A 115,343-nucleotide genomic window follows, 5' to 3' on the forward strand; every position below is an offset into this window, starting at 1 on the left:
GGTTTCCCGCTGCTGTGCCTGGGCCTGGGAGTGCCGTTGTTTTTTGCTTCGCTGTGCATGAGTCGGCCAAAGATCGCGCCGATCGCCTCGGCCTTCTGCATCTTCTTCGTCAACAATGTCGGCCCGAGCAATCTGATGACCTATGACCTGGGGGCCTTTCTGAACAAGGCCATGGCCACCCTGATCGGGGTCGGCATTGCCGTGGTGGTGCTGCGGCTGATCAGCCTCAACCCGGGCGAGCATCACTACCGGCGAATGTTCAAGGCGTCACTGTTCGACCTGGCACAACTCACTGCGCGCCCTGCGGAACAGGCCGAGAGCTGGTTCGGCGGGCGCATGGCCGACCGCCTGATCCGGTTATCGAGGTATTGGCAGATGCAACCCGAGAACCGTCGCGTTCACTGGGACAACGGCCTGCTGGGGCTGGACCTGGGCGATGAGTTGCTGCAATTGCGCAGTTGCCTGGACCCGGCGCAGGGAGCCCTGGCTGCCGAGCGCGACCGCTATCTGTTGCACTTGGCAGCACTGCTCAAGCATGGCGGCCCGACTGTGGCACGCGGCGATCAGTTGGACGCGGCCTCGGTGGCTCTGCTCAAGGCCCTGGAGAAAGACCGAGGCCTGGCCGTTCAGCCTCAAGAGATGGCCCGGGCGGCGATCCTGCAGTTGCAGTTCACCTGGCGTCGCTGGTGCCGGCAGCAGCCAGCCGGCGCATTACCGGCCAGGCTGACAGCCGCCGGCTGAACAGGGATCAGCCGCGTACCGCGCGCCAACCCCTGCCCACCAGCGTCACAGCCAACAGCACCAGCCCCCCGGCAATGATCCCGGCCACGGCATTGAGCAGGGTCGGCATGATCACCGAGACCACGCCGATCAGCGCCGCGCTGCGCTCGGCCAGGCCTTCAATCAGATGATGCACTGCAGGAACACCGTGGGTGAGGATGCCGCCGCCGACCATGAACATGGCCGCCGTGCCAATCACCGACAGACTCTTCATCATCAGTGGCGCCGCCCGCAAGATCGCCCCGCCAATGCGCTTGGCCAGGGCACCCGGCTTCCGCGCCAGCCACAGTCCCAGGTCATCCAGCTTGACGATGCCACCCACCAGGCCATAGACACCGACCGTCATGACAATCGCAATCCCCGAAAGCACCACCACCTGCTGCGTCAGCGAAGCCCCCGCCACGATCCCCAGGGTGATGGCGATGATTTCTGCGGAGAGAATGAAGTCGGTGCGGATTGCCCCTTTGATTTTCTCCCGCTCAAAAGCCACCAGGTCCACCTGGGGATCGGCCAGCGCCTGCAGGGTCGACTCGTGCCCAGTCACCTCCTCGGCCTGGTGCAGGTACTTGTGCGCCAGCTTCTCGAACCCCTCAAAGCACAAGTAGGCGCCGCCGAGCATCAACAATGGCGTGACCAACCAGGGCGCCAGGGCACTGATGGCCAGCGCCGCTGGCACCAGGATCAGCTTGTTGCGAAACGACCCCTTGGCCACGGCCCAGACCACCGGAATTTCCCGCTCCGCGCGCACCCCGGAAACCTGTTGGGCGTTGAGCGCCAGATCGTCGCCCAGTACCCCTGCGGTTTTCTTTGCCGCCATCTTGGTCATCAAGGCCACGTCATCCAGTACCGCGGCGATGTCGTCGAGCAAAACCAGCAAACTGCTTCCAGCCATGGGCCAGGCTTCCCTGCGTGAAATAAGACCCGAAGCATACCGCGCCGGGCTTGTTTCACGCGAGATCAAGCACCTCAGGGCGCAGCCGTGCCCGGCCCGTGCCAGCCACCTCCCAGGCTCTGGATCAGCGCCACACTGCCAAGGCTCAACTGACCCTGGGAAGCCCGCAGATTCTGCTCGGCCTGCAACAACACCAGTTGCTGGGTCAGCAGGTTCTGCGCGCTGACCGTACCGGCCCGCAGCTGGGCTTGCTGGCTACCGAACAGCTGCTGGTTGCGCTGATACATCTGCTGGTAGCTCTCTACCTGCTGCTGCAGGTGATTGACCGAAGAAAGCTGGTCTTCAACGTTCTGCAGGGCGGCGAGCACCGTGCCCCGGTAACTGGCCACGTCCTGGTCGTAACTGGCCTGGGCGGCTTGAACCGCGGCTTCCCGCGCGCCGCCATCGAACAGCGTGGCGGCCAGCGCCGGGCCCAGCGTCCAGATGCGGTTCGGCACCGAGAACAGGCCACCCAGGGCACTGCCGCGAAAGCCCACTTCGGCGGTCAGGTCCAGGGTCGGAAAGAACGCTGCCTCGGCCACGCCGATCCTGGCATTGGCCGCGGCCGCCGTGCGTTGCGCCGCAACCACATCGGGCCGGCGCAGCAGCAAGGTGGAAGGCAGGCTCAAGGGCGGGCGCGGCACGCTGAAGGGGTAATCGGCTACCGGTGCCAGACTGAACTGTGCCGGCGCCATGCCCAGCAGCACCGCCAGCGCATGCTCGAACTGCTCGCGGGAGATCTGCGCCGTCTGCAGGGCCGCCACCACGGTACTCAACTGGTCCTGGACAACCAGCAACTGATCGTTGGAGGCGGTGCCCTGGACATAAGCCGCCTGGGTCATGTCCAGGAGCTGCTGGTTGATCCGCTGCTGTTCCTGGAGCAGGCGAATCTCGATATCCAATTGCCGCAGGCTCAGGTAGTTGTTCGCCACGCTGGCGCTGATAGACAGTCGCACCCCGGCCAGCAGCGCATCGGAAGACTGGGCAACGCCCTCGCTTGACTCGATGCCGCGCCGTACCTGGCCCCAGAGGTCCGGCTCCCAACTGGCGCCCAAGGTCGCGCTGACGCTCTGTACCACACTGCCTGCACTGCTGAGGGTGCTGGCACTGCTGCTGGTACTGCTGCTACTGCCACCCACACCCCGCGAGCCGGAAAGCCCGGCGCTGATGGTGGGAAACAGCCCCGCGCGACTCGAAGCCACCTGAGCCCGAGCCAGTCGATAGGCGGCCTCGGCGGCCACGATCGACTGATTGGCGCTGGCCGAACGCTGGATCAGGTCATTGAGCTGCGGATCCTGATAGGCCAGCCACCACTGACTGTCCAGGGCCCCCTGAGGATTGGCCACGGCGCGCTGCCATTGCGCGCCCTCCTTGAATGACTGGGGCAACGCCATGGCCGGCTGCCGGTAATCCGGCCCGACCATGCAGCCGTTCAGCAGCACGCAGAGCAATGCCATCGCGAAACGCACTCTGCCAGGTTGGCCGTGCATGGTCATGCCTCCTTGACGACCCGGCGCAAGCGCTGGGACGCCCGATCGAGCCACAGGTAGATAACGGGGGTGGTGTACAGCGTCAGCACCTGGCTGAGCAGCAAGCCACCGATGATCGAGATCCCCAACGGCCGGCGCAGCTCCGAGCCGTAGCCACTGCCAAGCACCAAGGGCAGCGCGCCGAGGATCGCCGCCAGGGTGGTCATCATGATTGGTCGAAAACGGACCAGGCAGGCCCGGCGAATCGCCTCCTGGGCACTGAACCCCTGCTCCTTGGCCTCGGTGATAGCAAAGTCGATCATCATGATCGCGTTCTTCTTGACGATGCCGATCAGCAGGATCACCCCCACCAGGGCGATGATCGACAGCTCGGTGCCGGTCAGCAGCAAGGCGATCAGCGCCCCGACCCCGGCTGACGGCAAGGTCGAGAGGATGGTCAGCGGGTGCATCAGGTTCTCGTAGAGAATGCCCAGCACGATGTACACCGAAAGCAAGGCGGCGACGATCAACAATGGCTCGCTGGCCACCGAGGACTGGAACACCTGGGCAGTACCGGCGAACTGCCCAACCACGCTGGCGGGCATGCGCAACTGCGCTATAGCCTGGTCTACCAGGGCTGTGGCCTGGCCGATGGAGACCCCCGGCGCCAGGTTGAACGAAGCCGTCACCGCCGGAAAAGTGCCCTGGTGACTGATGGCGATGGCCGTGCGCTGCACCGACTGCTCGGCCACCGATGACAGCGCGATCAGTCGTTGCTGGGCGTTGGCTGCCAGGTCCGGATTCGCCGCGCCGCCCTTGCCTGTGACCACTGTTCCGGTAGGCAGGTAGATCGAGTTCAGGGTAGAGGGATCGGTCCAGTATTCCGGAGCCACCTCCATCACCACGTGGTACTGGTTGGCCGCCCGGTACAGGGTCGAGACCTGGCGCTGGCCAAAGGCGTCGTATAGCGTCTGGTCGATGGCCGCCATGCTCACCCCGAGGCGCGCGGCGCTGTCGCGATTGACCTGGACATTGGCTAGCAGGCTGTTGTCCTGCTGGTCGGTGTTCAAGTCCTTGAGTTGCGGCAGGCCACGCAGCACCGCCACCACCTTGGGCACCCACTCATCCAGGTCGCTCTGGTCGTCGGCGGTCAAGGTGTATTGATACTGCGCGCCACTCTGGCGTCCACCCACGGTGATGTCCTGCACCGATTGCAGGTACAGCCGCGTGCCGGGCATGTCCCCCAGGGTCCGGCGAATCTGCGCGATCACCTGGTCGGCGCTGTCATGGCGCTGGCCCAGGGGCTTGAGGGCGATGAACAGTTGCGCACTGTTGATCGCCCCGCCGCCACCGCCACCGCCGCCCCCACCGACGAAACCGCCGACCGTATCGACATTGGGGTTCTGCATGACCTTGCGGTTGATCTCGAGAAAGTCCTTCTGCATCGCGCCGTAGGAAATACTCTGGGCCGCGAGGATGCTGCCGGACAGGCGACCAGTGTCCTCCTGGGGAAAGAAGCCCTTGGGCACCAGCACATACAACACACCGGCAAGGATGATCACCAACACCGTCACCAACCCCATCAGCCGGGAATGAGCGATGACCCAGCCCAGGCTCCGATCGTAGAAGCGATGCACCGGCGAACCCACGGTCTCGGCGCCTTCGGCCGCCTGTTCCCGTGTACGCAACAGTACACTGGAAAGCATCGGCGTCACGGTCAACGAAATCAGCATCGAGATGCCGATGGACACCGACAGCGACACTGAAAACTCACGGAACAGGCGCCCGACGATCCCCCCCATCAACAGCAGGGGAATGAACACCGCCACCAGCGACACACTGATGCTGAGCACGGTGAATCCCACCTCTCGGGCTCCGGCCAGCGCCGCTTGCAGCCGCGATTCACCGCGCTCCAGGTGGCGCATGATGTTCTCCACCACGACGATGGCATCGTCCACCACGAACCCGGTGGAAATGGTCAGGGCCATCAGCGACAGGTTGTTCAGGCTGTAGCCGAGAAAGTACATCGCGCCGAAAGTACCCAGCAGTGACAGCGGCACCACGATGGCCGGCACCAGGGTGCTGCGCCAGTCGCGGAAAAAGGCAAAGGTCACCAGGGTCACCAGCACGATGGAAGCGATCAGGCTCAGTTCCACGTCCCGCAGCGAAGCACGAATGGTGGTGGTGCGGTCCATCAGGATGCTCAGGCGGATGGACGCCGGGATCGATTCCTGGAGAAATGGCAACTCGGCCTTCACCGCATCCACGGTATCGATGACATTGGCCCCCGGCTGTTTGAAGATCACCAGCAGCACCGCCGGCTTGCCGTTGAACAGGCCGAAGTTGCGCAGATCCTCGACGTCTTCGCGCACGTAGCCCAGGTCCGCGATGTGCACCAGGCTGCCGTTGTTCTGCTTGACCACCAGGTTGGCGTAGTCAGTGGTCGCGTAGAGCTGGTCGTTGGCACTCAACACATGGTTCTGCTGGCCAAGGGCAATCGAGCCCTTGGGCAGGTTGACGTTGGCCGCGGCAATGACCTGCCGTACCTGCTCCAGGCTGATCCCGTAATGGTTGAGCCGGTCCGGGTTGAGCTCGACCCGCACCGCCGGCAAGGCGCCGCCGCCGACGGTCACATCGCCGACCCCGCGGGTCTGCAGCAGACGCTGCTCCAGCAGGGTCGAGGCGACGTCGTACATCTGCCCCGGCGAGGCGCTGTCCGAGGTCAGACTGATGATCAGGATCGGCGAGTCGGCCGGGTTGACCTTGCGATAGGTGGGGTTGCCCGATAGGTCGCTGGGCAAGTTGGTACGCGCCGCATTGATCGCCGCCTGGACATCCCGGGCGGCGCCGTCGATGTCGCGATTGAGGTCGAACTGCAGGTTGATCCGAGTGGCCCCCAGGGTGCTCGACGAAGTCATCTGGGTGACTCCGGCGATCTGCCCGAACTGGCGCTCCAGGGGCGTGGCCACCGAGCTGGCCACGGTGTGCGGATCGGCCCCGGGTAAAGAAGCTCGTACGCTGATGGTGGGAAAATCCACTTGCGGCAGCGGCGCCACCGGCAGCAGGTTGAAGGCCAGGATGCCGAACAGCGCCAACCCGGCGGCCAGCAACGTAGTGGCGATGGGGCGCTGGATGAACGGCGCGCTAAGGTTCATCGCCAACCCTCTGCGGCCCTTCCCCGTCACCTTCCCTGCTGGCGCGGCGCCCCGCCAGACGCTCGCCCAGGCCGTGCATGGCGAGGAAGATCACGGGGGTGGAAAACAGCGTCAGCACCTGACTCAGCAACAAGCCGCCAATGATCGCGATCCCCAGTGGGTGGCGCAGCTCGGAGCCGATACCGGTGCCCAGGGCCAGGGGCACTGCGCCGAACAGCGAGGCCATGCTGGTCATCAGGATCGGCCGGAAGCGCAGTTCCGCCGCCTGGCGGATCGCCGCCAGCGGGGTGAGGCCGCCCTTGCGCTCCAGTTCCAGGGCAAAGTCGACCATCATGATGCCGTTCTTCATGACGATGCCGATCAGCAGCACGATGCCGATCAGGCCGATGATGTCGAACTGCGTGCCGGTGATCAGCAACGCCAGCAAGGCCCCCAGGGCCGCCGAGAGCAGGGTCGAGAGAATGGTCACCGGGTGCACGAAGCTCTCGTAGAGAATCCCCAGCATCAGGTACACCACGACGATTGCGGCCAGCACCAGGAATACCTGGTTCGACAGCGACGCCTGGAAGGTCGCCGCCGCCCCTTCCAGAGAGGCTTGCACCGAGGCCGGCAGGCCAACCTGGGCCTCGATCTCCTGGAGTCGGGTCACCGCCGCGCCAAGGGTCTGGCCGGGAGCCAGGTTGAACGAGACATCGGCATAGGGAAACTGCCCCAGGCGATTGATGGTCAGGGGGGCACGCTGCACCTGTTGGGTGATCATGCTCGACAGCGGCGCCACCCCGCCGCCGGGAATGTTCACGTAGAGGCCAGTCAGCAGGTCCGCCAAGTTACGCGGCGGGCGGTCGGTGGCCATGACTACGTGGTACTGGTTGAGCTGGGTGTAGAGGGTCGACACCTGACGCTGACCAAAGGCGTCGTAGAGCACGTCATCGATGGCCTGTGGAGTGACTCCCAGGCGCGAGGCGGTGGCCCGATCGATGTTCAGCTGGATCTGGTTGCCGAACTGCATGGCCTGGCTTTGCACGTCGGTGAACATCGGGTCCTGCTTCAGCGCTGCGAGCAGCTTGCCAGTCCATAGCTCCAGCAGGTCCGCATCGGTGGCCTGCAAGCCCAGGCGGTAGCTGGTGGTGGACACCGTGGCATCCAGGGTCAGGTCCTGGACTCCGTGCAGGTACAGGCGAATACCGGCGGTGCCGGCATTGCCATCGGCCAGCCGGCGGATCACCGCCGCACTGCTGTCGCGCTGATCCCGGGGCTTGAGGTTGATCAGCAGGTTGCCCTGGTTCAAGGTCGGGTTGGTCTGGTCGATGCCGACGAAGGACGACAGGCTCTGCACCGCCGGGTCCTGGAGAATCCGCGCCGCCAGGCGTTGCTGCTGCTCCTGCATCTGCTGGAAGGAAATGCTCGGCGCGGCCTGGGAGATGCCCTGGATCAGCCCGGTGTCCTGTTCGGGGAAAAAGCCCTTGGGCATGCTCACCAGGGTCAACAACGTCAGCAGCGCTGTCAGCGCCACCGAGAGCAGAGTCAAGGCGCGATGAGCCAGCACCCACTCCAGGCCGCGTACGTAGTGTTGATTGATACGGTCGAAAAAATCCGCCCGACGCTCGCCGTGGCGACTCTTCAACATACGTGCGCACATCATCGGGGTCAGGGTCAGGGAAATCAGCGCCGAGATCACGATGGTCACCGCCACGGTCATGGCGAACTCACGGAACAGCCTGCCCACCACATCGCCCATGAACAGCAATGGAATCATCACCGCGATCAGCGCCACCGACAGCGAGATGATGGTGAAGCCGATCTGCTCGGCACCCTTGAGTGCCGCCTGCAGTGGCGTGTCACCCGCCTCGATGTAGCGGGTGATGTTCTCGATCATGACGATGGCGTCGTCGACCACAAAACCGATGGCAATGGTCAGCGCCATCAGGGTCAGGTTGTTCAGCGAAAAACCCAGGGCATAGGCCACCGCCAGGGTGCCCACCAGGGTCAGCGGCACAGTCACCGCAGGGATCAGGGTGGCGGCCAGGTTGCGCAGGAACAGGAAGATCACCAGCACTACCAGCAGCACCGCCACCGCCAGCTCGAACTGCACATCCACCACCGAAGCGCGGATAGTCTGGGTGCGATCGGTGAGCACCTCGACCTTGAGGGTGCCCGGCAGGCTGGCGCGCAGCTTGGGCAACAACTGTTGGACCCGATCCACCACTTCGATCACGTTGGCCCCGGGCTGGCGCTGGATATTCAGGACGATCGACGGGGTGCTGTTGGTCCAGGCCGCCTGACGGGGATTTTCAGGGCCCTGTACGGAACTGGCGATCTGCGCCAGGCGAATCGGCGCGCCGTTCTTGTAGGCAATCACCAGGTCACGGTACTCATCCGCCGACTGCAATTGATCGTTGGCGCCAATCGAATAGGCCTGGTAGCGACCGTCGATATTACCCTTGGCCTGATTGACGTTGGCCGTGCCCAGGGCGCTGCGCAGATCATCCAGGGACAGGCCGAGGCTGTTCAGTGCCGAAGTATTGGCCTCGACCCGCACCGCCGGGCGCTGGCCACCGCTGATGGTCACCAGGCCGACCCCGGATATCTGCGAGATCTTCTGCGCCAGCCGGGTGTCCGCCAGGTCCTCGACCTTGGTCAGCGGCAACACGCCGGAGGTCAGGGACAGAGTCAGTACCGGCGCGTCCGCCGGGTTGACCTTGCTGTACACCGGCGGGTACGGCAGGTTGCTCGGCAGGAAGGTCCCGGCTGCATTGATCGCCGCCTGCACCTCTTGCTCGGCCACATCCAGGGACAGCGCCAGGTCGAACTGCAGGGTCACCACCGAAGCACCGTTGGAACTGGTGGAGCCCATGGACTTGAGCCCCGGCATCTCGCCGAGCTGGCGCTCCAGGGGCGCGGTGATCGAGGAACTGATCACCTCCGGGCTGGCCCCTGGATACTGGGTGTAGACCTGGATCGTCGGGTAATCCACCTCGGGCAGGGCCGATACCGAGAGCAGGTGATAACCGAGCATCCCCAGCAACAGCACGGCCACCATCAACAAAGTGGTGGCCACCGGGCGCTGGATAAAGGGACGCGAGACGTTCATCAACGGCTCCTTATTGGGCGACGACTTTCACCGCAGAACCTTCATCCAGTTTGTCCGCGCCCTCGGTAATCACCTGCTCGCCGGCCTTGACCCCGGCATCGAGGATCGCCGTGATGTCGCCACTGGCAGGGCCAGCCTTGATGCTGCGCAGACTGGCCTTGGCCCCGACCACAACGAACACGAAGTCGCCCTTGCTGCCATGCTGGATTGCCCGGGTCGGCACCACCGGCACCTGGCTCAGGGTGTCGGCCTGGAGCCGGGCGTTGACGAACTGATTGGGAAACAGCAGCTTGCCCGCACCCTCGAAGCGCGCCTTGACGTTGATCGTCCCGGTGCTGGTGTTGACCTGATTGTCCAGCGCCAGCAGGCTGCCAGTGGCCAGCAGGTTGTGCTTGTTGCGGTCGTAGGCGAGCACCGGCACCGGCCCCCTGGCCATGGCCTGATTGATCAACCCGAGGTCATCCTCCGGCACCGCGAACAGCACATTGGCCGGTTCCATCTGGGTAATCAGCACAATCCCGGTGGTGCTGGCGCTGGTCACGTAGTTGCCTGGGTCCACCAGGCGCAGGCCGACGACGCCATCCACCGGCGCAGTGATGGTGCAGTAACCCAACTGGACCTCCAGGTTCTGCACACTGCCCTGATCGGCAGCAACCGTACCGGCTTGCTGCGCCACGCTGGATACCTGGGTATCGAGGGTCTGCTGGCTCACCGAGCCGGCCTTGATCAGCTCACGGTAACGGGCCAGGTCGCGCTGGGCATTGCTCAGTACCGCCTGATCGCGAGCCAGCACGCCCCTGGCCTGAGCCAACTGCGCCTTGAGCGCACGGTCATCGATCCGCGCGATGACCTGCCCTTTGCGCACTTGCTGGCCTTCCTTGAATTCGACACTGGCGAGGATGCCGTCGACCTGGGTGATCACGGTGACACTGCGGGTCGGTGTCACGGTGCCCAAGGCATCGATGTAGACGGGCACATCCTGCAAGTGCACCGCCACCACTGCCACCGGCTCGCCCGCCGCGGACTCCTTGGCCGGATGCCGTGGCGCGGACAGGAAGAACCAGAGCCCAACGACCAGGGCCGCCAGAACCAGGAGCATGATCAATAGAGTGGTGTTGCCTCGCCTGTTTTTGTCCACGACCCGGCACCCGATCCAAGCACTATGGAAATCGGGTCGACCGTCGGAACAAGCCCCCCCGTCACAGGCTGGTCGACGGCCTCAGGCCCGAACACTGCCTTGAACTCTAGCAGCCACCTTTTGGGCTGCTGGGGGATGGGTATTTTTGTTCAGCTGCTCGACAGGCAAATCCGCCCAAGTGCTGGAAAAATGGGCTCGCCCCGGCATTCTTGAGCCCCGCGCGACGCCGGTGCTACCATGCGCAACCGCCCGAACAGGCAAGGAATCCCCCGGTTTATGAGCACCATCCGCGAGCGCAATAAAGAACTGATCCTGCGGGCCGCCAGTGAAGAGTTTGCCGACAAGGGCTTTGCAGCGACCAAGACCAGCGACATCGCCGCCAAGGCCGGGTTGCCCAAGCCCAACGTCTACTACTACTTCAAGTCCAAGGAAAACCTCTACCGCGAGGTGCTGGAAAGCATCATCGAGCCGATTCTCCAGGCTTCCACTCCGTTCAACGCCGACGGCGTGCCCAGTGAAGTGCTCAGTGGCTACATCCGCTCGAAGATTCGCATCTCCCGCGACCTGCCCTTTGCTTCCAAAGTGTTTGCCAGCGAGATCATGCATGGCGCCCCGCACCTGAGCCCGGACCAGGTGGAACAGCTCAACGTCCAGGCCAAGCACAACATCGAATGCATCCAGACCTGGATTGACCGTGGCCAGATCGCCCCGCTCGATCCCAACCACCTGATGTTCAGCATCTGGGCCGCGACCCAGACCTACGCTGACTTCGACTGGCAGATCTCGGTGGTCACCGGCAAGGCCAAGCTTACCGAAGAAGACTACGAGGCGGCGGCGCAGACCATCATCCGCCTGGTACTCAAGGGCTGCGAACCGGACCGCTGAGATCCAGCCCGCTCCCCCCCCTTCGCTCGCCACTGGCACAAGCTGCGCACCTCAATAGCAGTCACGGCGAGCATCCTGACCCGGAAACACCTTCGGGCCGGGTTGCCCGATCAGACCCCGAGCCCGCGACAGCGGCTTGGGGTCAGGCCGCTACGCCGCCGTCCGCCTTCAGGCCCTGGGCCTCGATGGCGCTGATGGCACACTGTTCGTCAATGTCCGAGGTATCGCCACTGATGCCGATCGCGCCAATCACCGCACCGGCCTGATCCCGGATCAATACCCCACCCGGCGCCGGCACCACACTGCCCTGTCCCAGCCCATTCAATGCACCGATGAACGCGGGGCGCTGCTGTGCGTCCAGGGCCAGCAGGCGCGAGCCCTTGCCCAGGGCCACTGCCCCCCAGGCCTTGCCGATGGCGATCTGCGGCCGTAGCAGGCTGGCGCCATCCTCGCGTTGCAGGGTCACCAGGTGCCCGCCGGCATCCAGCACGGCGATGGTCAACGGGGCCGCGCTGATCTTGCGCCCCGCACTGATGGCCTGGTTGGCCAGGTTGACTGCGACTTTCAAGGTTAAAGCGCTCATGGGTGCCGTCCTTATCTTGTTATTGAGAAAGCCAGAGGAAGCTTCTTGTAGGAGAAGTCCGATACAACAAATAGAACACAATGAATTTATTTTTTGTATACAATAATTCGTGAAACACCTCTCCTGTGACAAAAGGACGCCGGTTTATCGGGGTCTTGCTGAAAGCCACTGTAGCCCAAGAAAATGGATTGACCTGCGTAGCCCGCCGTGAATACACTTTGCGGAAAAGCCACTTGTATACAATTACAAAACGTAAGAGGCACAAAACCATGAGCAAAATGAGAGCAATCGAAGCCGCCGTTCTGGTGATGCGCCGTGAAGGGGTCGATACCGCTTTTGGCATCCCGGGTGCCGCCATCAACCCGTTGTATTCCGCGCTGCAGAAAGTCGGTGGCATCGATCACGTACTCGCTCGCCACGTTGAAGGCGCCTCGCACATGGCCGAGGGCTACACCCGCACCAAGGCCGGCAACATCGGCGTGTGCATCGGCACTTCGGGCCCCGCGGGTACCGACATGGTCACCGGCCTGTACAGCGCCTCTGCCGACTCGATCCCGATTCTCTGCATCACCGGCCAGGCACCGCGGGCACGCCTGCACAAGGAAGACTTCCAGGCCGTGGACATCACCAGCATCGTCAAGCCGGTGACCAAGTGGGCCACCACTGTGCTGGAACCCGGCCAGGTGCCTTACGCCTTCCAGAAAGCCTTCTATGAAATGCGCTCCGGCCGTCCTGGCCCAGTGCTGATCGACCTGCCATTCGATGTACAGATGGCAGAAATCGAATTCGATATCGACGCCTACCAGCCCCTGCCGCTGGCCAAGCCTGCGGCGAGCCGGATCCAGGCGGAAAAGGCCCTGGCCATGCTGGACCAGGCCGAGCGTCCGCTGCTGGTGGCCGGTGGTGGCGTGATCAACGCCGACGCCAGCGAACTGTTGGTGGAGTTCGCCGAACTGACCGGCATTCCGGTGATCCCGACCCTGATGGGCTGGGGCACTATCCCTGACGATCACCCGCAGATGGTGGGCATGGTCGGCCTGCAGACCTCCCACCGCTACGGCAACGCCACGATGCTCAAGTCGGACGTGGTGCTGGGCATCGGCAACCGCTGGGCCAACCGCCACACCGGCTCGGTGGACGTCTACACCGAAGGCCGCAAGTTCATTCACGTGGACATCGAGCCGACCCAGATCGGCCGGGTATTCACCCCGGACCTGGGCATCGTCTCGGACGCCGGCAGTGCCCTGACCGTGCTGCTGGAAGTGGCTCGCGAATGGCAGACCGCCGGCAAGCTGAAAGATCGCAGCGCCTGGTTGCATGACTGCCAGCAGCGCAAGGCCAGCCTGCACCGCAAGACCCACTTCGACAACGTTCCGGTCAAGCCGCAACGGGTCTACGAAGAGATGAACCAGGTGTTCGGCAAGGACACCTGTTACGTCAGCACCATCGGCCTGTCGCAGATTGCCGGTGCACAGTTTCTCCACGTCTACAAACCACGCCACTGGATCAACTGCGGCCAGGCCGGCCCGCTGGGCTGGACCATTCCCGCCGCCCTGGGCGTGGTCAAGGCTGACCCGAGCCGCAAGGTGGTGGCACTGTCCGGCGATTACGACTTCCAGTTCATGATCGAGGAGCTGGCAGTGGGTGCGCAGTTCAAGCTGCCGTACATCCACGTGGTGGTGAACAACTCCTACCTGGGGCTGATCCGCCAGGCCCAGCGCGGCTTCGAGATGGACTACTGCGTGCAACTGTCCTTCGACAACCTCAACGCCCCCGAGCTCAATGGCTATGGTGTCGATCACGTCGCCGTGGTCGAGGGCCTGGGTTGCAAGGCACTGCGGGTATTCGAGCCGAGTGAAATCCAACCGGCACTGCGCAAGGCCCAGGAAATGGCCGAGGAGTTCAAGGTACCGGTCATGGTGGAAATCATCCTCGAGCGGGTGACCAACATCTCCATGGGCACCGAGATCAACGCGGTCAACGAATTCGAAGACCTGGCGCTGGTCGGCAACGACGCCCCTACTGCGATTTCCCTGCTCGACTAACCCCCCGAAGCCACTGCCACAGGCTCGGTCCGCGTTTGACCGAGCGGGTTCGCCGAACCTTGCGGCGATCTGCCCAGTGCGGCCTCTTCCGAGAGGTCGCACGCAGATCGAACGCAGCCTTCGCAGCGACCACAGGCTTAACCGCTTTACAGGAGACCACCATGCCGCGTTTCGCCGCCAACCTGTCCATGCTGTTCACCGAACAGGACTTCCTCGCCCGCTTCAAGGCTGCTGCCAATGCCGGTTTCAGCGGTGTCGAATACCTGTTCCCCTACGAATTCAGCTCTGCGGAGATCAAGGCTCAACTTGATGCCCACGGCTTGACCCAGGTCCTGTTCAACCTGCCGGCCGGCGACTGGGGCAAGGGTGAGCGGGGTATCGCCTGCCTGCCCGATCGGGTCGAGGAGTTCCGCGCCGGTGTCGACCTGGCCATCGCCTACGCCCAGGTCCTGGGCAACACCCAGATCAACTGCCTGGCCGGCATCCGCCCTCAGGGCGCAGACGCGGCCCTGCTGGAAAAAACCTTCGTCGCCAACCTCAAGTACGCCGCCGAGAAACTCCAGGCGGTCGGCATCAAGCTGGTGATGGAAGCCATCAATACCCGCGACATCCCCGGCTTCTACCTCAACACCACCGCCCAGGCACTGTCGATCCGCGAGCAGGTAGGCAGCGCCAACCTGTTCCTGCAGTACGACATCTACCACATGCAAATCATGGAAGGTGACCTCGCGCAGACCATGGCCAGCCACCTGGGCCAGATCAACCACATCCAGCTGGCGGACAATCCCGGGCGCAACGAGCCGGGCACCGGCGAGATCAACTATCGCTTCCTCTTCGAGCACCTGGACAGCATCGGCTACCAGGGCTGGGTCGGTTGCGAGTACAAGCCGCTGACCACCACCGAGGCCGGCCTTGGCTGGCTGAAAACCCATAACGCAATCTGAACCCGCCCCCGTAGGAGCCGGCTCGCCGGCGAACAGGCCCGAAGCCTTGCAGCGCCCTTGCAGCGCCCTTGCGGCCGCCTTCACCGGCAAGCCGGCTCCTACCAGGTCTGTCTGAATAGAGGATTTTTATCATGGCTAAAATCGGATTTATCGGCACCGGCATCATGGGCCACCCAATGGCCGCCAACCTGCAAAAGGCCGGTCACAGCCTGCTGCTCTCCGAACACCACGGCAAGGCACCGGCCGACCTGATCGCCGCTGGCGCCGTGGCCCTGGCCTCGCCCAAGGAAGTGGCCCAGGAAGCCGAATTCGTCATCATCATGGTCCCCGATACCCCTCAGGTCGAAGACGTGCTGCTGCGTGCCGACGGCATCGCCGCCGGGATCGGCAAGGGCAAGATCGTCATCGACATGAGCTCGATCTCTCCCACCGCCACCAAGGCCTTCGCCGCCAAGATCAACGAAAAAGGCGCGCAATACCTCGACGCCCCGGTATCCGGAGGCGAAGTCGGCGCCAAGGCCGCGACCTTGAGCATCATGGTCGGTGGCGACAGCCAGGCTTTCGAACGCGCCCTGCCGCTGTTCCAGAGCATGGGCAAGAACATCACCCTGGTAGGTGGCAACGGTGACGGCCAGACCGCCAAGGTGGCCAACCAGATCATTGTCGCCCTGAACATCCAGGCCGTGGCCGAAGCCCTGCTGTTCGCCGCGAAGAACGGTGCCGACCCGGCCAAGGTGCGTGAAGCGCTGATGGGCGGCTTCGCTTCTTCGAAGATCCTCGAAGTGCACGGCGAACGCATGATCAAGGGCACCTTCGATCCGGGCTTCCGCATCAACCTGCACCAGAAGGACCTGAACCTGGCCCTGAGCGGTGCTCGCGAACTGGGCATCAACCTGCCCAACACCGCCAACACCCAGCAAGTGTTCAGCACCTGCACCGCCATCGGTGGCGGCAACTGGGACCACTCGGCGCTGATCAAGGGCCTGGAGCACATGGCCAACTTCTCGATTCGCGACAAGCAATAAGCAATAAGCACCATCTGTAGCCGCTGCCACAGGCTGCGAAAGGGTCCGCAGGAAACGCTTTTCAGCGGGCCAGGGACAGGCCCTGCGGATCCTGGCGCCGCCCTCGGCGGCGGCTACACCCTGTTTCAAGCCCCCCATAACAAGAAATCCGGGAGCCCGCTATGTCGGTCGATCCGCAACAATTCCTGCGTGAGCTGTTCGCTACAGCCATCGACGCCGCCCATCCGCAACACGTTCTCGAAGCCCATTTGCCCAGCGACCGCAGCGCTCGGGTGATCGTCATCGGCGCCGGCAAGGCCGCCGCCGCCATGGCCCAGGTGGTCGAACGCAACTGGCAGGGCGAGGTCTGCGGCCTGGTGGTCACCCGCTACGGCCACGGCGCCCCCTGCAGCAAGATCGAAGTGGTCGAAGCCGCCCACCCAGTGCCCGATGCCGCCGGCCTGGCCGTGGCCAAACGCGTGCTGGCCCTGGTCAGTGACCTGTCGGAACAGGACCGGGTGATCTTCCTGCTTTCCGGCGGCGGCTCGGCGCTGCTGGCCCTGCCTGCCGCCGGCATCACCCTGGCCGACAAGCAGGCAATCAACAAAGCCCTGCTGAAATCCGGCGCGACCATCGGCGAGATGAATTGCGTACGCAAACACCTCTCGGCGATCAAGGGCGGTCGCCTGGCCAAGGCCTGTTGGCCGGCCACGGTCTACACCTACGCGATATCCGATGTCCCCGGCGATCTGGCCACGGTCATCGCCTCCGGCCCCACCGTGGGCGACCCGAGCACCTCGAGCGAAGCCCTGGCGATTCTCAAGCGCTACGCGATCGAAGTACCGGCAGCGGTACGCAGCTGGTTGCAGAGCCCCGAGTCGGAAACCGTCAAGCCCGGCGACCCGTGCCTGGCCCGCAGCCACTTCCAATTGATCGCCCGGCCCCAGCAATCCCTCGAGGCGGCAGCGGTGAAAGCCCGCCAGGCCGGTTACAGCCCGCTGATCCTCGGCGACCTGGAAGGCGAATCCCGTGAGGTGGCCAAGGTCCACGCCGGCATTGCCCGCCAGGTGGCCCTGCATGGCCAGCCCCTGGCGGCGCCCTGCGTGATTCTCTCCGGTGGCGAGACCACGGTTACCGTGCGTGGCAATGGCCGCGGCGGACGCAATGCCGAGTTCCTCCTGAGCCTCACCGACAGCCTCAAGGGTTATCCCGGGATCTATGCCCTGGCTGGCGACACCGATGGCATCGACGGTTCCGAAGACAATGCCGGGGCAATCATGACCCCGGACAGCTACGCCCGCGCCGCGGCCCTCGGACTGAGCGCCAGCGACGAGCTGGATAACAACAACGGCTATGGTTACTTCGCGGCCCTGGACGACTTGATCGTCACCGAGCCGACCCGGACCAACGTCAACGACTTCCGCGCCATCCTGATTCTCGAGAACCCTAAACATGACGCCTGACAAGAAGGTCAAAATCCTCGCCACCCTGGGCCCAGCCACTGACGGCATCGAGGACATCCGTGAGCTGGTAAAAGCCGGGGTGAACATCTTTCGGCTCAATTTCAGCCATGGCAGCCACGCCGATCATGCCCAGCGCTATGAGTGGATCCGCCAGATCGAACGCGAGCTGAACTATCCACTGGGCATCCTCATGGACCTGCAGGGGCCAAAACTGCGGGTCGGCTGCTTCGCCGAGGGCAAGGTCCAACTGGTGCGCGGACAAGCCCTGCGCCTGGACCTCGACCCGACACCCGGAGACACCCTGCGGGTCAACCTGCCGCATCCGGAAATCATCGCCGCGCTGGAACCCGGCATGGACCTGCTGCTGGACGACGGCAAGCTGCGCCTGCGGGTCATCGCCAAACATGCTGACGCCATCGATACCACCGTACTCAATGGCGGCGAGCTGTCGGATCGCAAGGGCGTCAACGTGCCCCAGGCGGTGCTCGACCTCAGTCCGCTGACCGCCAAAGACCGTCGCGACCTGAGCTTCGGCCTGGAACTGGGCGTGGACTGGGTGGCGCTGTCCTTTGTGCAACGTCCGGAAGACATCCGCGAAGCCCGCACGCTGATTGGCGACAAGGCCTACCTGATGGCCAAGATCGAAAAACCTTCGGCAGTCACCCAACTGCGGGAAATAGCCGAACTGAGCGATGCGATCATGGTGGCCAGGGGCGACCTGGGGGTGGAAGTACCGGCGGAAAGCGTGCCGCAGATCCAGAAGAACATCATCAGCACCTGCCGCCAGCTGGGCAAACCGGTGGTGGTGGCCACGCAGATGCTCGAGTCCATGCGTTTCTCCCCGGCACCGACCCGGGCCGAGGTGACCGACGTCGCCAACGCCGTGGCCGAAGGCGCCGATGCGGTGATGCTGTCGGCGGAAACCGCTTCCGGCGAATACCCACTGGAAGCCGTGCAGATGATGAGCAAGATCATCCGCCAGGTAGAAACCGGCCCCGACTACCAGACCCAACTGGACGTCAGCCGGCCCCAGGCCGATGCCACCGTGTCCGACGCCATCAGCTGCGCGATCCGCCGGATATGCAGCATCCTGCCGGTGGCGGTGCTGGTGAACTACAGCGAATCCGGCAGCTCGACCCTGCGCGCCGCCCGGGAACGCCCTTCGGTGCCGATCCTCAACCTGACGCCAAACCTTACGACTGCACGCCGCCTGACCATTGCCTGGGGCGTGCACTCGGTGGTCAATGACCGCCTGCGCCAGGTTGACGAGGTCTGTGCCACGGCACTGGAAATCGCCCAGGCCCAAGGCCTGGCCAGGCGCGGCGACACCGTGGTGATCACCACCGGCGTACCGTTCGGCCAGCCGGGAACCACCAACTCTCTGCGCGTCGAAACCCTTCTCTGACCGATAACCACCACCGCAGGCTGCGATGAGCCCGGGCTACACGGGTTGCAGGTCTCAGGGGCATTCCCTGCCCCGAGATCGCTCGCAGCCTCCATCAACGACCCCAACCACCGACTGCCACCATGCCAGTACCCTCCTTCAACGCTTTCTGCCCTGACTGGGCCACTGCCCTGCTCAACGGTTTCAGTCAGATCTTCCTCCAGCGCCATCCCCTGTGCGGCCTGCTGTGCCTGCTGGCAATCCTGATCAGTGCCCCCACCCTGCTCGGCGGCGCCCTGCTGGGGGCCCTGGCCGGACTGCTCACCGCCCAACGACGGGGTTACGCCAAGGCCGACCGACAAGCCGGACTCTTCAGCTACAACGGCGTGCTGCTGGGCCTGCTGCTGAGTCTGTACCTGCCCTGGTCGGTGCTGTTGCCACCGCTGATCATTGCCGCCAGCGGCCTCAGCGCGATCATTACCCAGCAATGGCTGAAGCACGCGCGCAACCCCGGCAGCCTGCCGGCCTATACCGCGCCCTTCGTCGGCCTCGGCTGGCTGCTGTTGAGCCTGATGGAGCCCACCCAATCCATGCCCCAGGCAGTGCCCCCCCTGAACCTGTGGAGCCTGCTCGGCGGCCTGGTCCAGGGCTTGGGCCAGATCATGTTCCTTGGCCAGCCACTGGCCGGGGTGCTGATCCTCATCGGCCTGCTGCTGGCCAACCGCCGCGCCGCGGCCTGGGCCCTGATCGGCTCAGCCACCGGCCTGGCCTGGGCCCTGCTGCACCAGCAGCACAGCCAGGCCCTGCTGGGCCTGGCCGGCTACAACTGCGCACTGGCGGCCCTGGCCCTGGGCCAACAGGCCCGGCGCCCATGGCGGCCGCTGCTGGGCATGCTCCTGGCACTGCTGATCACCCCGGGGCTGGTCACCCTGGGCCTCGCCCCTCTGACCGCGCCCTTCGTCCTCGCCTGCTGGCTGGTACACGCCAGCACCCGCGTCCTCGGCCGAACGCCAGCGGACAACGCACCTTGCGCTCCCCCGGCAACTCCCCCTAGGCTTCGCTGACTTTCGATTCAGGCGACTTCCATGGGCAACAGCAACAACTGGCGGCAACGCCTCTACGTGATGATCTTCCAGACCGATACCGTGGCTGGAAGACGCTTCGACACCACCCTGCTGCTGATCATCCTCGCCAGCCTGGTGATCGTGATCCTCGACAGCATCGACCAGGTGCACCGCGACTACGCCAATGTCCTGGCCTATATCGAATGGGGCTTCACCCTGATCTTCGCCATCGAGTACGGCCTGCGGCTGTATTGCTCGCCCAAGCCACTGCGCTATGCCTTCAGCTTCTATGGCCTGGTGGACCTCTTGGCCATCGTCCCCGGGATCCTTGCCCTGTACTACAGCGACGCCCAGTACCTGTTGATCATCCGCATCATCCGCATGCTGCGGATTTTCCGCGTGCTCAAGCTCGCGCCCTACCTGAAACAGGCCCACTACCTGCTGGACGCCTTGCGCGGCAGCAAGCAGAAGATCCTGGTGTTCCTGCTCTGCGTCTGCACCCTGGTCACAGTGTTCGGCACTCTGATGTACGTGGTCGAAGGCCCGGAACACGGCTTCACCAGCATTCCCAAGGGCATCTACTGGGCCATCGTCACCCTGACCACCGTGGGCTATGGCGACATCGTGCCCAAGACCGTGATCGGCCAGATGATTTCCTCCATGGTAATGATCACCGGCTACTCGATCATCGCCGTGCCCACCGGGATCTTCACCGCAGAACTGGCCAGCGCCATGCGCGGCGAACAGCTCAAGCACGACTGCCCCGTGTGCCAGAAAAATAGCCATGAATCGGCAGCGGCCTTCTGCTCGCGCTGTGGCAATGCACTATTCAAAAAACTGGAATAAGCAAAGATCTTTTTAATCTTTAAAGAGATATAGCGACGCAGCTATAGTCGGCGGCAAATTGCCTTCACTCTCGAACAAAAGGAATGTGCAGTGAAAAAACTCTTCAGCGCCTCGCTACTGGCCGCCGGCCTGGCCCTGGGCAGTGTGGCCCAGGCCGCACCGACCCTGCTCAACGTGTCCTACGACGTGATGCGCGACTTCTACAAGGACTACAACGCCGCCTTCCAGAAACACTGGAAAGCCGAGCACAACGAGAACATCACCCTGCAGATGTCCTTCGGTGGCTCCAGCAAACAGGCGCGCTCGGTGATCGACGGCCTGCCGGCAGATGTCATCACCATGAACATGGCCACCGACATCAACGCCCTGGCCGACAACGGCAAACTGGTGCCGGAGAATTGGGTAACCCGCCTGCCGGACAACAGCGCGCCCTTCACTTCGGCCACGGTGTTCATCGTCCGCAAGGGCAACCCCAAGGCTCTGAAAGACTGGCCGGACCTGCTCAAGGATGGCGTACAGGTGATTGTGCCCAACCCGAAGACCTCGGGTAATGGCCGCTACACCTACCTGTCGGCCTGGGGTTATGTACTGAAGAACGGTGGCGACGAAAACAAGGCCAAGGACTTCGTCGGCAAGCTGTTCAAGCAGGCACCGGTGCTGGATACCGGTGGCCGTGCCGCCACGACCACGTTCATGACCAACCAGATCGGCGATGTGCTGGTGACCTTCGAGAACGAAGCGGAAATGATCGCCCGTGAATTCGGTCGTGATCAATTCGAAGTGATCTACCCGAGTGTCTCCGCGCAAGCCGAGCCACCGGTGTCGGTGGTGGACAAGGTGGTGGACAAGAAAGGCACCCGCGCCGCGGCCGAGGAATACCTGAAGTACCTGTGGTCGCCGGAAGGCCAGGAAATCGCTGCCAACAACTACCTGCGCCCACGGGACCCGAAGGTGCTGGCCAAGTACACCGACCGCTTCCCGAAAGTCGACTTCCTCTCGGTGGAGAAAACCTTCGGCGACTGGCGCAGCGTGCAAAAGACCCACTTCAATGACGGCGGGATCTTCGACCAGATCTACACCAACGCCAAATGACCCCACTGGGGTGAATGAAAAAAGCGACCTGTACGGTCGCTTTTTTTATGCCCGGGCTCAGCGTTCAGAGAGCCCGCACCGGGTTGAACAACGCTGCTTCGGCGACCTGGTGGCGCTCCTCCAGCACCGCCTCTGCCTCGACCTCGATCAGCCACTCCGGCAGCGACAGCCCGCTGACGATGATCCACGAGGACGCCGGTGGCTGGTAGGCAAAGCGCTCCAGCAACACCGCGCTGATGTGCTCTTGCTGGTCCCGGGCCGCTTCGGCGATGTAGATCCGCAGCATCACCACATCCGCCAGCCTGCCACCGGCCTCGGCCAGGACCCTGGCGATATTGTCGAAGGCCTGCTCGGTCTGCTCCCGCAGGCCTGGGCCCACGGTACGCTCCTGCTCATCCACCCCCACCTGGCCGGAGAGCAGCAGGCGTCGGCCACCGCGGACCTCCACCGCCTGGCTGAAACCGTACTGCAGGGAATTGAACACACTGGCTGGGTTGAACGTCGACTTTTCCATACGGCACTCTCGGCGCATTGAACGACCGGGAACCGTAAACCAAGCGTTTCCCAACTTCCACCGCAACCCGCGTGCTGCAACACTTGGCAATGCAAGCCCTGCCTGCGCCACCAGCGCCCCCGTGTAGCAGCGGCCTACATCGGCGGCGCAACCCCGTCCTTGCCGGCGGAAATCGACTGCGCGGTGAGTTTGCCGTCGGCGCTCTGGGTGACGAACATCACCACCTTGACCCCAGCCTTGAGCAAGCTGCGATCCCCGGGCGTCAGGTTGACGATGGGCACATCGTCCGGCACCAGGATCTTCTTTTGCCCACCCTTGTAATTGACCGTCAGGGTGCGGCCGTTGCTCACCACCAGGTCCCCCACGCTGCCGTTGGTCATGCTGCTGCCCTTGGCCAGGTCGAAGGGCCGGTGGCCATCACCGGTGCCGGCCATCTGCGGTGGGAATACATGCACTTCCATGGCCTTGAGGGTGCCGTCGGCCATGGGCATGGCCGCCGAGCCGATATAGCTGCCGGGCTTGATGTCTTCGATATTGGCCAGGGTCACGGCGCGCACCTGGGTCTGCGGCGTGAGATCGACACTGACATTCTCGCCGCTGTTGGCATGCACCCGCAGCACGTCGCCGCTGACTCCGGTGATTTCCCCCCGCACGCCAATGCGCATGCCCGGGGCGTCCTGGGCCTGGGCCAGGACACTGCCCAGCAGGATCACCAGGGCAAGGCATTGCATGCTGCACAACAGGCCGGGCAACGATCGATTCATAAGGCCGACTCCTCTGCACAAAGGCGGAGCGCAAAGCCGACCACCGGCTCAAGGGCTCCTGAAGAAGATGAGCATGCTATCAAACAGGATGTAAGTAAATGTATCATCGACCCTCGGCAGCGGCACGCCCGGCCATACCCGTCCGTTCTTCCCTCGGTCATTTATTCCCCACAGGAATGAATGCTATTGCCCGGCCCTCTCTACTGCGTTAGCGCGCGGTCTCTTAATCTCGCTCGATCCTTTCGTCGCCAAGAGAACCCTGATGACTTCCATCTCCCAGGCGCTGCCGGCCGGCAGCCTGACAATGACCCGAGGCATGGTGGCGCTGTTCGCCTTCTGCTGCGGCGCCATCGTCGCCAACATCTACTACGCGCAACCGATCATCGAACTGATCGCCCCGGACCTGGGCCTGTCCAGTTCCCTGGCCAGCCTGATCGTCTCCCTGACCCAGATCGGCTATGCCCTGGGGCTGTTCTTCCTGGTGCCCCTGGGCGACCTGCTGGAAAACCGCCGGCTGATGATCATCACCACCCTGGTGGCCATCGCCAGCCTGCTGGGGGCGGCCTTTACCCAGCAACCCAATGCCTTTCTCCTGGTGTCGCTGCTGATCGGCTTCAGCTCGGTGTCGGTGCAGATCCTCATTCCCCTGGCGGCGCACCTGGCGCCCGAAGAATCCCGGGGCCGCGTGGTCGGGGGCATCATGGGCGGCCTGCTGCTGGGGATCCTCCTGGCTCGCCCGGTCTCGAGCCTGGTGGCCGACCACTTCGGCTGGCGGGCCATGTTCATCGCCGCCGCTGCACTGATGGCGGCCATCAGCCTGGTGCTGCTGCTCACCATCCCCAAGCGCCAGCCCAACCACAGCGCCACCTATGGCCAACTGCTGCGCTCCCTGGCAACCCTGCTGCGCCAGCAGCCGGTCTTGCGCCAGCGGGCCTTCTACCAGGGTTGCATGTTCGCCGCCTTCAGCCTGTTCTGGACCGCCGCGCCCCTGGAGTTGGCGCGCAACCATGGCCTGTCCCAGAGCGAGATCGCGCTCTTTGCCCTGGTCGGTGCCATCGGCGCCATTGCCGCCCCCATCAGCGGCCGCCTGGCCGATGCCGGGCATACCCGCATCGCCTCGCTGCTGGCCATGCTGTTCGCCGTGCTGAGCTTCCTGCCGGCCTTTGTCCACCCGGCCTACAGCGTCATTGGCCTGGCCGTGACCGGGGTGGTCCTGGATTTCTGCGTGCAGATGAACATGGTGCTGGGGCAACGTGCGGTGTACACCCTGGATGCCCATAGCCGCAGCCGTCTGAATGCGTTGTACATGACCAGCATCTTCATCGGCGGGGCCTTTGGCTCTTCGATCGCCAGTGCGGTGTACGAGCACGGCGGCTGGCTGTGGATCGTCATCGTCGGCAGTGCCTTCCCGCTGTTGGCCCTGGCACGTTTTCTCTGCGCACCGACCGAAGCCCGTCGGACCAGTGCCTGAACCAAGCAGGCGATGCGCTGAACAACCCAGCCGGGGATATGGTCAGGTTGACCTGCCCGGCATTGTCCGGCCAGGAGCACGAGCCCATTGCCGGCGAATCCGCCCCCAGTCTTCAAGGACACCCCGATGGACCGTCTGGCAGCAATGGAAACCTTTGTCCACGTGGTGGAAAGCGGCTCGTTCTCCGCTGCCGCCCGACGCTTGAACATCGGCCAGCCCGCCGTATCGAAAAGCGTCGCCCAATTGGAAGCACACCTGAAGGTGCGCTTATTGCTGCGCTCGACCCGCGGCCTGACCCCGACCGAGGCCGGACTGGCGTTCTTCCAGCGAGCCAAGCGCGCCATTGAAGAAGCCGACGAAGCAGAGCATGCCGCACGCGGCTCGGCGGCGGGATTGCGTGGCACGCTGCGCATCAGCGCCCCGGTAACCTTTGCCCGCATGCACATCATTGGCCATCTGGGGGCCTTCCTCGATCAGCACCCGCAATTACACATCGACGCGGTGCTCGACGATCGCAATATCGATCTGGTGGAAGCCGGGGTGGATGTGGCCCTGCGGATCGGCAATCTCACCGACTCCAGCCTCACGGCGCGCAAGATCGGCGAATGCCCGCGCCTGTTGATGGGCACGCCGCAGTACTTCGCCCGCCACGGCGAGCCGGCCCACCCCGCAGAACTGGACCAGCATCAGGCAGTGCTCTACAGCCTGGCCGGGGGGACCACCTGGGGCTTCACTCGGGGGGCGGAAGAACACTGGATAACCGCCAATGGCCGGATCCGGGTCAACGCCGCCGAAGGCCTGCGCGAGGCGGTACTGGCCCACCTCGGGCTGACCGTGACCTCCCAGTGGATGTTCGCCCCGGAGCTTGCCAGTGGCGCGATCAAGGCCGTGTTGCCTCAATGGCAACTGCCTCCCCAGCACTTATGGGCGGTGTTTCCCAGCGGGCGCATGACCAGCGCCAAGGCCCGGGCGTTTGTCGAGTATGTGCAACCCCTGCTGGCCGGCCCCTGAAGTCCCGGGCGCTGGCGTCGCCCGCCTCAGATCCGCTCGCGAATCAGCACTTCAATGCCTGCCGCCTCGCCCCAGCGACGCAGCCGCTCGATCAGTTCGAGGTCGGTTTCGCCTACCAGGTACAAGGTGTCGATGGTCTGGCTCGCGGCCCACTCGACGAACTCGCTGCTGTCGAAGTCAGTCAGGCTGGCCAACTGGAATTCATTTTCATAGAAGCCCGGAGTGACCGGGACCGGGGTGTCCTGAGGGCCGGGCGCGCCGATGAAGTCGCAGCCCAGGTGCACCACCCCCCAACGGGCTACCCGCCAGTTGCCCAGGGCTTCGTCCAGCCGGGCCCGGGCGCCACGGGCAAAGCCCAGGCCATCGATGACCACGCGGCGGTTGACGATCAGCCACAACTTGCGCCGCCGCGGTGCCTTGAGCAGCACTTCGCCGGTGACCTTGGAAGCACGCAATGCCAGGGCGATCACCAGCAGCAAGGGCACGAAGTAGCTGTAGAGCCTCTCGGTAGCGCTGACCGTTACCAGCCCGCTCAGACGCCGTACCTCGGCCCGCTGCTGCTCCAGTTCCTTGATGCTTGCGCTCAAGCCCAGCAGCCATTGGCTGATGGGGGCCGCCGTATATTCGCCGCGGATATCCCCCAGCGCCTGCTGCACCTTGACCACCGCCAAGGCCGAAAGGCGCCCGTCGGCGGTGCGCTCCAGTGCTGCAAAACGCTCGCACAGGCTGCTGACCTGGGCCGCATCCTGGGGCTCGTAGCGATCAACGGCGGCCTTGCAGTGCTCCACGCCCAGCATGTCATCGATCTCGGTGGCCACGCGCCGCTGCAGCCCGGCCTGGGCCTGCTGCGCCAACTGGTAGTCGGTCTGGAACCAGTCCACGCGCACCGCCTGGGTGGCGCTGATCAGGGCCAGGGACGCCAGCAGCAGCCAGCCGTAGTCCACGCGCTTCCAGCCGATCTCGCCCAGACGAAAGACCGATATGAAGCTCCAGCAGAAGAAGTAGTACATGAAGGCGAACGCCACCAGCAGGCACACCGGCTCCAGCGACAGGTAGATCAGCTCCGGCACCTCGGCCGGGCCAAGGCCATACGCCAGCAACAGCACACAGACCACGGCCAGCCAAGACACCATCGGCGCAAAATAGGGTTTGTTCAGGTCATTCTTCATCGGGCGCTCAACGGCTGATACTCGGGAACACCCCGCTGTATCGGCCAGAGGGCCCGAGGCTTAAATAATCTGCTCGGGGCGCAGGCTCTGGCCTGCAGCTTTCGGCGACTACTGGAACTGGCGTCCGAGCCCGGCAGGTACACCGTGGATGTCGGTGTCTTCCCAGGGGCCGTCGGGGCTGATGGAACGGCTCCAACCGTCGTTCCAACGGTAATAGGTACGCTGGCGGTAGAAGATGTTGCTCTGGTTGTCCAGCACATAGACCCCAAGCCGCGCATCCCAGTGGCTATGACCTCCCGGTGGCGGGGCAAAGCTGGCGGAGGTGCGGGGCAGCGGCTTGGCGGCAGGAATAGGCGCGCTGGGCGTGCCCGGAGCCGTAGACGGGACCGGGCGTGTGCTCGGCCCCGCAGGCGGGATGGGCTCGGAGGAAGTGGGCTGCGGCCGATGCACCGTACAAGCGCTCAACCCCAGGACCAGTGCTAACAGGGTGATACGAGCGATGACGGTCATGGCGGTTTCTCTGATTATTGATCCGGGCTGTCGATGGTCAGCTGCTGGGCGGCAGTCGTGCTGCTGGCCAAGGGCTGGCTGCGCCCGACCCACTCGCCGGCCGTTGGCTGGCCGGCGCGGGATACGCGCGCAACCAGTTGGACTTCAGGGAAGTTCGACAGTTTCAACTGCGGCATCATCGCGTCGGCATCGCCCAACTCGACGGTTACCGGCAGATCGGCCACGGTCACACGCTTGGCCGCCAGTGGCGCGGGTGGACCTTGGGTGGCGCGAGCGAAGATGAACACGCTGTCATCCGGCTGGACCTTGGCCTTGAGCTCGGCCGCCAGGTCAACCCGGACCTTGAGCAAAGCGCCCTTGGGCTTGGCCGCAGGCTCAGTCGCGACCTTGCCGCCGCTGGCCACCAGCTTCTCGCTGGCGCGATCGATACCGCCCTGCAGTGCTGCACGCGAGTTGTCGTCCGGCGGCAGTTGCGCCTGCAGGCGCTTCCAGTAATCGATGGCTTCCTGGAATCGCCCGCCTTCAAAGGCCGCAATCCCCAGTAGCCCGAGGCTGGTGACTTCGTTGGGATCGGCTTTCAGCGCTTCGTCGGTCAAGCCCCGGACCTTGTCCGACCATTGCTTGTTGTCTGCGAAGTACTGGGCCTGGGCCCACTGCCCGAGCAGCTCCGGCTGGCGCCCGGCCAGGGCCACGGTGCGCTCGAAGATCTTCGCCGCGTCCGCTGGACGGTCCTGGGCCATGTAGGTGCGTCCGAGGAAATACAGGCCCTCGGCGGAATCCGGCTGCGCTGCTACCGCACGTTCCAGGCGCCGAGTCATTTCGTCCATGGACTGTGGCGCTTGGGCGAACTCCCGGGTCAGTTCAACCTTGTCGCTGGCACCGAAGTGCAGGTACAGGCCCAGCCCCAGGATCGGCACCAGCAACGCCGCCAGCAACGGCAACGGCTTGCCCAGGCGCGAGGTGCGCACCGGGCCGTTGCCTTCGGTGTCCGCCAGCAGTTCGCGGGCAGCTTCGGCGCGACCGCTGTCCATCTGTTCGGCACTGAGCACGCCTTCCTGCTGCTGGCTGTGCAGCTCGGCCACGCGCTCTTCATAAAGCGCCACGTTCAGCGCGGTACGATCCTCTTCACGCTGAGCACGACGCTCACGCAACACCGGGATCAACAGGAAACTCAGGGCAATCAGGAGCAGCAGGCCTGCCGCAAGCCAGAAATCAATCATGGGTGGTTTTTATCCAGCAGTTGGTCGAGGCGCTGACGCTCTTCGACGGAAAGCGTGTTCGGGCTGTCGCTGCGCTCGGCACGACGACGCCGGACAATCACGGCAATGAGCACCAGGCCACCCAGCAACAGTGCGGCAGGGCCGAACCAGAGCAGCGCGGTCTTGCCGGTCAAAGCCGGCCGGTAGCGGACGAAGTCACCGTAGCGATCGACCATGAAGTCGATGATCTGCTGATTGTCCTTGCCCTCGCCGAGCATGCGGAAAATCTCTTTGCGCAGGTCCGCGGCGATGGGTGCGTTGGAGTCGGCGATGTCCTGGTTCTGGCACTTGGGGCAGCGCAGTTCCTTGGTCAGCTCGTGATAGCGTTCGCGCTCGGCGTCGTTGGCGAACTGATAGGTGTCGATGGCGGCGTGGGCCACGCCAGCGATGCTCAGGCCCAGGATGGCAGCGGCTAACCAGCGCTTCATGGCTTGGCCTCATCCACCAGCGCCTGGTACTTGGCAGCCAACTGTTCGCGCCATACCACTTCGTCGATCACCCCGACGAACTTGTCGCGGATGATGCCCTTGGCATCGATGAAGAAGGTTTCCGGCGCACCGTAGACGCCAAGGTTCAAGCCTAGGGAGCCGTCCTCGTCACGCACGTCCAGCTGATAGGGGTTGTGGAACTCCGCCAGCCACTTCATGGCGTCGGCATTGACGTCCTTGTAGTTGACGCCGTAGATCACCACGCCTTGCTGGGCCAGCTTGTTCAGCACCGGGTGCTCGACCCGGCAGGAGATACACCAAGTGGCCCAGACGTTGACCAGCGCCGGCTTGCCCAGCAGGTCGGCACGGGTCAGGGTCTTGTCGCCCTGCACCGCCGGCAGGGAAAACTCCGGGAACGGCTTGCCGATCATCGCCGACGGCAACTCGGCCGGGTCCAGGTACAACCCGCGGTACAGGAACACCGCGACCACCAGGAACAGGGCCAGGGGCAACATCATCATCCAGCGTCTCATGCGGTGGCTCCTGTCATGCCCAGTGCTTCGCGCACGCGGGTTTTAACCTTGACCCGATAACGTCGGTCCATCGCTGCCAGCAAGCCACCAAAACCGGTGAGCAGGCCGCCGAACCAGATCCAGCGCACGAATGGCTTGACGTGCACCCGCACGGCCCAGGCACCCTCTTCCAGGGGCTCGCCCAGGGCGACATACAGGTCACGGGTGAACCCGGCGTCGATCCCGGCCTCAGTCATCATTGAGCTCTGCACGGTGTACAGGCGTTTTTCCGGATGCAGTACCGCCACTTCCTTGCCGTTGCGCACGACCCGCACAGTGCCTTTGTCGGAGGTGAAGTTCGGCCCTTCGAAGTGCTTGGCCCCCTCGAAGATGAAGTGGTAACCGGCCAGCTCCATGGACTCGCCAGGCGCCAGGCGCAAATCGCGCTCGGCACTGTTCTGGCTCGACAGCACGACACCCAGGGCACAGACCGCGATCCCCAGGTGCGCCAGCTGCATGCCCCAGTAGCTTCGAGTCAGGCTGGACAAGCCCTTGATCAAGCCTTTGTGGCGGGTCTTGTCGAAAATGTCGCGTACACCCGCCAGCAGCACCCAGGCCGACAGCAGGAAAGTCGCCAGCACCGCCCAGTTGAAGTCGCCATAGGCAATGCCTGCAACCACGGCCAGGGCCACGCTGCCCAACAGTACCGGAGCGAGCATGCCCGCCAACCACTTCACCGGAGTGTCTTTCCAGCGCACCAGCACGCCCACCGCCATCACCACCATCAGCAGCGCCATCAGCGGTATGAACAGAGCGTTGAAGTACGGCGGGCCCACCGACATCTTGGCCCCGCTCAGGGCGTCGAGCACCAGTGGGTACAGGGTGCCCAGGAGAATCATCGAGGCCGCCACCACCAGCACCAGGTTGTTACCCAGCAGCAGGGTTTCCCGGGACCACAGGTTGAAGCCCACCTGGCTCTTGACCACCGGTGCGCGCAGGGCGAACAGGGTCAGGGAGCCACCCACCACGAACAGCAGGAAAATCAGGATGAACACGCCGCGCTCGGGGTCCGAGGCGAAGGCATGCACCGACGTCAGCACCCCGGAACGCACCAGGAAGGTTCCCAGCAGGCTCAGTGAGAAAGCGGCGATGGCCAGCAGCACGGTCCAGCTTTTGAACACACCGCGCTTTTCCGTGACCGCCAGGGAGTGGATCAGCGCCGTGCCGACCAGCCAAGGCATGAAGGAGGCGTTTTCCACCGGGTCCCAGAACCACCAGCCACCCCAGCCGAGTTCGTAGTAGGCCCACCAGGAGCCCAGGGTGATACCGATGCCGAGGAAAGCCCAGGCGACTATGGTCCAGGGTCGCGACCAGCGGGCCCAGGCAGCGTCCAAGCGACCGCCCAGCAGCGCGGCGATGGCGAAGGCGAAGGCCACCGAGAAACCGACATAACCCATGTAGAGCATTGGCGGGTGGACGATCAGGCCGATGTCCTGCAGCAGCGGGTTGAGGTCACGACCGTCCGCGGGTACCTGAGGCAGAATTCGCGAAAACGGGTTGGAGGTCATGATCAGGAACAGCAGGAAGCCAGTACTGATCATGCCCATCACTGCCAGCACCCGGGCCAGCATCACTTGCGGCAACTGGCGCGAGAACACCGACACGGCGAAGGTCCAGCCACCGAGGATCAGTGCCCACAACAGCAACGAGCCCTCGTGGGCGCCCCACACGGCGCTGAACTTGTAGTACCAGGGCAAGGCGCTGTTGGAGTTGCTGGCGACATAGGCCACCGAGAAGTCATCGCTCATGAAGGCGTAGGTCAGGCAACCGAAGGCGAACACCAGGAACGCGAACTGGCCCCAGGCCGCCGGCTGGGCCAGGCTCATCCACAGGCGATCGCCACGCCAGGCGCCCAGCAGCGGAACCACCGCCTGGACCAGGGCGAAGCACAAGGCGAGGATCATCGCCAAATGGCCGAGTTCGGGAACGAACAGTGCGGAGCTCATGGCTTAACCCTCTTTGGCTGGCGTCGGTGCCGACTGGCCGCTGTCTTTCAGCGCCTTGGTAACTTCCGGCGGCATGTATTTTTCGTCGTGCTTGGCCAGCACTTCATCGGCCACCACCACGCCATCGGCGTTGAGCTTGCCCAGGGCGACAATGCCCTGCCCCTCGCGGAACAGGTCCGGAAGGATGCCGCGATAGGTGATGGTCACCGACTTGTTGAAGTCGGTGACCACGAATTTCACGTCCAGAGAGTCACCGGAACGCTGCAGGGAGCCGGCCTCGACCATGCCGCCGGCACGAATGCGCGTGTCCAGGGGCGCTTCGCCATTGGCGATCTGGGTCGGGGTGTAGAACAGATTGATGTTTTCCTTCAGCGCACTGAGGGCCAGACCGACGGCAATGCCGACGCCGACGAGAATCGCCAGGATGATCAAAAGACGCTTTTTACGCAGCGGATTCACTTACCGTTCTCCCGGCGCAGACGACGCGCCTCTTGTTGCAGATAACGCTTGCGGGCCAGGATCGGCACCGCCACGTTGAGGGCCAGGACCGCCAGGCAGATGCCATAGGACGACCAGACATACAGGCCGTGATGGCCCATGGCGATAAAGTCGCTGAAGGATGCAAAACTCATCGAGTGGTCTCCAGGCAGCCCTGCACTTCGGCCTTGACCCAACTGGCCCGGGCTTCACGCTTGAGCACTTCCAGGCGCATGCGCAGCAGCAGCACGGCGCCAAAGAAACAGTAGAAGCCCAGCGCCGTGAGCAGCAGCGGCAGCCACATCTCCACCGGCATCGCCGGTTTTTCCGTGAGGGTGAAGGTCGCCCCCTGATGCAGGGTGTTCCACCACTCCACCGAGTACTTGATGATCGGGATATTCACCACGCCGACAATCGCCAGTACCGCGCAGGCCTTCGCGGCGCTGTCACGATTACTGATGGCGTTGCCCAAGGCAATCAGACCGAAGTACAGAAACAGCAGGATCAACATGGACGTCAGTCGCGCATCCCAGACCCACCACGAGCCCCAGGTCGGCTTGCCCCAGATAGCCCCGGTCACCAGCGCCACGGCCGTCATCCAGGCACCGATCGGCGCAGCGCATTGCAGTGCCACGTCCGCCAGCTTCATCTTCCACACCAGGCCGACCACGCCGCAGACCGCCAGCATCACGTAGCAGGACTGCGCCAGCATGGCCGCAGGCACGTGGATATAGATGATGCGAAAGCTGTTGCCCTGCTGGTAGTCCGGTGGCGCAAAGGCCAGGCCCCAGACCACGCCGACAGCGATCAGCAACACCGCGGCGATGCTGAGCCAGGGCAGCATCTTGCCGCTGATGCCATAGAACCATTTAGGCGAGCCGAGCTTATGAAACCAAGTCCAGTTCATTCACTGTTTCCATCACGGGTGCTTTTCGTGGTCGAAAAGCCAGGGTCTTTTCTTAAACAGAAATGATCAAAAAATGATCAGACCTCATTATTATTCGCCGACGCTGATCTTCAGGCCAGCCGCTATTGCAAAGGGTGTCAGGGTTACTGCCAGGGCGGTCAGGCTCCCAAGCCACAGCAGGTAACCGGTGGCCGGCATGCCCTGCAATGCCGCCTGCAAGGCGCCACTGCCGAGAATCAATACCGGGATGTACAACGGCAGGATCAACAGCGCCAGCAACAGGCCGCCGCGCTTGAGTCCCACCGTCAATGCCGCGCCCACCGCGCCCAGCAAGCTAAGCACCGGTGTACCCAGCAACAAGGACAGCAACAACACTGGCAGACAGGCGGCAGGCAGCCCCAGCATCAGCGCCAACAATGGCGCGAGCAAAACCAGTGCCAATCCGGAAAACACCCAGTGTGCCAGCACCTTGGCCAGAACCAGAAGAGCCAGGGGGTGCGACGAAAGGACCCACTGCTCCAGGGATCCGTCCTCAAAATCACTGCGAAAAAGCCCGTCCAGCGAGAGCAGGACGGACAATAAGGCCGCTACCCAGACCAGCCCCGGAGACAAGGTTTGCAACAATTGTGTCTCAGGTCCCACGGCCAACGGGAACAGTGCGACAACGATTGCGAAAAATACCAGGGGGTTGGCCAACTCCGCCGGACGACGACAAAGCAACCGCGCTTCGCGGGCTACCAACAGGGCAAAGACACTCATGCGGCCCACCGCCCCAAGTCCATGTCTCGGTAACCCGAGGGCATCCGGGTCAAGCTGTGGTGGGTCGTCAGGACCACCGCGCCACCGCGCTCGCAATGGGCGGCCAGGTGTTCTTCGAGCTGGGCCACGCCCTGTTTGTCGAGGGCGGTGAAAGGCTCATCGAGAATCCACAGCGGCGGGCTGTCCAGGTACAACCGGGCCAGAGCCACGCGGCGCTGCTGGCCGGCGGAGAGGGTATGACAGGGCACATCTTCGAAGCCCCGCAGGCCGACCGCGGCCAGGGCCTGCCAGATCGCCTCGCGCCGGGCGGGCTGGTGCAGGGCGCAAAGCCAGCTGAGGTTCTCTTCGGCGGTGAGTAAATCCTTGATGCCGGCGGCATGACCGATCCACAACAGGTTGTGTGCCAGCTCCGTGCGCTGAGCATGCAACGGCAAGCCATTGAGCAGCACCTCGCCGCTGGTGGGCTGCATCAGGCCGGCGAGCAAACGCAACAGGCTGGTCTTGCCGCTACCATTGGGGCCACTGATCTGCAGCATGTCTCCGCCAGTCAGGTGCAACTCGAGGTGTTCAAACAGCATCCGCCAATCACGCTCACAGGCGAGTGCTACGGCTTCGAGAAGAGGGCTGGTCAAGGGATAGAGGGCCTTTACGGGTTCAAGTCGGCAATGGAGCGGCCGTTAAAGGGATGCAGGATAAATGCATCGACGACCGGTTCTAGAGAGCTGCGTCAAACATTTGCAATGTTTTCACCACTCCCCCAAAGACGGGCGGCATTATACATGCGAAGCCCTACTCTCAAGAGGGCTAATTTCCACAGGTTGTGTCCGAATGACAGGCGAAATCAACATCCTCCCGCTGCCCCAGACAACTGCGCCCGGCGCCTCGCGCCCGCAAGCGATCAGCGGTGAACTGCTCAAGCTAGTGCAACCTCTGGAAGGCCTGATTGCCGCCGGCCAGAGCGCCAAGGCCGAAGTGCTGTCACTCAAGCAGACCGACCAGACCTTCCAGCTGCTGCTCAAGGTGACCCTGGACAACGGCCGGCAAACCACCCTGCAGGCCACCAGCAACCAGCCCCTGCCGCAAGGCACCAGCCTGACGATCACTCAGCCTTCGGCGAGCAACCTGGCGATCACCGTGCAACAGGCTATCGCCTCCAATGTCGCCGCGCTGACCCGACTGGACACCACACAACTGCCTCCCGGGACCCTGCTCCAAGGCAAGGTACTGACGACCCAGATGCTGCCCCAGGGCAGCAACCAGCCGGCGATCTACCGCTCGCTGGTGAGCCTGCTCAATACCGCCCAGAGCGGGACCACCCTGAGCATCGACAGCCCGCAGCCACTGCGCATCGGCAGCCTGCTCAGCGCCCTGGTCTCGGACTCGCAAACCCTGAACTTCGTGCCCCTGAGCAACCGCCAGGAACAATTGGCCATTGCCGCACAACTGGCCAGCCAGCAAAGCCGCCAGGGCTCCTTGAGCGGACTGATCAATGCCCTGCAGAACCTGCCCGCCGACAGCGACCCGACGACGACTTCCACCGACCTGCGGGCCGCCGTCGAGCGCCTGCTGGCTGGCCTGCCTGATCCACAACAGTTGAGCACTCCCCGTGGGCTGGCACAGGCCCTGCTGGGCAGCGGCCTGTTCCTGGAAGCCAAGCTGCTGGCCGGGGCCAACCCGGGGCAAGCCCCGGACATGAAGGCCGACCTGTTGCGGCTGATCGCCCAACTGACTCCCGGCCTGCCCTCCTCCAGCAGCTTCAATGCGATCATCGCCGCCAATACCTTGGCCCAATCGCTGCCGAGTTTCGTTCGCAGCGCCCTGGGCACCCTCGGCCAAGTCAGCGCCAAGAGCCCGCCCAGTGGCTTTCCACTGCCCGAGCGGCTGCTGCAGAGCCTGGAAGGTGAAGGTGATCTGCAACAGCTATTGCGCCTGGCGGCTGCCGCGGTATCACGCTTGCAGAGCCACCAGCTGGCAAGCCTGGAACAAAGCGGCCTGACCGACGATGGACGGCAACTGACCACCTGGCAGCTGGAAATCCCCATGCGCAACCTGCAGGACATCGTGCCCTTGCAGGTCAAGCTGCAACGCGAAGAGGCGCCAGAACCGGAGCCGCAACAGAAACGCGAAGAGCGCGAGCCCAAGCAGGCCCTGTGGCGGGTCGACCTGGCCTTCGATCTGGAGCCGCTGGGACCGCTGCAGGTCCAGGCGCAACTGATTCAAGGCCGGCTGTCCAGCCAGCTCTGGGCTGAACGCCCCTACACTGCGAGCCTGATCGAAAGCCATTTGGGCAACCTGCGTGAACGCCTGCTGGCTTCAGGACTGAATGTCGGCGACCTGGATTGCCACCTCGGCATCCCGCCCCAAGGCCCGCAAACTCGACTGGAACAACGCTGGGTGGACGAAACCGCATGAAGCACTCTGCCCCACCCCGCCAGGCCATTGCCCTCAAATACGATGGCCAGCAAGCCCCGACGCTCACCGCCAAGGGCGACGACGAACTGGCAGAAGCCATCCTCAAGATCGCCCGGGATTATGAGGTACCGATCTACGAGAACGCCGAGTTGGTGAAACTGTTGGCGCGACTGGAATTGGGCGAGAGCATTCCCCCGGAGCTGTACCGGACCATCGCCGAAATCATTGCCTTCGCCTGGAATCTCAAGGGCAAGTTTCCGGCTGGGCATGATCCGCAGCAGGGAGAATTAGAGAGGGACATCACCGAACGCGGCGACGATTACTGACGCTAGCCACCGCCGCACAAGGCCCGAAGATCCTTTCGAAACCCCAAGGGCGGCGCCTGCTTCGGCGCCGACCGCAGCCTGCGACAGCAGCTATATCAGTTTTTGTGCATCTTGCTGACCAGCTCCGCCTCGGCCTGGGTCAGGCCACAAGACTGGGTCAGCTCGTCAACACTGGCGCCCATGCCTACCAAGCGTGCCGCCTGGGCGAAGGACAAACTGGAGGGGTCACGCTGTTCCAGCTGGGCCAGCTTGTCCGGCAAAGGCGCCACCACCGCACGTAACTCGTGCAGATCCTCACCCATGCGCACCGTACCATTCTGATAATGGTCGACGCGCTTGGACAGTTCCTTGATCCGCTGGTCACGTACAGCATCGCCCTCGGCCTGCTGCGCAGCAATCTGCCGCTGGTTGCGGGTGTAAGACAGGAAAAACGCCACAGTGGCGACCCAGAGGATCGCCAGGACAATTACCGCTACCTCGAGGATCAATCAGATACTCTCCAGTTCCGACCATTCCTCTTCGCTCATCATCTTGTCCAGCTCAACCAGAATCAGCAGTTCGCCGTTCTTGTTGCAGACACCCTGGATGAACTTCGCCGACTCTTCGTTACCGACATTCGGCGCGGTCTCGACTTCCGACTGACGCAGGTAAACCACTTCCGCCACACTGTCGACCATGATCCCGACCACTTGCTTGTCGGCTTCGATGATGACGATCCGGGTGTTGTCGTTGACTTCGGTAGGCACCAGGCCAAAGCGCTGGCGGGTGTCGATCACAGTGACCACGTTGCCGCGCAGGTTGATGATCCCCAGCACGTAGCTCGGAGCACCCGGCACCGGGGCAATCTCGGTGTAGCGCAGGACTTCCTGGACGCGCATCACGTTGATGCCGTAGGACTCGTTATCCAGCTTGAAGGTGACCCATTGCAGGATCGGATCTTCGGAACCCTGTGCAGACGACGACTTATTCATACCCTGACCCCTCAAAAAACCGTTGAAAACGGCGTGTGTTCTGTGTGGCCACGCCCGACGGACATGGCCTGTTGTTGGTTTACTTCGGCTTGTGGGCCGCTTGACTGATAGCCATCTGCTTGGCGCCACCGGTGGCGATCAACTCGGCCAGTTCGGCAACGTCGAGCAAAGCACACATGTGTTCAATCACTGTGCCGGCCAGCCACGGGCGCTGGCCACGATGACTGCGCCATTTGATTTCATTGGGGTCCAGACGCAGCGAGCGGCTGACTTGATGCACCGCCAGCCCCCACTCATACCCCTGGACCGAGATCACGTACTGCAGGCCCTGGCGGAAATCGTCGCGGTAGCGGTCCGGCATGACCCAACGCGCGGTATCCAGGACTTTCAGGTTACCCGCCTGGCTCGGCAAGATGCCGAGGAACCACTCCGGCTGACCGAACAGTGGCGTCAGCTCCAGCCCCGCCAGGGAATAGATCGAACCCAGGCATACTAGCGGCACCGCCAGGGTCAACCCGGCGACATCGAACAACAGGCATTCGAAAGGCTCGGCCGCCCACTCGGGACGGTCATTACCCGTCACCGGAGGCGGTGTATTGCTCGGAGGCAAGTGCACGTCGACAACCGGCGGCACCAGAGCCTGGAGCATCGGCACCACCGGCGAGATCGAAGCTGGCAAGGACACCGGCGCTTCCAGCACCGGAGCCACTACTGCGGCAGGCGCTTCGACTCGGACAGCAGGCAGCACCTGATGCTGAACCCTGGCGTCTCGTGCCTGCTCTTCCAGCACCGCGGCCTGGAAGTCGTCCAGCGCTTCGCTGGCGGCCTCCAGGATTACTGGCGGGGCAATCGGGGCCGGTGGTTCTGGCGGCAACAGTTCTTCAGTGGCGTCCTGCAACAACGCATCCAGGTAGGACTGCAGCGCCAACTGCGGCCGGCTCTTTATATCCAGGGGACGGCTCATGAGGATGCCCACGCAAAAACCCCGACACAGTGATGTGTAGGGGTTATCGGCCGGGCTGCCGAGTGACTTGAATAACGCTTCACGTCAAGCCACCTGCGCCACAAGTTGCTGGGTCAGCAGGTGCTTGAGCAAGGCTTTATAGGCCAGTACGCCGCGGCTCTTGCCGTCAAACTGCGAGGGCGTGACTCCGGCCCGGCTGGCATCCCGCAGGCGGGTATCCACCGGAATGTAGCCTTGCCAGATGTCCTCGGGAAACTTGTCGCGCAAAATACGCAAGGTGCCCAGGGAAGCCTGGGTCCGACGGTCGAACAGGGTCGGCACGATGGTGAACGGTAGCGGCTGCTTGCGCGAGCGGTTGACCATCGCCAGGGTATTGACCATGCGTTCCAGCCCCTTGACCGCCAGATGCTCGGTCTGCACCGGGATCACCAACTGCTGGCTGGCCGCCAGGGCATTGACCATCAGCACCCCGAGCAACGGCGGGCTATCGATCACCGCATAGTCGAAATCCTGCCAGAGTTGCGCCAGGCTCTTGGCAATCACCAGGCCCAGGCCACTCTGCCCCGGAGACTGGCGCTCGAGGGTAGCCAGGGCGGTGCTCGAGGGTAACAGCGAAATACGCTCATGACTGGTGCCCAGCAACAGCTGGCCCGGCAAGTCCTCGGGCACGCTGCCCTTATGCAGGAACAGGTCGTAGCTGCTGTGTTCCAGGGTATCCGGGTCATAGCCGAAGTAACTGGTCATGGAACCGTGGGGGTCGAGATCGACCACGACCACGCGCTTGCCCGCCTCGGCCAGCAAGCCGGCTAAAGCGATGGAACTGGTGGTTTTACCGACACCACCCTTTTGATTGGCAACTGCCCAGACTCTCATTCGGTTTGTTCCTCCCGCCCGGCCACAGCGGGGCGAGACATAGCGCTAAGTTATAAAGCGGGTGACGGAGAATTGACGGCGCTTCCCTGTACCGGCGTTTTCACCGGGGTCGGTGCAGTTTGTGTGCCAGCACGCTTGAGTGCCGCATCCGGTGTCGCATTGGCGGTTCCGGTGCCGGTCAGGCTGCGACGCACATCCAGGTTGCGCGACACCACCAGCACCACCCGGCGGTTGCGCGCCCGGCCATCGGCAGTGGCGTTGTTGGCCACCGGCTGGAACTCGCCATAACCCACCGAAGCCATGCGCGCCGGGTTCACCCCCTGCATCGCCAGCATCCGCACGATGCTCGCCGAACGCGCCGAGGACAGCTCCCAGTTGGTCGGGTATTGCGCGGTCTGGATCGGCAGGTTGTCGGTGAAACCTTCGACATGGATCGGGTTGTCGAAAGGTTTGAGGATCTTCGCCACCTTGTCGATGATGGTGAACGCCTGGTCGCTGGGCATGGCATCACCACTGCCGAACAACAGGCTGGAGTTGAGCTCGATCTCTACCCACAGTTCGTTGCCACGCACGGTCATCTGATTGGAGCTGATCAGGTCACCAAAGGCTGCGCTGATGTCATCGGCGATGCTTTTCAGCGGATCACTGGCACCGGAGATGCCCGCGTCGACCTGGTCGCTGTCCTTGACCAGCGGCTTGGCTGGGGTCACCGTCTTCGGCCGCTCATCGCCGATGGGAATCGGCTTGAGGCTGCGATCGGAGTCACTGAAGACCCCGATCAAGGCTTCGGAAATCACCTTGTACTTGCCCTCGTTGATCGAGGAAATCGAGTACATGACCACGAAAAAGGCGAACAAAAGGGTGATGAAGTCGGCATAGGAAACCAACCAGCGTTCGTGGTTTACATGTTCTTCTTGCTGGCGACGACGAGCCATAATCAGTCCATGAAGCCTTGCAGCTTCAACTCGATGGAACGGGGGTTCTCGCCTTCGGCAATCGACAGGATGCCTTCCAGCAACATTTCCCGGTAACGCGACTGGCGCAGGGCGATGGCTTTCAGCTTGGCGGCAACCGGCAGCAGCACCAGGTTGGCACTCGCCACCCCGTAGATGGTCGCAACGAAGGCCACGGCGATGCCGCTGCCCAGTTGCGACGGATCGGCCAGGTTGCCCATCACATGAATCAAGCCCATTACCGCGCCGATGATGCCAATGGTCGGCGCATAGCCGCCCATGCTCTCGAAGACCTTGGCGGCTTCGATATCCCGGCTTTCCTGAGTGTAGAAGTCCACCTCAAGAATGCTCCGGATAGCTTCCGGCTCGGCGCCGTCCACCAGCAATTGCAGGCCTTTGCGCGAATAGGTATCCGGCTCGGCATCCGCCACGCCTTCCAGGCCCAGCAGGCCTTCCTTGCGTGCGGTCAGGCTCCAGTTGACCACCCGGTCGATGCCACCCGGCAGATCGACCCGCGGTGGAAACAGGATCCACACCAGGATCTGCATGGCCCGCTTGAAGGCACTCAACGGCGACTGCAGCAAGGCTGCCCCGATGGTGCCGCCAAGCACAATCAGTGCCGCCGGGCCGTTGGCCAGCGCCGACAGGTGACCGCCTTCCAGGTAGTTGCCGCCGATGATGGCGACAAACGCCATGATGATCCCGATAAGGCTGAGCACATCCATCAGAGACAGGCCTCGACCAGGTGTCGGCCGATGTCGTCCAGGCTGTACACCGCATCCGCCAGGTTGGCTTTGACGATGGCCATGGGCATGCCGTAGATCACGCAACTGGCCTCATCCTGGGCCCACACCGCACTACCACCTTGCTTGAGCAGGCGTGCGCCCTCACGACCGTCAGCGCCCATGCCGGTAAGCACCACCGCCAGAACTTTGTCGTTATAGGACTTGGCCGCAGAACCGAAGGTGATATCCACACACGGCTTGTAGTTCAGGCGCTCATCACCAGGAAGAATCTTCACCGCACCGCGCCCGTCGATCATCATCTGCTTGCCACCGGGAGCCAGCAGCGCCAGGCCCGGACGCAGGATGTCACCATCCTCGGCTTCCTTGACGCTGATGCGGCAGAGCTTGTCCAGTCGCTCGGCAAAGGCCTTGGTGAAGGCCGCCGGCATGTGCTGGATCAGGACGATGGGGGCCGGGAAGTTGGCCGGCAACTGGGTCAGGACCCGCTGCAGCGCCACTGGGCCACCGGTGGAAGTACCGATCGCCACCAGCTTGTAGGCCTTGCGCTTGGGCGCGGGCGATGCCGGACCAGCCGCTGGAGCACGGGCAGGTGCCGGTGCTGGCGCCGGGCGCGCAGTGCTGCTGAAGCTGGAAGCACTCGGTGCAGGGGCGGCCGCCGGCTGCGGCGCCGGAGCGCTGTAGCTGCTGAAACGCCGATTGCTGCGCGAGATGCTGTGAACCTTCTCGCACAGCATCTGCTTGACCTTCTCGGGATTGCGCGAGATGTCTTCGAAATTCTTCGGCAGGAAATCCACAGCCCCGGCATCCAGCGCATCGAGGGTCACTCGGGCGCCTTCATGGGTCAGGGACGAGAACATCAGGACCGGCGTCGGGCAGCGCTGCATGATATGCCGCACTGCAGTGATGCCATCCATCATCGGCATCTCGTAGTCCATGGTGATCACGTCCGGCTTGAGCGCCAGGGCCTGATCGATCGCCTCTTTACCGTTGGTCGCCGTACCGACGACCTGGATATTCGAATCTGCTGAAAGAATTTCCGAGACGCGGCGGCGGAAAAAACCCGAATCGTCCACCACCAGGACTTTGACTGCCATAAACACTCCGTTAGGTGGGGCGAGGCCAACCGCCCCTCCCCGCCGAATCAAATACGCCGTGCGGCGTAACGCTTGAGCATGCTAGGAACATCGAGAATCAGAGCGATGCGGCCGTCACCGGTAATGGTGGCGCCGGACATGCCCGGGGTTCCCTGAAGCATTTTGCCCAAGGGCTTGATGACCACTTCTTCCTGGCCCACAAGCTGATCGACGACAAAGCCGATCCGCTGAGTGCCCACCGAAAGGATCACTACATGGCCTTCACGCTGCTCTTCATGAGCGGCGGAACTGACCAGCCAGCGCTTGAGGTAGAACAGGGGTAATGCCTTGTCGCGCACGATCACCACTTCCTGACCGTCCACTACGTTGGTGCGCGACAGGTCGAGATGGAAGATCTCGTTGACGTTGACCAACGGGAAAGCAAACGCCTGGTTGCCGAGCATCACCATCAACGTCGGCATGATCGCCAGGGTCAACGGCACCTTGATGACGATCTTCGAACCCTGGCCCTTGGTCGAGTAGATGTTGATCGAACCGTTGAGCTGGGAAATCTTGGTTTTCACCACGTCCATGCCCACGCCACGACCGGAGACATCGGAGATCTCGGTCTTGGTAGAGAAACCCGGGGCAAAGATCAGGTTGTAGCACTCGCTGTCGCTCAGGCGGTCGGCGGCGTCCTTGTCCATCACGCCACGCTTGACGGCAATCGCCCGCAGGACGTTCGGGTCCATGCCCTTGCCGTCGTCGGAGATCGACAGGAGGATGTGGTCACCCTCCTGTTCCGCCGCCAGCACCACCTTGCCGCCACGGGACTTGCCCGAGGCTTCGCGCTCTTCCGGCGATTCGATACCGTGGTCCACCGCGTTGCGCACCAAGTGCACCAGCGGGTCGGCCAGGGCCTCCACCAGGTTCTTGTCGAGGTCGGTTTCTTCCCCTACCAGTTCCAGGTTGATCTCTTTCTTCAGCTGCCGTGCCAGGTCGCGAACCAGGCGCGGGAAGCGCCCGAAGACCTTCTTGATCGGCTGCATGCGGGTCTTCATGACCGCGGTTTGCAAGTCGGCGGTGACCACGTCGAGGTTCGACACCGCCTTGGACATGGCTTCGTCGCCGCTGTTGAGGCCCAGGCGCACCAGACGGTTACGCACCAGCACCAACTCGCCGACCATGTTCATGATTTCGTCCAGGCGCGCGGTATCTACCCGCACCGTGGTTTCCGCTTCGCTGGTGGGTTTTTCCGCCGGCGGGGCAGCAGCAGCGCGAGCCGGGGCAGCAGCAGGAGCAGGAGCAGGAGCAGCGGCAGGCTTCGGCGCTTCGGCCTTGACCTCAGGCTTCTTCGCCACTGGCTTGGCGACTGCCGCGGTAGCCGCAGCAACCGGCGCAGCCGTTGTCGCAGCTGCAGGTTTCGCCGCACCCGGAGTTTCAGAGAACTTGCCCTTGCCGTGTAACTCATCCAGCAGGGATTCGAATTCGTGATCGCTGATCAGGTCGCCACCCGCTGCGGCGGCGCTAGGCACCACTGCTGCAGGTACCGCGGCCACTGCCGACTCCAGAGCATCGACAGCAAAGCTGCCCTTGCCATGCAGTTGGTCCAGCAAGGCTTCGAATTCGTCATCGGTGATTTCATCACCACCGGCGGCCGCACCACTGGCGGCCTGGGCCGCTGCAGGTACTACCGCATCAGGTGCGAACTGACCCTTGCCGTGCAACTGGTCCAGCAGCGACTCGAACTCGGCATCGGTGATTTCATCGCCGGCCGGCTCACCTTGCGCCACTGCTGCGGCGGGCACTGACTCGGCGTCGGCCTTGGCGGCATTCAGCGAATCGAGCAGGAGTTCGAATTCGTTGTCGGTGATATCACCCTCTGAGCTTTGGGCCTCAGGCTCGACAACGGCTGGAGCCACCTCCTCCACAGCTGGCGCTGCAGGTTCGGCGCCGGCGGGCTCTGCCAGGCGCGCCAAGGCGGCCAGCAGTTCCGGGGTCGCAGCGGTAATTGCGGTGCGCTCACGGACCTGGCTGAACATACCGTTCACCGCATCCAGAGCCTCAAGCACCACGTCCATCAATTCCGAATCGACACGCCTCTCACCCTTGCGCAGGATGTCGAAGACGTTCTCGGCGATGTGGCAGCACTCCACCAGCTCATTGAGCTGGAGGAAGCCGGCGCCCCCTTTAACAGTGTGAAAACCGCGAAAAATTGCATTGAGCAAGTCCGCATCATCTGGCCGGCTTTCCAGCTCGACCAGTTGTTCGGACAATAGCTCTAGAATCTCGCCGGCCTCAACCAGGAAATCCTGAAGGATCTCTTCATCGGCGCCGAAGCTCATTAATGGGTGCTCCTAGAATCCAAGGCTGGAAAGCAAATCGTCTACATCGTCCTGACCGGACATAACGTCTTCCCGTTTATCGGCATGAATCTGTGGACCTTCACCCTTGGCGAGATGTTTTTGCGGATCTTTTTCAGCGAGGATCGATTCGCGGTCATGTTCGATACCGGCAAAACGATCGACCTGGCTGGCCATCAACACCAGTTTGAGCAGATTACTTTCGACTTCCGTGACCAACTGGGTCACACGCTTGATTACCTGGCCGGTCAGGTCCTGGTAATCCTGCGCCAACAGAATGTCGTTGAGGTGGCCCGAGACGGTGCGATTTTCCTGCTCGCTGCGAGTCAGAAAAGCGTCGACCCGACGCGCCAGCTCACGGAACTCTTCAGCCCCGACCTCGCGCCGCATGAAGCGTCCCCAGTCCGCGCTCAAGGCCTGTGCTTCAGTGCTCAGGCCGTTGACCAGCGGGGTGCTGCTCTCTACCAGGTCCATAGTGCGGTTGGCAGCGGCTTCCGTCAGCCGAACCACATAGGACAGGCGCTCGGTGGCATCCGTGATCTGTGAAACTTCCTCGGCTTGCGGCATGTGCGGGTCAATCTGAAAATTGACGATCGCGCTATGCAGCTCGCGGGTGAGCTTGCCCACTTCCTGGTACAGGCCACGGTCACGGGTCTGATTAAGCTCATGGATCAATTGCACTGCGTCGCCGAATCTGCCCTTTTCAAGGCTCTCGACCAGTTCCAGGGCGTGCTTTTTCAGGGTCGACTCAAAGTCGTCCAGTGAAGATTCGTTATGCTCCATAGCTCCCCCGTGGCGGAATGGCTACGCACATCAACCGATGCGCTCGAAGATCTTTTCGATCTTCTCTTTCAACGCCTGGGCCGTGAATGGTTTGACCACATAGCCGTTCACCCCGGCCTGGGCAGCTTCGATGATCTGCTCGCGCTTGGCTTCGGCAGTTACCATCAACACCGGCAGGTGCTTGAGCTTTTCATCGGCACGCACGTGGCGCAGCAGGTCGATACCGGTCATGCCGGGCATGTTCCAGTCCGTTACCAGAAAGTCGATGCTTCCGCTGTTGAGTACCGGAATGGCGGTGGTGCCATCGTCGGCCTCGACCGTGTTGGTGAAACCCAGATCACGCAACAGGTTTTTTATGATCCGCCGCATCGTTGAAAAGTCATCAACGATGAGGATTTTCATGTTCTTGTCCAATTCGACCTCCAAGCAGTCTTAAACGCGTCCAGCACCTGAACGCGCCATTCAATCAATTCGGCATAACACACAACGACTGCATGAAGCACATACTGCAAAACCGGTGCTGCGCCTGGCCCCACCGGTCTTGATCGCAGTGTCCCCACACTGCCTGTCAGCGCGCTCGCCACTCCCCCAAACGCCCCCGCAAGCGGGCTGCGCACTGGCTGTGTAACTGGCTGACCCGCGATTCGCTGACCCCCAGGACCTCACCGATTTCCTTGAGGTTCAGCTCTTCGTCGTAGTACAGCGCCAACACCAGTCGCTCGCGCTCCGGCAAATTGGCAATCGCATCCGCCAACGCGGCCTGGAAGCGTTCATCCTCCAGGTCTCGTGACGGCTCGAGATGAGCACTGGCGCCATCCTCGTGCAGCCCTTCATGCTCGCCGTCCTGCAACAGATCGTCGAAACTGAACAGGCGACTGCCCAAGGTGTCGTTCAAAATCCCGTAATAATCGTCGAGACTCAATTGAAGTTCGGCCGCAACTTCGTGATCTTTAGCGTCACGACCGGTTTTAGCTTCAATTGCGCGAATTGCATCACTGACCATGCGCGTATTACGGTGCACCGAACGGGGTGCCCAGTCGCCTTTACGGACCTCATCGAGCATCGCCCCACGAATCCGGATACCGGCGTAGGTTTCAAAGCTCGCGCCCTTGCTCGCATCGTATTTGGTCGACACTTCGAGCAAACCGATCATCCCGGCCTGAATCAGGTCTTCCACCTGAACACTGGCCGGCAACCGCGCCAGCAGGTGATAGGCGATACGCTTGACCAGAGGCGCATAGCGCTCGATCAATTCGTACTGGCTATCACGCGCCGACTTCTTGTAAAGGTTGTAGCCACTGGCAGTCATAGCACCGGTCCCGCTGTTTGATGCACTAGCCGCTCGACAAAAAATTCCAGATGCCCGCGAGGGTTCGCCGGCAACGGCCAGGTATCGACTTTTTGCGCGATGGCCTTGAACGCCAATGCACACTTCGAACGAGGAAAGGCTTCATAGACCGCACGCTGCTTTTGCACGGCCTTGCGTACGCTTTCGTCGTAGGGAACTGCGCCGACGTATTGTAAAGCCACGTCCAGGAAGCGATCCGTGACCTTGGTCAATTTTGCAAACAAGTTGCGCCCTTCTTGAGGGCTCTGTGCCATGTTGGCCAGGACCCGGAAACGATTCATGCCGTAGTCGCGATTGAGCAGCTTGATCAGCGCATAGGCATCGGTGATCGAGGTCGGCTCGTCACAGACCACCAGCAATACTTCCTGGGCCGCGCGAACAAAACTGACTACCGAGTCACCAATACCCGCAGCGGTGTCAATCACCAGCACATCGAGATTGTCGCCAATGTCACTGAAGGCCTGGATCAGGCCCGCGTGCTGGGCGGGGCTCAGGTGCACCATGCTCTGGGTACCCGAGGCGGCCGGGACAATGCGGATGCCGCCAGGCCCCTGGAGCAGCACATCGCGCAGCTCGCAGCGACCCTCGATGACATCGGCGAGGGTGTGTTTGGGAGTCAGCCCCAGCAGGACATCGACGTTGGCCAGACCCAGGTCGGCGTCCAGCAGCAACACCCGCCGACCCAGCTCAGCCAGAGCCAGGGACAAGTTTACTGACACGTTAGTCTTGCCGACGCCACCTTTGCCGCCGGTCACCGCAATCACCTGTACGGGATGCATGCTGCCCATGTTCTTTCTTTACCTTGTCTTACTTAGACGGGGCCACATAACTGGCTGCGCGTTCACCATTGGAACAATGCATGGCAGACCATCGATGTAGATACAGTGCAATCTATTCATGCTTACCTCAGCCAACCCGCTTGGTCGAGCTGTGGTAAAGGTCAGCGAACATGTCGGCCATGGCTTCTTCGCTGGGTTCTTCCTGCATCTGCACACTCACTGCGCGACTCACCAGTTGGTGTCGGCGTGGCAGGTGCAAGTCGTCAGGAATCCGCGGCCCATCGGTCAGATAGGCAACCGGCAGTTCATGACTGATGGCCAGGCTCAAGACCTCGCCAAGACTGGCTGTTTCATCCAGTTTAGTCAGGATGCAACCGGCCAGGCCGCAACGCTTGTAGCTGTGGTAGGCGGCGGTCAACACCTGTTTCTGGCTGGTGGTTGCCAGCACCAGATAATTCTTCGCCCTGATCCCGCGACCAGCCAAGCTTTCCAGCTGCATGCGTAACGCCGGATCGCTGGCCTGCAGACCGGCGGTGTCGATCAGTACCACGCGCTTGCGCAGCAGCGGATCCAGGGCCTGGGCCAGGGATTGGCCAGGGTCGACATGGGTCACCGAGACATTGAGGATCCGGCCCAGGGTCTTGAGCTGCTCCTGAGCGCCGATACGGTAACTGTCCATGCTTACCAGCGCGATGTTCTGCGCGCCGTACTTGAGCACGTAGCGCGCCGCCAGCTTGGCCAGGGTCGTGGTCTTGCCCATGCCGGCAGGACCGACCATGGCGATCACGCCACCCTCTTCCAGCGGCTCGATTTCCGGGGTCAGGATCATCCGCGCCAGGTGCGCCAGAAGCATGCGCCAGGCCTGCCGGGGCTCGTCGATTTCCACAGTCAACGCCAACAGGTCGCGGGCCAGTGGACCGGACAAGCCGATACGCTGCAGGCGGCGCCAAAGATTGGCCTGCTCCGGACGACTGCCTTGCAGCTGACTCCAGGCCAGGGAGCCCAGCTGCACTTCCAGCAGCTCGCGCAGGCCATTGAGTTCGAAGCGCATCGAATCCAGGGCCCGGTTATCGGCAACCGGTGCCGCAGGGGCCGGTGCCGGGCGCGGGCGCTCGGTCAGGGTCGGCTCGATCAGCGGCTCGGCAGCTGTCAGCGGCAGGCCGGCGAACAGCTGGCGATTGGTGATCGCGGTACTGTCGCCCTCGCCCCGCAGGCTCAATTCGGCCTGGGCGGTGACGATCCGCGACTGGGTCTTGCGCAGTTCATCCTCAAGTTCCATGTTCGGGACCCGGGGCGACAACGCCGACAACTTGTAATCCAGCGCAGCCGTCAACTCGACGCCCCCGGCAATCCGCCGATTGCCGATGATGGCGGCTTCAGCGCCCAGCTCATCACGAACCAGCTTCATGGCCTGACGCATATCGGCGGCAAAAAAACGCTTAACTTGCATAACCCACTACCTCAGCCGTTGGGCCCTACTGTCGCAACGATGGTCACTTGCTTGTTGTCAGGAATTTCCTGGTACGCCAGCACATGCAAACCCGGGACGGCGAGACGGCCGAACCGCGAGAGCATGGCGCGGACCGGACCCGCCACCAACAGAATCACCGGTTGACCTTGCATCTCTTGACGCTGCGCCGCTTCGATCAGCGAGCGCTGCAGTTTCTCAGCCATGCTTGGCTCCAGCAGAACGCCTTCTTCCTGGCCTTGTCCTGCCTTCTGCAGACTGCTGAGCAAAATTTGTTCCAACCTTGGCTCCAAGGTGATCACAGGCAGCTCAGACTCAGTGCCTACAATGCTTTGGACGATGGCGCGAGACAATCCGACGCGTACCGCAGCAACCAAAGCGGCAGTATCTTGACTCTTGGCGGCATTGTTGGCGATGGCCTCGGCAATGCTGCGAATATCGCGTACTGGTACCTGCTCGGCCAAAAGCGCCTGCAATACCTTGAGCAACTGTGACAGCGACAGCACGCCCGGTACCAACTCCTCGGCCAGCTTCGGCGAGCTCTTGGCCAGCAACTGCATCAGTTGCTGCACCTCTTCATGACCGATCAGTTCACTGGAGTGCTTGTACAGAATCTGGTTCAGGTGAGTCGCGACCACCGTGCTGGCGTCCACCACGGTGTAACCCAGGGACTGCGCCTGGGGACGCTGGCTGATCTCGATCCACACTGCTTCCAGGCCAAAGGCCGGGTCCCGGGCGGAGATACCGTTGAGTGTGCCGTAGACCTGCCCCGGGTTGATCGCCAGCTCGCGATCCGGATAAATTTCCGCCTCTGCCAGGATCACTCCCATCAGGGTCAGGCGATAGGCGCTGGGGGCCAGATCCAGGTTGTCACGGATATGCACCGTGGGCATGAGGAAGCCCAGGTCCTGGGAGAGCTTCTTGCGCACCCCCTTGATCCGCGCCAGCAACTGCCCACCCTGGTTGCGGTCCACCAGGGGAATCAGGCGGTAACCGACTTCCAGGCCGATCATGTCGATCGGGGTCACATCGTCCCAACCCAGCTCCTTGGTTTCCATGGCACGAGCCGGGGATGGCAGCAGGTCCTGCTGGCGCTGGACTTCTTCCAGGGCCTGGACCTTGACCGCGTTTTGCTTTCTCCACAACAGGTAGGCCGCGCCGCCGGCTACCGCCGCCAGGCTGAGGAAGGAGAAATGCGGCATGCCCGGCACAATGCCCATGACCGCCATCAGGCCCGCAGAGACCGCCAGGGCCCGGGGCGAGGCGAACATCTGCCGGTTGATCTGCTTGCCCATGTCCTCGGAGCCCGAAGCCCGAGTAACCATGATGGCCGCCGCGGTGGAGAGCAGCAGCGATGGCAGTTGCGCCACCAAACCGTCACCGATGGTCAACAGGGCATAGACCCGGCCGGCATCGCCGAACGACATGTTGTGCTGGAAGATACCGACGGCCATGCCGCCGATCAGGTTGATGAACAGAATCAACAGGCCGGCGATGGCGTCACCGCGGACGAACTTGCTGGCACCGTCCATGGAACCGTAAAACTCGGCTTCCTGGGCCACTTCCAGGCGACGCAGCTTGGCCTGGTTCTGGTCGATCAGGCCGGCGTTCAAGTCGGCGTCGATGGCCATCTGCTTGCCGGGCATGGCGTCCAGGGTGAAACGCGCACTCACCTCGGAGATACGTCCGGCACCCTTGGTCACCACCACGAAGTTGATGATCATGAGGATCGCGAAGACCACGATACCAACCACGTAGTTACCGCCGATCACCACTTCACCGAAGGCCTGGATCACCTTGCCCGCGGCGGCGTGACCGTCCTGGCCGTGAAGCATTACCACCCGGGTCGAGGCCACGTTGAGCGCCAGCCGCAGCAGTGTAGCCACCAGCAGGATGGTCGGGAATACGGCGAAGTCCAACGGTCGCAGGGCATACACGCAGACCAGCAGGACCACGATCGACAGGGCAATGTTGAAGGTGAAGAATACGTCCAGCAGGAACGGTGGCACTGGCAGCATCATCATGGCCAGCATGACCAACAGCAGCACCGGCACACCCAGGTTGCCCTGACCGAGGCCGGCCAGGCTACTGCGAGCTGTGTTGATTAACTGAGAGCGATCCACCGATTTACCCCGTTCCGTAAAGCAAACTTTTGACGCCTGAAGCGGCATGGGGCGGCTACTGCAAGAAGCCTTCCAACTTTGCCGCAGCAGCGCAATCCCCCCGCCCCACAGGAATCGGCTTGCCGGCGAACACGATCACGGGGGCGCCCTTACCTGCAAGCGAACCCCGCACGGCCGGCTTCTACAGATCGGGTTAGACAAGGCGAGATAGTGGCAATTAGCCATTTTTCTGACAAAAATCGGAGGCATTCGCTGGCAAGCCAGCCCCTACAGGCCGCGACTACAGCGGATCGATGGGGCCACCAGAAGACTGCTTGCCGGAGGTGTCGCGCCGCAGGTCCGCCGGGATCGGCAGGTCCTTGAGCGGGTCCGGACGCTTGCCCTTGCCCGCGCGATGCTGGCGGATCTGGTAGACGTAGGCCAGGACCTGAGCCACCGCCAGATAGAGCCCGGCCGGAATCTCTTCCTCAAGCTCGGTGGAGTAGTAGATCGAACGCGCCAGGGCCGCCGACTCCAGCAACATCACTTCATGGGCCACGGCAATTTCACGAATCTGCAGCGCCAGGAAGTCGCTGCCCTTGGCCAGCAGCACCGGCGCCCCGCCTTTCTCCGAGTCGTACTTGAGGGCCACGGCGAAGTGCGTCGGGTTGGTGATGACCACGTCGGCATCCGGGATCGCCGCCATCATCCGCCGCTGGGACATCTCGCGCTGCAACTGACGAATCCGCTGCTTGACCTCCGGACGCCCCTCCTGATCCTTGTGCTCGTCGCGCACTTCCTGCTTGGTCATCAACAGCTTCTTGTGGGACTGATACAACTGCACCGGCACATCCACTGCAGCAATCAGGATCAACCCGCAGGCCATCCACAACGTACTCCAACCCACCACCTGCACGCTGTGGATGATGGCCAGTTCAAGGGGCTCGTGGGCGATCCGCAGCAGATCATCGATATCAGAAGACAGCACCGACAGCGCCACGAACAGCACCAGGCCGAACTTGGCCAGTGCCTTGAGCAACTCGATCAGCGCCGTGGCAGAGAACATCCGCTTGAGGCCATTGGCCGGATTCATCCGACTGAACTTGGGCGCCAGGCTCTTGCCGGCAAACAACCAGCCCCCCAGGGAAATCGGGCCGATGACGGCCGCCAGCAACAGGGTCAGCAGCACCGGCTGCACCGCCAGGATGGCGATCTTGCCCGAGTGCAGCAGGTACAGCCCCATGGCCCCGGGACTGAGCAGCACCTCACGGGGCAGGGAGAAATTCAGGCGCATGATCTCCAGCAGGTCCAGGGCCAGGCCGCCGCCATAGATCAGCAGCGCACCTGCCCCGGCAAGCATGATCGCCAGGGTATTGAGCTCCTTGGAGCGGGCGATCTCGCCCTTTTCCCGGGAGTCCTTCTTGCGCTTCTCCGTGGGGTCTTCTGTCTTGTCCTGACCGCTCTCGCTCTCTGCCATGGCTCAGCGCGCCTGTGCCAGTTCGCGCAAGAACTGCAGGGCTTCGGAGGCCAGCGGCTGATACTGATTGAGGATGTCGGCCAGGCTGATCCAGACAATGCCCATGCCAAGCACCAGGGTCAGGGGGAAACCAATGGAGAAAATGTTCAACTGCGGCGCCGCGCGCGTCATCACGCCAAAGGCGATGTTGACCACCAGCAAGGCTGTGATCGCCGGCAACACCAGCAGCAGCGCTGCCCCCAGGACCCAGCCAAGTTTACCGGCCAACTCCCAGTAGTGATTAACCATCAACCCGCCACCCACCGGCAGCGTGGTGAAGCTTTCAGTGAGCACCTCGAACACCACCAGGTGACCGTTCATGGCCAGGAACAGCAGGCTCACCAACATGGTGAAGAACTGTCCGATGACCGCCACCGACACGCCATTGGTAGGATCGACCATGGAGGCGAACCCCATGCCCATCTGGATCGCCACGATCTGCCCGGCGACGACAAAGGACTGGAAGAACAGCTGCAGGGAAAAGCCCAGCACCGCACCAATCAGAATCTGCTCGGCAACCAGCAGCAAGCCACTGAGATCCAGGGCATGCACCGCGGGCATGGGCGGCAGTCCCGGGGCTATCACCACCGTGATTGCCAGGGCGAAATACAGGCGCACCCGTCGAGGTACCAGGGTCGTGCCGAAGATCGGCATCACCATCAGCAGCGAAGTCACCCGGAACAGCGGCAACATGAAGCTCGCCACCCAGGTACTGATCTGCGTGTCGGTCAGCGCCAGCAAAGACATCGGCTCAGCCAATCAACTGCGGAATACTGCCGTACAACTGACGGATGTATTCCATGAAGGTTTGCACCAGCCAGGGACCGGCGACAATCAGGGTCACCAGCATCACCAGGAGGCGCGGCAGGAAGCTCAGGGTCTGTTCGTTGATCTGGGTGGCCGCCTGGAACATGGCCACCATCAAGCCCACCAGCAGGCTGGGCACCACCAGCACCGCCACCATCATGGTGGTCAGCCAGAGGGCTTCGCGAAACAGGTCTACCGCGACTTCTGGAGTCATTGTCGAGCACCCGCAAACAAGGTTTTAAACACCACCGAAACTGCCCGCCAAGGTGCCAATGATCAATGCCCAGCCATCCACCAGGACGAACAGCATGATCTTGAACGGCAGGGAGATGATCAGCGGTGACAACATCATCATGCCCATGGCCATCAACACACTGGCCACTACCAGGTCGATAATCAGGAACGGGATAAAGATCATGAAGCCGATCTGGAACGCCGTCTTCAGCTCCGAGGTGACGAAGGCCGGCACCAGGATGGTCAGCGGCGCCTGGTCGGGGCTGGCAATATCGGTGCGCTTGGACAGGCGCATGAACAGCTCCAGGTCACTGCTGCGGGTTTGCGCCAGCATGAAATCCTTGATCGGCACCTGGGCCTTGGCCACTGCATCCTGGGCCGTGAGCTTTTCCGCCAGGTAAGGCTGCAGCGCATCCTGGTTCACCCGGTCGAACACCGGCGCCATGATGAACATGGTGAGGAACAACGCCATGCCGGTCAGGATCTGGTTTGACGGCGTCTGCTGCAGGCCAAGGGCCTGACGCAGGATCGAGAAGACGATGATGATCCGAGTGAAACTGGTCATCAGCATGACGAACGCCGGAATGAAGCTCAGCGCGGTCATGATCAGCAGGATCTGCAGGCTGACCGAGTATTCCTGCTGGCCGCTGGCGTTGGTGCCAAGCGTGATCGCCGGGATCGACAACGGGTCGGCCGCCAGCGCCAGCGGCGCTACCAACATCAGCGCCAACGTCAAGATGATGCGCAACGGCATTACTTCTTATCCTTCTGGTCCTTGCCCAACAGCTCCATCAGGCGCTGGGCGAACTCGGGCGTCGCCTGCTCGGCACTGGGCACCTGCACCGGCTCTTTGAGTACATGCAGCGGCGTGATAGTGCCCGGAGTCAGACCCAGCAGAATCTGCTCGCCGCCCACCTGCACCAGCACCAGGCGATCCCGTGGCCCCAGGGCTCGGGAGCCGATCAGCTCGATCACCTGACCCTTGCCCGCCGGCCCGGCCTGCTGCACCCGGCGCAACAGCCAGGCGAGGAAGAAGATCAGCCCGATCACCAGCAGCAGGCCCAGCACCAACTGGGTCAACTGCCCACTGACACTGCCCACCGCAGGCACTGCAGCGGCAGTCACGGCAGTCGCCACCGGCTCCGCAGCCAGGGCACTCAGCGGCAAGCCGAGCAGCACTAAGCCAAGCAGCTTGTTCACTTAGCGCAGCTTCTTGATGCGTTCGCTGGGACTGATCACGTCCGTCAGGCGAATACCGAACTTCTCGTTGACCACCACCACCTCGCCATGGGCGATCAGGGTGCCGTTGACCAACACGTCCAGCGGTTCGCCGGCCAGGCGATCAAGCTCGATCACCGAGCCCTGGTTGAGCTGCAACAGGTTGCGGATGTTGATATCGGTGCTGCCCACTTCCATGGAGATCGACACCGGGATGTCGAGGATCACATCGAGATTGGGACCATCGAGCGTGACCGGGTCGAGATTCTTCGGCACGCTGCCGAACTCTTCCATCTGCAAACGCCCGGAGCCTGACGCGGCACCTGCATCGGCCGCCAGCAAAGCGTCGATATCGGCCTGACCGGCATCACCGGTTTCTTCCAGCGCAGCAGCCCATTCGTCGGCCAGCGCCTGGTCGTCCTGGGAGTTAATTTCGTCAGCCATCATGGGTCCTCGACGGGCAAAAATTCATTGAACAGCAAACAGGTTGGAGCGCCGCTTAACGGCGCCCGATCGGTTCGATCACTTGCAGCGCCAGGTTGCCCTTGTGGGAACCCAGCTTGACCTTGAACGAGGGCACGCCATTGGCGCGCATGATCATGTCTTCCGGCAGTTCCACCGGGATCACGTCGCCAGGCTGCATGTGCAGGATGTCTCTTAGGCGCAACTGACGACGGGCCACTGTGGCGCTTAGCGGCACTGCCACATCCAGCAGGTCCTCGCGCAGGGCCTTGCTCCAGCGTTCGTCCTGGTCATCCAGGTCGGACTGGAAGCCGGCGTCGAGCATCTCGCGGATCGGCTCGATCATCGAATACGGCATGGTTACGTGCAGGTCGCCACCGCCGCCATCGAGCTCGATGTGAAAGGTCGACACCACAACGGCTTCGCTGGGGCCGACGATGTTGGCCATGGCCGGGTTCACTTCCGAGTTTATGTACTCGAAATTGACCGGCATGATCGCCTGCCAGGCCTCCTTCAGATCGACGAACGCCTGCTCCAGCACCATGCGCACTACCCGCAGTTCGGTCGGGGTAAATTCACGCCCTTCGATCTTCGCATGACGGCCATCGCCGCCGAAGAAGTTGTCCACCAGCTTGAACACCAGCTTGGCGTCGAGAATGAACAACGCCGTACCGCGCAGCGGCTTGATCTTTACCAGGTTGAGGCTGGTGGGCACGTACAGCGAGTGCACGTATTCACCGAACTTCATGACCTGTACGCCGCCTACCGCCACGTCAGCCGAACGCCGCAGCATGTTGAACATACTGATCCGGGTATAGCGGGCGAAACGCTCGTTGATCATTTCCAGGGTCGGCATGCGTCCACGGACGATGCGATCCTGGCTGGTCAGGTCGTAGCTTTTGACACTGCCGGGCTCGGCAGCGTGTTCGGTCTGTACCAGACCGTCGTCGACGCCATGCAACAGCGCATCGATCTCATCCTGGGACAGCAGGTCCTGCACGGCCATGTCGTGTTCCTACTGCAGTACGAAGTTAGTAAAGAGCAACTGCTCGACCACCACTTTGCCCACCTCTTTCTGCGCCACTTCCTGGACGCTGGCGGTGGCCTTCTGGCGGAGCATTTCCTGACCGACCGGAGTCGCCAGGGTGTCGAAATTCTGCCCGGAGAAGAGCATCACCAGATTGTTGCGGATCATCGGTATGTGCACTTTCAAGGCGTCCAGGTCAGCCTGGTTACGCGCCAGCAGGGTAATACTCACCTGCATGTAGCGCTGACGACCATTCTGCGTGTAGTTGGCCACGAAGGCTGGGGCCATGGGCTCGTAGATCGCCGCCGACTTGACGTTAGTGGCGGTCTCCGCAGCCGGGGCAGGCTTGCTCTGAGCACTGTGCATGAAGTACCAGGTGGCGCCGACCGAAAGGCCGATGGCCAGAAACAACGCCAGGACAATCAAGAGGATAAGCTTGAGTTTGCTTTTCCCTGCGGTGGGTTTTTCTGCTGCTTCGCTCTTCGCCATGCCAATAATCCGTCACTATTCGGGGGTTCACAGTCGCACGGCAAGGCAAGAGCAAGTGTTATGCCAGATTTGTCTGGAGCGGGGGGATGAACCGAATGCGGGGGTGGTGCGAGAGGAAACCTGCGGGATAACGGCTTGAGGTTAGGCCACAGGCATCGGCATTGCGAAGGGCCGGGGCAAGCGCCGCGCAGTGGAGCGGGAGCAAGCTCCCTGACCCCACAGCCAGCCCCCGACTACAAGTCAGGCATAGTAATCGACGGCGCTGGAACCGATCACTGTCTGCACCGGAGCGGCCACTTCAGCCACGGCATGAGGCTGCTCGTCGTCGACTCCGTCCAGACGTCCACCACTGGTACTGGAACCACTGCCACGATTTTGCCCCTGCTGAGCCTGCTCCTGGCCCTGCCAGCCACGGGACTGATCGGAGACGTTGACGTCGACCTGCCCCAGGCCTTGCTGGCTGAACATGTCGCGCATGCGGTGCATCTGCCCCTCCAGGGCTTCGCGAACACCGGCATGGGCACTCATGAAGGTCACCTGGGTCTGCTGATCGGGGATCATGTGCACACGAATATCCAGACGCCCCAGTTCGGCTGGCTGCAACTGGATGTCCGCCGACTTGAGGTTGCTACTGGACAGGTACATGACCCGGTTGACCACCTCGTCGGTCCAGCCACTCTGATGCATGGCCAGAGGCTGGTTGACCGGCGTCGCGTTGGCGGTCTTGGGTGTCGCAGCCTGGGTCAGGGCCGCCAGACGATTGGCGAAATCATCCACACGAGTGTCGCTGGATGCCCCCTTGAGGTCTTTCAGGCCTTCGGCAACCAGTCCCGTGAAAGCCTTCTCTCCACCCTGCTCGGTACTGTTCTTGCTGGTTTGCTGCTCGAGCATGCTCGCCATGCCATTGGCGAAGTTCTGCACCGACGCCAGTTGGCCGTCACTATTGGCGCTCGCCGGAGCGGCCTTGGGCTGTGCCTGACTGGAAGCCGAGACATGTCCGCCCTGCTCCATGGCCAGGCGCACGGCTGGCATGGCATCCAATGGATCGGCCTCTGGGTCGAATTCTGCCTTGGCCGGATCGGCAACCGGCGCCACCACCGCAGCAGCGACCGGCGGCGGCACCACCGCCGGAGCCGCTTCAACCTGAGGCGCCAGCGGCGTGGCGGGAGGCGCTTCGGTCGCCACTACAGGCGGCGGCGGCACTACTGACACCAGGCTTGAATCCAGCGGCGGCACGCTTGGTGGCGTATCGACTTGAGCGGTATCGACCGGCTTACTGTCATCACTGGCGGCGGCCTTGCTGTCGTTGCCCGAGGTTTTGCTGTCGCTGCTGGCGGGCTTGTCGGCAGGCAAGGTCTTGCCGCTATCGGCAACCACCGACTGCGGCGCGGCAGACTGATCGCTGCCGACATCCTTCTTCGAGCTGTAGTCGGCACTCTTGTCACGCCCCGGCTTGGGCGAATTGTCAGCGACGACCAGAGGCTTGCTCTGTGGTTTGTTCTGGGATTCTTTGGCGTAGAGCTGCGCAAAGCTGGAGGCCTTGTCATCAGGCTGGGCAGCGTTTGCCAGAGGGCTGACAGGGGCCGCTTGAGGCTTGGCCTGAACAGTGGCCTGAGCGGCGGCCTGAAGAAGCGAATTGGGGGTAACAGCCATGGGACAGTCTCCGCTGCACTGGAATCATAGGTACAGTTGCGAGACTTGAATGCAAGGGTTGAGCCAGTTTCATCACACTGCGGATAAAAAGTTATTTCTCAGCAGTGAAAACGCTGCAGCTCTTGCTGACATAGACGCCGGACAATGGCGAACTCGCCATCGATCTCACCCACCAACTGACGGACTCCGGTAGCGGCCGACTGCCCAGCCCGCAACTCCAGTTGATGACAGAGCTCAGCCAGGCGAATAGCGCCCATGTTGCTGCTACTGCCCTTGAGGCTATGAGCAGTGGCCACCAACTGGATCGCATCTTCGGACTTGCGCAACAGTTGCACTCGCTCCTCGGAATCGCAGACAAAGGTGTCCAGCAGGAGGGGGTACTCATCCTCCATAACTTCCTGCAGCGCATTGAGCACAGTGTGGTCCAGATGAATCTCAGCCACTTGTTCACTCCTTGATCAAGAACAGACTAATTATGCCATTGCCTCCCAAGAAAACTCCACGCAGACACTGCGCCCGTCGTCCGCCCACACCGCCTGCTGGCTCATTTGACGAATCAGGCTGACGCCGCGCCCCGACAAACGCCCCGCATCGTTGGGCCTTGCCAGGACTGCAGCGATGTCGAAACCCTCACCACTGTCCTCAACCCGAACCACCAGGCGCCCTCCGGCCTCCCGGGGCAGCACCTGCAGGTGGACCCGGACAAAACCTTCCTGAAGCTCCGCGAGCCTGGCGCTGCGCTCGCGATAATAGCGGGTGAAGCCCTCAGCATCGCGCTTGAGCCGCGAGTCCAACTTGAGCACACCGTGCTCCAGCGCATTGGAATAAAGCTCGGCCAGCACACTGTAAAGCGCCCCGCTCTGAGACCTCAGGCCGTGCACCTCAAGCAGCAACTGCAACAGGTAGGGCAAGGGATTGAAGCGCTTGAGGGTCGCCGCACGAAACTCGAAGCTCACCGACCAGTCCAGCGGGCAGGATTGTCCGCTATCGGAATACACCAGGGTGGGCGGCGCCAGCCTCGGGAGCTCCGGCAACCCAACCTCGACCATGCTCACATCGTCCCGGGCACTGCCCCCAAAGTCCTTCAGGGCCTGCTGAACCTCCTCGAACAGGAGCCCTTGCTGGCGATTGGCGGCAAACACCTGCTGCAACCGCTGCACGCCAAACAGTTCATCCTCGACGTTACAGGTGTCGATCACTCCATCAGAGAGCAGGAACACCCGATCCCCCAAAGCCATGGGAAACACTTCGGTAGCATCCTCGAAAGCCTCGGCACTCAAGACCCCGAGAGGCAAGTGGCGAGCCACCAATGGCGTTCTCGCAACACTGACCTGGCTGTACAAATAGCCCTCGGGCATCCCGCCATTCCACACCTCCACCGCCCGCCGCTGATGACTCAGGCACAACAGCGTGGCGCAGCAGAACATGTCCACCGGCAGGATGCGCTTGAGCTTGGCATTCATCTCCCGGAGGATTTCCGGCAACCCATAACCCTTGGCGGTCATGGCGTAGAACACCTCGGCCAGGGGCATGGCGCCGACCGCGGCGGGCAGACCATGGCCGGTGAAGTCCCCCAGCAAGACATGCATGTCCCCTGCGGGGGTGTAGGCCGCCAGCAACAGATCACCATTGAACAGCGCGTAGGGCGATTGCAAATAGCGAATATTCGGCGCATTCAGGCAGCCGGAATGGGCAATTTTGTCGAATACAGCCTTGGCCACTCGCTGCTCATTGAGCAGATAGTCGTGGTGGCGAGTGATCTGGTCACGCTGGTGCAGAACAGTTTCCTGCAGACGCCGCAGACGATCCATGGCATTGATCTTGGCGGCCAGGATCACCGGGTTGTAGGGCTTGGCCAGGAAATCGTCACCACCCGCCTCAAGACAGCGAGCCAGCGCCTCGCCCTCGCTCAGGGAGGTAAGGAAAATGATCGGTATCAGGGCTTCGCCCGCCAGCGCCTTGATTCGCCGTGCCGCCTCAAACCCGTCCATCACCGGCATCATCGCGTCCAGCAGCACAATGTGCGGACGCTGTTGCTGAAACAGTTCCAGCGCCTGCGCCCCATTGCTCGCCGCCAGCACCTGATGCCCCTGGCGCCGGATGATACTGGACAGCAGCAGGCGATCCGCCGCGCCATCTTCGGCAATCAGTACACACAGGGGCTCGGCCATCGAGCGCGCACCACTCAACTGATGTCGAAAAGCTTGTCGAAATTGGAGATGGCGAGAATCTTGCGCACATCCGAATTGCTGTTGATCACCCGCACATCGGCACTGTCGCCTCCGGCGTGGTCACGCAACAAGAGCAACATGCCCAGGGCCGAACTGTCGAGGTAGGTGGCCTCCTTGAGGTCCACCACGATGGACTCCGGCGTCCTGTTGAGTCGCTCATAGGATTCACGAAATTCCTGGTGGCGTCCGAAATCAAAACGCCCCCTGATCGAGATCGTGAGTTTCTGTCCATCAGGGGATATTTCTGTAACGACCGACATGAGACTGCTTCCTTGTCATAGACGACGTCTAGAAGGTTTAGCACCCACTCGCCAGGCGGACAACCTGCAGCACAAAAATGAGCAGGGTCAATAAGGATCTTGACGGGGCAAACGCTGGGAAAGCTCATCCAGCAGCTTCTGCTCGCGCTTATCTTCTAACGCCCGAGCCTCATCGATATAACGCTGCACCAGCTTGCGCAATCCGCCCACCCGCGCATACGCCTGCTGCCAAGCCTCCCGCGCGCGATCGAGGTTGTTCTGGTGCCAGGCCAGGCTTTGCCGCTGCTGGGCCACCGCGGTGTCTAGCTGGCTGAGGAAGTACTGGTAGTTCATCAGCCAATGGCCGCTGACGCCGAGCTTGCCGCGCTCGACCCATTGCTCCTGGTAGTCGCCGCGAAAACGCTCCAGGTCGCCCAGCTTGCTCTCGGCCACGCGCACTTGACCATGGAAGTACTCCAGGCGCTGGGCGGCAGTGCGCTCGGCATTTTCAGCCATGTCCACCACTGGCGCCAGACGCGCCGCACGGCTGTCGGCCATTGCCCGTTACCCGCCCGTTGCCGGAGCGAAGAGCATCTCCAGATGGGTCTGGCTATGGCCAAGACTGACGTTGTCATTCAGCCCCTGACGCAGGTAGGCCACCATCGCCGGCTGCAAGGAGATCGCGGTGTCGGTATCGCGGTCGCCCCCAGGCACGTAGGCACCGACGCTGATCAGGTCGCGAGCTTGCTGATAACGCGACCACAGCTGCTTGAAGTACTGGGCGCGAGCCATGTTGTCGGGGCTGATCACCGCCGGCATGACCCGACTGATGGAGGCCTCGATGTCGATCGCCGGGTAGTGCCCCTCTTCCGCCAGACGCCGGGACAGTACGATGTGTCCGTCGAGCACGCCTCGGGCAGAGTCGGCAATCGGATCCTGCTGGTCATCGCCCTCGGAGAGCACGGTATAGAACGCCGTGATCGAACCACCGCCAGCCTCGGCATTACCGGCGCGCTCCACCAGCTTGGGCAGCTTGGCGAACACTGAAGGCGGATAACCCTTAGTGGCCGGCGGCTCGCCGATGGCCAGGGCGATTTCCCGCTGGGCCTGGGCGAAACGGGTCAGAGAATCCATCAGCAACAGGACGTTCTTGCCCTTGTCGCGAAAATATTCAGCGATGCGCGTGCAGTACATGGCCGCGCGCAAACGCATCAGCGGCGCATCATCCGCTGGCGAAGCCACCACTACCGAACGCTTAAGGCCTTCTTCACCCAGGATGTGCTCGATGAACTCCTTGACCTCACGACCCCGCTCGCCGATAAGGCCGACCACGATGATGTCGGCCTCGGTGAAGCGGGTCATCATGCCCAGGAGCACACTCTTACCCACGCCGGTACCGGCGAACAGGCCCAACCGCTGGCCGCGACCCACCGTCAATAAACCGTTGATGCTGCGGATTCCCACATCCAGCGGCTGGCTGATCGGGTCACGCTTGAGAGGGTTGATGGTGGGGCCGTCCATCGGCACCCAGTCCTCGGCGCGCATGCCGCCCTTGCCATCCAGCGCCCGTCCGGCGCCGTCCAGCACTCGCCCGAGCATGCTCATGCCCATGGGCAAGCGCCCGGTGTCGGCCAGAGGTACCACACGGGCACCCGGAGCGATCCCGGCGACGCTGCCCACCGGCATCAGGAATACCTTGCCGCCGGAGAAGCCCATGACCTCCGCTTCAACCTTGACCGGGTGATAACTGTCATCGTTGATCACCAGGCAACGGGTGCCCATGGCCGCACGCAAGCCCTCGGCTTCCAGGGTCAGGCCAACCATGCGCAGCAAGCGCCCTTCAAGAATCGGCTGACCCGGCAGCTTGATCGCTTCGGCGTAACCGCCGAGGCGCTTGCCGAAGCTGGTGCGTTCAAGGCGCATCGAAGTGATCCACAGGCGCGTGCGTTGCAGCCTCCTCGATGGCGTTGGTGCTGGCGTCATCCGGCGCCGGCACTATCGGCGTCCGCGGGCCGAGGTCCAGGCTCAAGTCTGTGGCGGCCGGGTGCAGCGACTGCTCGTGCATCTGGTCGAACAGTTGGTCCATGGCCTGGGTGATCCGGGTTTCAACACTGGCATCAATCCGGCTGTGCTCGGTCTCGACCCGGCAACCACCGGGCAGCAGCGCCTCGTCCTCGACGATACGCCAGCTTTCCTCATGCCGGTCACGCAGGCTTTTGACCTGCTCGAAATCCTGCGGATTGACGTACAGACGCACATTGCCGACGCCCAAGGGCAACAGCTTGAGCGCTTCACGCATGACGTGCTCGATCTGGCTAGAGTCCATGGCCAGCTCACGCTGGATCACTTCGCGAGCGATGTGCTTCACCAACTCCACCAGAGACTTTTCAATCTGTGTGTCTTGCTCGGCGATAGGCTCGAACAGGTTGCTCATCAGCAACTCAAGCGTCTGCAGCTTGGCCCTCAGGGCAACCTCGGCTTCCTGACGGACCTTGAGCGTGGCGCTGTGGAAGCCTTCCTTCTCACCGGTGGCGAAACCTTCGTTATAGGCTTCCTGGCGAATGCTCTCGAGCTCTTCAAGGGTCAGTGGCTGGACTTCGTCCAGCGGCACTTCCTCGATTTCTTCCGGCACCTCTTCAGGTTCCGGCTCGGGCTCGGGCGGCTCGGGATCGAAACTGGGCAGAGCCCAGACGTCAAAATCCTCGACGTCCCGAGCGCGAATCACTTCGCTTTGGGACTCATCACTGCTGGACGACATAAAGCGACCTTAGATCATTTCTTCGCCGCCCTTCCCGCCGAGAACGATTTCTCCGGCTTCGGCCATACGGCGGGCAATAGTGAGGATTTCCTTCTGCGCGGTCTCCACGTCGCTGACGCGAACCGGGCCCTTGGCTTCCAGGTCGTCGCGCAGCAGCTCTGCCGCACGCTTGGACATGTTCTTGAAGATCTTTTCCTTGACCCCTTCGTCCGAACCCTTGAGGGCCAGCACCAGCACATCGGAAGACACTTCGCGCAGCAACGCCTGGATGCCGCGGTCGTCGACATCGGCCAGGTTGTTGAAGACGAACATCAGGTCTTCGATCTGACCGGACAGGTCTTCGTCGACCTCGCGGATCGAATCCATCAACTGGCCTTCGATCGAGCTGTCGAGGAAGTTCATGATGTCGGCTGCGCGCTTGATGCCGCCCAGAGTGGTACGTGAAGCGTTGGAGTTGCCGGAGAACTGCTTCTCGAGAATCTGGTTCAGCTCTTTCAAGGCTGCCGGCTGCACGGTATTGAGCGAGGAAACCCGCAGAATGATGTCCAGGCGCGCCTTGTGGTCGAAGTTACCCAGCACTTCGCCCGCTTGATCCGGGTCGAGGTAAGCCACCACGATAGCCTGGATCTGCGGGTGCTCGTAACGGATCACGTCGGCCACGGCCCGCGGTTCCATCCACTTAAGGCTGTCCAGGCCGCTGGTGTTGCCACCCAAGAGAATGCGGTCAATCAGGCCGTTGGCCTTGTCTTCGCCCAGGGCCTGGGTGAGCATTTTGCGTACATAGTCGTCAGAACCGACGCCGAGGCTGGTCTGATCACCGACGATGTCGACGAACTCACTCATCACCTGCTCGACCTGCTCACGGTGCACGTTGCCCATCTGCGCCATGGCCACACCCACACGCTGGACCTCTTTGGGCCCCATGTGGCGCAGCACTTGCGCGGCATCGGTGGACCCCAGGGACAGCAGCAGGATCGCTGCTTTGTCGACCCGGGTCAGTTTGGCGGTAGCGGCTCGGTTATCACTCATCTGCGTTAATCCACTCTTTCACGACCTGAGCCACACGACCCGGGTCTTCAGCCACCAGACTCTTGATTGCGTTCAATTGAGCGTCATAACCCTCGCTCGGGCTTGGCAGCAGAATGCTTTGCGGGCCACCGAGACTGACTCGATCGTTGGACAGCTCACCATCCAGCCCACCCATGCCACCCAACTCGACATCACTGCCCAGGCCGGCCAATTGCTTGTCCTTGCCACCGCCAGTGATGTTGTTGAGCACCGGACGCAGCACGCCGAATACCAGCACCAGGATAAACAACACCCCGAGAACCTGCTTGACGATGTCCCAGAACCAAGGCTGCGAGTAGAACGGAATATCGGCGACCACTTCTCCACGCTCGGCAGAGAATGGCACGTTGATCACACTGACGCTGTCGCCGCGGCTGGCATCAAAGCCCACGGCGTCCTGCACCAGACGGGTGAAGCGCGCCAATTCGTCGGCACTCCAGGGAGCACGACTGGTTTCGCCGTTGGCCGGGTTGACCTTGACCTGATCGTCGACCACCACGGCTACCGACAGGCGATTCACACGCCCCTGTTGCTGCCGGGTATGGCTGATGGAGCGATCAAGCTCGAAGTTCTTGGTGGATTGCTGACGCTTGTCCGCCGGGTATGGCGCCAACATCGGCTGACCGGTGGCCGGATCCATGATCTGTTGACCGTTGGCATCCAGCAGTGGCTGCCCCGGTTGCACCATGCCGGCGGCGGCAGTAGCACCACCCGTGGTTTGCGGCGCGGACGCCGGCGACGGCGGCTGGTTGCTCAGAGCACCCGGCACGCCTTGCGGGCCGTTGCTGCTGGAGCGCTGTTCGTTGACCGACTGCTCGCTACGTAAGGCAGGCTGATCAGGGTTGAACTGCTCAGAGGTGGACTCCACCGCACTGAAATCGACATCTGCCGAGACTTCAGCCTTGTAGCGGTCGTTGCCCAGCACCGGCTGCAGGATATTGTGCACCCGCTGGGTCAGCATGCCTTCCAGGCGACGGCTGTAGTCGAACTGCTTGCCGGCCATGGTCAAGGCAGAGTTCTCTGCCTGATCGGAAAGCAAGTTGCCTTTCTGGTCGACTACGGTCACCTGGGACTTGCTCAGCTCAGGAACGCTGGTAGCCACCAGATTGATGATAGCCATGACCTGCCCCGGTTCCAGGGAGCGACCGGAGTACAGTTCCACCAGCACCGAAGCGCTGGGCTTGCGTTCGTCACGGACGAACACCGAGCTTTTCGGAATTGCCAGGTGCACCCGGGCACCCTTGACGTTGTTCAGGCTGGAAATAGTCCGTGCCAGTTCGCCTTCCAGGCCGCGACGGTAACGGGTCGCCTCCATGAACTGGCTGGTGCCCAGGCCTTGTTCTTTATCAAGAATCTCGAAACCGACGTTGCCGTCACCCGGCGCTACACCGGCGGCCGCCAGCTTCAGGCGGGCACGGGACACATCATCGGCCTTGACCAGCAAGGCACCGGAGTTGGGCTCGACGGTGTAAGGAATGTCGGCAGCGGCCAGAGTTTCCATGACCTGCTTGGCATCCATCCCGGCCAGGCTGCCGTACAGCGGCCGGTAGTCGGGCTGCTGGGACCACAGCACCACGGCAAAGCCAATCGCCACGCTGGCGGCCAGCCCCACCAACAGGCCGACCTGACGCAGCATGGTCATCTGGGACAGGTTTTCCAGGAAGGACAAACCGAATAGCGGCGGTTTACCGTCTATCGGGGTGGCCTTGGCCGGTACGTTATCGGCGACTGCTTCTGCCATGACTCAATCTCGTCCTTAAACCGGCATCTGCATGATGTCTTGATACGCTTGAACCAGCTTGTTGCGCACCTGGGTCAAGGCTTGAAAAGACACGCTGGCCTTTTGCGAGGAAATCATCACGTCCGTCAGGTCGACACCGCTCTTGCCAATCTCGAAGGCACTGGACAGCTGATTGGACGCCTGCTGAGTATCGCTAACCTTGTTCACGGCCTGGCCAAGCATGTCAGCGAAGCTGCTGCCGCTGACTTCTGCCACTGCGGCGGTTTTAGGCTGCGACATGGCGTCCATTTGCATGGCCCGCATATCCAGCATCAACCGATTAAATTCAACACCTTGGCTCATGGTCTACTCTCTCTGACGACCCGCAATTTTTTGACACTCACCGTGCGGTTAGTGAGGTGTTAGCAACAACGGTGCCAGCTCCATGGCCCAACCCGACAAAAGCCCGTTCCGGGCTTCCGAGATCATTCCTCAAGTAGCAAACAGATAGGCCTCGACGTCCATTCCGGCATCACGCATCTGTGCCAGTTTGTAGCGCAGGGTCCTCGGGCTGATCCCCAGGCGCTCCGCTGCCTCCTTGCGGCGCCCGCGCTCGGAACGCAAGGTATCGATGATCATCTGGAACTCTCGACGTCGCAGATCGTCGCCCAACCCCCCCGATTCCCGGGGTCCGCCCTCGATATCGCCTAGCGCACCGCGAAGTGCCGGCTGATTGGCGGGAGCTAGCGCTGGCAGCGGCGCACAGGCCAGCGGCCCGGCGAGACAGAAGTCTTCCGGCTGAATCAAGCCGCCCTGTTGCAGGATCAATGCTCGCTGCAACGCATTGTCCAACTCACGCACGTTACCCGGCCAGGGATACGCCAACAGACAAGCCTGAGCCTCAGCCGACAGCCTGGCGGCGGCATGCTTCATTTTATTGACGTGTTTGGCCAGCAAGCGCTCGGCCAGCGGCAGGATATCGGCGGTGCGCTCGCGCAGCGGACGCCAGGCCAGAGGAAATACCGACAGACGGTAATACAAGTCCTCGCGAAAACGCCCCGCCGCGACTTCTCCTGCCAGATCACGGTTGGTCGTGGCCACCACCCGAATGTCCAGGCTAATCGGCTTGCGTGCGCCCACCCGCTCGACCTCGCGCTCCTGCAAGACCCGCAGCAGCTTGGCCTGCAGGCCGAGAGGCATTTCAGAAATCTCGTCCAACAAAATGGTGCCGCCGTCGGCCTGCTCGAACTTGCCGGGCTGGGCGGCAATAGCCCCCGTAAAAGAACCCTTCTCGTGCCCGAACAAGGTGGCCTCGAGCATGTTGTCGGGAATCGCCGCACAGTTGATGGCGATGAAGGGCTGATGAGCCCGATGGGAATGCTGGTGGATATAACGCGCCAGGACTTCCTTGCCAGTACCTGACTCGCCGGAAATCAACACCGTGGAATCACTGCGAGCCACCCGCGCCGCCAGCTCCAGCAACTGCGCACTGGCCGGCTCAAAAGCCACCGGCCCTTCATCCTCGCCAGCCCCCAGAGACCCCAAGGCATGGCGTGCCACCAAGTCGAGCAAGGCTCGAGGCTCGAAGGGTTTGACCAGGTAATCGGCAGCACCCTGGCGCATGGCATCCACTGCGCGCTCGACGGCACCGTGAGCGGTCATCAGCAATACTGGCAACTGTGGCTGGCGCGTGCGCAGCAGGCCCAGCAACTGATGACCATCCATGCCCGGCATATTGACGTCGCTGACCACCAGGCTGAACGACTCGGCCGCCACTGCCTCCAGCGCGTCTTCCGCACTGCCGACCGCTTTGTAGTCATGACCGGCCAACAGCAGAGTGTCTGCGAGGGCCTCGCGCAGCGCGCGATCGTCTTCAACCAGTAAAACCTTGATTGCCATTACCTTCACTCCACTCCATGAGCACTGGAGAACAGGGGCAAGGTCACCAGCGCACAAGTACCGCGCCCAGGACGCGAACGCAGCGACAATTCTCCCTGATGGGCACGTGCCACTGCCTTGACCACCGTCAGGCCGAGCCCAGTTCCATTAGCCTTGGTAGTAAAAAATGGCTCCCCCAGACGTTCCAGCACCGCAGCATCGATACCGCTGCCACTGTCGCTGACGCACAGCCGCAGGGTATCGCCCCGGCTATACAGGTGCACCTTGAGACGCGCCGCGCCAGCACTGGCCTGAACGGCGTTCTCGATCAGATTGAGCAAGGCCCCCACCAGCGTGTCGCGATTGCACAGCAACTCGCCATGATGACTGTCGCACTGCCAGCGCACGGCAACGTCCTGGACATGAGTCAGGGCCGCGGCCTGCAACGACTGCAACAGCGCCCTGGGAGTCAGGCGATCGGTCAGGGGCAACTCACCACGAGCGAATACCAGCATGTCGCGGACCTGATGCTCAAGCTCATGCAGACGCTCCTTGAGCCGCCCGGCAAAACGTTGGTGAGTGGCCACCGGCAGCTCCTGCTCAGTCAGATGACTGGCATACAGCAAGGCTGCCGACAACGGAGTGCGAATCTGGTGAGCCAGGGAAGCAACCATCTTGCCCAAGGAAGACAACCGCTCATGACGGGCCAATTGATCTTGCAGATGACGGGTTTCAGTCAGGTCATTGAGCAGCACCAACTGCCCCGGCTCAGCATCCAGCGAGCGAGTAGAGATCGACAGGCGTCGACCGTCGCGCAGGGAGATTTCATGACCGTCGTCTTCACGCGGAGCAAAACTGCGGGCAATGATGTTGCGCCATAGCTCTCCGGCCAACGGCAACCCCAACAGCTCGCATGCAGCCGGGTTAGCTTCGCTGACAATGCCCTGACCATCAATGACGATCACCCCGCCCGGCAGCAGATCGAGAAGGTTCTGCAGCCGGTTGGCCAGACGCTCCTTCTCCGCCAGCTCTTGCATGCGCTGGGCACTGACCACCGCCAATTCACCCTTGAGTTCGGTAACCCGGGCTTCAAGCATGCTGTAGGAGTCAGTAAGTTGGCTCGACATCTGGTTGAACAAGGCAAAGGCCTGCTCAAGGCCCAGCCGGCTTGCCTGCTCTACGGACGACGATTGCCCCTGAGCATCAGGGACAGGAGACATCTGGGCGGCTTGGGGCATCGTGCTCTCTCGCTTGGCTGACCGTCAGTTAAACGGAACGTTGCAAGAGACGTAGCAATACCCGTGCCTAAAAAAAACCAACCAGATTTCAACGACTTGAAAAACAGGCGTCAATCATCTGCCTGTTCATCACCCTCACGGCGGCTCATGCCGTACTTACGCATCTTCTCCACCAGGGTGGTGCGACGGATGCGCAGCCGCTCGGCGGCTCGTGCCACGATGCCATTGGCATCATCCAGCGCCTGCTGGATCAAACCCTGCTCCAGACTGCCAAGGTAGTCCTTCAGGTCCAGGCCTTCCGGCGGCAGCATGGCAGTGGCGGCAAAGTCCGGCGCATGGCCGTTGATTGCCACCCGCTCTTCCAGATCGCTGCGCAGACTGTCCACCAACTGCTCATCTTCGTCATCGACATAGCGGAACTTCTTCGGCAGCTCGACCACACCGATCACCCCGTACGGATGCATGATCGCCATGCGCTCCACCAGGTTGGCCAGTTCGCGGACGTTGCCCGGCCAGCCATGCCGGCACAGGGACATGATCGCGGCAGAATTGAAACGGATCGATCCGCGCTTCTCGTGCTCCATGCGTGAAATCAGCTCGTTCATCAGCAGCGGAATGTCTTCCACTCGCTCACGCAACGGCGCCATCTCGATCGGGAACACGTTGAGGCGGTAGTACAGATCCTCACGGAAACTGCCCACTTCGATCATGCTTTCAAGGTTCTTGTGGGTGGCGGCGATGATTCGCACATCAACACCCTGGGTCTTGTTGCTGCCCACCCGCTCGAAGGTGCGCTCCTGCAGTACGCGCAGCAGCTTGACCTGCATCGGCAGCGGCATATCGCCGATTTCGTCGAGAAACAGGGTTCCGCCGTTGGCCAACTCGAAGCGTCCGGCACGGCTAGTGATAGCCCCGGTGAACGCCCCCTTTTCATGACCGAACAGCTCGCTCTCCAGCAATTCAGCCGGAATAGCTCCGCAATTGACGGGAACGAAAGGCGCGTCACGGCGCTTGGAGTGATAGTGCAGATTACGCGCAACCACTTCCTTGCCAGTACCCGACTCACCAAGGATCAGCACGCTGGCGTCGGTATCCGCCACCTGCTGCATCATCTGCCGCACATGCTGGATCGCGCGACTGGTACCCACCAGACTGCGGAACAGATTGGGTTCGCGATGCCGACCGCGCTCGCGGGCCTGATCGTACATTTCACGATAGACCTGAGCCCTATGCAGGGAGTCGAGCAACTTGCTGTAGCTGGGGGGCATTTCCAGGGTAGAAAGCACTCTCCGGCGCTGGTCTTCAGGCAGTTCAACGGAAGAATTTTCGCCCATTAACAAAACCGGAAGGAACTCATCCCAGGTTGAGAGTGTCTTTAGCAAGCCCAGAAGTGCACCAGGAGCATTTACAGTCCCGATGAGGACGCAAATTACTTCGCGACTTGACGACAAAGAGCCGACGGCCTGCTGCCAGTCATGGCTGCCGCAGGGGAAATTTTCCTCGCCGAGAAAATTTAAAATCACCGCCAGGTCGCGGCGGCGCACGCTATCGTCATCGATCAGCAGAATTTTGGTTTCACGCCACATGCAATAGCAACTTCCCTAGTCAACTCAATGCCCAGAATGAGGGGCAAGCTAGACGCGCTTGTCGGCATTTTCTGCCTTATAGACGCCTGAAATCTGAAAACAGCCACTAGTTAAGTCAAAAATGCGTGCACAGTCAAATTTATGGCGCGCAACGTTCGGATTAACTCAACATCAACCGAACAAATGGTAAACCTTTGCCGCGTTCTGTGCTTGCTGGATCTGCGACATCTCGTCGACTATTGCCTGGCGCTCACCCGTTGCCACCTCAAGCAGTTGCCGGTAAACCCCCAACAACTCCTCCAGATTGTCCCGCAAGGCGACTTCGTCGACCTGAGCTTCACTGAGCACGTCCTCCATGCATGAACGGCAGGCCAGGTCCAACTCACCAATGGCTTGCCAATTGCGCTCGGCCAAAGCACCAACCAGGGCCTCGCGAGTTTCTTCAATGCGTTGCAGGACAGCACTCATGGTGTTTCTCCTTAAAACTGCGGACCTGGAGCTGCAATAGCGTCCCAGCCCTCTTTGACCGTGCGCAGCAGATCAGTGACTTCATCGAGGATCTTCGGATCGGTCTTGATATTGGCTTCGGTCAGACGCTTCATCATGTAGGTGTAGAGACCGTCCAGGTCACCCAGGGTTTCCGGGGAGTTTTCCAGGTCCAGGCCCTCACGCAAGCCACCGATAATGCCAATGGCCTTGCCGATGAACACGCCTTTGTTGGCAATATCCTTGCGCTCCATCGCGCCCTTGGCCTGAGCGATACGATCCAGGCCGCCTTCCATCAGCATTTGTACCAGACGATGAGGACTGGCTTCGGAGGTCTGCGCCTGCGCACCGATCTTCTGGTACTGCCGAAGGGCTAACATCGGATTCATGTGATACCTCTTCAAAACTCAAGGGTTCGTATAAGCAATATATCGACGCAACGTCAAAAAACTTTAGGTCACATACAAAAGCCCGGAGCGCTGGAAAACGCTGCCGGGCTTTTGGCGCTGAGTGAATATCAGCCTTTTTGCTGTGCGGTCAAGGCCTGGAACATCGACGTGATGTTGCTGGAGGTAGCCTTCAGCTTGCCTACCAGGGTATCCATGTCGTTGTACTTTTTGGTCAGCACCGCGGTCAGAGTCGCCACTCGACGATCAAGGGCATCCTGCTGATCGCTGAGTTTTTTCTTGGTCATATCCAGGGTCTTGGTCCGAGTGGTCAAAATCCCCTCGGTCATGGTGCCTACGCCCTGAGTGAAAGGCTTGATGGCATTGGTCATGCGATCCAGCAATCCCAGGTTGGTGCCATCGCCACTGAACAGTTTTTGCACCTCACCACCCAGCTTTTTATCCGTCATGGCGACAGTGAACTTTTTGTCATCAAAGTCCAGCGCACCAGTCTTCTGGTTGGTGGTAATACCCAGCTGCGCCAGCACGGTCAGCTTGTCACCCGCCCCGGTTTCCGATAGTGGTGCACGAATAGCCGCCAGAATTGAGCGAGGCAGTGAATCACCGGTCAACTGCGCTGGAATTGTCGGTTTGCCGCTGTCATCCAGAGAAGGCTTGGTCAGGGTAGTAATACCGTTGGCCACGGCGTTGTAGGCATCGACAAATTTCTGGATCGAGGTTTTCAGGCCTTCAGTGTTGGTAGCAACCGTCACCGTGATAGGAGTGTTAGCGGCGGTCGGAGCGACCAGGTTGAGCTTCAGACCGGAAACCGCCTGAGTGACGGCATTGGTTTTGCTGGTCAACTGCATACCATCGATACTGAAGACCGCATCAACGGCCAAGCCACCGACGGAACCGGACGAGGTAGCCGTGGTGGGATCCTGAGCAGTGCCTTTAGGCATGACCTTGCTGCCATCGATCTCCAACCCAGCGATACCACTGACAGAAAAGTCAGTGCCTGCACCAGTCTTGCTGGAACCGATCACCAGTCGCGAACCGAAGGAGTCAGTCACGATGTTGGCGCTGATCCCTGACATGTTCATCTTGGAATCGGCGTTGATCGAGTCACGCACCGACTGTAACGTCGCATTCGCACCGATGGTCAACGGATAGCTAGTGCCATTTTGAGTGATGTTCAGTGTACCACTCGGAATGGCACTGGTATTTCCTCCGGCAAAAGCCGCACTGGCCACTTTTGACGAAGTTGCAATATTCGTGACGGTAACGGAGTACTTGCCGGCAACCGCATAGTTGTCTGCCGTGGCATCCACAAACTTGCTGTCGCTGGAGGTAGCCGCAAAGCCGGCAAAGGAAGGATTGATAGAACTTCCCAACCCCGTGACCGACAGGGTGCTCTGGAAGGTCGACAACAACGACTGCAAGGTTCCGATACCGGAGATGCTGGCACTGTTGGTGGTAGTTGCACGGTCGATCTGACCTTGCTTGGCCGATTTGTCAGCCGCTACCAACGCCTTGACGATAGCACCAGTGTCGAGGCCGGAACCCAGACCGGTACCCGGTAGAATTGGACTTGCCATATGTCTCTCCCTTCAATGTGCCGCCAGTCTTTTGACCACTACAGCGCCCAAAAGTACAGAGCAACAATTTTCATGCCAGCTGTCAGACCTTGGCGCTGAACAGCAAGCTGCTAGCGTCATTCAAGCTGTTGGCCAATTTCAGCACTTCTTCGTTGGGGATCTGACGAACCACCTCACCCGAATCACTGGCAATAACCTTGACCACGACCTGCCCGGAGGGCTCGTCAATCGAGAACTCCAGGTTACGCTTGACCGACTGGACGAACTTCTCGATTTCCTGCACGGCCATCTTCAACTTTTCCTGCTCGGCCTGCGCATCTTTTTTACCGTCCTGCTTGGCGCTTGCCGAAACAGCAGGAACGTCCTCTCGAGGCTTCTCCACAGGCTTGTCAGCAACAGGCGTCACCGGCTTGGCCGCAGGATAAGACAAGTTCAGCTTCACGCTCATATCCATGTCCATCACCTCTTAAAGTAAAAAAGCGGGAGAGCACGACCAGCGCACTCCCCCGCCAAAGCTTAGCCGGCTATTACTGAAGCAGCTTCAGTACAGCGGATGGCAGTTGGTTGGCCTGGGCCAGAACTGCGGTCGAAGCCTGTTGCAGAGTCTGCTGCTTGGTCAGCTGGGCAGTTTCAGACGCGAAGTCGGTATCTTGTACGCGACCCAGTGCAGCACTGGCGTTTTCGTTGATGTTCTGCAGGTTGGAGATGGTGCTGGTCAGACGGTTTTGTGCAGCACCGAGGTCAGCACGGCTGGAGTTGATGGTCTGCAGAGCCTTGTCGATGGCGTCCATTGCAGCCTTGGTGCTGGCTTCTGCAGTGGCGCTGTCGGTACCGGTGATAGCGATGGCAGCAGAGTCAACGCTCAGGGTTGCAGCGTCGAAGCCGCTGGCCAGAGTGATGGTGATCTGGTTGGTAGCACCAGTGTTGGAACCGACCTGGAAGGTCATGGTGCCAGCAGTACCGTCGATCAGGTTCTTGCCGTTCAGGTTGGTCGACTTGGCGATACGAGTCAGCTCGTCCGACATCTGACCGAATTCTTTGTTCAGAGCAACGCGGTCTTGAGTACCGTTGGAGTCGTTTCGCGACTGAACAGCCAGTTCACGCATACGCTGCAGAATGTTGGTGGATTCTTGCATCGCGCCTTCAGCGGTCTGGGCGATGGAGATACCGTCGTTGGCGTTTTTGATCGCCATGGTCTGGCCACGGATCTGCGAGGTCATACGGGTAGCGATCTGCAGGCCGGCGGCGTCGTCTTTTGCACTGTTGATTTTCAGGCCGGAAGACAGGCGAGTCATCGAAGTCGACAGAGCGTCGGAAGCGCGGTTCAGGTTTTTCTGAACGTTCAGCGACGTGACGTTAGTGTTTACTGTTAAAGCCATGACGAATTCCTCGTTGGTTGGGTACTGCGGCTTCCGGCCCTGGCAACCGCCGGGTAATGGCCTAGAGAACCTTCGTAATAGTTATCGTCGGCAATGCAAGTTGCTTTAGGGCTTTTTCAAAAATATTTGCCATCACCCGGCCACCTCTTGAGAAACAAGGGCTTAAACCCATCACCAAACGAAAAAATGACGCCAGAAAATTCCCAACCAAAACCGAGTTAGCCCACACCGGGGCACCCCCTCTAATCCGCGAATGCTACCTGCAACCAGTCCACCAACTCATACTCGAGATAATCGGCCAGACCCAGCCAGTCCTGCGCCTCCTGGCACTTGAGCATCAATCCCAGTAGCGCGGCCCAATCCTGCTGCGCCGACGACGGCGCACCATCAACCAGCCCTTGTACCGGGTCGAACAGCTCGATCATCGCCACAGCCGCCTCGACATCCCGCCCCAGACGGAACAGGTCGGCAACGTCCCGGGCATTGTCAAACAAAGGCTCATGTCGACTCATCGGACAAAATCCCCATGGAAGGTCGTACCGGCAATCATCGCGCCGCTGCGACTGGTATTGAAAAATGCAACCTCGGGCTGGCCCTCGATGTAACGCTCCAGCTCACACAGATAGCTACGGAAATTGAGCTGGGTCTTGACTCGCTGCCCGTGACCGTCCAGTACCCAATGCTTGGCGGCATTGAGCTGTGGCCCCAGATCACCGTCCTGCCAGCCGGCGTGAGTGCGATTCATCGGAAACGCGAAGTCCGCACCGAACAGGGTCACTCGCCGAGCGCCCATCTTCACCGCCAGGTCCACTGCCGGGTGAATCACACTGCCACCCGAGTGCAATTGAGCCCGCGGCACCCGCAGACGCATCTGTTCGAAGAGCGGGCTGGTCGAATAGGCGACGTAACGCGGCCCCTGCCAGCCCTCAAGCACCTGCGGGTCGGCCAACGGCATATAGACCAGGGTGGTGCCCTCACTGCCCTGAGACGGCAAATGCCGGGAGGAAATACGCTGATCGATGCTCACCACCAGGTCCGGCTGGATACCGTGCCTGCGCAGCGGCTGATAAGCCGTATCCACGCAGATAAACAGCGGTCGCTGCGGCTGCTCGGCCAAGGATCGCAAGGCTTCGAAGTGCGGTTCCAGACTCGGCCCGGTAGCGATGACGAAGACCTCGCGCCCGGGATCCGTGCCAAACAACTCGGCGACATCCAGGTCCGCCTGGACCCAGGACTCGACGGCAACCAGACGCGCGGCAATATCAGCCGCGTCGGCCGTGAACCGGCGATTGTTGAACGATAAATGGATTTCGCTGATCAGCCGGTCACGGATCTTCGCACTGTAGTCATCCGCCAGTACCAACTCGGCCGGCAGGGCAAAGAACGGCAATTGAATCTCTCGCAGATCTCCGGCATACAACAACTCGACCCGCGGATCAGCCAACCAGCCCTGCTGCTCAAGCAACTGCAGCGACAGCTTGAACACGGCGCCATTGAGGATGTGCACATACAGCCGCGTAAGCTCCGGGCGTGCCAGCAACGCCATCTGCAGATCCCCCAGGCCAGAGCCATACAGGTGCAGAACCGGCGCCTCAGGCAAACTGGCCGCCTGTCTGTGGGCTTCACGAGTGCGGTCATGGCGACTGGTCAGCTGGATACCGCCAATGCTCAGGGTCGAGCCCAGCCCTTCCACCAGTTCAGCCTGCAACGAGGCATCGTCTTCAGCCAGCACCCGCTCCAGCAGCACCGGCCAGCGCTCCCTCATCACCCGGGCGTTGCGTTCAAAGCTGTCGCTCATATTGCCTCGCTTATCACTCGTGCAAAAAAATAGCGCTCAAGATTACACCTTGAGCGCTATGTTTACCGCCGCAAGCAGAGGCTCAGGCGCGATAGATGATCGCCGATCCCCAGGACAACCCGACGCCAAAACCGCTCAAGGCCACGCGCTTCCAGCTGGAGTCGAACATGTGTTTTTCCAGCAGCAGCGGAATGCTCGACGACACGGTATTACCGGTTTCCACCATATCCTTGATGAACTTGTCCGGGTTCCCCTCGAAACGCCGGGCCACGGCGTCGACGATAGCCGCGCTGCCCTGGTGAATGCAGAAGGCATCGATGTCATCAGACTGCAAGCCTGACTCATCCAGCAACTCGTGCAGGTGGGCCGGAACCTTGAGCAGGGCGAAATTGAACACCTGGCGGCCATTCATGAAGAACACGCCATCGGTGACCTTCAGATGCGGAGCACCGGAACCATCAGTACCGAACTTGGCCTTGCCCAACTGCCAGGTGGCCCCCTCCCCCAACCAGGTGGCGGTTGCGGCGTCACCAAACAGCATGGTGGTGTTGCGGTCTTCCGGATCAACGATCTTCGAATAAGGATCGGCGGTGACCAACAGGCCATTCTTCAGCCCAGTGGCCTCCATGAAGCCCTTGATAGCGTAGATGCCGTAGACGTAACCGGAGCAACCCAGGGAAATATCGAACGCCGCTACGGTAGTCGGCAGGCCCAGCTTGTCCTGGACGATCGCCGCGGTATGAGGCAGGCCTTCTTCGTCACCGTTCTGGGTGACCACGATCAACACATCGATGGCTTCGCGCTTGAGCTCAGGGTTACTGGCGAACAAAGCATTGACCGCTTCGACACACAGATCGGAAGTCTCCTGCCCAGCGTCTTTGCGCGGCAGGAAAGCCGAACCGATTTTGCCCAGGATGAACTCTTCATCCTTGGCGAATTTTGCACCTTGTGCGTAATTGTCCACGCCGGCTACAGGCACGTAGCTCGCAATGCTTTTTATGCCAATCATTACGGCTTCCCAATAATAAACAGCTCAATACCCCCGCTCAGTCACTGAGCAGGGGCTGCCGAAAAAAATACAGATATACCTGCCAAACACCGCGGTATCGGGAAGAACCAAGGGCTATCACTGGACCTGTCACGCAGGGCTGGCGCCATCTTCCCGGGCAACACAATACAGTGAAGATGCGCGTTATGACTCACAGGTCACGCTATTTTGCCGAATCCGCCACACAAAGGCCTATTCGACCAATGCCCAGTCCAGCGCAGTGCCACGCTTGAGCGGCTGACGCGCACGACGGCCAAGCAGCGTATCGTAGTGTTTGGGGGCCAGCCCCAGCCCAGGGCGGATTGCCCGCACATTGTCCGCACTGAACAGCTCTCCAGCCTGCATGTCCCGAGTGACATATAGCGACCGACGGTAAACCAGAGACTTGCTTTCAGCCTGGGTGGCGCCATAGCGTACCTGCCCCATGGCCTGCCAGGCGCGCTCGGTTTCCAGCACCAGGCTGGCCAGTTCCGCAGGCTCCAGGGAGAAGCTGGCGTCGACCCCGCCAGCGGCGCGATCCAGGGTGAAGTGTTTCTCGACCACCGTAGCACCCAGCGCCACCGCCGCCACGGACACCCCGACGCCCATGCTGTGATCGGACAACCCCACTTCACAGCCGAACAGTTCCCGCAGATGGGGAATGGTCAACAGATTGCTGTTCTCTGGCGACGCCGGGTAAGTACTGGTGCACTTGAGCAGCACCAGGTCACGGCAACCCGCTTCCCGGGCAGCACGGACACTTTCGTCCAACTCGGCAATGCTGGCCATGCCGGTGGAGATGATCAGCGGCTTGCCGGTAGCGGCTACTCGGCGAATCAGCGGCAGGTCGGTGTTTTCAAAGCTGGCGATCTTGTAGGCAGGAACATCCAGGCTTTCAAGAAAATCCACCGCGCTTTCATCAAACGGCGTGGAAAACGCCAGCATGCCCAGTTCTCGCGCCCGGGCGAAGATCGGCTCGTGCCACTCCCAGGGCGTATGGGCACGCTGGTACAGGTCGTACAGCGATGAACCGGCCCAGAGGCTGTCCGGATCCTTGATGAAAAACTCCCCTTGATCCAGGTCCAGGGTCATGGTGTCGGCGGTGTAGGTCTGCAACTTCAGAGCATGGGCACCGGCCCTGGCTGCGGCCTCGACAATCTGCAGGGCCACATCCAGCGACTGATTATGGTTGCCGCTCATCTCGGCGATGATCAACGGCGCATGGCCGGCGCCGACATGGCGCGAACCGATCTTGAAGCTAGTCATCCAGATGTTCCTTCAATACTCGGGTGAATTCGCAGGTGCCCTGGTGATAGCCGGCCCGGCGAAACAATGTCAGCGAAACCTGATTCTCTGCCATGACCTGGGCCCGCAAGCGCTGTGTATCAGGCCAGTGGCGCAGCAGGCAAGCCTCGCCCTGCTCCAGCAGGGCTTGCCCCCAGCCAAACCCGAAACGTCCGGCAAACAGGTAGATCGACACTTGGACGTCCCCTTGTTCCCGGTCATAGCGCAGCATTCCCAGTGGACCATCAGGCAACTCAGCGATCAGCAACAAGCGCTGCGGGTCATGCAAACAGGCCTTAAGCCACTGCACATGGCTCGACCAATCGATTACCCCAGACTGCTGGGACCAACGCCTGACCGAATCGCCATTGCGCCCCTCGAACAGCAGCTGGGCATCGTCAAGGGTTGCCGGACGCAGGCACAGTGCCGCGGTGAACAACGCTGCCGCCACCCGCTGCGCGCCCAGACCATCGACCAGTTCGCGGCCCCGGGCGGCCAGGCTGTGGCGCAACCCCGGGTTGCCCAGCAGGAGTTGCAAGGCGTGGCGCATCTGTTCGACGTCCACCCGCTCACAGGGCCCCAGGTACACGTGAGCTCCTGCTTCGGCCAGCAACCGGGCATTGGCCTCCTGATTGCCGGCCACGGTAATGCACAGGGTGGGCACGCCCAGTACCGCTCGCTCCCAACTGGTACCGCCGCCGGCACCCAGGCACAGATCGGCTTGCGCCAGCAGCCCGGCGAAATCGCTCACGTAGCTGTGCAAGTGCCAGTTCGGCCGGTCTGCGGCCAGCACCTGCATGGCCTGCCAGTGCGGATTGCCACTGCCGGCGACAAAATCCACCTGCAACTCACCCAGGTCAGCCAACGCCAACATGGCCTTGTGGGTCTGGCCGGCGGCATCGAAACCACCGAAATTCACCAGCAGGCGCTGCGCCAGTGGCCGAATCAGGATCGGCGGGCGACGAAACTCTTCACGCAGCAGGGCAAAGCGCGGCCCGAACAAGGTTCGACAACCGGGGCCATACAACCCGGCATACGCCTCGGCCGAACCGCTGAAGTTCTGGTCCAGCAACAACTCCACCGCGTGCCGGCGGTTGGCCAGATCATCGATCGCGGCGATCCGTGGCGCAAACTGGCGTGCAGCGCTCTGCCACTGATGGTCAAGGCCGTAATGATCCACCAGCACCCAATCGAAGGTCGGTTGATCAACCAGGGCCTCCCGCAGCGCGGCGATATCTGCCTGCCAGGGCAAGGGCGCCTCAATGCCCAACTGCGGGCGCTCAGCGGCGTAGCGCTCAGGCAGCTCAAAGGTCTGAAAACCATCGTCGTGCAGGGCCGCCAGACGATGGCCGGGCAAGCGTCGACAGGCAAATGCGACATCGGCACCTTGTCGGCGCAGCACCTGAGCCAGGCTCAGACAACGAGCCACGTGACCACTGCCGATAGTCGGCGAAGCGTCGGCCCGGATCAGCACCCTCACTCCAGCTCCCCTCCGGCCTTGAGCGCGGCGTACAGGTATTCAGCCCGGCGCCAATCCTCTTCGGTGTCGATATCCTGCACCAGGTGACGCGGCAGGATCACCGGCAGGCTGCCAGACGAAAACAAGGCCTCGCCATCCAGCCAGGCCCGGCTTCGGCCCCAATAGAATTGCGCCGCATCCTGATAGGCCACGGGCAAATCCTGCGAGCGAACATGACGAAACTCGGGATACAGAGCGCCCAGGGCCCCCTGCTCGTCGAGCGTCAGCGCCCGCTGCACGGGAAACCCGAAACTGCACACCGAAAAGGCGAACGACTTGTCCGGGCGCTGCTCGAGCAACTCCAGCCCCTGGCGCAGAAAACGCAGCTGCAACAAGGGCGCAGTGGCGTAGATGCAACAGGCATATTCGAATGGCTGCCCCTGCCCCTGCAAAGCTTGCAAGGCATGCTCAATGACCGCCGCGGTGCCGGCGAAATCATCCGCCAGGGCCTGTGGCCGGACAAAGGGCACTTCTGCGCCACAGGCAACCGCCAGCTCAGAAATCCCGGGGTCGTCGGTACTCACCACCACCCGCTGGAACAGCCCGGAGCTCAGCGCCTTATCGATGGAACGGGCAAGCATGGGCACGCCATCGAAGGGTTTGAGGTTCTTGCCTGGGATCCGCTTGCTGCCACCACGGGCGGGGATAATCGCGATCGCACTCATGGCCGCTACCGCCCCTGAATCCAGTGCTGCAATTGCTGGACAACGTAATCCTGCTGCGTCTCACTCAGTTCGGGATACATCGGCAAGCTGATGGCCTGTGCGTAATAGTCTTCAGCCTCGGGAAAATCACCCTCAGCGAAACCCAGCTCCCGATAGTAGGGTTGCAGGTGCACCGGAATGTAATGCAGGTTGACCCCGATACCCGCCTTGCGCAGCCCCTCGAAAACTTCACGGTGCGAGTGCTTGATGCGCTGGAGTTGCAAACGCACGACATACAGGTGCCAGGCCGACTGCGCATCAGGCTGCGCCTGGGGCAAGGTCAACGGCAGGTCCTGCAACAGCCGCTGATAGCGGGCCACCAGATAACGCCGGCGCTGCACAAAGCCTTGCAGCTTGTTCAGCTGTGAGCGTCCAAGCGCCGCCTGAAGGTCGGTCATGCGGTAGTTGAAGCCCAATTCGACCTGCTGGTAGTACCAGGGACCATGGCTGTCGCCCACCATCTGCGCCGGGTCGCGGGTCATGCCGTGGCTGCGCAGGCGACGCAAATGCTCGGCCAGTTCCGGGCGATTGGTCATGACCATCCCGCCTTCGGCACTGGTGATGATTTTCACCGGGTGAAAGCTGAACACCGTCATCGCCGCGAACTCGCCACAGCCGACCGGACGCCCGGCATAGGCAGCCCCCACCGCGTGGGAGGCATCCTCGATCAGGGTGAAGGCATAGCGCTCGGCCAGCTCCGCCAGACGTCGCATATCACAGCTCTGCCCTGAGAAAGCCACCGCAATCACTACCTTAGGCAACGTCCCGCTTGCTTCGGCCGCTTGCAGCTTGAGGGCCAGAACCTCGACATCGAGATTCCAGGTCCGCGGGTCGATGTCGACAAAATCCACATCAGCGCCACAGTAGCGACCACAGTTGGCCGACGCCAGGAACGTATTGGGCGTGGTCCATAAGCGATCGCCAGGCCCCAAGCCCGCTGCCAGACAGGCAATATGCAAGGCTGCGGTGGCGTTGCATACCGCCACGCCATGGTCCGCCTCGCAAGCGGCTGCCATTGCCTGCTCGAAAGCCTCGATCGCCGGCCCCTGGGTCAACCAGTCGGACTGCAAAACCCCCAGTACGGCATCGATATCCGCCTGGTCAAGGCTTTGTCGCCCATAAGGAATCATCGCGCTATCCCGGTATGCAGCTCAACGAGCTGCCCCACCGACAGAAAGTCTGGATTGGTATCGGAGCGATACTCGAAATCCTCGGCCACCGAAACACCCTTCTCACCCGTCCCGTCCACAGCAAAATCGACGTTCACGCTGGTAAAGCGAATCGAGGGCTGGATCGTGTAGTGATCGTCGAACTCCAAGGTCATGCGCGCATCATCCAGAGGCACCATCAATTCATGGAGCTTCTCGCCCGGACGAATGCCCACCTGCTTATGCGGTAAGTGCGCGGCCATGCCCAAGGCCAGGTCGACAATGCGGATCGACGGAATCTTCGGCACGAAAATCTCTCCGCCGTGCATCCGCGCAAAGCTGTCCAGAACAAATTGCACCCCATGATCCAGGGTGATCCAGAAGCGCGTCATGCGCTCATCGGTAATCGGCAGTTCCTGTGCCCCTTGAGCGATCAGCTGGCTGAAGAACGGCACCACCGAACCTCGGGAACCTGCAACATTGCCGTAGCGCACCACGGCAAACCGGGAGGCCTGCTCACCGGCGATGTTGTTCGCCGCCACGAACAACTTGTCCGACAGCAACTTGGTCGCGCCATACAGATTGATCGGGCTTGCAGCCTTGTCGGTGGACAAGGCGACAACTTTTTGCACCCCGTTGTCGATGGCCGCAGCAATGATGTTTTCAGCACCGTTGACGTTGGTGCGAATGCATTCCGTGGGGTTGTATTCAGCCGCCGGCACCTGCTTCAGGGCCGCGGCATGCACCACGTAGTCGATGCCGCGCATGGCCTGGCGCAAGCGCTCGGCATCGCGAACATCACCAAGGAAGTAACGCATGCAGGGCGCATTGAAGGTCTGCTGCATTTCGTATTGCTTGAGCTCGTCGCGGGAAAACACCACGACCCGCTTGGGTTGGTACTGTTCCAGCAGGCGTCGAATGAAGCTGCGGCCAAAGGAACCGGTGCCACCGGAAATGAAAATCGACTTGCCGTTGAACATGACTGAATCCTTATCCGAGCAACTGATCCCAGTTCACCGCGTCAGCAACGCCCAGGGCAAAGCCCTTGCCGCTCAATGCCAGGTTCTGGTTATAGGCAATATCCTGGGCAAAGCGCGCCGCCCACTTGTCTTGAAGGGCAGCAACTGCCTGTGACTGCTGTGCCAAAGTCCCCGGGTGCTGCACCTGGGCCTGAGGAGTCAATACCGTAAGGTAGCCGGCATCGGCGACTTTCAGGCACAGGTCGACATCGGCGAAGGCCTGATCGAAATGCTCTTCGTCCAATCCACCCACCGCTTCGAACAGCGCCTTGGCAATCATCAGGCAGGCACCGGACACCGCTGAGTAGTTCTTCTCCACCCACAGGCTGTTCATGTAGCCCGCAGCGTCCTTGGCCTCGCCAGCGAAGGCCGCACCCAGGTGGCCGTCGAAACCCAGGATCAGTCCGGCCTGAGTGGTCACGCCCCTTTCGTTCACCAGCTTGGCGCCGACAACCCCGACCTCAGGACGTTGGGCCTGGTTGAGCAGGCTCTCGATCCAGTTGGCGTTGACCACTTCACCATCGGCCGAGAGCAGCACCAGGAACTCGCCCCGCGCCTCCCGGCACGCCATGTTGTGCAAGGCCGAAGCACTCAGACGCTGGCCGCTGCGCAACACACGGATACGCTCGCTGCGCCCTTCCAGGCTGGCCAGCCAGCTGTCGAGCTCGGCGCTCTGGCTGTGGTTCTCGGCAATCAGCACTTCATACCGCTGGTAGCGAGTACGCTGCAGCACGCTGACCAGGCAGCGTTGCAACTCGACGAAGTTGTCCTGGCTCGGCAGGATGATCGACACCAGCGGCCGCTCGGCGTGCTGATACTCGATCTGGTAGGTACCCGGCCGTGACGAACTGACCTGGGCGCGATAGCCCCGCGCCGCCAGATGGCGGGTCAGCACCTGACGCTCTTCAGCGCTGGATTCGTCTCCCGGAGCGCGGCAGATCAACAACGGCTCGGCCAGATGCGCCAGGCCGCCAAGGCCGCCTTCCTGGATCAGCTTCAACAGCACATCGAACTCCAGCGCCTGCTTGAGATCGCTGGAGAAACCACCGACCTGCAACAATGCCTCGCGCTGCAGCAACCAGTGGCGGGCCATCAGTGACGGGGCGCTTTGCAACTGGTCCAGATTGACCCCAGGCCGGAACACCGGGCTCAAGGTGAAATCACTGCGGCGCTGGACCTCATCCATGGCCACTGCGCGAATGCCTTCGGCGCCCAGCAGCTCCAGGCTTGCCCGCAGCAGACCGCTGGCGGTGAACTGATCACCTGCCTCGACCAACAACACCCAGTCGGCGCTGGACTGCGTGAGCGCTTGGTTGAGTCGTTCGCTGTAGTTGTTTTCAGTCACCTTGACGAAGTGCAGGGTGTCCTGGGCAGTGGTAGTGGCCGGCAAATCGCCAGTGGTCAACACCACCAGCTTGAAGGCCTTGAAATGGCTGGTGACCAGGCTGTCGAAGGTCGCTTGCAACTTGACCATGTCGGCGTCGAGGTCGAGCAACAGGATCTGCACCTGAGGGCCGCCGCCGTGGCGCGCCAGGTGAGCATTGATGGCATTCAACTGCGCCGGTGCCGGCGAACGCGCCTCCAGCCAGCTGAGCAGACGTCCCGACTCGGTGCCGTTGAACAGCGCACGACTGTCCGGCCCTGGCACCGAATCCAGCCGCTCGGCCCAGACCTGCAGCTTGCGCGCCTCCTCCGGCTCGTCGCTGTCCTGCATCGACTCGGCCAGGCGCTTGACCACCTGGCGGTTGAACAGGTTCAGGGTCAAGGCTTCCCACAAGCGACTGCGCACGGTCTGCACGGTGTCGTTGGGATGCACGCGCATCAGTTCTTCCTGGCGCAACAGTACGCCTTCCAGTTCATTGAGCTGGACCCGGCCCGCCGGCATGGCGTGCATGAGGAATTCGAACTGGGTCAAAAGATCGAACATCGGCTTGTTGTAGAACGGCATTTCGACAAACTGCTCGGGACCGAAGGAACGTACCGGCTCGTCCCCCACCGCGACCCAGGCCGAACGGAAAATCATCGTACCCCTGAGGGAGCGTCCGGCAAGCAGGCACTCGGCCATGGCCGCGAAACTGTCCAGGGCAATCTGCTTCACCTGCTGCGGATCCCGTCCACTGAAACCGCTGGGCAGCGCCGCGAGAAACTCGGCAAAGTCCTCACGCTGCTGCACCGACAGGGCGTCCTTGAACGTCAGCACGGTCAAGACATTGGTGTTGTGCTCGGAAGCGCCGTAATTGACCTCGCGCACGGCATAGGGAATCGGCAGAATCCGTGCCTTGGCGCAGGCCAGAAGGTAGAAGCTGTGGCCAATTTCCTGCCACTCGAAACTCACTCCTGGTGGCAACTGGTTGTACCACTGGTGCAACAGATCGGTACGCGTCACCCCATAGAACGGTGGCAGAAACTGCCCCATGAAGTTCATGACCCGATCCTGGGGATCAGCGGACGCATAATCTTCGATGACCCGGCAGTCACGGCGGTAATAGTTGGTTTCCGAAGCCCGGGCCAGGTACATCATCCCGTAGCCATGACACAGCCCGTAGTCCGGGTGGGCTTCGAGAAACTCCACCGATGCGGTGAGCGCGTCATGGATCAGGAAGTCGTCATCGGCGGCAAACGCCATGTAGGGCGTGGTGACCAGGTTCACACCGTAAGTCAGCTTGTCCTGCAGGCCCTTGTAGGTGAACTGGGGCAGATGCCGGTAGTCGACCTGGGGATAGCGCTCAGCCAGGGACTCATCCGCTTCCAGCGATGAGTCCAGGACCAGGATCGAGCAGGGGTAGGTGCTGTAGTACTGCAAGGTGCGTTGCAGAAACGCCTTGCGGTTGTGGGTCATCACCACCAGGGTGAAGCGTTCGCTCATTGGCGCTGCGTTACTGTTCATTGCTTTGTCTTCAACCCACATATGCCCTTCCCCAGCACCGGCCAACCGTCCGGAACCTGCAACCATTGATGTTTAACGAACCCGACGCAGGTAACCGTCCGGCGCTACGGTGATCAGCAGCTTGTTCTGCATCTGGTAGTCGATCTCGAAATCACGGTTCTCCTCCAGATAAGCCCAGACCGCAGTTTTCGGGTTATCGCCCGGCCCCCAGGGACGATCCGGGAAGAAGGCCGGCGGCATGTCCTCGACCACGGTGTCCATGACCACGCAGTAGCTGTCGACCGAGACCAGCGGCGCATACAGGCGCAGCTCTTCAAGCACGTGCTCGTGGGTGTGATTGGAGTCCAGGACCAGAATCACTTTCTTGCCCGCGGCCGCGGCCCGTACCTGCTCGGCGATGGCCGGATCGATGCTCGAACCTTCGATCATGCGGATGCGCTTGCTCATCGGATGCTGCTCGATGGCTTCGCGGTTGTGCGGACGGATATCCAGGTCGATACCCAGCACTTCGCCATGGCCCTGCAACTCCAGCAGCGAGGCGTAGTAGATGATCGAACCGCCGTGGGCGATACCGCATTCGATCACCAGGTCCGGCTTGACCCGCCAGATGATCTCCTGCATGGCCATCATGTCCTGGGGCAGCTGAATGATCGGCCGGCCCATCCAGGAAAAGTGATAGCTGTACTTGTGGCCAGCGGACTCGTTGAAAAACTCACGGGCCAGGCCCTTGAGTTTTTCATCCTGGCCCTGGGCACTGATCTGCGCCTGGCATTCTTCTTCAAAAGCTTGGATGACGCTTTTCTCGGTCATGTTCGATTCTCAATGACAAATTAGCTGAATGAAGCGCTATCGACGGCGTGATAGACGTAACGGCCATCGGTCATGCGCTTGATTTCTTCGAGGTAGTTGGAGTTCATCACGAACAGGTTGGCGCCCACGGGCAACGCCTCCATGGCTTCTTGCGGTGATGACACCCGCATGCCGCTCAGCGGCAAGTAACGGCCCTGCTTGGCCGGATTGATATCCACGACTTGATCCACCGCCACGCCGGCCCGTTGCAGGAACAGCGAATAGATCACGCCCTTGGAAGAAGCGCCCCAGATCCCGGCAGCGGTTTGCGGCGCCGACTGGATGATGCGTTTGGCGCACTCGATGCTAGCGGTGAAATCCGCCGGCATCTGCAGCGGCCGGACCGGTGCCGGCAACGCCGACTGCAAGCTGCCCAGGTCCGCCACCACGTACAGGTATTGACCGCCAAACAGATGCCCGGCCTCATGCACGGTGCCGAACATGCGCTGCAGGTCTTCGAGACGAAAGTAATTGACGTGCTCATAGAACACGTCGAACCAGGCGCGATGCTCGAGGATCCAGTCGAAACACGGCACTTCGATATAGATCTGCCCGCCTTGGTTGGCATCGGCGATCTCCGCCAGAAAGGCCTGCGGATCGGCGATATGCTCCAGCACATGGCGCAGTACGATAGCCTCGGCAGCCAGCCCCAGGCCGCGGGTAAAAGGCGCCTTGATCACCTCGGGGTTGGTCCCCTCGTAGGCCGGGTCGATCCCGGTGACGGCGTAGCCCTCGGTGCGCAACAGTTCGAGGAAATAGCCCTTGCCGCAACCCACCTCGATCAGCTCGCGCCCCTTGAAGTGCCGGGCAATGATGCCCTCCACATCCTTCAGGTGCCGCTGGAACTGCGCCGAGTGCGCCTGCTCGTTCTGATAGTCGCTGTCGTAGCTGAGCTTGTCGGCATCGAAGGCCTGATTGAAGATCAGCCCGCTTTGCAGGTCCTGCACCAGCACGATATCCGCAGACGCCGAAGCGCGAGCACTCTGGGCATCGGCGAAGGTGCGGTTCTGCAGCACCGGCAAGTCGGCGACCCGATACAACTCATGCGCCATGTTCGGCTCCTGTTATTTGCTCCAGGCGCTGGTTCAAGCCCCAGAAAGCCATGGGTTCGTAGTCCGGGTACGGGTAATGCCCCAGGTTCAGGCGGATCGATGCTGCGCGCTGGGCGATACGCTGTTCCACCAGGGCGCGCACGGATATCGGCTGGCCACTGGAGCAATTGACCACCCCGGAAAACCCTCGCTGACCGAGCAGCGCAGCCAGGTATCCAGCCGCCTCCTCGATGCCCAGGTAATCCCGCAGTTGTTCGCCGCCCGACATATTGAAAACTTCGTCACCGCTATCGATCGCTCGATCCAGCGCCGCCAGCAAGCTCTTGGGGTTCTGTCCCGGGCCATGCAGGTAGAACAGCCGTGCCCACTGCAAACTGAAGGGCAACTGCTGCTGCAGGGCTTGTAGAAACAGATGCAGGCTGTGCTTGGCCAATCCGTAGGGATTGCTCGGGCGAGCCTCGACCTCTTCACTCAAAGGCCCGCTCTGCATGCCGTACTCGAAGCAGGTGCCGGTGACCAGCACCTGAGTCACCCCCGCCTCGACCACGGCCTTGATCAAGCGGTAATCCGCCATCAGGTTGTGCTCAAGGTGAAATAGCGCCTGATAGTTGGGCAGCCCGGGCCAGGCCAGATGCGCCAGCGCATCGACCCCGTCCACCAGCGCCGCAACATCGAGTTGTGGGGCGTGCACATCCAGCGCCCTGAACTCCACCGCATCGAACCAAGGCATCTGCCGTGCCTTGTCGGCATCCCGGGCCACCGCGCGCACCCGGCAACCCCGAGCCAGCAAGGCCGCGACCAGATGCTGGCCGACAAAGCCGGTGGCGCCAGTGACCAGCACCTGCATGCCGTTCACAGCAGTTTCAACTCAGGCACGGCGATCACGAAACGCCCGCCCCATTGCCGAACCTGGGCCAGTTGCTCACTGACTTCGGTCAGCAGGTTCCAAGGCAGCACCAGCACATAGTCCGGGCGTTCCTGATCGATGCGCTCCGGAGCCACCACTGGAATCCGGCTGCCAGGCAAGAACTTGCCTTGCTTGTGCGGGCTGGCATCTGCGACCCAGGCCAACAGGTCGCTCTTGACCCCGGCGTAGTTGAGCAAGGTATTGCCCTTGGCCGCAGCCCCATAACCCACTACCCGCTTGCCCTCGGCCTTGGCCTTGAGCAGGAAGCGCAGCAGTTCATGCTTGATCTGCAGCGCTGCCGGAGCCAGGCTCCGGTAGTACTCGGGAGTCGTGACCCCGGCCTCCTGCTCCAACCGCAATTGACTCGCCACGCGGTCCTGCAGAGGGTGGTGCGAACCATCAATACGCTGCACGAACACCCGCAGCGAACCGCCGTGGGTCGGCAAGGTCTCGACGTCAAAGACTTGCAGGCCGTTGCGTTGGCACAAGCCCTGGACGGCGGTCAGCGACAGGTAGGAATAGTGTTCGTGGTACAGGGTGTCGAACTGCTGCCCGGCCATCAGGCTCAGCAACTGCGGAAACTCGAACGTCGCCACGCCCGTTGGCTTGAGCAAGGTGGCAAAGCCGCAAAGGAAATCGTTGATATCCGGCACATGGGCCAGCACATTGTTGGCCGCCATCAGGTCGGCGCCCCAACCCTCCTCCAGCAGTTGCTCGGCGGTATCACGACCGAAGAACGACTCGCGGATCTGCAGCCCTTTGTCACGGGCGGCCTGGGCGGTACTGCGGGTCGGCTCGACCCCCAGGCAAGGAATGCCGCGCTGGGCCACATACTGCAGCAGGTAGCCGTCGTTCGCCGCGACTTCCACCACCCGGCTCCGGGCATCGAGTTCGAAACGCTCGACCATCTGCGCCACATAGCCCTGGGCATGCTTGAGCCAGGTACTGGAGAACGAACTGAAATAGGCGTAGTCGGCGTCGAACAGATGATCGGCGCGGGTGTAGTCCTCGGTCTGCACCAGCCAGCATTGCTGGCAGACCTGGACCTTCAGTGGCACCCACTGCTCGGCCTGGTCCAGTTGCTCGGCCCGCAGGTAGGCGTTGGAGGGCGGTGAGGTGCCCAGGTCGATCAGAGGCAGGCTCAGGCAAGCGCCACAACCGCGGCAATTCATAGTTTCACTCCAGCGAATGCGGGATCGAGCAAGGGATGGCTGGCATCCCGGCTCGACAGATTATTGACAGGCAACGGCCAATCGATCGCCAGCCGCGGGTCCAGCACCGACAGCCCGGCCTCATGCTCCGGTGCATAGTCGGCGCTGTGCAGATACAGCAATTCGGCATCGTCGCTCAGGGTCTGGAAGCCATGGGCAAAACCCGCCGGCAACAACAGGCTGCGACCGTCACCGGCCCGCAGGTGTTCAGCGTGCCATTGCAGGAACGTCGACGACTCGGGACGCAGGTCCACCGCCACATCCCAGACTTCGCCGCGCAGGCAGGTGATGAGCTTGGCTTCGGGCTGCGCCGCAGTCTGGTAGTGCAAGCCGCGCACGCTGCCGCGCTCGCGGGTGCAGGAGTGATTGATCTGGCGGATATGAAAAGGTTGGCCGAACGCGCTCAGGCTACCCTCGCAGAACAGCCGGGAAAAATGCCCGCGCTGATCCTCGAAGCGTTTGTGACGAACCTCGAACAAGCCCTCCAGCGGCAGGGCCAGGACCTGGAACTCGCTCACAGCGCCCCCCGATACAGGTTCAACTGCCCCAGGGTCACGGCGCGCATGTCCGCACCGCTCTTCCAGGCCAGGTGCCAGTCGAGGGTCTGCGCCAGACATTGCTCCAGGGTCCAACGGGGTTTCCAGCCAAGCAACTGGCGGGCGCGACTGCTGTCCAGACGCAACAGGCCGGCCTCATGCAATTCACTGGGCTCGATCCGCAGGCCAGGGGCTTCAGGCCACTGCCCGGCCAACAACTCCACCACCTCACCAACGCTGCACATGTCTTGCTCGCCGGGACCGAAGTTCCAGGCACCGGCGTATTGCGGACCTTGCTGGTACAAGCCAGCGGCCAGCTGCAGGTAGCCGGCCAGGGGTTCCAGGGCGTGCTGCCAGGGGCGGACCGCCTGGGGATAACGCAAGGTCACCGGCTCGTCGTCCGACCAGGCCTTGAGCACATCGGGAATCAGCCGCTCGGGGGCGAAATCGCCGCCACCGAGGACATTGCCGGCCCGTGCCGTGGCCAGGGCCAGGCCATGTTCGGCATAACGCTCGGCAGCAAAGAAAGAGGATGCATAGGACTGCGCCAGCAGCTCGCAACAGGCTTTGCTGCTGCTATAGGGATCATGCCCGCCCAGGGGCTCGTTCTCCCGATAGGGCCACAGCCACTCCTGATTGGCGTAGACCTTGTCGGTGGTCACCAGGACGCAGGCGCGCACCCCGCCCACCTGGCGGATCGCTTCCAGCAGATTCAGGGTGCCCATGACATTGCTTGAGTAGGTCCCCAGCGGATCTCGATAGGCCTCACGCACCAACGGCTGAGCCGCCAGGTGCAAGACGATTTCCGGCTCCACCTGGGCAATCAGCTCCAGCAGGCTGCCCAGGTCGCGCAGGTCACCGCGATGGTCATTGATGCCTTCGGCCACCCGGGCCAGTTCGAACAGGCTTGGCTCGGTCCCCGGGTCCAGGGCAAAGCCACTGACCTCGGCCCCCAGGCTCTGCAACCAGAGGCTCAGCCAACTGCCCTTGAAACCGGTGTGACCGGTCAACAGCACACGCTTGCCGCTCCAGAACTCCGGACTCAGTCCCATTGCTTCCACGGGGCCTCCCCGCTTTGCCAGAGCTGCTCCAGGTGGTTCTTGTCCCGCAGGGTGTCCATCGGCTGCCAGAACCCGCTGTGCTCGTAGGAGCGCAGTTGCTGGTTCTCGGCCAGTTGTATCAGCGGTTCGGCTTCCCAGGTGGTGCTGTCGCCATCGATGTAGGACAACACCTTGGGCGAGAGCACGAAGAACCCGCCGTTGATCCAGCCACCGTCGCCACGAGGTTTTTCGGTGAACCCCAGGACCCGATCACCATCGCGCTCCAGGGCACCATAGCGGCCTGGCGGCTGCACGGCAGTTACCGTGGCCAGCTTGCCGTGGGCCTTATGGAAATCCACCAAGGCACCGATGTTCAAGTCGGATACGCCATCGCCGTAGGTAAAGCAGAACGCCTCTTCATCCTGCAGGTAGCGCCCGGCCCGGCGCAGACGCCCACCGGTCATGGTTTCCTCGCCGGTGTCGATCAGCGTCACGCTCCAGGGCTCGCTGTAATTCTGATGCACGTCCATGCGGTTGTTGCGCATGTCGAAGGTCACATCCGAGGTGTGCAGGAAGTAGTTGGCGAAGAAGTCCTTGATCGCGTAGCCCTTGTAGCCCAGGCAAATCACGAAGTCATGAATCCCGTGGGCTGAATACTGCTTCATGATGTGCCAAAGAATTGGCTTGCCACCGATCTCGATCATGGGCTTGGGCTTGAGGTGAGACTCTTCGCTGATTCGCGTCCCCAGCCCACCTGCCAGAATTACTGCCTTCATTGCGGTCCTCTTGCTCTTCGTGGGCTGAACCAGCCCTCTTGAGGCCTGGCATAACGCCAGACGCAGATCATTCATTCGCAGCCAACGGCTACCTGGCACCGCGCTGCGGTGAGGGTTTTATGGCGATATGCAGAGGACTTGCAGGAAGTGCGCCAATTACGCGAGCAGCACTTGGGGCGCAGCAGAAGACGCTGCACACAACCGCCCCGACAGGGCGGCCATGGGCAAACCCGGCTCGTGATGGGGGGCGATCACGAGCCCTGGGCCGATCAATCCGGCAACCAGCCCCACAGCCAGTGCCGCAGGTTGTCGTTGCGCAGCATGAAGTCACGACGCACCGCCTCGCGCAGCTCATCCCCCATGCGATAGCTCGCAGCCGGGTCGGACAGGTGCATGCGGATCGCCTGCAACCATTCTTCAGTGCTGTTGCTGCGGACCTTGGTGCACGGCAGGAAACCGCGATAGGCCTCGGTATCGGTGCAGATCACCGGGTAACCGCAGGCCCCATATTCCAAGAGCCGCAGGTTGCTCTTGCAGTCGTTGAAGATATGGAACTCCAGGGGCGCCAGCGCCAGATCCAGGTTCAGGCTGGCCAGCTTGAACGGATAACTCTGCAGGTTGGTCACCGAATGAAACTCATGTACGTAGGGACGCAAGGCATCGGGGCACATGCCGAAGAACACCCACTCGACCTCACTGGCCAGCTCGCGCACTACCTCGGCGATGATCTCCAAGTCTCCGGTATGGCTGGTGCCTCCGCCCCATCCCACCCTGGGCTTGCTGGAGGTGCCACGGCGACTGGTCAAGTTCGCCCAAGGCTCCAGCGCCAGCATGTTAGGCACCACGCGAATGTCACTGTGCATACTCGACAAGGCATCGGCCAGAGGCTGGGTGGTCACCACCACGCGATCACACAGGGCTATCCCCTCGCGCAGCATCTGCTCGGTGTTCACCGGCTTGTTACGGGCGTGAGTGTTTTTCTTCGGCGCACTGACGATGTAGTCATCGAGCTCGAAGACCCGCAACGCGCTGGAGTACTTTTTCATGCGCAGAATATCGGCAGCCGCACCATCGCTGTATCGGCACTGCAAGATAATGGTATCGGGGGACAGGCGCTCGATCTCTGCCGTGGACGGCGATTCGTAGGCCACTCGGGCAATCACCCGGCCGGCCTGCTCAAGCGCACTCAAGGGCCCCGTCACCCGGTAATGCCCGACCGCAGAGCTGTTGACCGGCAAGCCAAGGATCAACGGCAAGGCGCGACTGCAGAACGGATTCCAGTTGTTGCGCAGAGAGGGCTCCAGACTGAAGCTGGAGTACCCCAGGCTCAGGGCGGGGTTGTAGGCTGGATCGCGAGCGATCTTCGGCATCCACTGGCGGTAGAAACTCTCCTGCTCAGCCTCCAGCGCCTGTTGCTGGCCAAGCTTCTCGCAGACCGCTGCCGCTGGCGTCAACATCAAGGTCGCGTGAGGCGTCCAGACCACCAGATAGCCGTTACTGTCGACCCGCAGACACAAGTCGGACTCCCCCAGGTCGGCACTGGAGAAGCGCTCATCCAGACCACCGAGGCTGTCGAAAACCTCCTTGCGCACCATCAGGCAATCGCCACTGACCGAACTCCAGTTCTGCACCACCTGCAGCCGCTGCATGTAGCCGCGAGCCCCCATCGCCTCGCCGACAAAAGGCGAACCCACCGGCCCCGCCATACCCAACACCTGCCCGGCGTGAAGGATCGAACTGTCGGTAGCCAGAATCCGTGCACCAACCACCCCCACCTCCGGACGCTGGGCTTGATTGAGCAACTCGTCCAGCCAGTCAGCGGTACAGATCAACGCACGAGGATTGAGCAGCAACAGATAGTCACCACGGGCCTGCAACGCAGCGCGGTTGATGAGCACCATCTTGTTGATCAGCCCAGCACCCGGCAACACCCGCAGCATCGCCCCACCCAACTGCGCCATGGCCGCCAGCCAATCAGCCATGGCCGGATCTCGGCTGCCGGCATCCACCAGCAGAATCTCGTAGTGGTTGTAGGCCGTTTGCTCAATCAGGCTTTCAACGCAGCGTTGCAGTGCCGGCAACGAATCCCCACACGGGACAATGATCGACACCAGCGGCCGCCCCTCATGCAGGTAGTCGATACGGTTGAGCAACGGCAAATCATCGTGCCGAATCCGCTGCCCCACGCCGATGCGCTGCAGATGCGCGGCTACCAGCCCTTCGCTGGCCTCGATCACCTGTGACCGCGACAGCCACTGGGCGAAGCTGAACTCGGACTCCACCTGAATATCGGCAATATGCTCGATGGTCTGCGGGCCCGCCCCCTCCACCAGGCGCCACAGCAGATCCTGGGGAGCCAGCTCGCCTCGGGCCGGGTCGAACCCACCCTCGGCCATGAAGCGCTCGCGGGAAAAGGCCAGGACTCGACCGACATAGGGGTAGGCCCGCATCAGGTCGAGATTGAAGTCGGGCTTGAACACCGGCTCCGACGACTCCCCGTCCAGCAGCGCACCTTCATCGCTGTAGGCGCAGAGCATAAGCGGGGTATTGGCAATCCGTTCAGCGAGCACCAGCAGCGCCGACTCCGGCAGACGGTCGCCGGCCTGCAGCAGATAGAACCAGTCACAACCTTCCAACTGAGGCACCAGCTCATTGAGCTGCTGCACCCAGTCGGCTCTCAATGGCTGACGCAAGACCCGCTCCCCCGCCTCACACTCGGAGGCGGAAAGCACCAGCACTGCTGCGGGCTCATACAACTGCCCTGCAAGACTGCGCAGGGTCCGCGCAAGCGCCTCGCCATCACCCTCGAAGTCGATGACCACCGGCACGATCTGCGCCTTGGATGGCCAACTGTCGATGCGTTGCGGCATCAACCGCTGCTCCACTGCCGAGAACTTGCGTACCGACAGCCATTCCCGATAGAAGTCCTCATAACTGACGCTCTCACCGCCAACCCGCCCATCCACCACGGTACTGCGGTTGCCCAACACCCGGGTCACGCACAGCTCTTGCCAGTGACGCGGCTGCTCGGCAACCTTCGACAAGTCGACAAACCGCACCCAGCCCGAAGCCGGCGCCGCTTCGCCACTGCGTGCTGCCAGCATCTGCACCAGCCATCCCCACTCATTCCTGGCGCTCTTGAGCATTTCCGGGGTGCCACTGAGGCGCTCCGGGTAAAGGCGCTCGCAACTCAGCACCGTAGTCTGGGCCGCCAGATTGCCGCGCCGCATCAGGCAGATGAACAGGGCAAAATCCAACAGGGCAACAAAACCCGCTCCCTCCTGGATCAACGCCGGCAACAGCTCCAGCACGTCGGCACGACGCATCAGCGCCGAACTGAAGTTGCCAAGGAAGTTACGTGGCGTGCTCTCGAAGATCGCCAGCATGTCGTCGCCCTTGAGCACCACGTCACCCTGGGTAAAACGGCAGTTGTCGACCCGCGACGGCAGGATGAAATTCCCCGCATCACTGAACACTCGCAGGGCACACACCAGATTGACTTCGGGATGCTCGATCAGCAGCGGAGCCTGCGAGGCAATGCTCGGAGCAAACAGCCGATCATCGTCGCACAGCACCTTGATCAACTCGCCACGGGCCTCTTCAACACAGCGCGAGATATTCTTCTGCAGCCCCAGGCGCTGCGGATTGCGCAGGTAACGCAGCGGGTGCGCGGGTTCGGCAATGCCGTCGACGATCCGTTGGATCTCATCGCTGGCACTGTCGTCGCAAACGACGATTTCCAGGGGACGGTAGGTCTGGGCCAAGGCACTTTCCAGGGCCTGGCTGAAGAAACGCGGGTTGAAGGCAGGGATGACGATACTGACTAAAGGGGCTTGGTTCACGGCGGGGAACTCTCGAGCGGCGAGCCCCGGCCGATGCGACCAGGGCTGCAGGACCGCTTAAAAAAGACGGCTGACGGCTCGACGGTCATGGCGTTCGAGCCGGAGCTCGAACGCCATGTGCTTAGACCTTGTTGAACAGGCCGAGCTGGGTGATCTTGCTGAAGGCCAACTGCGAGGCCTGCAACATGGTCTGCTGCAGGGTCAGACGGGTCATGACTTCGGCCGGATCGGAATCACTGATGGAAGAACGGGTGGTGACGTTGGCTGCCGCCAGACTTTCGTTGATTTCGTTCTGGGTAGCCAAAGCCGAACCACGACCACCGATAGAGCTGATGCCGATGGACAGTTGATCAACACCACTGGCCAGGTTGGCCATCCCCGAAGCAAGGTCGGCCAACTGCTTCTGAGTCGCCAGGGCATTACCGTCAGTCGGTACGTTCAACGCGCTTTTCAACTGACTCACGGTGTCCAGGACGTTCTGGGTTTCGTGGGTGTTAACCGCCACGCTGAACTGGTCGTTGGCGGCCGGCGAAGGAGCGCCCGTCAGGGTGAAGCTCACGCCTGCCGCAGTGGCGACATTGCCCGGACCTACAACACCCGAAGACACCGGCTTGCTGTCTGCCGTCAGCGGCGCGGCATACAGATCGAAGTTGGTGGCGCTGGTGAACTTGAGCACTGCAGAGCCACTCGGGAACGTCGAGTTGTAGGCCACCGAATCAGTCACGCTGGCGGCTGAGACCTGAGTCATGCTCGGGTTGCCCGGAGAACGCGCAACGTTGAAGGTGTCCGGCTTCGAGGCCAAGGTGAAGCTGTGCCCCGGCAACACCGCGTTGGCGACATCGCCGGACTGAAGATTGATGTTCAGGTTCAGATCGACACCACGGAAACTCACCGTCTGATTCGGCGAAGTACCGACCACGCCGCCCTTGCTAGCCTCGGCGGTCACATCGTTGCCGCTGCCATCGAGGATCTTCAACTGGGTGCCGCTGACGAACGACACGGTATAAGGCTCGCCACCGCGGAACTGGCTGTTGTAGGTGCCGCTGTTGGTCATCTGCCCATTGGACAGGGAAACCCGTCCATCATCCACCGCCGGCGAGGTCATGGTGACCTGGCTACGACTGGTGTTGAGCGCCTGCTGGAACACATCCCAACCGGTGCTGTTGGCAGCCATCATCATGGTATCGCCCACCGGCAGCTTCAGGCTGCTCTGGTCACCGTTGTAACTGTAGGTGCCATCGGAGTTGCGACTGAACGGCGGAACGTCGTCCTTGGAACCACCAAAGAGGTACTTGCCGTTTTCGTCCTGAGAGTTCATCAGGCTCATCAGTTGCTCTTCGATCTGCCCCAGCTCAGAAGCATTGGCCTGCCGGTCGGCATCGGTGTAACCGGCGCTGCCGGCACCGGTGGCCAGTTGCTTGGCCCGGTCCAGGACGTTGTTGATGCTGGTCATCACCGACTCGGCCTGGCCCAGGGAAGCCTTGATCGAGTTGCTGTTGGCCTTGTACTGATCAAGCAGGGAGGCCTGCTGGCCCAATTGCAGCAGACGGGCAGCACCCACCGGATCGTCGGCGGCGGTCTTGACCCGGACCAGGCTGCTGGACTCTTCGCCGCTCTTGATGGCGTTGGAGAAGTTCTTCTGATAGTTGGCAGCCGAAGTCTCGTAAAACTGGGCGGTGGAAATGCGCATGAGCTACGACTCCTTAAAGGCTGTTGATCAGCGTGCTGAAGGTTTCCTGCGCAGCCTTGATGATCTGCGAAGACGCGGTGTAGTACTGCTGGAACTTGACCAGGTTGCCGGTCTCATCATCCAGGTTGACGCCGGACAGCGAGTCCCGGGCGCCCTTGGCGTTGGCCAGGATGGAACCGTTGGCAGCACTGTCGAGCTTGGCCTGGCTGGCCTTGGCGCCGACGTTCTCGATCAGCTTGCCATAGGCATCCACCAGCGTGATGCCCTTGCTCGGCGAACTGGTGTCCACGGTCTGCTTGGTCTGCAGACCCGACAGCGCCAGGCCGTTGCGGTTATCGGAAGAACCGGCGCCATTCACCGAAATGTTCATGTTGTCGCCGTCATTGGGCGAACCGGCAACGGTCATCTGCACCGTGAAGGTCTTGGTCACGGGTGGCGTGCCACCGTCAGTGATCGGGTTGCCGCTGGCATCGAGCATCTTGACCTGCAGGTTCAAGACATTGCTCTGCCCCGGCACGATAGAGCCGCTGCCCATCTTGACGCCCTTGGCGTCGAAGTAATCGTAGGTCTGGCTGCCGCCGGACGCCGCATTGAACACCACCTTGACCGGGCCGGAGTTCTTGAGCGCCGTCTGCATCTCAAGCTTGCTGGCGGCGCTGTAGTTGTCGATCGGCACCGCCAGGGAGGGTTGCGCAGAGATGCTTAGGGAGCTTTTGACCCCCGCACCGATCTCGGCTTTCAACGGCGCAGCCAAAGCCAGGCGCTTGGCGTCGGTCATTTCCGTCTGGATGGTGGCTGCGGCATTGCGGGTCGGGATGACCTTGAAGCTGTCACCAGCGGCCACCGTACCATTGAGGTTCAGCGAGAAGCCGTCGATCACTGGCGCCGGGCTGGTCGTGGTGCTGAAGGTGCCCATGTCCTTGCCGTCGGAGCGCTTGACGCTGTAATCCGTGGCACTGCTGAAGGTCACGGTGTAGTCGCCGGTGCTCAGCTTGCCGGTGTCCTTGATGGTCACATCGAAGTTGCCCGAGCCCGCGCTGTTGGCGGTGCCGGCCATACTGCGCTGACCGATCATCCGCAGGCTGTTGATGTCGTTGAACAGGTTGCCGCCGAAGTCGCCGTTCTTGTCGATGCCCTGGGCCATCTGGCTGTTCATCTGGTCGGCAACCACCAAGGCCACGCGCCCCAGTTCATTCATTGCCGGGTCCAGCACTTCACTGCGATAGCGCAACAGACCACCGATCTCGCCACCGGTGGTGACGTTGGTGATGTCCACGGTGCTGGTGCCGCGATTGAGCTGCAGCATGGAGCGGGTCGGGTCGTTCTTGCCCTGCACCACTTCCAGGGAGTTGGCGGAGTTGCCCATCACCAGCGGCTGGCCACTGCCCAGGTACAGGTCGAGGCTGGAACCACGCTCCGACACCTGAACGCCGATAAAGGTCGAAATCTGGCGCACGGTTTCGTTACGGGCGTCCAACAGGTCGTTGGGCATGCCGTTGCCATTGGTCGACAGCTCGGAAATCTTCTGGTTGAGCTGGGCGACGGTATTGGCCAGCTTGTTGACCTGGTCGGCCATGCTCCCCAGGTTGCCGTTGATGTTGCTGTTCTGTTCGTTGAGCTGGCTGGACACCGAGTTGAAACGGTTGCTCAAGGCCTGGGTGTCGCTGAGCAGCAACTGCCGGGAGGCCTCATCGGTAGGCTTGGCGTTGAGGTTCTGCACCGAGGCGAAGAACTTGGTCAGGGCGCCGTTCATGCCGGTACCGTTGTCCGACAGCAACTGGTCGATCGGGCTGATCTGGCCCTGGTAGGCAGCGACGTCACTGTTCAGGGACGTGGCGGTACGCAACTGGGCATCGAGGAAGCTGTTGTACACCCGGCGCACGTCAGCCAGGGTGGTACCGGTGCCGATGAAGACGTTGCCGAACTGATTCGAGGCCTTGGTGCCCTGCACGGTCTGCTGGCGCGAGTACCCGGCGGTGTCGGCGTTGGCGATGTTGTTACCCGTGGTCATCAACGACGTTTGGCTGGCGGCCAGCCCGGACATCCCGATATTGAGCAAACTCATGATTCAGACCTTATAAATTCGTGGAAACGCCCGCCGCAGCGTAGTTCTGGTAACTCTTCATCTGCTTGGCTATCTGCGAAATCTTGCTTGCGTAGTCCGGGTCGGTTGCATACCCAGCTTTTTGCAACTCGCGAACAAACTGTTCTGGTTTATCGGCCGCCTTCAACACTTCTTGATAGCGATTGTTGCTCTGCAACAAGGTCACCAGATCGTGGAAGCTGTCCTGGTAGGAATCGTAGGAACGGAACGCCGCCGTCTCCTTGACCATCTCGCCATTTCTGAACTCGCTGGTGATCGCTCGAGCCTGGGCACCCTGCCAACTGCTGCCAGCCTTGATGCCGAACAGGTTGTGACTGCTGCTGCCGTCCTGCTGGCGCATCACCGATTTGCCCCAGCCGGTTTCCAGTGCGGCCTGAGCTACCAGGTAGCGCGGGTCGACGCCGATTCGCTGGGCTGCCTGCTGCGCCATCGGCAGCATGGTGGCAACAAAATCATCAGAGGAGCTGAAGGCACGCTTGGCCGGTGCCAGCGGTGGCTGGGCCATCGCCCGGCCGTAAACCCGCATCTTGCCCTGGGCTGCGGCATACCCCTGGTTGACCCGCCATTCACCACGCAGCACCGCATCGGCGGCGGCCGTGGTACGCGTCGGCGCGACATTCTGGGTAGCGGCGTCAGCCACCCCGCCAGCCGAAGGCACGATACCGCTCAACAGCCGATCGGTAAGTTTGCTTGGCAACGACAAGCGTCGCTGGTTGAGCAAAGCCATGTCGTTATGCGCCACGCTAGTACGCAACGGATCCTGGGCACGGGAAGCCCACATTGGCCGCTGGCCACTGACCCGGCTCAACGGACCATTCTGGGCAGTGGTGCCGGCAGCAATCGGGGTCGGCGTGGCGACCGGTGCCGCCGCATGCGTTGCAGCATCCGGGTGAACCGGCTTGTTCTTCATCATCTGGCGCATCAGCACGTTGGCCAGGCCAATGCCGCCGCCCTCGCGCGACAGGGAAACCGCCAACTGCTGGTCGTACATGTCCTGGTATTGCTTGGTCGCCGGGGTATTGAGCGGGTTGTCCTGGCCCAACACGTCGGTGGCCTTGCGCATGGACTTGAGCATTTCGTTGAGAAACAGCGACTCGAACTCCTGCGCCACCTTGCGTACGTTGGCCTCGCCATCCTTGTCACCGACCTTGAGCTGCTGCAGGCGGTTGAGGTCGGAGTAGGACCCGGAGTCTGCGCTACCGATCAATCCGCTCTTACGTATATCCATGGCCGTCACCTCAAATCACGATCAGGTCGGCTTGCAGGGCGCCGGCCTGTTTCAAGGCTTCGAGAATCGCCATCAGGTCGCCTGGCGCAGCCCCCACCTGGTTCACCGCACGGACAATCTCATCCAGGGTGGTGCCAGGGCCGAACTTGAACATCGGCTTGGCTTCCTGCTGAGCATTGACCCGCGAACGTGGCACCACTGCCGTCTGGCCATTGGACAGAGGACCGGGCTGGCTGACGATCGGATCTTCGGTAATGGTCACGGTCAGGCTGCCGTGGGTCACCGCAGCGGGCGACACCTTGACGTTCTGGCCAATCACAATGGTACCGGTACGCGAATTGATAATGACCTTGGCCACCGCCTGCCCCGGATCGATTTCCAGGTTTTCCAGGATCGATAGGTAGTCCACGCGCTGGCTTGGGTCCAAGGGAGCAGTGACCCGCACCGAACCACCGTCGACGGCCTGAGCCACACCCGGGCCGAGCATGTCGTTGATCTTGTCGACAACGCGCTTGGCGGTGGTGAAGTCCGAACGGTTGAGGTTCAAGGTCAGGCTGTTGCCCTGATTGAAACCGCTGGGTACGGCACGCTCCACCGAGGCACCGCCGGGAATACGGCCGGCCGACGGTACGTTAACCGTGATCTTCGAGCCGTCTCGCCCTTCGGCGTCGAAACCGCCCACCACCAGGTTGCCCTGGGCAATGGCGTAGACGTTGCCGTCGATACCCTTGAGCGGGGTCAGCAGCAAGGTGCCGCCGCGCAGGCTCTTGGAGTTGCCGATGGAGGAAACCGTGATATCCACCTGCTGGCCCGGCTTGGCAAAGGCTGGCAGGTCGGCGCTCACCGATACTGCCGCAACGTTCTTCAACTGCACATTGCCGGACCCGGCCGGAACCTTGATACCGAACTGCGACAGCATGTTGTTGAACGTCTGCAGAGTGAACGGTGTCTGGGTTGTCTGGTCGCCCGTGCCGTTAAGCCCGACCACCAGGCCATAGCCAATCAACTGGTTGGAACGCACGCCGGAAATACTGGCGATATCCTTCAACCGCTCAGCCTGTACGCCAAGGGACGTGGACAGCAACAAAGCCGCCGCCAGCAGGTGCTTGAAATTCAGCATGAGACTTTTCATCACCTAGAAAGGGAACAGCGGACTGAGGAAGAAACGGTCGAACCAGCCAGGCTGGTTGGCATCGGCGAACGAACCGGTGCCCGAGTAAGTGATGCGCGCATCCGCGACCCGGGTCGAAGACACCGTGTTGTCAGTGGCGATATCGTCTGCCCGCACCAGGCCAGCAATGCGCACCAACTCGTCGCCGGTGTTGAGGGTCATCCACTTCTCGCCGCGTACCGCGATGATGCCGTTGGGCAACACGTCGGCCACAGTTACGGTGATCGAACCGGTCAGGCTGTTGCTTTGGGCTGCCTTGCTGTCGCCCTTGGTGGCGCGGTTGCCGTTGTAGCCGGCATTCAGGGTCAAGTCGCCGCTGCCCAGGGGGTTGTTGGTGTTGGGCACGGCACCAAACAGCGAGGTCAGGCCAACGCTATTGGAACTGGTCTTGGTCAGTGCCGAGTTGGCCCCTTTACTGGCCGCGGTCTTCTCGTTGAGGGTGATGGTGATGATGTCACCGACCCGAAACGCTTTGCGATCGCCGTACAGGTTCTGCTCGAAGCCGGCCTGATAGATCGAACCATTATTGGACGCGGAAGGCAGCGGTGTACGCGGCAACACTGGCGCGTAGTAAGGGTCATTGGGCTTCGGCGGCGGGGCGACACAGCCCACGAGCACGGCACTCCCAGTCAGCGCTAGAACACAAATAAACCGATTCATGACCCTTCCTCACGATGTTGCAGGTACGCCTCGCATCCGAAGCGACCTCAAGACTTGATTACAGCTTCTGCGTTACGAACGAGAGCATCTGGTCAGCGGTGGAGATCACCTTGGAGTTCATCTCATAGGCACGCTGAGTGGTGATCATGTTGACCATCTCCTCAACGGTGCTGACGTTGGATGCTTCCAGAGTGTTCTGCAGCGTGGTACCGAAACCGTTGAGGCCCGGGCTGCCGATTTGCGGCGCACCGCTGGAGGCGGTTTCCAGGAACAGGTTATTGCCCTGGGCCTGCAGGCCGGCCGGGTTGATGAAGTCGGCGGTTTGCAGGTTGCCGATCACCTGGGAAGCCGGGTTGCCGGCAATGGTGATGGACACGGTGCCGTCCTGGCCTACGGTAAAGGTCTGCGCGTCGTTGGGCACGACGATCGCAGGCTCCAGGGCAAAGCCGCTGGCAGTGACGATCTGACCGTTGGCGTTGAGGTGGAAGGTACCGTCACGGGTGTAGGACGTAGTGCCATCGGGCTGCAGGATCTGGAAGAAACCACGGCCATTGATCGCCAGGTCCAGAGGCTGCTCGGTCGTCTGCAGACTGCCGGCGGTGAAGTTCTTCTGGGTACCGACAATGCGCACACCGGTACCGACCTGCAAACCGGTGGGCAGCTCGCTGTCCTGGGTGGACTGAGCACCCGGCTGGCGCTTGATCTGGTACAGCAGGTCCTGGAACTCAGCACGATCACGTTTGAAACCCGTGGTCGAGACGTTCGCCAAGTTGTTGGAAATAACACTCAGGTTGGTGTCCTGAGCGGACAGACCGGTTTTGGCAACCCATAGAGCCGGAAGCATTCGATTCTCCTCTTGCGCCTGTTTTACGGCGCCAGGTACTGGTAATTAGCTGATTTGCAAGACCCGAGCCATGGCCTGGTCATCTTCTTTGGCGCTGTTCATCATCTTCACGTGCAATTCGAACTGGCGGGACAAGGCCAGCACTGCGGTCATCTCGTGCACGGCATTGACGTTGCTCGACTCGAGGAAGCCCGACACCAACTGCACATTGGCATCGGCCGGCGCCGGCTGGCCATCCTTGGTCTTGATCGAACCATCAAGCCCCTTGGTCAGGTTCTTGATGTCCGGATTGACCAGCTTGATGCGGTCAACCTCAGCCATGACCCGCGGGCCTTCGCCCATGGCACGAATGCTGATAGTGCCGTCCTGGCCGACTTCGATTTTCTGTTCCGGCGGCACGGCGATCGGACCGCCATTGCCCATCACCGGCATGCCATTACCGGCACGCAAGACACCCAGGGCGTCGACATTCAGGCTGCCGGTGCGCACATAGCTTTCACTGCCATCGGGACTCTGTACGGCAATCCAGCCATTACCGCTGACAGCCACGTCCAGGTCACGACCGGTCTCCACCAACGAGCCCGGGGAAAAATCCGTTGCCGGCCGTTCGGCCATGGCAAAAGCCCGCGCCGGAAAGCTGTCACCGAACACCGGCATCGAGCGCGCCTGCTCCAGGTCACGCTGAAAACCATTGGTGGAGATGTTCGCCAGATTGTTGGCATGAGCCTTCTGCGCCAGTGCATTCTGGCTGGCGCCGGTCATTGCCACATAAAGGTACTTGTCCACAGTCTTTCCTCTGTCTGCCGGACGTTTGCCGCCCACCGCTGTACTGCGAAGCCATAAGCAATAAGCGCACCAACTTTCCCCCAGAAGGTAGATCACCAAGCGGGGTAAGGCTTTGCCCTGTCCGAGAGCAATCCGGGGATTGGCACGAGAGACGGAAAAACGGCGGTCTTATGCCGCAAACGGCAAGTAACGGCCCGGATACACTCCGGACTGCCGCACCATCACCCTGGACCTGATGCGCAACCCAGGATGTGAACGCGGCATGTGCCTGCGGCAGTGACTACAGCTTGCCGACTTCGTATTCCCGCAATTTGTTGGCGATGGTGGTGTGGGACACCCCCAGCCGCTTGCCCAACTGGCGGCTGCTGGGGTGCTCGGCATACAGGCATTCGAGCACGGCCTTTTCAAACCGCCCGACAATCTGTTCCAGGCCGCCCTCCAGGGAAAAATCGCCAAGAGGCTGACGCGCACCATAGTCCGGCAGACGAATATGCTCGACCTTGACCGTGCCGCCATCACACAGCGATACCGCCTGGAACAACACATTTTCCAGCTGCCGGACATTGCCCGGCCAATGGTAATGACTGAGACGCTCCATCGCCGCCGGCGCCAGCCGCGGCAGCGGGCAGCCGATCTGCCGGCTGGCCTGGTCGAGGAAGTGCTCCACCAGCGGCGTCAAGCCATCGAGGCATTCGCGCAGCGGCGGAATATGCAGGGACAACACATTCAGTCGGTGGTAGAGGTCCTGGCGAAACTCGCCGCGGGCACACAGCTCGGACAGATCCACCTGGGTCGCACAGATCACCCGCACATCCAGGTACACCTCTTCATCACTGCCGACCCGGCGAAAGCAGCCGTCCTGCAGAAAGCGCAGCAACTTGACCTGCAAGCGCGGGCTCATCTCCCCTACCCCATCAAGAAACAGGGTGCCGCCGGCAGTCAACTCCAGCAGCCCGAGCTTGCCTTCCGCTCGCGCCCCTTCAAACGCCCCGGGGCCATAACCGAACAACTCGGTTTCGGCCATGGACTCTGGCAGCCCGGCGCAGTTCAGCGCCATCAGCGGCGACTGCCCGCGCGGGCTGGCCAGGTGACAGGCACGGGCCAGCAACTCTTTGCCGGTACCGGTTTCCCCCTCGATCAGCAATGGCGCATCCAGCGGCGCCATGCGCCGGGCTTCACGCACCACCGCAGCCATGACTTTCGAGCTCTGGAAGATGCTGTCGAAGCCCCGCAACTCTTGCTTGCGCACGTTGTAGATACGCTCGCCCACCCGATCCGCCCGATGCAGGGTCAGTACCGCGCCGGCCATGGCCTCGCTGTCATCGTGCTCGGATTGCAGCGGTGCGATGTCCGCCAGGAACACATCCCCCTTGACCTTGACCCGCAGCCCGTTGATCCGTGACTTGTTGGCCCGCACCAACTCCGGCAGATCGAAATCCTCGGCGTAGCGCGACAGGGGAATTCCTGGCACCTCATCCACTCGCACCCCCAGCAGTTGCGCCGCGGCACGGTTGGCGGCAACGATCGAGCCCCCCATGTCGATAGACAGCACCGGGAACTCCAGCGCACCCAGCAGCGCGTTGAGTTCCATGTGCCGGCGCTCGCTGGGCATCAATCCGACCCGCTTCACGCCAAACACCCCGGCAATCGATTCGAACTTGGGCCGCAGCGCCTGGAACTGCAGATTGATCAGGTTAGGACAATGCAGATAGATGGCATTGCCATGCTCACCGCCCACCTCACCACGGGCGACGTTGATCCCGTACTCCACCAGCAGATTGAGGATGTCCCGAAGGATGCCAATGCGGTTCTGGCAGTGAACTTTGATGCGCATAGAGAGGGGCCCGAAACAGGTAATGGAGGGCATAAACGCCGACAACCGACGTTTTTGACGCCAGCCGTCGCTGATTTTCTGCGGGGTGACGCAGATAACCGTCAAGATTATGTGACGGATTCAGGCTTTTTCAAACCGAAAAACAGCCAATAGCACGGCACGCGAAGCAGATCGTAACGAATACTTTACGAATTCTTCCCCAGTGCCTCTCTAAAAACACGCCCCTGCCTGCTGCAAAACGCCGCACCTCGGGGTAACACTGCGGTCAACAGAACAAGAACGCATCCCCTTGCAGGAGAGCAGCATGAAACAGACGCAGTACGTGGCCCGCGAGCCCGACGCGCAAGGTTTTATCGACTACCCAGCCGAAGAACACGCAGTATGGAACACCCTGATCACCCGGCAGTTGAAGGTCCTCGAAGGCCGTGCCTGCCAGGAGTACCTGGACGGCATCGACAAACTCGACCTGCCCCACGACCGCATCCCGCAACTGGCGGAAATCAACAAGGTCCTGGGTGAAACCACCGGCTGGCAAGTGGCCCGGGTGCCAGCATTGATCCCCTTCCAGACCTTTTTCGAATTGCTCGCCAGCAAGCAGTTTCCAGTGGCAACCTTCATTCGTACCCGAGAAGAACTGGACTACCTGCAAGAACCGGACATCTTCCACGAGATCTTTGGCCACTGCCCGCTGCTGACCAACCCCTGGTTCGCCGAATTCACCCATACCTACGGCAAGCTTGGCCTGCAAGCCACCAAGGAAGAGCGGGTGTACCTGGCGCGCCTGTACTGGATGACCATCGAGTTCGGCCTGATGGACACTCCAGAAGGACAGCGGATTTATGGCGGCGGCATCCTCTCCTCGCCCAAGGAAACCGTGTACAGCCTGTCCGCAGAGCCGGAGCACCAAGCCTTCGACCCACTGGAAGCCATGCGCACGCCATATCGCATCGACATCCTGCAGCCGGTCTATTTCGTCCTGCCCAACCTCAAGCGCCTGTTCGACCTGGCCCATGAAGACATCATGGCCCTGGTCCACCAAGGCATGCAGCTGGGCCTGCACGCACCCAAGTTTCCGCCAAAACCCAAGGCGGCCTAAGCGGTTCGCACTCGCGAGCCGCTGCGAAAGATAGTAACTTCCAACAAGAATTGATTTCGGGAACCCACCATGACCGCTCTGAACCAAGCCCACTGCGAAGCCTGCCGCGCCGATGCCCCCCAGGTCAGCGACGAAGAACTGCCGGTATTGATCAAGCAGATTCCTGACTGGAACATCGAAGTTCGCGACGGCGTAATGCAGCTGGAAAAAGTCTTCCTGTTCAAGAACTTCAAATTTGCCTTGGCCTTCACCAATGCCATGGGCGAGATTTCCGAGGCCGAAGGCCACCACCCGGGCCTGCTCACCGAATGGGGCAAAGTCACCGTGACCTGGTGGAGCCACTCGATCAAGGGCCTGCACCGCAACGACTTCATCATGGCTGCCCGCACCGACGAAGTGGCCAAGACTGCAGAAGGACGCAAGTAATGCATTTCGACGCCATCGGCCGGGTACCCGGCGACCCGATTCTCGGCCTGATGGGGGCCTACGCCAGCGATCCCAACCCGAACAAGTTCGACCTCGGCGTGGGGGTCTACAAGGACTCCCAGGGCCTGACGCCGATTCCACAATCGGTGAAGCTGGCAGAGCAGCGCCTGGTGGACCGCCAGACCACCAAGATCTACATCGGTGGCCACGGTGACCCGGCCTTCGGCAAGGTGATCAATGAGCTGGTACTGGGCAGCGACTCGCCACTCATCGCCGCGCAACGTGCCGGCGCCACCCAGACCCCGGGCGGCACCGGCGCCCTGCGCCTGAGTGCCGACTTCATCGCCCACTGCCTGCCAGGCCGTGGCGTATGGCTGAGCGACCCGACCTGGCCGATCCACGAAACGATCTTCGCCGCAGCCGGGGTCAAGGTCAGCCACTACCCTTATGTGGGCAGCGACAACCGCCTCGACGTCGAGGCGATGCTGGCGACCCTGAACCAGGTGCCCAAGGGTGACGTGGTACTGCTGCACGCCTGCTGCCACAACCCCACCGGTTTCGACCTGAGCCACGACGACTGGCACCGGGTGCTGGAAGTGGTGCGCAGCCGCAACCTGTTGCCGCTGATCGACTTCGCCTACCAGGGCTTCGGCGACGGCCTGGAGCAGGATGCCTGGGCGGTTCGACTGTTCGCGGCGCAACTGCCGGAACTCTTGATCACCAGCTCCTGCTCGAAGAACTTCGGCCTGTACCGTGATCGCACTGGCGCCCTGATCGTCTGCACCCAGGATGCCGAGAAGCTGCTCGATGTGCGCAGCCAACTGGCCCACATTGCCCGCAACCTGTGGTCCACACCTCCGGATCACGGGGCTGCAGTGGTTGCCACCATCCTCGGTGACACCGAGCTCAAGCGCCTGTGGATCGACGAAGTGGAGGCCATGCGCCAACGCATTGCGCAACTGCGCGCCGGCCTGGTGGAAGCCCTGCAACCCCATGGCCTCGCCGAGCGCTTCGCGCATATCGGCGTGCAACGCGGAATGTTCTCCTACACCGGCCTGAGCCCAGCCCAGGTGCAGGTGTTGCGTGAGCAGCACAGCGTGTACATGGTCAATTCCGGCCGGGCCAACGTGGCCGGAATCGATGCTGCGCGCCTGGACCTGCTGGCCGCGGCCATCGCCTCCGTCTGCAAAGGCTGAAGCCAACCGTTACGCATCCCCCCGGCATCTGCGTCGTCGTGCAAGTGCCGGGGTTGCTCAATAGATCACTCGCCCCTTCGCTCCCACCCTCCCCCGAAGGCACTCACGCACAGGCTTTCAAAGACTGTGCCGGATCAATTGTCCCAGCGTCTCCAACTCGCCTTGCTCAAGGTCTGAAACCAGAATGAAACGCAGGTGAGCGTGCCTCCAGGCAACCAGGTTGTAGCCACGCAGAGACAACGTCTGCGCAGATGCATCCGCCTCCGTCGTAGGCAAGATGAACAGATTGATCAGGTGCCGAGCATGACCGTAGGTCAAGGCTGCGGCGCTTTGCTGCTGCAGGTAGTCGAGGCGGCCGCCCAAAAGCGGGTAACCCTGTTCGCGGAAGTCGAAAACCGGTGGGGCAAAGTCGAGCTTGCCAGTGAACCAGGGCTTGACCGTATGCCGGTCCGAGGACGCCACATCATTCAAATGATCAACCATGAGCGAACGCACATGGCTCGACACCGCCTCGTCCAGCCACGGACGCTCACTGGAAGGCGCCGCCAGGTAAAGCACCACGGACAAGACCAGCGCCAACGCTGAAAACCCCGGCGCCAGCCAACGGGCACCGCCCCTTCCTAACAGCCCCTGCAACAACCCGCCTTGTTGCGCCACAGGTGCCGCGACACTGGCCCGCACCCGCTGGCTCAGGGCAGCTGGCGCAAGATGATAGGGCGCATGCGCCTTGACCTGAGCAATCAGGCGCCGAGCGTCAGCGCACTGCCGCGCACACTCGGCACAATGCCGCAGATGCTCCGCCACCTCGGCGGCCGCGTTCACTTCCAGCTCGTTGTCGAGGTAGCCGTGCAGCCATTCACCGCAAGACTTGCAGCCGATGTCATTCATGATGAGCAGGACTTCTGCAGTTGCAGCCGCAGCATGGCCCGGGCCCGGGCCAGGCGCGACATCACCGTCCCTAAAGGAATGTCGACGATCCTCGCAATGTCCTTGTAGGCCATGTCTTCCAACTCCTTGAGCACTATCACCTCACGAAAGGCCGGAGCCAGGGCCAGGAGCGCCTGCTGCAGCCGTTCGACCTCCTGCCCCTGGATGAGCTGCCATTCCGGCGTTCGCCCATCGGACAGCGCCGGTTCATCCTCCAGGCCCGCCTCATCGAAGACCACGGTGCCATGGCGGGACGACGCCTTGAGCCAGTTGTAGCTTTCGTTGCGGACAATGGTCAGAAACCAGGCCTTGGGGTTGCCACCGTCGAAACGATGGAGAAATTTCACCGCCCTGTAGGCGCTCTCCTGCACCACGTCCTGGGCCGCACTGTCGTTGTCGGTGAGCCAGCGCGCGAGGTTATAGGCCGCATTCAGATGCGGCAGGAACAATTCCTCGAATCGCGTCATGGTGGCTCCATTTCCTTTGCACCCTACAACGGTAAAAAACCGGGTTTTATTCCCGAAATAAAATCTGTTCTTTCGGAATAAAGCCCTTCACCGCACGGTTTTACAGATGTCAGCTCAATCACTGTAGACCGCTACCGAGGGCGCCCCCATGGATACTCACGCCACATCGCCGAGCCAACCCACCGATGGCCCGCAGAACCCTGATCGCCGCACCCTGCTCAAATGCTCGGCCTGGGCCGGTGCCGGGGTCATCTGGGCGTTGAGCGGGGGAATTCCACGGGCCTTCGCCCTGGATCAGAACGGCCAACCATCCGATCCCGCCGCACTGAACAGCAGCTTCCACTTTGTGCAGATCAGCGACTCACACATCGGTTTCAACAAAGAGGCCAACCCCGAGCCGGCGAAAACCCTGCAGGTAGCCATCGACAAAGTGCTTGCCCTGCCCAAGCCGCCCTCGCTGATCCTGCATACGGGAGACATCACCCACCTCTCCAGACCTGCGGAGTTCGATACCGCCGCACAACTGCTCAAGGGCCTGCCCGCGACCGTGCACTATGTGCCGGGCGAGCACGACACCCTCGATGAAGGGGCCGGCCAGTTGTATCTGCAACGTTACGGCAAAGGCACCAAAGGCAACGGCTGGTACAGCTTCGACCAGCAGGGCGTGCACTTTGTCGCCCTGGTGAATGTCTTCAACTTCCAGGCCGGCCATGAAGCCAACCTGGGGGCCGAGCAGCTCGCCTGGCTGGCGGACGACTTGCGGGCAGTGACCAGCAGCACGCCCATCGTGGTGTTCACCCATATCCCCCTGTGGACCATCTACCAGCCCTGGGGCTGGGGCACCGAGGACGGCGACCAGGCCATCGCCCTGCTACGCCGCTATGGCTCGGTGACCATCCTCAACGGCCATATCCACCAGGTTATCCAGAAGGTCGAGGGCAACATCACCTTTCACACCGCCCGCGGCACCGCCTATCCGCAACCGGCGCCGGGAGCCGCGCCCAACCCCGGCCCGATGACCGTGGCCGCCGACCAGTTGCGCAACTACCTGGGCATCACCGATGTCCTGGCCACCCAGGGCGAACACCCGCTGGCCCTGCTCGATTCCACCCTGATCTGAAGGTGCCGGCCCGATGAAGATGCTCCTGCAACTCTTGCTGCTGGGCTGCCTGGCAACGCCGGCCTGGGCCCAGGAAGTGAAGATCGATATCCGCGAGTTCATGTACAACCCCAAGGATGTGCAAGTGACGGCCGGCACCCAGGTCACCTGGGTCAATGACGACCAGATACCCCACACCGTGGTGGAGACCCACAAGCTGTTCCGCTCCGCGGCACTGGACACCAACGACAGCTTTTCCTATGTGTTCGATACCCCGGGCACCTATGAATACTTTTGCGCCCTGCACCCACAGATGGTCGGCAAGATCATCGTCAACCCGCCCCAACCCTAGCCGCGACGCTCGACGCAACGCCGTTTCCAGCGTTGCGCCGAGCCACTGCTGCCGGGACCGTGAAGCAGTGTCCCCGTCGGATGCAGCACCAAGGGTTCAGACCAACGAGCATCGATCGAGGGAAATAAACATCTTTCTGTCATTTGTACTGCTGTATCCTGCCCAAGCTTTTTAAAAGCGCGGATCTACCCAGCGATTTAAAAAACAGACTTTGCGAGGAGCAACGACATGCATGAGATTCCGAATCTCCCCTTCCCAAGCCTGCACGAAACTGAGCAGACAACCCCGCCACAAGCCAGTGCTGAAAAGCCTGTAGCGAAAGAAGCCGCCGACAGCCGCAAGGCCGACAGCGAAAGCTGATAGAGCAGCAACCAGACCGTGTGGAAAGCGCTACTCAAGCGCTTTCCACACCGCCTGAAACCTCCCCCGAGCCCCACCGAACCATGACCGACTCCTTCAGCGAAACCCAAGCCAGCGTACTGATCGGCACTGCAGAGCAGATGATCGCGGTGTGGAATCGTCTCAGCGCGGAAAAACAGGCAATCCTGCTCGCCCGCTTCGGCACCCAGGAAAACGCCCTGGCCGCCTTGGTCACCACGCAACTGCTCGGTGCCAAAGACGCCTGAGCCTGCGCCAGAGCAGGTAAAGATCTGCACAACGCGCCGATTTCTCCCCCTGCATCCCGGCCCACATCGGTATCATAAGCAGCCTATCTATTCAGCTGTCGCAGTGGACCCACCCCCCATGCCAGATACCCCACTCCCTTCAGTGGTCACGATACAAGTCGTCTCCATCGTCTTGTTCACTTTTATCGGCTACCTGAATATCGGCATTCCCCTGGCAGTATTGCCGGGCTACGTCCACAGCGACCTGGGTTTCGGTGCGGTGATCGCCGGCCTGGTGATCAGCGTGCAATACCTGGCGACCTTGCTCAGCCGCCCCTATGCCGGACGCATCATCGACAACCTGGGCAGCAAGCGCGCAGTGATGTACGGCTTGGCCGGCTGCGGCCTGAGTGGAGTATTCATGCTGCTCTCGGCCTGGCTGCAGAGCGTACCGACCCTGAGCCTGATCAGCCTGCTGATTGGTCGCCTGGTACTGGGTAGCGCGGAAAGCCTGGTGGGCTCGGGCGCTATCGGCTGGGGGATCGGCCGGGTCGGAGCACCAAACACCGCCAAAGTGATCTCCTGGAACGGCATCGCCAGCTACGGCGCGCTGGCCGTCGGCGCGCCGCTGGGGGTACTGCTGGTCAATCGCCTGGGGCTGTGGAGCATGGGCGCGAGCATCATCCTGCTGGCGCTGATCGGTCTGTTGCTGGCCTGGCCGAAACTTGCCGCGCCCATCGTTGCCGGTGAACGCCTGCCGTTCATCCACGTACTGGGCAAGGTTTTCCCCCACGGTTGCGGCCTGGCGCTGGGCTCCATAGGGTTCGGCACCATCGCCACCTTTATCACCCTGTATTACGCCACCCAGCACTGGGCCGACGCAGTACTGTGCCTGAGCCTGTTCGGCGCCAGCTTCATCGGCGCGCGCCTGCTGTTCGGCAACCTGATCAATCGCCTTGGCGGCTTTCGCGTGGCGATCGCCTGCCTGTCGGTGGAAACCCTCGGCCTGTTGCTGCTGTGGCAGGCCCCCGATGCGCACTGGGCGCTGGCCGGTGCAGCCTTGAGCGGTTTCGGCTTCTCCCTGGTGTTCCCGGCCCTGGGCGTGGAAGCGGTGAATCTGGTGCCCGCCTCCAGCCGTGGTGCAGCAGTGGGCGCCTATTCGCTGTTCATCGACCTGTCATTGGGCATCACTGGGCCGCTGGCCGGGGCGATTGCCGCCGGCTTCGGTTTTGCCTCGATCTTTCTGTTCGCCGCCATTGCGGCCTGCAGCGGTCTGGTGCTGAGCCTGTACCTGTATCGCCAGGCCCCCAAGCTGCGCAGGGACCGCGAAGTGCACTAGAAATCCACCTTGCCGCGACCGGCCTTGATGTTGCCGCGCTTGGCCTTGGTCTCCAGGCGACGCTTCTTCGAGCCTAGGGTCGGCTTGGTGGGACGGCGTTTCTTTTCCACCTTGATGGCGCAGAGAATCAGCTCGACGAGGCGCGCCAAGGCATCGGCGCGGTTCTGCTCCTGGGTGCGGTATTGCTGGGCCTTGAGGATGATCACGCCGTCACTGGTGATACGGCTGTCGCGCAGCTCCAGCAACCGCTCCTTATAGAAAGGCGGCAAGGACGAAGCCGGAATGTCGAAGCGCAGGTGCACCGCGCTAGACACTTTGTTGACGTTCTGCCCACCGGCACCCTGGGCGCGGATGGCCGTCAATTCGATCTCGGCATCCGGCAGATGCACGTTGTTGGAAACCCTCAGCATTGCACTCTCATAGCGACTCCTAAAATATCCAAGCATCCATAAAGCCCTTTATTATTAGGGCCATAGGAGTTCTTCCGTTGTTTCAGTGCTTCACTATACAACGTGACTTTTAAGGCAAAACGGGAAATAAACGGGAGAAATGGCCAAGCGCATTCGACTGACAGAAAAGGAAGCCTACAACGTCAGAGGCAAGACATCCGAACCTGTCGAAACCCGTGGCAAAGGCTCCCTAACACTCGAACGCAAACAGCTGGGTTCATAAACGGCTAGTGCCGCGAGCTTGCGGCGTCAGGCAAAATTCGTCTATTCACATACAGTAACGTCCGCGTCAGCGCTGAAATCTTGATAGCCCGCCCGGCATCAGTACCGAAGTGCCTGCTCGGCGGCTGTCACATGAACGTAGTGGCATACAGCCCAAACACCACGACCGCTATAGCTACTGACCGGAAAACGCGCAGCCCTGGAGCAATTAGGGGCGCCACCTGGATGCTTTGGCAAAGGGAGATAACTCTGCCTGCAATGACGCTTGATTGACTGCAGATAAAAATCCAACGAACTGGCGTTATGTATGCCATTTCCGAACATATACCCCTATATGTACCGACGAGGAACTTTTCTGCTGGCTCAAAACAGGAGACGCAGCGAGCGAATGAGGTTATTGAATTGCTATCGTACAAGTGAGCGCCCGTTTAACTACGCAGGCATGTTCGCCTGA

109 protein-coding genes (1 of these 109 running past the window's edge) are annotated in these 115,343 nt (G+C 61.8%); 22 read left to right on the forward strand and 87 right to left on the reverse strand.

The genetic code is table 11. From position 1 onward, the window contains the following. On the forward strand, positions 1-741 hold the end of the coding sequence (locus GV819_RS03675) for an FUSC family protein (RefSeq protein WP_161753592.1). 1,293 nt of this gene lie to the left of the window's left edge; 741 of the gene's 2,034 nt are visible here — the last part of the coding sequence; its start codon lies off the left edge, out of view; its stop codon occupies positions 739-741. Between the two features lie 7 nt (positions 742-748). On the opposite strand, the gene GV819_RS03680 is transcribed toward GV819_RS03675, so the two are convergent. The 5 genes from GV819_RS03680 to GV819_RS03700 all read right to left on the reverse strand — a co-directional run bounded on the left by GV819_RS03680 (position 749) and on the right by GV819_RS03700 (position 10,525). Then, entirely contained in the window at positions 749-1,672 is a 924-nt protein-coding gene (locus GV819_RS03680; RefSeq protein ID WP_161753594.1) for a DUF808 domain-containing protein, read from the reverse strand. A 74-nt stretch (positions 1,673-1,746) separates the two neighbouring features. Next, the gene (locus GV819_RS03685; RefSeq protein ID WP_161753597.1) at positions 1,747-3,201 is read right to left on the reverse strand and encodes an efflux transporter outer membrane subunit; all 1,455 of its coding nucleotides are present in this window, start codon (positions 3,199-3,201) and stop codon (positions 1,747-1,749) included. A gap of 2 nt (positions 3,202-3,203) precedes the next feature. Next, a complete protein-coding gene (locus tag GV819_RS03690; RefSeq protein ID WP_161753598.1) occupies positions 3,204-6,335 on the reverse strand; it encodes an efflux RND transporter permease subunit in 3,132 nt (1,043 codons plus the stop codon). Continuing rightward, on the reverse strand, positions 6,325-9,426 hold the full coding sequence (locus GV819_RS03695) for an efflux RND transporter permease subunit (protein ID WP_161753600.1): 3,102 nt from the start codon (positions 9,424-9,426) through the stop codon (positions 6,325-6,327). The genes GV819_RS03690 and GV819_RS03695 overlap by 11 nt, the downstream gene beginning before the upstream one ends. 10 nt (positions 9,427-9,436) lie before the next feature. Continuing rightward, positions 9,437-10,525, reverse strand: coding sequence for an efflux RND transporter periplasmic adaptor subunit (locus GV819_RS03700; RefSeq protein ID WP_161753896.1), 1,089 nt, complete (start codon positions 10,523-10,525; stop codon positions 9,437-9,439). Positions 10,526-10,840: 315 nt separating this feature from the next. Between GV819_RS03700 and GV819_RS03705 the strand changes: the two genes are divergently transcribed. After that, the gene (locus GV819_RS03705) at positions 10,841-11,449 is read left to right on the forward strand and encodes a TetR/AcrR family transcriptional regulator (RefSeq protein ID WP_161753602.1); all 609 of its coding nucleotides are present in this window, start codon (positions 10,841-10,843) and stop codon (positions 11,447-11,449) included. Between the two features lie 142 nt (positions 11,450-11,591). Here the strand turns inward: GV819_RS03705 and GV819_RS03710 are convergent, their stop codons facing one another. Beyond that, positions 11,592-12,032 carry a GlcG/HbpS family heme-binding protein gene (locus GV819_RS03710; RefSeq protein ID WP_161753604.1) on the reverse strand — a complete coding sequence of 147 codons (441 nt, stop codon included), beginning with the start codon at positions 12,030-12,032 and terminating at the stop codon, positions 11,592-11,594. Positions 12,033-12,301: 269 nt separating this feature from the next. Between GV819_RS03710 and gcl the strand changes: the two genes are divergently transcribed. The 8 genes from gcl to GV819_RS03750 all read left to right on the forward strand — a co-directional run bounded on the left by gcl (position 12,302) and on the right by GV819_RS03750 (position 21,874). After that, complete coding sequence (gene gcl, locus GV819_RS03715) at positions 12,302-14,077, forward strand: glyoxylate carboligase (protein ID WP_161753606.1); 1,776 nt, start codon at positions 12,302-12,304, stop codon at positions 14,075-14,077. 161 nt (positions 14,078-14,238) lie between these two features. Continuing rightward, positions 14,239-15,021 (forward strand): hydroxypyruvate isomerase, encoded by a 783-nt coding sequence (gene hyi, locus GV819_RS03720; RefSeq protein WP_161753608.1) that lies wholly within the window; start codon positions 14,239-14,241, stop codon positions 15,019-15,021. Between the two features lie 131 nt (positions 15,022-15,152). After that, a complete protein-coding gene (locus GV819_RS03725) occupies positions 15,153-16,046 on the forward strand; it encodes a 2-hydroxy-3-oxopropionate reductase (protein WP_161753610.1) in 894 nt (297 codons plus the stop codon). Positions 16,047-16,207: 161 nt separating this feature from the next. After that, complete coding sequence (locus GV819_RS03730) at positions 16,208-17,488, forward strand: glycerate kinase type-2 family protein (RefSeq protein WP_161753612.1); 1,281 nt, start codon at positions 16,208-16,210, stop codon at positions 17,486-17,488. After that, the gene (gene pyk / locus GV819_RS03735) at positions 17,478-18,893 is read left to right on the forward strand and encodes a pyruvate kinase (RefSeq protein ID WP_161753614.1); all 1,416 of its coding nucleotides are present in this window, start codon (positions 17,478-17,480) and stop codon (positions 18,891-18,893) included. The genes GV819_RS03730 and pyk overlap by 11 nt, the downstream gene beginning before the upstream one ends. A 122-nt stretch (positions 18,894-19,015) precedes the next feature. Next, complete coding sequence (locus GV819_RS03740) at positions 19,016-19,936, forward strand: urea transporter (protein WP_161753616.1); 921 nt, start codon at positions 19,016-19,018, stop codon at positions 19,934-19,936. Positions 19,937-19,957: 21 nt separating this feature from the next. Next, entirely contained in the window at positions 19,958-20,782 is an 825-nt protein-coding gene (locus GV819_RS03745) for an ion transporter (RefSeq protein WP_161753618.1), read from the forward strand. A gap of 90 nt (positions 20,783-20,872) precedes the next feature. Continuing rightward, entirely contained in the window at positions 20,873-21,874 is a 1,002-nt protein-coding gene (locus GV819_RS03750) for a sulfate ABC transporter substrate-binding protein (protein WP_161753620.1), read from the forward strand. A gap of 64 nt (positions 21,875-21,938) precedes the next feature. Here the strand turns inward: GV819_RS03750 and GV819_RS03755 are convergent, their stop codons facing one another. Both GV819_RS03755 and GV819_RS03760 read right to left on the reverse strand, forming a co-directional pair. Beyond that, positions 21,939-22,388 (reverse strand): RidA family protein, encoded by a 450-nt coding sequence (locus GV819_RS03755; RefSeq protein WP_161753622.1) that lies wholly within the window; start codon positions 22,386-22,388, stop codon positions 21,939-21,941. A 134-nt stretch (positions 22,389-22,522) separates the two neighbouring features. Further along, positions 22,523-23,152 (reverse strand): hypothetical protein, encoded by a 630-nt coding sequence (locus GV819_RS03760; RefSeq protein WP_161753624.1) that lies wholly within the window; start codon positions 23,150-23,152, stop codon positions 22,523-22,525. A gap of 262 nt (positions 23,153-23,414) precedes the next feature. Between GV819_RS03760 and GV819_RS03765 the strand changes: the two genes are divergently transcribed. Further along, entirely contained in the window at positions 23,415-24,623 is a 1,209-nt protein-coding gene (locus GV819_RS03765; protein WP_161753626.1) for an MFS transporter, read from the forward strand. Positions 24,624-24,749: 126 nt separating this feature from the next. Then, a complete protein-coding gene (locus tag GV819_RS03770; protein ID WP_161753628.1) occupies positions 24,750-25,634 on the forward strand; it encodes a LysR family transcriptional regulator in 885 nt (294 codons plus the stop codon). 26 nt (positions 25,635-25,660) lie between these two features. Here GV819_RS03770 and GV819_RS03775 read toward each other — a convergent pair whose 3' ends face one another. From GV819_RS03775 to ccmA, 11 genes are all read right to left on the reverse strand, one after another. After that, positions 25,661-26,803 (reverse strand): hypothetical protein, encoded by a 1,143-nt coding sequence (locus GV819_RS03775; protein ID WP_161753630.1) that lies wholly within the window; start codon positions 26,801-26,803, stop codon positions 25,661-25,663. A gap of 108 nt (positions 26,804-26,911) precedes the next feature. Continuing rightward, positions 26,912-27,313 carry a hypothetical protein gene (locus GV819_RS03780; protein ID WP_161753632.1) on the reverse strand — a complete coding sequence of 134 codons (402 nt, stop codon included), beginning with the start codon at positions 27,311-27,313 and terminating at the stop codon, positions 26,912-26,914. A gap of 14 nt (positions 27,314-27,327) precedes the next feature. Beyond that, on the reverse strand, positions 27,328-28,533 hold the full coding sequence (gene ccmI / locus GV819_RS03785) for a c-type cytochrome biogenesis protein CcmI (protein ID WP_161753634.1): 1,206 nt from the start codon (positions 28,531-28,533) through the stop codon (positions 27,328-27,330). Then, positions 28,530-29,000 (reverse strand): cytochrome c-type biogenesis protein, encoded by a 471-nt coding sequence (locus GV819_RS03790; RefSeq protein ID WP_161753636.1) that lies wholly within the window; start codon positions 28,998-29,000, stop codon positions 28,530-28,532. The genes ccmI and GV819_RS03790 overlap by 4 nt, the downstream gene beginning before the upstream one ends. After that, positions 28,997-29,533, reverse strand: a complete 537-nt coding sequence (locus GV819_RS03795) for a DsbE family thiol:disulfide interchange protein (protein WP_161753638.1) — start codon at positions 29,531-29,533, stop codon at positions 28,997-28,999. The genes GV819_RS03790 and GV819_RS03795 overlap by 4 nt, the downstream gene beginning before the upstream one ends. Beyond that, positions 29,530-31,518, reverse strand: a complete 1,989-nt coding sequence (locus tag GV819_RS03800) for a heme lyase CcmF/NrfE family subunit (RefSeq protein ID WP_161753640.1) — start codon at positions 31,516-31,518, stop codon at positions 29,530-29,532. Before GV819_RS03800 ends, GV819_RS03795 begins: the two co-directional genes overlap by 4 nt. Before the next feature lie 3 nt (positions 31,519-31,521). Continuing rightward, positions 31,522-31,977 (reverse strand): cytochrome c maturation protein CcmE, encoded by a 456-nt coding sequence (gene ccmE / locus GV819_RS03805; RefSeq protein ID WP_161753642.1) that lies wholly within the window; start codon positions 31,975-31,977, stop codon positions 31,522-31,524. Continuing rightward, on the reverse strand, positions 31,974-32,150 hold the full coding sequence (gene ccmD / locus GV819_RS03810) for a heme exporter protein CcmD (protein ID WP_161753645.1): 177 nt from the start codon (positions 32,148-32,150) through the stop codon (positions 31,974-31,976). The genes ccmE and ccmD overlap by 4 nt, the downstream gene beginning before the upstream one ends. Beyond that, positions 32,147-32,902, reverse strand: coding sequence for a heme ABC transporter permease (locus GV819_RS03815; RefSeq protein WP_161753647.1), 756 nt, complete (start codon positions 32,900-32,902; stop codon positions 32,147-32,149). Before GV819_RS03815 ends, ccmD begins: the two co-directional genes overlap by 4 nt. Positions 32,903-32,992: 90 nt before the next feature. Further along, entirely contained in the window at positions 32,993-33,661 is a 669-nt protein-coding gene (gene ccmB, locus GV819_RS03820; protein WP_161753649.1) for a heme exporter protein CcmB, read from the reverse strand. Next, positions 33,658-34,239, reverse strand: a complete 582-nt coding sequence (gene ccmA, locus GV819_RS03825; protein WP_256667346.1) for a cytochrome c biogenesis heme-transporting ATPase CcmA — start codon at positions 34,237-34,239, stop codon at positions 33,658-33,660. The genes ccmB and ccmA overlap by 4 nt, the downstream gene beginning before the upstream one ends. Positions 34,240-34,489: 250 nt before the next feature. Here ccmA and GV819_RS03830 point away from each other — a divergent pair, with 250 nt between their 5' ends. Together GV819_RS03830 and GV819_RS03835 are read left to right on the forward strand one after the other, a co-directional pair. Next, a complete protein-coding gene (locus GV819_RS03830) occupies positions 34,490-36,073 on the forward strand; it encodes a flagellar hook-length control protein FliK (protein WP_161753653.1) in 1,584 nt (527 codons plus the stop codon). Beyond that, positions 36,070-36,399, forward strand: coding sequence for an EscU/YscU/HrcU family type III secretion system export apparatus switch protein (locus GV819_RS03835; protein WP_161753655.1), 330 nt, complete (start codon positions 36,070-36,072; stop codon positions 36,397-36,399). Before GV819_RS03830 ends, GV819_RS03835 begins: the two co-directional genes overlap by 4 nt. 95 nt (positions 36,400-36,494) lie before the next feature. Here GV819_RS03835 and GV819_RS03840 read toward each other — a convergent pair whose 3' ends face one another. From GV819_RS03840 to GV819_RS04160, 65 genes are all read right to left on the reverse strand, one after another. Next, a complete protein-coding gene (locus tag GV819_RS03840) occupies positions 36,495-36,887 on the reverse strand; it encodes a DUF2802 domain-containing protein (protein WP_161753657.1) in 393 nt (130 codons plus the stop codon). Then, complete coding sequence (locus tag GV819_RS03845) at positions 36,888-37,370, reverse strand: chemotaxis protein CheW (protein ID WP_011060011.1); 483 nt, start codon at positions 37,368-37,370, stop codon at positions 36,888-36,890. 79 nt (positions 37,371-37,449) lie between these two features. Then, on the reverse strand, positions 37,450-38,334 hold the full coding sequence (locus GV819_RS03850; protein WP_161753659.1) for a CheW domain-containing protein: 885 nt from the start codon (positions 38,332-38,334) through the stop codon (positions 37,450-37,452). Between the two features lie 84 nt (positions 38,335-38,418). Continuing rightward, on the reverse strand, positions 38,419-39,207 hold the full coding sequence (locus GV819_RS03855; RefSeq protein WP_161753661.1) for a ParA family protein: 789 nt from the start codon (positions 39,205-39,207) through the stop codon (positions 38,419-38,421). A gap of 50 nt (positions 39,208-39,257) precedes the next feature. Continuing rightward, positions 39,258-40,145 (reverse strand): flagellar motor protein MotD, encoded by an 888-nt coding sequence (gene motD / locus GV819_RS03860; protein ID WP_372242067.1) that lies wholly within the window; start codon positions 40,143-40,145, stop codon positions 39,258-39,260. Further along, entirely contained in the window at positions 40,145-40,885 is a 741-nt protein-coding gene (locus GV819_RS03865) for a flagellar motor protein (protein WP_161753665.1), read from the reverse strand. Before GV819_RS03865 ends, motD begins: the two co-directional genes overlap by 1 nt. Continuing rightward, positions 40,885-42,000, reverse strand: coding sequence for a protein-glutamate methylesterase/protein-glutamine glutaminase (locus tag GV819_RS03870; protein ID WP_161753667.1), 1,116 nt, complete (start codon positions 41,998-42,000; stop codon positions 40,885-40,887). The genes GV819_RS03865 and GV819_RS03870 overlap by 1 nt, the downstream gene beginning before the upstream one ends. 47 nt (positions 42,001-42,047) lie before the next feature. Continuing rightward, positions 42,048-44,324 (reverse strand): chemotaxis protein CheA, encoded by a 2,277-nt coding sequence (locus GV819_RS03875; RefSeq protein ID WP_161753669.1) that lies wholly within the window; start codon positions 44,322-44,324, stop codon positions 42,048-42,050. A 12-nt stretch (positions 44,325-44,336) separates the two neighbouring features. Further along, positions 44,337-45,125 (reverse strand): protein phosphatase CheZ, encoded by a 789-nt coding sequence (locus tag GV819_RS03880; protein WP_161753671.1) that lies wholly within the window; start codon positions 45,123-45,125, stop codon positions 44,337-44,339. A gap of 30 nt (positions 45,126-45,155) precedes the next feature. Next, positions 45,156-45,527, reverse strand: coding sequence for a chemotaxis response regulator CheY (locus GV819_RS03885; protein ID WP_003183998.1), 372 nt, complete (start codon positions 45,525-45,527; stop codon positions 45,156-45,158). A gap of 166 nt (positions 45,528-45,693) precedes the next feature. Then, positions 45,694-46,434 carry an RNA polymerase sigma factor FliA gene (gene fliA, locus GV819_RS03890; RefSeq protein ID WP_011060003.1) on the reverse strand — a complete coding sequence of 247 codons (741 nt, stop codon included), beginning with the start codon at positions 46,432-46,434 and terminating at the stop codon, positions 45,694-45,696. Next, positions 46,431-47,261, reverse strand: coding sequence for a flagellar synthesis regulator FleN (fleN, locus tag GV819_RS03895; RefSeq protein WP_011060002.1), 831 nt, complete (start codon positions 47,259-47,261; stop codon positions 46,431-46,433). The genes fliA and fleN overlap by 4 nt, the downstream gene beginning before the upstream one ends. Before the next feature lie 118 nt (positions 47,262-47,379). After that, the gene (flhF, locus tag GV819_RS03900) at positions 47,380-48,702 is read right to left on the reverse strand and encodes a flagellar biosynthesis protein FlhF (protein ID WP_161753673.1); all 1,323 of its coding nucleotides are present in this window, start codon (positions 48,700-48,702) and stop codon (positions 47,380-47,382) included. An 11-nt stretch (positions 48,703-48,713) separates the two neighbouring features. Next, the gene (flhA, locus tag GV819_RS03905; protein WP_161753675.1) at positions 48,714-50,843 is read right to left on the reverse strand and encodes a flagellar biosynthesis protein FlhA; all 2,130 of its coding nucleotides are present in this window, start codon (positions 50,841-50,843) and stop codon (positions 48,714-48,716) included. A gap of 280 nt (positions 50,844-51,123) precedes the next feature. Next, entirely contained in the window at positions 51,124-52,299 is a 1,176-nt protein-coding gene (flhB, locus tag GV819_RS03910) for a flagellar biosynthesis protein FlhB (RefSeq protein ID WP_161753677.1), read from the reverse strand. Between the two features lie 3 nt (positions 52,300-52,302). Then, positions 52,303-53,085 carry a flagellar biosynthetic protein FliR gene (fliR, locus tag GV819_RS03915; protein WP_161753679.1) on the reverse strand — a complete coding sequence of 261 codons (783 nt, stop codon included), beginning with the start codon at positions 53,083-53,085 and terminating at the stop codon, positions 52,303-52,305. Positions 53,086-53,089: 4 nt separating this feature from the next. Then, positions 53,090-53,359, reverse strand: a complete 270-nt coding sequence (gene fliQ / locus GV819_RS03920; protein ID WP_011059988.1) for a flagellar biosynthesis protein FliQ — start codon at positions 53,357-53,359, stop codon at positions 53,090-53,092. A 24-nt stretch (positions 53,360-53,383) separates the two neighbouring features. Continuing rightward, entirely contained in the window at positions 53,384-54,133 is a 750-nt protein-coding gene (gene fliP, locus GV819_RS03925) for a flagellar type III secretion system pore protein FliP (RefSeq protein WP_161753681.1), read from the reverse strand. Beyond that, positions 54,133-54,579: a flagellar biosynthetic protein FliO gene (gene fliO, locus GV819_RS03930; protein ID WP_161753683.1), complete on the reverse strand. Its 447-nt coding sequence runs from the start codon at positions 54,577-54,579 to the stop codon at positions 54,133-54,135. Before fliO ends, fliP begins: the two co-directional genes overlap by 1 nt. Beyond that, positions 54,580-55,041 (reverse strand): flagellar motor switch protein FliN, encoded by a 462-nt coding sequence (fliN, locus tag GV819_RS03935; protein WP_161753685.1) that lies wholly within the window; start codon positions 55,039-55,041, stop codon positions 54,580-54,582. It lies immediately after the preceding gene. Positions 55,042-55,096: 55 nt separating this feature from the next. Further along, entirely contained in the window at positions 55,097-56,065 is a 969-nt protein-coding gene (fliM, locus tag GV819_RS03940; RefSeq protein ID WP_161753687.1) for a flagellar motor switch protein FliM, read from the reverse strand. A 9-nt stretch (positions 56,066-56,074) separates the two neighbouring features. Next, positions 56,075-56,575 carry a flagellar basal body-associated protein FliL gene (gene fliL / locus GV819_RS03945; protein ID WP_161753689.1) on the reverse strand — a complete coding sequence of 167 codons (501 nt, stop codon included), beginning with the start codon at positions 56,573-56,575 and terminating at the stop codon, positions 56,075-56,077. Between the two features lie 240 nt (positions 56,576-56,815). Next, the gene (locus GV819_RS03950) at positions 56,816-58,228 is read right to left on the reverse strand and encodes a flagellar hook-length control protein FliK (protein ID WP_161753691.1); all 1,413 of its coding nucleotides are present in this window, start codon (positions 58,226-58,228) and stop codon (positions 56,816-56,818) included. Between the two features lie 98 nt (positions 58,229-58,326). Further along, positions 58,327-58,671, reverse strand: coding sequence for an Hpt domain-containing protein (locus tag GV819_RS03955; RefSeq protein WP_161753693.1), 345 nt, complete (start codon positions 58,669-58,671; stop codon positions 58,327-58,329). A 30-nt stretch (positions 58,672-58,701) separates the two neighbouring features. Continuing rightward, positions 58,702-60,399, reverse strand: a complete 1,698-nt coding sequence (locus tag GV819_RS03960; RefSeq protein WP_161753695.1) for a fused response regulator/phosphatase — start codon at positions 60,397-60,399, stop codon at positions 58,702-58,704. Positions 60,400-60,413: 14 nt separating this feature from the next. Further along, positions 60,414-60,719, reverse strand: a complete 306-nt coding sequence (locus tag GV819_RS03965; protein ID WP_161753697.1) for an STAS domain-containing protein — start codon at positions 60,717-60,719, stop codon at positions 60,414-60,416. A gap of 87 nt (positions 60,720-60,806) precedes the next feature. Then, entirely contained in the window at positions 60,807-61,256 is a 450-nt protein-coding gene (gene fliJ / locus GV819_RS03970) for a flagellar export protein FliJ (RefSeq protein ID WP_161753699.1), read from the reverse strand. Between the two features lie 6 nt (positions 61,257-61,262). Further along, a complete protein-coding gene (gene fliI / locus GV819_RS03975; protein ID WP_161753701.1) occupies positions 61,263-62,621 on the reverse strand; it encodes a flagellar protein export ATPase FliI in 1,359 nt (452 codons plus the stop codon). Further along, positions 62,611-63,456 (reverse strand): flagellar assembly protein FliH, encoded by an 846-nt coding sequence (gene fliH / locus GV819_RS03980; protein WP_161753703.1) that lies wholly within the window; start codon positions 63,454-63,456, stop codon positions 62,611-62,613. The genes fliI and fliH overlap by 11 nt, the downstream gene beginning before the upstream one ends. A 9-nt stretch (positions 63,457-63,465) precedes the next feature. Beyond that, a complete protein-coding gene (gene fliG / locus GV819_RS03985) occupies positions 63,466-64,485 on the reverse strand; it encodes a flagellar motor switch protein FliG (protein ID WP_011059975.1) in 1,020 nt (339 codons plus the stop codon). Next, positions 64,478-66,265: a flagellar basal-body MS-ring/collar protein FliF gene (gene fliF / locus GV819_RS03990; RefSeq protein WP_161753705.1), complete on the reverse strand. Its 1,788-nt coding sequence runs from the start codon at positions 66,263-66,265 to the stop codon at positions 64,478-64,480. The genes fliG and fliF overlap by 8 nt, the downstream gene beginning before the upstream one ends. A gap of 15 nt (positions 66,266-66,280) precedes the next feature. Next, positions 66,281-66,607, reverse strand: coding sequence for a flagellar hook-basal body complex protein FliE (gene fliE, locus GV819_RS03995; protein ID WP_161753707.1), 327 nt, complete (start codon positions 66,605-66,607; stop codon positions 66,281-66,283). 129 nt (positions 66,608-66,736) lie between these two features. Beyond that, positions 66,737-68,143: a sigma-54-dependent response regulator transcription factor FleR gene (gene fleR / locus GV819_RS04000; RefSeq protein ID WP_161753709.1), complete on the reverse strand. Its 1,407-nt coding sequence runs from the start codon at positions 68,141-68,143 to the stop codon at positions 66,737-66,739. A gap of 5 nt (positions 68,144-68,148) precedes the next feature. Then, positions 68,149-69,342: a sensor histidine kinase gene (locus tag GV819_RS04005; RefSeq protein WP_178124769.1), complete on the reverse strand. Its 1,194-nt coding sequence runs from the start codon at positions 69,340-69,342 to the stop codon at positions 68,149-68,151. A gap of 128 nt (positions 69,343-69,470) precedes the next feature. Beyond that, positions 69,471-70,946 (reverse strand): sigma-54 dependent transcriptional regulator, encoded by a 1,476-nt coding sequence (locus GV819_RS04010; RefSeq protein ID WP_161753712.1) that lies wholly within the window; start codon positions 70,944-70,946, stop codon positions 69,471-69,473. 171 nt (positions 70,947-71,117) lie between these two features. Beyond that, the gene (locus GV819_RS04015) at positions 71,118-71,414 is read right to left on the reverse strand and encodes a flagellar protein FliT (RefSeq protein WP_161753714.1); all 297 of its coding nucleotides are present in this window, start codon (positions 71,412-71,414) and stop codon (positions 71,118-71,120) included. Positions 71,415-71,425: 11 nt separating this feature from the next. Next, entirely contained in the window at positions 71,426-71,821 is a 396-nt protein-coding gene (gene fliS, locus GV819_RS04020) for a flagellar export chaperone FliS (protein WP_161753716.1), read from the reverse strand. A gap of 128 nt (positions 71,822-71,949) precedes the next feature. Continuing rightward, a complete protein-coding gene (gene fliD / locus GV819_RS04025) occupies positions 71,950-73,416 on the reverse strand; it encodes a flagellar filament capping protein FliD (protein ID WP_161753719.1) in 1,467 nt (488 codons plus the stop codon). Between the two features lie 82 nt (positions 73,417-73,498). Further along, positions 73,499-73,870, reverse strand: a complete 372-nt coding sequence (locus GV819_RS04030) for a flagellar protein FlaG (RefSeq protein WP_161753721.1) — start codon at positions 73,868-73,870, stop codon at positions 73,499-73,501. Between the two features lie 73 nt (positions 73,871-73,943). Next, positions 73,944-74,795 carry a flagellin domain-containing protein gene (locus tag GV819_RS04035; protein ID WP_161753723.1) on the reverse strand — a complete coding sequence of 284 codons (852 nt, stop codon included), beginning with the start codon at positions 74,793-74,795 and terminating at the stop codon, positions 73,944-73,946. A 242-nt stretch (positions 74,796-75,037) separates the two neighbouring features. Continuing rightward, positions 75,038-75,307: a hypothetical protein gene (locus tag GV819_RS04040; RefSeq protein WP_161753725.1), complete on the reverse strand. Its 270-nt coding sequence runs from the start codon at positions 75,305-75,307 to the stop codon at positions 75,038-75,040. Continuing rightward, positions 75,304-76,593, reverse strand: coding sequence for a motility associated factor glycosyltransferase family protein (locus tag GV819_RS04045; protein WP_161753727.1), 1,290 nt, complete (start codon positions 76,591-76,593; stop codon positions 75,304-75,306). The genes GV819_RS04040 and GV819_RS04045 overlap by 4 nt, the downstream gene beginning before the upstream one ends. Positions 76,594-76,675: 82 nt before the next feature. Beyond that, the gene (locus GV819_RS04050) at positions 76,676-77,602 is read right to left on the reverse strand and encodes a ketoacyl-ACP synthase III (protein WP_161753729.1); all 927 of its coding nucleotides are present in this window, start codon (positions 77,600-77,602) and stop codon (positions 76,676-76,678) included. A 231-nt stretch (positions 77,603-77,833) separates the two neighbouring features. Next, on the reverse strand, positions 77,834-78,886 hold the full coding sequence (gene pseI / locus GV819_RS04055; protein WP_161753731.1) for a pseudaminic acid synthase: 1,053 nt from the start codon (positions 78,884-78,886) through the stop codon (positions 77,834-77,836). Further along, positions 78,879-80,384: a UDP-2,4-diacetamido-2,4,6-trideoxy-beta-L-altropyranose hydrolase gene (pseG, locus tag GV819_RS04060; protein ID WP_161753733.1), complete on the reverse strand. Its 1,506-nt coding sequence runs from the start codon at positions 80,382-80,384 to the stop codon at positions 78,879-78,881. The genes pseI and pseG overlap by 8 nt, the downstream gene beginning before the upstream one ends. Beyond that, positions 80,381-81,088 carry a pseudaminic acid cytidylyltransferase gene (gene pseF, locus GV819_RS04065; RefSeq protein WP_161753735.1) on the reverse strand — a complete coding sequence of 236 codons (708 nt, stop codon included), beginning with the start codon at positions 81,086-81,088 and terminating at the stop codon, positions 80,381-80,383. The genes pseG and pseF overlap by 4 nt, the downstream gene beginning before the upstream one ends. A gap of 5 nt (positions 81,089-81,093) precedes the next feature. After that, positions 81,094-82,257, reverse strand: a complete 1,164-nt coding sequence (gene pseC, locus GV819_RS04070; RefSeq protein ID WP_161753737.1) for a UDP-4-amino-4,6-dideoxy-N-acetyl-beta-L-altrosamine transaminase — start codon at positions 82,255-82,257, stop codon at positions 81,094-81,096. Continuing rightward, positions 82,254-83,255: a UDP-N-acetylglucosamine 4,6-dehydratase (inverting) gene (pseB, locus tag GV819_RS04075; protein ID WP_161753739.1), complete on the reverse strand. Its 1,002-nt coding sequence runs from the start codon at positions 83,253-83,255 to the stop codon at positions 82,254-82,256. The genes pseC and pseB overlap by 4 nt, the downstream gene beginning before the upstream one ends. Positions 83,256-83,265: 10 nt before the next feature. Then, the gene (locus GV819_RS04080; RefSeq protein WP_161753741.1) at positions 83,266-86,202 is read right to left on the reverse strand and encodes a TIGR00180 family glycosyltransferase; all 2,937 of its coding nucleotides are present in this window, start codon (positions 86,200-86,202) and stop codon (positions 83,266-83,268) included. Positions 86,203-86,253: 51 nt separating this feature from the next. Further along, positions 86,254-86,991, reverse strand: coding sequence for a cephalosporin hydroxylase family protein (locus GV819_RS04085; RefSeq protein WP_161753743.1), 738 nt, complete (start codon positions 86,989-86,991; stop codon positions 86,254-86,256). Positions 86,992-87,011: 20 nt separating this feature from the next. Further along, positions 87,012-88,082, reverse strand: coding sequence for a class I SAM-dependent methyltransferase (locus GV819_RS04090; protein ID WP_161753745.1), 1,071 nt, complete (start codon positions 88,080-88,082; stop codon positions 87,012-87,014). After that, the gene (locus GV819_RS04095; protein WP_161753898.1) at positions 88,072-88,929 is read right to left on the reverse strand and encodes an NAD-dependent epimerase/dehydratase family protein; all 858 of its coding nucleotides are present in this window, start codon (positions 88,927-88,929) and stop codon (positions 88,072-88,074) included. The genes GV819_RS04090 and GV819_RS04095 overlap by 11 nt, the downstream gene beginning before the upstream one ends. 5 nt (positions 88,930-88,934) lie before the next feature. Beyond that, the gene (locus tag GV819_RS04100) at positions 88,935-90,161 is read right to left on the reverse strand and encodes a class I SAM-dependent methyltransferase (RefSeq protein ID WP_161753747.1); all 1,227 of its coding nucleotides are present in this window, start codon (positions 90,159-90,161) and stop codon (positions 88,935-88,937) included. Continuing rightward, complete coding sequence (locus GV819_RS04105; protein ID WP_161753749.1) at positions 90,158-90,718, reverse strand: dTDP-4-dehydrorhamnose 3,5-epimerase family protein; 561 nt, start codon at positions 90,716-90,718, stop codon at positions 90,158-90,160. Before GV819_RS04105 ends, GV819_RS04100 begins: the two co-directional genes overlap by 4 nt. After that, a complete protein-coding gene (gene rfbG, locus GV819_RS04110) occupies positions 90,715-91,797 on the reverse strand; it encodes a CDP-glucose 4,6-dehydratase (RefSeq protein ID WP_161753751.1) in 1,083 nt (360 codons plus the stop codon). Before rfbG ends, GV819_RS04105 begins: the two co-directional genes overlap by 4 nt. After that, complete coding sequence (gene rfbF / locus GV819_RS04115) at positions 91,779-92,552, reverse strand: glucose-1-phosphate cytidylyltransferase (RefSeq protein WP_161753753.1); 774 nt, start codon at positions 92,550-92,552, stop codon at positions 91,779-91,781. The genes rfbG and rfbF overlap by 19 nt, the downstream gene beginning before the upstream one ends. Positions 92,553-92,821: 269 nt before the next feature. Beyond that, positions 92,822-96,394, reverse strand: a complete 3,573-nt coding sequence (locus GV819_RS04120; protein WP_161753754.1) for a glycosyltransferase — start codon at positions 96,392-96,394, stop codon at positions 92,822-92,824. A 121-nt stretch (positions 96,395-96,515) separates the two neighbouring features. Continuing rightward, on the reverse strand, positions 96,516-98,084 hold the full coding sequence (locus GV819_RS04125) for a flagellar hook-associated protein 3 (protein ID WP_161753757.1): 1,569 nt from the start codon (positions 98,082-98,084) through the stop codon (positions 96,516-96,518). 13 nt (positions 98,085-98,097) lie between these two features. Next, positions 98,098-100,149 carry a flagellar hook-associated protein FlgK gene (flgK, locus tag GV819_RS04130; RefSeq protein WP_161753759.1) on the reverse strand — a complete coding sequence of 684 codons (2,052 nt, stop codon included), beginning with the start codon at positions 100,147-100,149 and terminating at the stop codon, positions 98,098-98,100. Positions 100,150-100,159: 10 nt separating this feature from the next. Next, positions 100,160-101,416 (reverse strand): flagellar assembly peptidoglycan hydrolase FlgJ, encoded by a 1,257-nt coding sequence (gene flgJ, locus GV819_RS04135; protein ID WP_161753761.1) that lies wholly within the window; start codon positions 101,414-101,416, stop codon positions 100,160-100,162. A 10-nt stretch (positions 101,417-101,426) separates the two neighbouring features. Further along, entirely contained in the window at positions 101,427-102,536 is a 1,110-nt protein-coding gene (locus GV819_RS04140) for a flagellar basal body P-ring protein FlgI (RefSeq protein WP_161753763.1), read from the reverse strand. 15 nt (positions 102,537-102,551) lie between these two features. Further along, positions 102,552-103,247 (reverse strand): flagellar basal body L-ring protein FlgH, encoded by a 696-nt coding sequence (gene flgH, locus GV819_RS04145; RefSeq protein ID WP_161753765.1) that lies wholly within the window; start codon positions 103,245-103,247, stop codon positions 102,552-102,554. A 58-nt stretch (positions 103,248-103,305) separates the two neighbouring features. Next, positions 103,306-104,091 carry a flagellar basal-body rod protein FlgG gene (flgG, locus tag GV819_RS04150; protein ID WP_161753767.1) on the reverse strand — a complete coding sequence of 262 codons (786 nt, stop codon included), beginning with the start codon at positions 104,089-104,091 and terminating at the stop codon, positions 103,306-103,308. A gap of 45 nt (positions 104,092-104,136) precedes the next feature. Then, a complete protein-coding gene (locus tag GV819_RS04155) occupies positions 104,137-104,877 on the reverse strand; it encodes a flagellar basal body rod protein FlgF (RefSeq protein WP_161753769.1) in 741 nt (246 codons plus the stop codon). A gap of 280 nt (positions 104,878-105,157) precedes the next feature. After that, positions 105,158-106,711 (reverse strand): sigma-54-dependent transcriptional regulator, encoded by a 1,554-nt coding sequence (locus tag GV819_RS04160; protein WP_161753771.1) that lies wholly within the window; start codon positions 106,709-106,711, stop codon positions 105,158-105,160. A 304-nt stretch (positions 106,712-107,015) separates the two neighbouring features. Between GV819_RS04160 and phhA the strand changes: the two genes are divergently transcribed. The 3 genes from phhA to GV819_RS04175 all read left to right on the forward strand — a co-directional run bounded on the left by phhA (position 107,016) and on the right by GV819_RS04175 (position 109,429). Continuing rightward, complete coding sequence (gene phhA, locus GV819_RS04165) at positions 107,016-107,807, forward strand: phenylalanine 4-monooxygenase (RefSeq protein WP_161753773.1); 792 nt, start codon at positions 107,016-107,018, stop codon at positions 107,805-107,807. A 69-nt stretch (positions 107,808-107,876) separates the two neighbouring features. Next, positions 107,877-108,233 carry a 4a-hydroxytetrahydrobiopterin dehydratase gene (locus GV819_RS04170; protein WP_007930096.1) on the forward strand — a complete coding sequence of 119 codons (357 nt, stop codon included), beginning with the start codon at positions 107,877-107,879 and terminating at the stop codon, positions 108,231-108,233. Beyond that, entirely contained in the window at positions 108,233-109,429 is a 1,197-nt protein-coding gene (locus GV819_RS04175; protein ID WP_161753775.1) for an amino acid aminotransferase, read from the forward strand. Before GV819_RS04170 ends, GV819_RS04175 begins: the two co-directional genes overlap by 1 nt. Before the next feature lie 117 nt (positions 109,430-109,546). On the opposite strand, the gene GV819_RS04180 is transcribed toward GV819_RS04175, so the two are convergent. Both GV819_RS04180 and GV819_RS04185 read right to left on the reverse strand, forming a co-directional pair. Next, positions 109,547-110,317 carry an anti-sigma factor family protein gene (locus GV819_RS04180; protein WP_161753777.1) on the reverse strand — a complete coding sequence of 257 codons (771 nt, stop codon included), beginning with the start codon at positions 110,315-110,317 and terminating at the stop codon, positions 109,547-109,549. After that, positions 110,314-110,823, reverse strand: coding sequence for a sigma-70 family RNA polymerase sigma factor (locus GV819_RS04185; protein WP_161753780.1), 510 nt, complete (start codon positions 110,821-110,823; stop codon positions 110,314-110,316). The genes GV819_RS04180 and GV819_RS04185 overlap by 4 nt, the downstream gene beginning before the upstream one ends. A 148-nt stretch (positions 110,824-110,971) precedes the next feature. Here GV819_RS04185 and GV819_RS04190 point away from each other — a divergent pair, with 148 nt between their 5' ends. The 5 genes from GV819_RS04190 (at position 110,972) to GV819_RS04205 (ending at position 114,218) form a co-directional block, all read left to right on the forward strand. Next, a complete protein-coding gene (locus GV819_RS04190) occupies positions 110,972-111,943 on the forward strand; it encodes a metallophosphoesterase family protein (RefSeq protein ID WP_161753781.1) in 972 nt (323 codons plus the stop codon). A 13-nt stretch (positions 111,944-111,956) separates the two neighbouring features. Then, a complete protein-coding gene (locus tag GV819_RS04195) occupies positions 111,957-112,274 on the forward strand; it encodes a cupredoxin domain-containing protein (RefSeq protein ID WP_372242060.1) in 318 nt (105 codons plus the stop codon). A 228-nt stretch (positions 112,275-112,502) separates the two neighbouring features. Next, positions 112,503-112,634: a hypothetical protein gene (locus GV819_RS33090; protein ID WP_256667335.1), complete on the forward strand. Its 132-nt coding sequence runs from the start codon at positions 112,503-112,505 to the stop codon at positions 112,632-112,634. An 83-nt stretch (positions 112,635-112,717) separates the two neighbouring features. After that, positions 112,718-112,900 carry a hypothetical protein gene (locus GV819_RS04200; RefSeq protein ID WP_161753782.1) on the forward strand — a complete coding sequence of 61 codons (183 nt, stop codon included), beginning with the start codon at positions 112,718-112,720 and terminating at the stop codon, positions 112,898-112,900. A gap of 118 nt (positions 112,901-113,018) precedes the next feature. After that, entirely contained in the window at positions 113,019-114,218 is a 1,200-nt protein-coding gene (locus GV819_RS04205; RefSeq protein WP_161753783.1) for an MFS transporter, read from the forward strand. Here the strand turns inward: GV819_RS04205 and arfB are convergent. Beyond that, positions 114,215-114,628: an alternative ribosome rescue aminoacyl-tRNA hydrolase ArfB gene (arfB, locus tag GV819_RS04210; RefSeq protein WP_161753784.1), complete on the reverse strand. Its 414-nt coding sequence runs from the start codon at positions 114,626-114,628 to the stop codon at positions 114,215-114,217. The genes GV819_RS04205 and arfB overlap by 4 nt on opposite strands. Positions 114,629-115,343 lie beyond the last annotated feature (715 nt).

The sequence above is a fragment of the Pseudomonas sp. Fl5BN2 genome (assembly GCF_009908205.1).
Taxonomy (GTDB): domain Bacteria; phylum Pseudomonadota; class Gammaproteobacteria; order Pseudomonadales; family Pseudomonadaceae; genus Aquipseudomonas.

Excerpts from the sequence above, each read along its gene's own strand:
- GV819_RS03680 (WP_161753594.1), bottom strand. The coding sequence starts at position 1,672 with ATGGCTGGAAGCAGTTTGCTGGTTTTGCTCGACGACATCGCCGCGGTA.
- GV819_RS03685 (WP_161753597.1), bottom strand. The coding sequence starts at position 3,201 with ATGCACGGCCAACCTGGCAGAGTGCGTTTCGCGATGGCATTGCTCTGC.
- GV819_RS03690 (WP_161753598.1), bottom strand. The coding sequence starts at position 6,335 with ATGAACCTTAGCGCGCCGTTCATCCAGCGCCCCATCGCCACTACGTTG.
- GV819_RS03695 (WP_161753600.1), bottom strand. The coding sequence starts at position 9,426 with ATGAACGTCTCGCGTCCCTTTATCCAGCGCCCGGTGGCCACCACTTTG.
- GV819_RS03700 (WP_161753896.1), bottom strand. The coding sequence starts at position 10,525 with ATGCTCCTGGTTCTGGCGGCCCTGGTCGTTGGGCTCTGGTTCTTCCTG.
- GV819_RS03705 (WP_161753602.1), top strand. The coding sequence starts at position 10,841 with ATGAGCACCATCCGCGAGCGCAATAAAGAACTGATCCTGCGGGCCGCC.
- GV819_RS03710 (WP_161753604.1), bottom strand. The coding sequence starts at position 12,032 with ATGAGCGCTTTAACCTTGAAAGTCGCAGTCAACCTGGCCAACCAGGCC.
- gcl (WP_161753606.1), top strand. The coding sequence starts at position 12,302 with ATGAGCAAAATGAGAGCAATCGAAGCCGCCGTTCTGGTGATGCGCCGT.
- hyi (WP_161753608.1), top strand. The coding sequence starts at position 14,239 with ATGCCGCGTTTCGCCGCCAACCTGTCCATGCTGTTCACCGAACAGGAC.
- GV819_RS03725 (WP_161753610.1), top strand. The coding sequence starts at position 15,153 with ATGGCTAAAATCGGATTTATCGGCACCGGCATCATGGGCCACCCAATG.
- GV819_RS03730 (WP_161753612.1), top strand. The coding sequence starts at position 16,208 with ATGTCGGTCGATCCGCAACAATTCCTGCGTGAGCTGTTCGCTACAGCC.
- pyk (WP_161753614.1), top strand. The coding sequence starts at position 17,478 with ATGACGCCTGACAAGAAGGTCAAAATCCTCGCCACCCTGGGCCCAGCC.
- GV819_RS03740 (WP_161753616.1), top strand. The coding sequence starts at position 19,016 with ATGCCAGTACCCTCCTTCAACGCTTTCTGCCCTGACTGGGCCACTGCC.
- GV819_RS03745 (WP_161753618.1), top strand. The coding sequence starts at position 19,958 with ATGGGCAACAGCAACAACTGGCGGCAACGCCTCTACGTGATGATCTTC.
- GV819_RS03755 (WP_161753622.1), bottom strand. The coding sequence starts at position 22,388 with ATGGAAAAGTCGACGTTCAACCCAGCCAGTGTGTTCAATTCCCTGCAG.
- GV819_RS03760 (WP_161753624.1), bottom strand. The coding sequence starts at position 23,152 with ATGAATCGATCGTTGCCCGGCCTGTTGTGCAGCATGCAATGCCTTGCC.
- GV819_RS03765 (WP_161753626.1), top strand. The coding sequence starts at position 23,415 with ATGACTTCCATCTCCCAGGCGCTGCCGGCCGGCAGCCTGACAATGACC.
- GV819_RS03770 (WP_161753628.1), top strand. The coding sequence starts at position 24,750 with ATGGACCGTCTGGCAGCAATGGAAACCTTTGTCCACGTGGTGGAAAGC.
- GV819_RS03775 (WP_161753630.1), bottom strand. The coding sequence starts at position 26,803 with ATGAAGAATGACCTGAACAAACCCTATTTTGCGCCGATGGTGTCTTGG.
- GV819_RS03780 (WP_161753632.1), bottom strand. The coding sequence starts at position 27,313 with ATGACCGTCATCGCTCGTATCACCCTGTTAGCACTGGTCCTGGGGTTG.
- ccmI (WP_161753634.1), bottom strand. The coding sequence starts at position 28,533 with ATGATTGATTTCTGGCTTGCGGCAGGCCTGCTGCTCCTGATTGCCCTG.
- GV819_RS03790 (WP_161753636.1), bottom strand. The coding sequence starts at position 29,000 with ATGAAGCGCTGGTTAGCCGCTGCCATCCTGGGCCTGAGCATCGCTGGC.
- GV819_RS03795 (WP_161753638.1), bottom strand. The coding sequence starts at position 29,533 with ATGAGACGCTGGATGATGATGTTGCCCCTGGCCCTGTTCCTGGTGGTC.
- GV819_RS03800 (WP_161753640.1), bottom strand. The coding sequence starts at position 31,518 with ATGAGCTCCGCACTGTTCGTTCCCGAACTCGGCCATTTGGCGATGATC.
- ccmD (WP_161753645.1), bottom strand. The coding sequence starts at position 32,150 with ATGAGTTTTGCATCCTTCAGCGACTTTATCGCCATGGGCCATCACGGC.
- GV819_RS03815 (WP_161753647.1), bottom strand. The coding sequence starts at position 32,902 with ATGAACTGGACTTGGTTTCATAAGCTCGGCTCGCCTAAATGGTTCTAT.
- ccmB (WP_161753649.1), bottom strand. The coding sequence starts at position 33,661 with ATGAGTGTCTTTGCCCTGTTGGTAGCCCGCGAAGCGCGGTTGCTTTGT.
- ccmA (WP_256667346.1), bottom strand. The coding sequence starts at position 34,239 with ATGCTGTTTGAACACCTCGAGTTGCACCTGACTGGCGGAGACATGCTG.
- GV819_RS03830 (WP_161753653.1), top strand. The coding sequence starts at position 34,490 with ATGACAGGCGAAATCAACATCCTCCCGCTGCCCCAGACAACTGCGCCC.
- GV819_RS03835 (WP_161753655.1), top strand. The coding sequence starts at position 36,070 with ATGAAGCACTCTGCCCCACCCCGCCAGGCCATTGCCCTCAAATACGAT.
- GV819_RS03845 (WP_011060011.1), bottom strand. The coding sequence starts at position 37,370 with ATGAATAAGTCGTCGTCTGCACAGGGTTCCGAAGATCCGATCCTGCAA.
- GV819_RS03850 (WP_161753659.1), bottom strand. The coding sequence starts at position 38,334 with ATGAGCCGTCCCCTGGATATAAAGAGCCGGCCGCAGTTGGCGCTGCAG.
- GV819_RS03855 (WP_161753661.1), bottom strand. The coding sequence starts at position 39,207 with ATGAGAGTCTGGGCAGTTGCCAATCAAAAGGGTGGTGTCGGTAAAACC.
- GV819_RS03865 (WP_161753665.1), bottom strand. The coding sequence starts at position 40,885 with ATGGATGTGCTCAGCCTTATCGGGATCATCATGGCGTTTGTCGCCATC.
- GV819_RS03870 (WP_161753667.1), bottom strand. The coding sequence starts at position 42,000 with ATGGCAGTCAAAGTCCTGGTGGTGGACGATTCGGGTTTTTTCCGCCGC.
- GV819_RS03875 (WP_161753669.1), bottom strand. The coding sequence starts at position 44,324 with ATGAGCTTCGGCGCCGATGAAGAGATCCTTCAGGATTTCCTGGTTGAG.
- GV819_RS03880 (WP_161753671.1), bottom strand. The coding sequence starts at position 45,125 with ATGGAGCATAACGAATCTTCACTGGACGACTTTGAGTCGACCCTGAAA.
- GV819_RS03885 (WP_003183998.1), bottom strand. The coding sequence starts at position 45,527 with ATGAAAATCCTCATCGTTGATGACTTTTCAACGATGCGGCGGATCATA.
- fliA (WP_011060003.1), bottom strand. The coding sequence starts at position 46,434 with ATGACTGCCAGTGGCTACAACCTTTACAAGAAGTCGGCGCGTGATAGC.
- fleN (WP_011060002.1), bottom strand. The coding sequence starts at position 47,261 with ATGGGCAGCATGCATCCCGTACAGGTGATTGCGGTGACCGGCGGCAAA.
- flhF (WP_161753673.1), bottom strand. The coding sequence starts at position 48,702 with ATGCAAGTTAAGCGTTTTTTTGCCGCCGATATGCGTCAGGCCATGAAG.
- flhB (WP_161753677.1), bottom strand. The coding sequence starts at position 52,299 with ATGGCAGAGAGCGAGAGCGGTCAGGACAAGACAGAAGACCCCACGGAG.
- fliR (WP_161753679.1), bottom strand. The coding sequence starts at position 53,085 with ATGTCTTTGCTGGCGCTGACCGACACGCAGATCAGTACCTGGGTGGCG.
- fliQ (WP_011059988.1), bottom strand. The coding sequence starts at position 53,359 with ATGACTCCAGAAGTCGCGGTAGACCTGTTTCGCGAAGCCCTCTGGCTG.
- fliP (WP_161753681.1), bottom strand. The coding sequence starts at position 54,133 with ATGCCGTTGCGCATCATCTTGACGTTGGCGCTGATGTTGGTAGCGCCG.
- fliN (WP_161753685.1), bottom strand. The coding sequence starts at position 55,041 with ATGGCTGACGAAATTAACTCCCAGGACGACCAGGCGCTGGCCGACGAA.
- fliM (WP_161753687.1), bottom strand. The coding sequence starts at position 56,065 with ATGGCCGTGCAGGACCTGCTGTCCCAGGATGAGATCGATGCGCTGTTG.
- fliL (WP_161753689.1), bottom strand. The coding sequence starts at position 56,575 with ATGGCGAAGAGCGAAGCAGCAGAAAAACCCACCGCAGGGAAAAGCAAA.
- GV819_RS03950 (WP_161753691.1), bottom strand. The coding sequence starts at position 58,228 with ATGGCTGTTACCCCCAATTCGCTTCTTCAGGCCGCCGCTCAGGCCACT.
- GV819_RS03960 (WP_161753695.1), bottom strand. The coding sequence starts at position 60,399 with ATGGCCGAGCCCCTGTGTGTACTGATTGCCGAAGATGGCGCGGCGGAT.
- GV819_RS03965 (WP_161753697.1), bottom strand. The coding sequence starts at position 60,719 with ATGTCGGTCGTTACAGAAATATCCCCTGATGGACAGAAACTCACGATC.
- fliJ (WP_161753699.1), bottom strand. The coding sequence starts at position 61,256 with ATGGCCGACAGCCGTGCGGCGCGTCTGGCGCCAGTGGTGGACATGGCT.
- fliI (WP_161753701.1), bottom strand. The coding sequence starts at position 62,621 with ATGCGCCTTGAACGCACCAGCTTCGGCAAGCGCCTCGGCGGTTACGCC.
- fliH (WP_161753703.1), bottom strand. The coding sequence starts at position 63,456 with ATGTCGTCCAGCAGTGATGAGTCCCAAAGCGAAGTGATTCGCGCTCGG.
- fliG (WP_011059975.1), bottom strand. The coding sequence starts at position 64,485 with ATGAGTGATAACCGAGCCGCTACCGCCAAACTGACCCGGGTCGACAAA.
- fliF (WP_161753705.1), bottom strand. The coding sequence starts at position 66,265 with ATGGCAGAAGCAGTCGCCGATAACGTACCGGCCAAGGCCACCCCGATA.
- fliE (WP_161753707.1), bottom strand. The coding sequence starts at position 66,607 with ATGAGCCAAGGTGTTGAATTTAATCGGTTGATGCTGGATATGCGGGCC.
- fleR (WP_161753709.1), bottom strand. The coding sequence starts at position 68,143 with ATGGCAATCAAGGTTTTACTGGTTGAAGACGATCGCGCGCTGCGCGAG.
- GV819_RS04005 (WP_178124769.1), bottom strand. The coding sequence starts at position 69,342 with ATGTCTCCTGTCCCTGATGCTCAGGGGCAATCGTCGTCCGTAGAGCAG.
- GV819_RS04010 (WP_161753712.1), bottom strand. The coding sequence starts at position 70,946 with ATGTGGCGTGAAACCAAAATTCTGCTGATCGATGACGATAGCGTGCGC.
- GV819_RS04015 (WP_161753714.1), bottom strand. The coding sequence starts at position 71,414 with ATGAGTGCTGTCCTGCAACGCATTGAAGAAACTCGCGAGGCCCTGGTT.
- fliS (WP_161753716.1), bottom strand. The coding sequence starts at position 71,821 with ATGAATCCGATGTTAGCCCTTCGGCAGTACCAGAAGATCGGTGCGCAG.
- fliD (WP_161753719.1), bottom strand. The coding sequence starts at position 73,416 with ATGGCAAGTCCAATTCTACCGGGTACCGGTCTGGGTTCCGGCCTCGAC.
- GV819_RS04030 (WP_161753721.1), bottom strand. The coding sequence starts at position 73,870 with ATGGATATGAGCGTGAAGCTGAACTTGTCTTATCCTGCGGCCAAGCCG.
- GV819_RS04035 (WP_161753723.1), bottom strand. The coding sequence starts at position 74,795 with ATGGCTTTAACAGTAAACACTAACGTCACGTCGCTGAACGTTCAGAAA.
- GV819_RS04040 (WP_161753725.1), bottom strand. The coding sequence starts at position 75,307 with ATGAGTCGACATGAGCCTTTGTTTGACAATGCCCGGGACGTTGCCGAC.
- GV819_RS04045 (WP_161753727.1), bottom strand. The coding sequence starts at position 76,593 with ATGAGCGACAGCTTTGAACGCAACGCCCGGGTGATGAGGGAGCGCTGG.
- GV819_RS04050 (WP_161753729.1), bottom strand. The coding sequence starts at position 77,602 with ATGATTGGCATAAAAAGCATTGCGAGCTACGTGCCTGTAGCCGGCGTG.
- pseI (WP_161753731.1), bottom strand. The coding sequence starts at position 78,886 with ATGACTAGCTTCAAGATCGGTTCGCGCCATGTCGGCGCCGGCCATGCG.
- pseF (WP_161753735.1), bottom strand. The coding sequence starts at position 81,088 with ATGAGTGCGATCGCGATTATCCCCGCCCGTGGTGGCAGCAAGCGGATC.
- pseC (WP_161753737.1), bottom strand. The coding sequence starts at position 82,257 with ATGATTCCTTATGGGCGACAAAGCCTTGACCAGGCGGATATCGATGCC.
- pseB (WP_161753739.1), bottom strand. The coding sequence starts at position 83,255 with ATGTTCAACGGCAAGTCGATTTTCATTTCCGGTGGCACCGGTTCCTTT.
- GV819_RS04080 (WP_161753741.1), bottom strand. The coding sequence starts at position 86,202 with ATGTGGGTTGAAGACAAAGCAATGAACAGTAACGCAGCGCCAATGAGC.
- GV819_RS04085 (WP_161753743.1), bottom strand. The coding sequence starts at position 86,991 with ATGACCGAGAAAAGCGTCATCCAAGCTTTTGAAGAAGAATGCCAGGCG.
- GV819_RS04090 (WP_161753745.1), bottom strand. The coding sequence starts at position 88,082 with ATGGCGCATGAGTTGTATCGGGTCGCCGACTTGCCGGTGCTGCAGAAC.
- GV819_RS04095 (WP_161753898.1), bottom strand. The coding sequence starts at position 88,929 with ATGCAGGTGCTGGTCACTGGCGCCACCGGCTTTGTCGGCCAGCATCTG.
- GV819_RS04100 (WP_161753747.1), bottom strand. The coding sequence starts at position 90,161 with ATGAATTGCCGCGGTTGTGGCGCTTGCCTGAGCCTGCCTCTGATCGAC.
- rfbF (WP_161753753.1), bottom strand. The coding sequence starts at position 92,552 with ATGAAGGCAGTAATTCTGGCAGGTGGGCTGGGGACGCGAATCAGCGAA.
- GV819_RS04125 (WP_161753757.1), bottom strand. The coding sequence starts at position 98,084 with ATGCGCATTTCCACCGCCCAGTTTTACGAGACTTCGGCTGCCAACTAT.
- flgK (WP_161753759.1), bottom strand. The coding sequence starts at position 100,149 with ATGAGTTTGCTCAATATCGGGATGTCCGGGCTGGCCGCCAGCCAAACG.
- flgJ (WP_161753761.1), bottom strand. The coding sequence starts at position 101,416 with ATGGATATACGTAAGAGCGGATTGATCGGTAGCGCAGACTCCGGGTCC.
- GV819_RS04140 (WP_161753763.1), bottom strand. The coding sequence starts at position 102,536 with ATGCTGAATTTCAAGCACCTGCTGGCGGCGGCTTTGTTGCTGTCCACG.
- flgH (WP_161753765.1), bottom strand. The coding sequence starts at position 103,247 with ATGAATCGGTTTATTTGTGTTCTAGCGCTGACTGGGAGTGCCGTGCTC.
- flgG (WP_161753767.1), bottom strand. The coding sequence starts at position 104,091 with ATGCTTCCGGCTCTATGGGTTGCCAAAACCGGTCTGTCCGCTCAGGAC.
- GV819_RS04160 (WP_161753771.1), bottom strand. The coding sequence starts at position 106,711 with ATGCGCATCAAAGTTCACTGCCAGAACCGCATTGGCATCCTTCGGGAC.
- phhA (WP_161753773.1), top strand. The coding sequence starts at position 107,016 with ATGAAACAGACGCAGTACGTGGCCCGCGAGCCCGACGCGCAAGGTTTT.
- GV819_RS04170 (WP_007930096.1), top strand. The coding sequence starts at position 107,877 with ATGACCGCTCTGAACCAAGCCCACTGCGAAGCCTGCCGCGCCGATGCC.
- GV819_RS04175 (WP_161753775.1), top strand. The coding sequence starts at position 108,233 with ATGCATTTCGACGCCATCGGCCGGGTACCCGGCGACCCGATTCTCGGC.
- GV819_RS04180 (WP_161753777.1), bottom strand. The coding sequence starts at position 110,317 with ATGAATGACATCGGCTGCAAGTCTTGCGGTGAATGGCTGCACGGCTAC.
- GV819_RS04185 (WP_161753780.1), bottom strand. The coding sequence starts at position 110,823 with ATGACGCGATTCGAGGAATTGTTCCTGCCGCATCTGAATGCGGCCTAT.
- GV819_RS04190 (WP_161753781.1), top strand. The coding sequence starts at position 110,972 with ATGGATACTCACGCCACATCGCCGAGCCAACCCACCGATGGCCCGCAG.
- GV819_RS04195 (WP_372242060.1), top strand. The coding sequence starts at position 111,957 with ATGAAGATGCTCCTGCAACTCTTGCTGCTGGGCTGCCTGGCAACGCCG.
- GV819_RS33090 (WP_256667335.1), top strand. The coding sequence starts at position 112,503 with ATGCATGAGATTCCGAATCTCCCCTTCCCAAGCCTGCACGAAACTGAG.
- GV819_RS04200 (WP_161753782.1), top strand. The coding sequence starts at position 112,718 with ATGACCGACTCCTTCAGCGAAACCCAAGCCAGCGTACTGATCGGCACT.
- GV819_RS04205 (WP_161753783.1), top strand. The coding sequence starts at position 113,019 with ATGCCAGATACCCCACTCCCTTCAGTGGTCACGATACAAGTCGTCTCC.
- arfB (WP_161753784.1), bottom strand. The coding sequence starts at position 114,628 with ATGCTGAGGGTTTCCAACAACGTGCATCTGCCGGATGCCGAGATCGAA.